The organism is Citrobacter telavivensis (assembly GCA_009363175.1).
GTDB classification, from domain to species: Bacteria; Pseudomonadota; Gammaproteobacteria; order Enterobacterales; family Enterobacteriaceae; genus Citrobacter_A; species Citrobacter_A telavivensis.
On the sequence record CP045205.1, the window covers coordinates 1,321,738 to 1,437,080 of the forward strand.

The 115,343-nt window shown below is 54.3% G+C and carries 107 protein-coding genes, 4 tRNA genes, 1 other RNA gene and 1 pseudogene (2 of these 113 only partly in view); 63 read left to right on the forward strand and 50 right to left on the reverse strand.

Going from position 1 to position 115,343, the window contains the following annotated elements; all coding sequences use genetic code 11:
• Positions 1-212 carry the 3' portion of a methyl-accepting chemotaxis protein gene (locus tag GBC03_08455; protein QFS70236.1) on the forward strand. It extends 1,453 nt beyond the left edge of the window, so the window shows 212 of its 1,665 coding nt (coding positions 1,454-1,665); its start codon lies off the left edge, out of view; it ends in the stop codon at positions 210-212.
• Here the strand turns inward: GBC03_08455 and GBC03_08460 are convergent.
• From GBC03_08460 to GBC03_08480, 5 genes are all read right to left on the reverse strand, one after another.
• A complete protein-coding gene (locus GBC03_08460; GenBank protein ID QFS70237.1) occupies positions 209-724 on the reverse strand; it encodes a GNAT family N-acetyltransferase in 516 nt (171 codons plus the stop codon). The genes GBC03_08455 and GBC03_08460 overlap by 4 nt on opposite strands.
• Positions 725-822: 98 nt before the next feature.
• Positions 823-2,094 (reverse strand): TRAP transporter large permease subunit, encoded by a 1,272-nt coding sequence (locus tag GBC03_08465; protein ID QFS70238.1) that lies wholly within the window; start codon positions 2,092-2,094, stop codon positions 823-825.
• A complete protein-coding gene (locus GBC03_08470; GenBank protein QFS70239.1) occupies positions 2,091-2,564 on the reverse strand; it encodes a TRAP transporter small permease subunit in 474 nt (157 codons plus the stop codon). The genes GBC03_08465 and GBC03_08470 overlap by 4 nt, the downstream gene beginning before the upstream one ends.
• Before the next feature lie 66 nt (positions 2,565-2,630).
• A complete protein-coding gene (locus GBC03_08475) occupies positions 2,631-3,602 on the reverse strand; it encodes a C4-dicarboxylate ABC transporter (protein QFS70240.1) in 972 nt (323 codons plus the stop codon).
• A 171-nt stretch (positions 3,603-3,773) separates the two neighbouring features.
• Positions 3,774-4,679 carry a GntR family transcriptional regulator gene (locus tag GBC03_08480; GenBank protein ID QFS70241.1) on the reverse strand — a complete coding sequence of 302 codons (906 nt, stop codon included), beginning with the start codon at positions 4,677-4,679 and terminating at the stop codon, positions 3,774-3,776.
• A gap of 139 nt (positions 4,680-4,818) precedes the next feature.
• Between GBC03_08480 and GBC03_08485 the strand changes: the two genes are divergently transcribed.
• A complete protein-coding gene (locus tag GBC03_08485) occupies positions 4,819-5,841 on the forward strand; it encodes an alcohol dehydrogenase catalytic domain-containing protein (protein QFS70242.1) in 1,023 nt (340 codons plus the stop codon).
• 57 nt (positions 5,842-5,898) lie between these two features.
• Here GBC03_08485 and opgB read toward each other — a convergent pair whose 3' ends face one another.
• The 6 genes from opgB to GBC03_08515 all read right to left on the reverse strand — a co-directional run bounded on the left by opgB (position 5,899) and on the right by GBC03_08515 (position 11,631).
• Positions 5,899-8,190: a phosphatidylglycerol--membrane-oligosaccharide glycerophosphotransferase gene (gene opgB / locus GBC03_08490; protein ID QFS70243.1), complete on the reverse strand. Its 2,292-nt coding sequence runs from the start codon at positions 8,188-8,190 to the stop codon at positions 5,899-5,901.
• A 272-nt stretch (positions 8,191-8,462) separates the two neighbouring features.
• Positions 8,463-8,957 carry a DUF2501 domain-containing protein gene (locus GBC03_08495; protein ID QFS70244.1) on the reverse strand — a complete coding sequence of 165 codons (495 nt, stop codon included), beginning with the start codon at positions 8,955-8,957 and terminating at the stop codon, positions 8,463-8,465.
• Positions 8,958-9,014: 57 nt separating this feature from the next.
• Complete coding sequence (gene dnaC / locus GBC03_08500) at positions 9,015-9,752, reverse strand: DNA replication protein DnaC (GenBank protein ID QFS70245.1); 738 nt, start codon at positions 9,750-9,752, stop codon at positions 9,015-9,017.
• Between the two features lie 2 nt (positions 9,753-9,754).
• Positions 9,755-10,294 (reverse strand): primosomal protein DnaT, encoded by a 540-nt coding sequence (gene dnaT / locus GBC03_08505; GenBank protein QFS70246.1) that lies wholly within the window; start codon positions 10,292-10,294, stop codon positions 9,755-9,757.
• A 96-nt stretch (positions 10,295-10,390) separates the two neighbouring features.
• Entirely contained in the window at positions 10,391-10,864 is a 474-nt protein-coding gene (locus GBC03_08510) for a threonine/serine exporter (GenBank protein QFS70247.1), read from the reverse strand.
• Positions 10,855-11,631, reverse strand: a complete 777-nt coding sequence (locus GBC03_08515) for a hypothetical protein (protein QFS70248.1) — start codon at positions 11,629-11,631, stop codon at positions 10,855-10,857. The genes GBC03_08510 and GBC03_08515 overlap by 10 nt, the downstream gene beginning before the upstream one ends.
• 295 nt (positions 11,632-11,926) lie before the next feature.
• Between GBC03_08515 and pobA the strand changes: the two genes are divergently transcribed.
• From pobA to bglJ, 4 genes are all read left to right on the forward strand, one after another.
• Positions 11,927-13,114, forward strand: a complete 1,188-nt coding sequence (gene pobA, locus GBC03_08520; protein ID QFS70249.1) for a 4-hydroxybenzoate 3-monooxygenase — start codon at positions 11,927-11,929, stop codon at positions 13,112-13,114.
• 12 nt (positions 13,115-13,126) lie between these two features.
• Positions 13,127-14,002: a helix-turn-helix domain-containing protein gene (locus GBC03_08525; GenBank protein ID QFS73952.1), complete on the forward strand. Its 876-nt coding sequence runs from the start codon at positions 13,127-13,129 to the stop codon at positions 14,000-14,002.
• A gap of 270 nt (positions 14,003-14,272) precedes the next feature.
• The gene (locus tag GBC03_08530) at positions 14,273-14,995 is read left to right on the forward strand and encodes a DNA-binding response regulator (protein QFS70250.1); all 723 of its coding nucleotides are present in this window, start codon (positions 14,273-14,275) and stop codon (positions 14,993-14,995) included.
• Complete coding sequence (gene bglJ / locus GBC03_08535; GenBank protein ID QFS70251.1) at positions 14,956-15,588, forward strand: DNA-binding transcriptional activator BglJ; 633 nt, start codon at positions 14,956-14,958, stop codon at positions 15,586-15,588. The genes GBC03_08530 and bglJ overlap by 40 nt, the downstream gene beginning before the upstream one ends.
• A 26-nt stretch (positions 15,589-15,614) precedes the next feature.
• On the opposite strand, the gene GBC03_08540 is transcribed toward bglJ, so the two are convergent.
• Positions 15,615-16,073 (reverse strand): YbaK/EbsC family protein, encoded by a 459-nt coding sequence (locus GBC03_08540; GenBank protein QFS70252.1) that lies wholly within the window; start codon positions 16,071-16,073, stop codon positions 15,615-15,617.
• Between the two features lie 235 nt (positions 16,074-16,308).
• Here GBC03_08540 and GBC03_08545 point away from each other — a divergent pair, with 235 nt between their 5' ends.
• On the forward strand, positions 16,309-17,658 hold the full coding sequence (locus GBC03_08545; GenBank protein ID QFS70253.1) for a PTS sugar transporter subunit IIC: 1,350 nt from the start codon (positions 16,309-16,311) through the stop codon (positions 17,656-17,658).
• Between the two features lie 25 nt (positions 17,659-17,683).
• Here GBC03_08545 and fhuF read toward each other — a convergent pair whose 3' ends face one another.
• The gene (gene fhuF / locus GBC03_08550; protein QFS70254.1) at positions 17,684-18,472 is read right to left on the reverse strand and encodes a siderophore-iron reductase FhuF; all 789 of its coding nucleotides are present in this window, start codon (positions 18,470-18,472) and stop codon (positions 17,684-17,686) included.
• 113 nt (positions 18,473-18,585) lie between these two features.
• Entirely contained in the window at positions 18,586-19,650 is a 1,065-nt protein-coding gene (locus GBC03_08555; protein ID QFS70255.1) for a diguanylate cyclase, read from the reverse strand.
• Between the two features lie 262 nt (positions 19,651-19,912).
• On the opposite strand from GBC03_08555, the gene GBC03_08560 reads away from it, so the two are divergent.
• Complete coding sequence (locus tag GBC03_08560) at positions 19,913-20,149, forward strand: DUF1435 family protein (protein QFS73953.1); 237 nt, start codon at positions 19,913-19,915, stop codon at positions 20,147-20,149.
• A gap of 36 nt (positions 20,150-20,185) precedes the next feature.
• Here GBC03_08560 and GBC03_08565 read toward each other — a convergent pair.
• From GBC03_08565 to rsmC, 4 genes are all read right to left on the reverse strand, one after another.
• Positions 20,186-20,272: transfer RNA gene (locus tag GBC03_08565), tRNA-Leu, on the reverse strand.
• Between the two features lie 31 nt (positions 20,273-20,303).
• A tRNA-Leu gene (locus GBC03_08570) sits at positions 20,304-20,390 on the reverse strand.
• Between the two features lie 28 nt (positions 20,391-20,418).
• Positions 20,419-20,505: transfer RNA gene (locus tag GBC03_08575), tRNA-Leu, on the reverse strand.
• Positions 20,506-20,641: 136 nt separating this feature from the next.
• Complete coding sequence (gene rsmC, locus GBC03_08580) at positions 20,642-21,673, reverse strand: 16S rRNA (guanine(1207)-N(2))-methyltransferase RsmC (protein QFS70256.1); 1,032 nt, start codon at positions 21,671-21,673, stop codon at positions 20,642-20,644.
• A 102-nt stretch (positions 21,674-21,775) separates the two neighbouring features.
• On the opposite strand from rsmC, the gene GBC03_08585 reads away from it, so the two are divergent.
• The 8 genes from GBC03_08585 (at position 21,776) to GBC03_08620 (ending at position 28,258) form a co-directional block, all read left to right on the forward strand.
• Entirely contained in the window at positions 21,776-22,189 is a 414-nt protein-coding gene (locus GBC03_08585; GenBank protein QFS70257.1) for a DNA polymerase III subunit psi, read from the forward strand.
• On the forward strand, positions 22,158-22,604 hold the full coding sequence (rimI, locus tag GBC03_08590; protein ID QFS70258.1) for a ribosomal-protein-alanine N-acetyltransferase: 447 nt from the start codon (positions 22,158-22,160) through the stop codon (positions 22,602-22,604). The genes GBC03_08585 and rimI overlap by 32 nt, the downstream gene beginning before the upstream one ends.
• Before the next feature lie 11 nt (positions 22,605-22,615).
• Entirely contained in the window at positions 22,616-23,296 is a 681-nt protein-coding gene (locus GBC03_08595; protein ID QFS70259.1) for a pyrimidine 5'-nucleotidase, read from the forward strand.
• Between the two features lie 92 nt (positions 23,297-23,388).
• Complete coding sequence (gene prfC, locus GBC03_08600) at positions 23,389-24,978, forward strand: peptide chain release factor 3 (GenBank protein ID QFS70260.1); 1,590 nt, start codon at positions 23,389-23,391, stop codon at positions 24,976-24,978.
• Positions 24,979-25,385: 407 nt separating this feature from the next.
• Positions 25,386-26,003, forward strand: a complete 618-nt coding sequence (osmY, locus tag GBC03_08605; protein ID QFS70261.1) for a molecular chaperone OsmY — start codon at positions 25,386-25,388, stop codon at positions 26,001-26,003.
• Positions 26,004-26,128: 125 nt separating this feature from the next.
• Positions 26,129-26,290 (forward strand): DUF1328 domain-containing protein, encoded by a 162-nt coding sequence (locus tag GBC03_08610; GenBank protein QFS70262.1) that lies wholly within the window; start codon positions 26,129-26,131, stop codon positions 26,288-26,290.
• Between the two features lie 121 nt (positions 26,291-26,411).
• Positions 26,412-27,485 (forward strand): patatin family protein, encoded by a 1,074-nt coding sequence (locus GBC03_08615; protein QFS70263.1) that lies wholly within the window; start codon positions 26,412-26,414, stop codon positions 27,483-27,485.
• Positions 27,482-28,258, forward strand: a complete 777-nt coding sequence (locus GBC03_08620; protein ID QFS70264.1) for a metal-dependent hydrolase — start codon at positions 27,482-27,484, stop codon at positions 28,256-28,258. Before GBC03_08615 ends, GBC03_08620 begins: the two co-directional genes overlap by 4 nt.
• Positions 28,259-28,385: 127 nt before the next feature.
• On the opposite strand, the gene yjjW is transcribed toward GBC03_08620, so the two are convergent.
• Positions 28,386-29,249 (reverse strand): YjjW family glycine radical enzyme activase, encoded by an 864-nt coding sequence (gene yjjW / locus GBC03_08625; GenBank protein ID QFS70265.1) that lies wholly within the window; start codon positions 29,247-29,249, stop codon positions 28,386-28,388.
• On the reverse strand, positions 29,224-30,771 hold the full coding sequence (locus GBC03_08630) for a YjjI family glycine radical enzyme (GenBank protein ID QFS70266.1): 1,548 nt from the start codon (positions 30,769-30,771) through the stop codon (positions 29,224-29,226). The genes yjjW and GBC03_08630 overlap by 26 nt, the downstream gene beginning before the upstream one ends.
• Positions 30,772-31,032: 261 nt before the next feature.
• Between GBC03_08630 and deoC the strand changes: the two genes are divergently transcribed.
• The 4 genes from deoC to deoD all read left to right on the forward strand — a co-directional run bounded on the left by deoC (position 31,033) and on the right by deoD (position 35,357).
• Entirely contained in the window at positions 31,033-31,812 is a 780-nt protein-coding gene (gene deoC, locus GBC03_08635; protein ID QFS70267.1) for a deoxyribose-phosphate aldolase, read from the forward strand.
• Between the two features lie 122 nt (positions 31,813-31,934).
• Entirely contained in the window at positions 31,935-33,257 is a 1,323-nt protein-coding gene (gene deoA, locus GBC03_08640; GenBank protein QFS70268.1) for a thymidine phosphorylase, read from the forward strand.
• A 51-nt stretch (positions 33,258-33,308) separates the two neighbouring features.
• Positions 33,309-34,532, forward strand: coding sequence for a phosphopentomutase (gene deoB / locus GBC03_08645; protein ID QFS70269.1), 1,224 nt, complete (start codon positions 33,309-33,311; stop codon positions 34,530-34,532).
• Positions 34,533-34,637: 105 nt separating this feature from the next.
• Positions 34,638-35,357 carry a purine-nucleoside phosphorylase gene (deoD, locus tag GBC03_08650; GenBank protein QFS70270.1) on the forward strand — a complete coding sequence of 240 codons (720 nt, stop codon included), beginning with the start codon at positions 34,638-34,640 and terminating at the stop codon, positions 35,355-35,357.
• A 96-nt stretch (positions 35,358-35,453) separates the two neighbouring features.
• On the opposite strand, the gene lplA is transcribed toward deoD, so the two are convergent.
• Complete coding sequence (gene lplA / locus GBC03_08655; protein QFS70271.1) at positions 35,454-36,470, reverse strand: lipoate--protein ligase LplA; 1,017 nt, start codon at positions 36,468-36,470, stop codon at positions 35,454-35,456.
• 25 nt (positions 36,471-36,495) lie between these two features.
• Positions 36,496-37,140, reverse strand: a complete 645-nt coding sequence (locus tag GBC03_08660) for a YtjB family periplasmic protein (protein QFS70272.1) — start codon at positions 37,138-37,140, stop codon at positions 36,496-36,498.
• Between the two features lie 116 nt (positions 37,141-37,256).
• On the opposite strand from GBC03_08660, the gene GBC03_08665 reads away from it, so the two are divergent.
• Genes GBC03_08665 through GBC03_08680 form a run of 4 tightly spaced genes read left to right on the forward strand, consistent with a single transcriptional unit; the run spans position 37,257 to position 41,795 of the window.
• Positions 37,257-38,225 carry a phosphoserine phosphatase gene (locus GBC03_08665; GenBank protein ID QFS70273.1) on the forward strand — a complete coding sequence of 323 codons (969 nt, stop codon included), beginning with the start codon at positions 37,257-37,259 and terminating at the stop codon, positions 38,223-38,225.
• Positions 38,226-38,236: 11 nt separating this feature from the next.
• The gene (gene radA / locus GBC03_08670) at positions 38,237-39,619 is read left to right on the forward strand and encodes a DNA repair protein RadA (GenBank protein ID QFS70274.1); all 1,383 of its coding nucleotides are present in this window, start codon (positions 38,237-38,239) and stop codon (positions 39,617-39,619) included.
• Positions 39,620-39,640: 21 nt separating this feature from the next.
• A complete protein-coding gene (gene nadR / locus GBC03_08675) occupies positions 39,641-40,873 on the forward strand; it encodes a multifunctional transcriptional regulator/nicotinamide-nucleotide adenylyltransferase/ribosylnicotinamide kinase NadR (GenBank protein ID QFS70275.1) in 1,233 nt (410 codons plus the stop codon).
• A gap of 22 nt (positions 40,874-40,895) precedes the next feature.
• The gene (locus tag GBC03_08680) at positions 40,896-41,795 is read left to right on the forward strand and encodes a LysR family transcriptional regulator (GenBank protein ID QFS70276.1); all 900 of its coding nucleotides are present in this window, start codon (positions 40,896-40,898) and stop codon (positions 41,793-41,795) included.
• A gap of 7 nt (positions 41,796-41,802) precedes the next feature.
• Here the strand turns inward: GBC03_08680 and GBC03_08685 are convergent, their stop codons facing one another.
• Positions 41,803-42,696 (reverse strand): ArgP/LysG family DNA-binding transcriptional regulator, encoded by an 894-nt coding sequence (locus GBC03_08685; GenBank protein QFS70277.1) that lies wholly within the window; start codon positions 42,694-42,696, stop codon positions 41,803-41,805.
• Positions 42,697-42,855: 159 nt separating this feature from the next.
• Here GBC03_08685 and rpiA point away from each other — a divergent pair, with 159 nt between their 5' ends.
• Both rpiA and serA read left to right on the forward strand, forming a co-directional pair.
• On the forward strand, positions 42,856-43,515 hold the full coding sequence (gene rpiA, locus GBC03_08690; GenBank protein QFS70278.1) for a ribose-5-phosphate isomerase RpiA: 660 nt from the start codon (positions 42,856-42,858) through the stop codon (positions 43,513-43,515).
• Positions 43,516-43,782: 267 nt separating this feature from the next.
• The gene (serA, locus tag GBC03_08695; protein ID QFS70279.1) at positions 43,783-45,015 is read left to right on the forward strand and encodes a phosphoglycerate dehydrogenase; all 1,233 of its coding nucleotides are present in this window, start codon (positions 43,783-43,785) and stop codon (positions 45,013-45,015) included.
• Between the two features lie 365 nt (positions 45,016-45,380).
• Here the strand turns inward: serA and GBC03_08700 are convergent, their stop codons facing one another.
• The 3 genes from GBC03_08700 to zapA all read right to left on the reverse strand — a co-directional run bounded on the left by GBC03_08700 (position 45,381) and on the right by zapA (position 46,567).
• Entirely contained in the window at positions 45,381-45,992 is a 612-nt protein-coding gene (locus GBC03_08700; protein ID QFS70280.1) for a 5-formyltetrahydrofolate cyclo-ligase, read from the reverse strand.
• Positions 45,993-46,012: 20 nt separating this feature from the next.
• Positions 46,013-46,196: non-coding RNA, 6S RNA (ssrS, locus tag GBC03_08705), on the reverse strand.
• Positions 46,197-46,237: 41 nt separating this feature from the next.
• Complete coding sequence (zapA, locus tag GBC03_08710) at positions 46,238-46,567, reverse strand: cell division protein ZapA (GenBank protein ID QFS70281.1); 330 nt, start codon at positions 46,565-46,567, stop codon at positions 46,238-46,240.
• Between the two features lie 166 nt (positions 46,568-46,733).
• On the opposite strand from zapA, the gene ygfB reads away from it, so the two are divergent.
• The 8 genes from ygfB (at position 46,734) to GBC03_08750 (ending at position 56,898) form a co-directional block, all read left to right on the forward strand.
• A complete protein-coding gene (gene ygfB, locus GBC03_08715; GenBank protein ID QFS70282.1) occupies positions 46,734-47,312 on the forward strand; it encodes a UPF0149 family protein YgfB in 579 nt (192 codons plus the stop codon).
• A gap of 28 nt (positions 47,313-47,340) precedes the next feature.
• Positions 47,341-48,654, forward strand: a complete 1,314-nt coding sequence (gene pepP / locus GBC03_08720; protein QFS70283.1) for a Xaa-Pro aminopeptidase — start codon at positions 47,341-47,343, stop codon at positions 48,652-48,654.
• A complete protein-coding gene (ubiH, locus tag GBC03_08725) occupies positions 48,654-49,832 on the forward strand; it encodes a 2-octaprenyl-6-methoxyphenyl hydroxylase (protein ID QFS70284.1) in 1,179 nt (392 codons plus the stop codon). The genes pepP and ubiH overlap by 1 nt, the downstream gene beginning before the upstream one ends.
• Positions 49,833-49,923: 91 nt before the next feature.
• On the forward strand, positions 49,924-51,126 hold the full coding sequence (ubiI, locus tag GBC03_08730; GenBank protein ID QFS70285.1) for an FAD-dependent 2-octaprenylphenol hydroxylase: 1,203 nt from the start codon (positions 49,924-49,926) through the stop codon (positions 51,124-51,126).
• A 449-nt stretch (positions 51,127-51,575) separates the two neighbouring features.
• A complete protein-coding gene (gene gcvT, locus GBC03_08735; GenBank protein QFS70286.1) occupies positions 51,576-52,670 on the forward strand; it encodes a glycine cleavage system aminomethyltransferase GcvT in 1,095 nt (364 codons plus the stop codon).
• Positions 52,671-52,695: 25 nt separating this feature from the next.
• Positions 52,696-53,085 (forward strand): glycine cleavage system protein GcvH, encoded by a 390-nt coding sequence (gene gcvH, locus GBC03_08740; GenBank protein ID QFS70287.1) that lies wholly within the window; start codon positions 52,696-52,698, stop codon positions 53,083-53,085.
• 131 nt (positions 53,086-53,216) lie between these two features.
• A complete protein-coding gene (gene gcvP / locus GBC03_08745) occupies positions 53,217-56,090 on the forward strand; it encodes an aminomethyl-transferring glycine dehydrogenase (protein QFS70288.1) in 2,874 nt (957 codons plus the stop codon).
• 64 nt (positions 56,091-56,154) lie between these two features.
• On the forward strand, positions 56,155-56,898 hold the full coding sequence (locus GBC03_08750) for an SDR family oxidoreductase (GenBank protein QFS70289.1): 744 nt from the start codon (positions 56,155-56,157) through the stop codon (positions 56,896-56,898).
• A gap of 94 nt (positions 56,899-56,992) precedes the next feature.
• On the opposite strand, the gene GBC03_08755 is transcribed toward GBC03_08750, so the two are convergent.
• The gene (locus tag GBC03_08755; protein ID QFS70290.1) at positions 56,993-58,426 is read right to left on the reverse strand and encodes a 6-phospho-beta-glucosidase; all 1,434 of its coding nucleotides are present in this window, start codon (positions 58,424-58,426) and stop codon (positions 56,993-56,995) included.
• A 119-nt stretch (positions 58,427-58,545) separates the two neighbouring features.
• Complete coding sequence (locus GBC03_08760; protein QFS73954.1) at positions 58,546-59,274, reverse strand: SIS domain-containing protein; 729 nt, start codon at positions 59,272-59,274, stop codon at positions 58,546-58,548.
• Between the two features lie 51 nt (positions 59,275-59,325).
• On the opposite strand from GBC03_08760, the gene GBC03_08765 reads away from it, so the two are divergent.
• Positions 59,326-59,637: an ASCH domain-containing protein gene (locus tag GBC03_08765; GenBank protein ID QFS70291.1), complete on the forward strand. Its 312-nt coding sequence runs from the start codon at positions 59,326-59,328 to the stop codon at positions 59,635-59,637.
• 162 nt (positions 59,638-59,799) lie between these two features.
• Positions 59,800-60,459, forward strand: coding sequence for a hemolysin III family protein (locus tag GBC03_08770; GenBank protein ID QFS70292.1), 660 nt, complete (start codon positions 59,800-59,802; stop codon positions 60,457-60,459).
• An 89-nt stretch (positions 60,460-60,548) separates the two neighbouring features.
• Here GBC03_08770 and ygfZ read toward each other — a convergent pair whose 3' ends face one another.
• Positions 60,549-61,529, reverse strand: a complete 981-nt coding sequence (ygfZ, locus tag GBC03_08775; protein QFS70293.1) for a tRNA-modifying protein YgfZ — start codon at positions 61,527-61,529, stop codon at positions 60,549-60,551.
• A 256-nt stretch (positions 61,530-61,785) separates the two neighbouring features.
• Here ygfZ and sdhE point away from each other — a divergent pair, with 256 nt between their 5' ends.
• Both sdhE and GBC03_08785 read left to right on the forward strand, forming a co-directional pair.
• Positions 61,786-62,052: an FAD assembly factor SdhE gene (sdhE, locus tag GBC03_08780; GenBank protein QFS70294.1), complete on the forward strand. Its 267-nt coding sequence runs from the start codon at positions 61,786-61,788 to the stop codon at positions 62,050-62,052.
• Entirely contained in the window at positions 62,033-62,440 is a 408-nt protein-coding gene (locus GBC03_08785) for a hypothetical protein (protein ID QFS70295.1), read from the forward strand. The genes sdhE and GBC03_08785 overlap by 20 nt, the downstream gene beginning before the upstream one ends.
• A gap of 99 nt (positions 62,441-62,539) precedes the next feature.
• Here GBC03_08785 and fldB read toward each other — a convergent pair whose 3' ends face one another.
• Positions 62,540-63,061 carry a flavodoxin FldB gene (gene fldB, locus GBC03_08790; protein ID QFS70296.1) on the reverse strand — a complete coding sequence of 174 codons (522 nt, stop codon included), beginning with the start codon at positions 63,059-63,061 and terminating at the stop codon, positions 62,540-62,542.
• A 100-nt stretch (positions 63,062-63,161) separates the two neighbouring features.
• On the opposite strand from fldB, the gene xerD reads away from it, so the two are divergent.
• The 5 genes from xerD to lysS all read left to right on the forward strand — a co-directional run bounded on the left by xerD (position 63,162) and on the right by lysS (position 69,265).
• Positions 63,162-64,058: a site-specific tyrosine recombinase XerD gene (gene xerD / locus GBC03_08795; protein ID QFS70297.1), complete on the forward strand. Its 897-nt coding sequence runs from the start codon at positions 63,162-63,164 to the stop codon at positions 64,056-64,058.
• A gap of 23 nt (positions 64,059-64,081) precedes the next feature.
• Positions 64,082-64,795 (forward strand): bifunctional protein-disulfide isomerase/oxidoreductase DsbC, encoded by a 714-nt coding sequence (gene dsbC / locus GBC03_08800; protein QFS70298.1) that lies wholly within the window; start codon positions 64,082-64,084, stop codon positions 64,793-64,795.
• Positions 64,796-64,800: 5 nt separating this feature from the next.
• Positions 64,801-66,534 carry a single-stranded-DNA-specific exonuclease RecJ gene (gene recJ / locus GBC03_08805; protein ID QFS70299.1) on the forward strand — a complete coding sequence of 578 codons (1,734 nt, stop codon included), beginning with the start codon at positions 64,801-64,803 and terminating at the stop codon, positions 66,532-66,534.
• Positions 66,535-66,639: 105 nt separating this feature from the next.
• A protein-coding gene (gene prfB, locus GBC03_08810) for a peptide chain release factor 2 (protein QFS70300.1) occupies positions 66,640-67,738 on the forward strand; the annotation gives its coding sequence in 2 pieces (ribosomal slippage) (positions 66,640-66,714 and positions 66,716-67,738; 1,098 coding nt in all).
• A 9-nt stretch (positions 67,739-67,747) separates the two neighbouring features.
• Entirely contained in the window at positions 67,748-69,265 is a 1,518-nt protein-coding gene (gene lysS, locus GBC03_08815; protein QFS70301.1) for a lysine--tRNA ligase, read from the forward strand.
• Positions 69,266-69,332: 67 nt separating this feature from the next.
• Here the strand turns inward: lysS and GBC03_08820 are convergent, their stop codons facing one another.
• The 10 genes from GBC03_08820 to mocA form a co-directional block, all read right to left on the reverse strand.
• Positions 69,333-69,878 carry an isopentenyl-diphosphate Delta-isomerase gene (locus GBC03_08820; GenBank protein QFS70302.1) on the reverse strand — a complete coding sequence of 182 codons (546 nt, stop codon included), beginning with the start codon at positions 69,876-69,878 and terminating at the stop codon, positions 69,333-69,335.
• Positions 69,879-70,138: 260 nt separating this feature from the next.
• Positions 70,139-71,587: a purine permease gene (locus tag GBC03_08825; protein ID QFS70303.1), complete on the reverse strand. Its 1,449-nt coding sequence runs from the start codon at positions 71,585-71,587 to the stop codon at positions 70,139-70,141.
• Between the two features lie 61 nt (positions 71,588-71,648).
• The gene (locus GBC03_08830; protein QFS70304.1) at positions 71,649-73,016 is read right to left on the reverse strand and encodes a permease; all 1,368 of its coding nucleotides are present in this window, start codon (positions 73,014-73,016) and stop codon (positions 71,649-71,651) included.
• A 32-nt stretch (positions 73,017-73,048) separates the two neighbouring features.
• Positions 73,049-74,365, reverse strand: a complete 1,317-nt coding sequence (gene guaD / locus GBC03_08835) for a guanine deaminase (protein ID QFS70305.1) — start codon at positions 74,363-74,365, stop codon at positions 73,049-73,051.
• A gap of 17 nt (positions 74,366-74,382) precedes the next feature.
• On the reverse strand, positions 74,383-75,783 hold the full coding sequence (locus tag GBC03_08840; protein QFS70306.1) for a xanthine permease XanP: 1,401 nt from the start codon (positions 75,781-75,783) through the stop codon (positions 74,383-74,385).
• A gap of 162 nt (positions 75,784-75,945) precedes the next feature.
• On the reverse strand, positions 75,946-78,816 hold the full coding sequence (locus GBC03_08845) for a molybdopterin-dependent oxidoreductase Mo/Fe-S-binding subunit (protein ID QFS70307.1): 2,871 nt from the start codon (positions 78,814-78,816) through the stop codon (positions 75,946-75,948).
• Complete coding sequence (locus tag GBC03_08850; protein ID QFS70308.1) at positions 78,813-79,592, reverse strand: molybdopterin-dependent oxidoreductase FAD-binding subunit; 780 nt, start codon at positions 79,590-79,592, stop codon at positions 78,813-78,815. The genes GBC03_08845 and GBC03_08850 overlap by 4 nt, the downstream gene beginning before the upstream one ends.
• 46 nt (positions 79,593-79,638) lie before the next feature.
• On the reverse strand, positions 79,639-80,967 hold the full coding sequence (gene ssnA, locus GBC03_08855) for a putative aminohydrolase SsnA (protein QFS70309.1): 1,329 nt from the start codon (positions 80,965-80,967) through the stop codon (positions 79,639-79,641).
• 2 nt (positions 80,968-80,969) lie between these two features.
• The gene (gene ygfK / locus GBC03_08860; protein ID QFS70310.1) at positions 80,970-84,068 is read right to left on the reverse strand and encodes a putative selenate reductase subunit YgfK; all 3,099 of its coding nucleotides are present in this window, start codon (positions 84,066-84,068) and stop codon (positions 80,970-80,972) included.
• A 378-nt stretch (positions 84,069-84,446) separates the two neighbouring features.
• Positions 84,447-85,019 (reverse strand): molybdenum cofactor cytidylyltransferase, encoded by a 573-nt coding sequence (mocA, locus tag GBC03_08865; protein ID QFS70311.1) that lies wholly within the window; start codon positions 85,017-85,019, stop codon positions 84,447-84,449.
• 48 nt (positions 85,020-85,067) lie between these two features.
• Here mocA and yqeC point away from each other — a divergent pair, with 48 nt between their 5' ends.
• Entirely contained in the window at positions 85,068-85,835 is a 768-nt protein-coding gene (gene yqeC / locus GBC03_08870; GenBank protein QFS70312.1) for a putative selenium-dependent hydroxylase accessory protein YqeC, read from the forward strand.
• On the opposite strand, the gene GBC03_08875 is transcribed toward yqeC, so the two are convergent.
• Positions 85,758-85,979, reverse strand: a complete 222-nt coding sequence (locus tag GBC03_08875; protein QFS70313.1) for a hypothetical protein — start codon at positions 85,977-85,979, stop codon at positions 85,758-85,760. The two genes, yqeC and GBC03_08875, sit on opposite strands and share 78 nt — an antisense overlap.
• Between GBC03_08875 and GBC03_08880 the strand changes: the two genes are divergently transcribed.
• Positions 85,884-87,509 carry an EF2563 family selenium-dependent molybdenum hydroxylase system protein gene (locus tag GBC03_08880; protein ID QFS70314.1) on the forward strand — a complete coding sequence of 542 codons (1,626 nt, stop codon included), beginning with the start codon at positions 85,884-85,886 and terminating at the stop codon, positions 87,507-87,509. The genes GBC03_08875 and GBC03_08880 overlap by 96 nt on opposite strands.
• A 103-nt stretch (positions 87,510-87,612) precedes the next feature.
• Here the strand turns inward: GBC03_08880 and arcC are convergent, their stop codons facing one another.
• From arcC to ygeW, 5 genes are read right to left on the reverse strand one after another with little or no spacing between them, the layout of a single operon-like run.
• The gene (arcC, locus tag GBC03_08885) at positions 87,613-88,545 is read right to left on the reverse strand and encodes a carbamate kinase (protein QFS70315.1); all 933 of its coding nucleotides are present in this window, start codon (positions 88,543-88,545) and stop codon (positions 87,613-87,615) included.
• A 13-nt stretch (positions 88,546-88,558) separates the two neighbouring features.
• The gene (gene hydA, locus GBC03_08890) at positions 88,559-89,965 is read right to left on the reverse strand and encodes a dihydropyrimidinase (protein QFS70316.1); all 1,407 of its coding nucleotides are present in this window, start codon (positions 89,963-89,965) and stop codon (positions 88,559-88,561) included.
• A gap of 48 nt (positions 89,966-90,013) precedes the next feature.
• Positions 90,014-91,225 carry a YgeY family selenium metabolism-linked hydrolase gene (locus GBC03_08895; protein ID QFS70317.1) on the reverse strand — a complete coding sequence of 404 codons (1,212 nt, stop codon included), beginning with the start codon at positions 91,223-91,225 and terminating at the stop codon, positions 90,014-90,016.
• 58 nt (positions 91,226-91,283) lie between these two features.
• Positions 91,284-92,480, reverse strand: a complete 1,197-nt coding sequence (gene dpaL / locus GBC03_08900) for a diaminopropionate ammonia-lyase (GenBank protein ID QFS70318.1) — start codon at positions 92,478-92,480, stop codon at positions 91,284-91,286.
• Between the two features lie 56 nt (positions 92,481-92,536).
• Positions 92,537-93,724, reverse strand: a complete 1,188-nt coding sequence (gene ygeW / locus GBC03_08905) for a knotted carbamoyltransferase YgeW (protein QFS70319.1) — start codon at positions 93,722-93,724, stop codon at positions 92,537-92,539.
• A 467-nt stretch (positions 93,725-94,191) separates the two neighbouring features.
• On the opposite strand from ygeW, the gene GBC03_08910 reads away from it, so the two are divergent.
• Complete coding sequence (locus tag GBC03_08910) at positions 94,192-95,970, forward strand: PAS domain-containing protein (GenBank protein QFS70320.1); 1,779 nt, start codon at positions 94,192-94,194, stop codon at positions 95,968-95,970.
• A 65-nt stretch (positions 95,971-96,035) separates the two neighbouring features.
• On the opposite strand, the gene xdhC is transcribed toward GBC03_08910, so the two are convergent.
• Genes xdhC through xdhA form a run of 3 tightly spaced genes read right to left on the reverse strand, consistent with a single transcriptional unit; the run spans position 96,036 to position 99,698 of the window.
• Positions 96,036-96,515, reverse strand: coding sequence for a xanthine dehydrogenase iron sulfur-binding subunit XdhC (xdhC, locus tag GBC03_08915; protein QFS70321.1), 480 nt, complete (start codon positions 96,513-96,515; stop codon positions 96,036-96,038).
• Positions 96,515-97,390 (reverse strand): xanthine dehydrogenase FAD-binding subunit XdhB, encoded by an 876-nt coding sequence (gene xdhB / locus GBC03_08920; GenBank protein ID QFS70322.1) that lies wholly within the window; start codon positions 97,388-97,390, stop codon positions 96,515-96,517. Before xdhB ends, xdhC begins: the two co-directional genes overlap by 1 nt.
• Positions 97,391-97,400: 10 nt before the next feature.
• A complete protein-coding gene (gene xdhA, locus GBC03_08925; protein QFS70323.1) occupies positions 97,401-99,698 on the reverse strand; it encodes a xanthine dehydrogenase molybdenum-binding subunit XdhA in 2,298 nt (765 codons plus the stop codon).
• Positions 99,699-100,019: 321 nt separating this feature from the next.
• On the opposite strand from xdhA, the gene GBC03_08930 reads away from it, so the two are divergent.
• Entirely contained in the window at positions 100,020-100,769 is a 750-nt protein-coding gene (locus GBC03_08930; GenBank protein QFS70324.1) for a peptidoglycan DD-metalloendopeptidase family protein, read from the forward strand.
• Positions 100,770-100,848: 79 nt separating this feature from the next.
• Positions 100,849-100,922: transfer RNA gene (locus tag GBC03_08935), tRNA-Gly, on the forward strand.
• Between the two features lie 396 nt (positions 100,923-101,318).
• On the opposite strand, the gene GBC03_08940 is transcribed toward GBC03_08935, so the two are convergent.
• The gene (locus GBC03_08940; GenBank protein QFS70325.1) at positions 101,319-102,071 is read right to left on the reverse strand and encodes a hypothetical protein; all 753 of its coding nucleotides are present in this window, start codon (positions 102,069-102,071) and stop codon (positions 101,319-101,321) included.
• A gap of 116 nt (positions 102,072-102,187) precedes the next feature.
• Here GBC03_08940 and GBC03_08945 point away from each other — a divergent pair.
• From GBC03_08945 to GBC03_09015, 15 genes and pseudogenes are all read left to right on the forward strand, one after another.
• Positions 102,188-102,271 (forward strand): annotated as a pseudogene (locus GBC03_08945) (XRE family transcriptional regulator).
• Between the two features lie 215 nt (positions 102,272-102,486).
• Positions 102,487-102,840: an As(III)-sensing metalloregulatory transcriptional repressor ArsR gene (arsR, locus tag GBC03_08950; GenBank protein ID QFS70326.1), complete on the forward strand. Its 354-nt coding sequence runs from the start codon at positions 102,487-102,489 to the stop codon at positions 102,838-102,840.
• Between the two features lie 47 nt (positions 102,841-102,887).
• Positions 102,888-103,571: an arsenite efflux transporter metallochaperone ArsD gene (arsD, locus tag GBC03_08955; GenBank protein QFS70327.1), complete on the forward strand. Its 684-nt coding sequence runs from the start codon at positions 102,888-102,890 to the stop codon at positions 103,569-103,571.
• A 45-nt stretch (positions 103,572-103,616) separates the two neighbouring features.
• Positions 103,617-104,906 carry an arsenite efflux transporter membrane subunit ArsB gene (arsB, locus tag GBC03_08960; GenBank protein QFS70328.1) on the forward strand — a complete coding sequence of 430 codons (1,290 nt, stop codon included), beginning with the start codon at positions 103,617-103,619 and terminating at the stop codon, positions 104,904-104,906.
• A 12-nt stretch (positions 104,907-104,918) separates the two neighbouring features.
• A complete protein-coding gene (gene arsC / locus GBC03_08965; protein QFS70329.1) occupies positions 104,919-105,344 on the forward strand; it encodes an arsenate reductase (glutaredoxin) in 426 nt (141 codons plus the stop codon).
• A 297-nt stretch (positions 105,345-105,641) separates the two neighbouring features.
• Positions 105,642-106,646: a D-cysteine desulfhydrase gene (locus GBC03_08970; protein QFS70330.1), complete on the forward strand. Its 1,005-nt coding sequence runs from the start codon at positions 105,642-105,644 to the stop codon at positions 106,644-106,646.
• Positions 106,639-107,358, forward strand: a complete 720-nt coding sequence (locus GBC03_08975) for an amino acid racemase (protein ID QFS70331.1) — start codon at positions 106,639-106,641, stop codon at positions 107,356-107,358. The genes GBC03_08970 and GBC03_08975 overlap by 8 nt, the downstream gene beginning before the upstream one ends.
• 56 nt (positions 107,359-107,414) lie before the next feature.
• On the forward strand, positions 107,415-108,422 hold the full coding sequence (locus GBC03_08980) for a taurine ABC transporter substrate-binding protein (protein ID QFS70332.1): 1,008 nt from the start codon (positions 107,415-107,417) through the stop codon (positions 108,420-108,422).
• Positions 108,419-109,189, forward strand: a complete 771-nt coding sequence (locus GBC03_08985) for an ABC transporter permease subunit (GenBank protein QFS70333.1) — start codon at positions 108,419-108,421, stop codon at positions 109,187-109,189. Before GBC03_08980 ends, GBC03_08985 begins: the two co-directional genes overlap by 4 nt.
• A complete protein-coding gene (locus GBC03_08990; protein ID QFS70334.1) occupies positions 109,189-109,965 on the forward strand; it encodes an ATP-binding cassette domain-containing protein in 777 nt (258 codons plus the stop codon). Before GBC03_08985 ends, GBC03_08990 begins: the two co-directional genes overlap by 1 nt.
• A 53-nt stretch (positions 109,966-110,018) precedes the next feature.
• Complete coding sequence (locus GBC03_08995) at positions 110,019-111,236, forward strand: amidohydrolase (protein QFS70335.1); 1,218 nt, start codon at positions 110,019-110,021, stop codon at positions 111,234-111,236.
• Between the two features lie 22 nt (positions 111,237-111,258).
• Entirely contained in the window at positions 111,259-112,821 is a 1,563-nt protein-coding gene (locus GBC03_09000; protein ID QFS70336.1) for an ABC transporter substrate-binding protein, read from the forward strand.
• A gap of 12 nt (positions 112,822-112,833) precedes the next feature.
• A complete protein-coding gene (locus GBC03_09005; GenBank protein QFS70337.1) occupies positions 112,834-113,790 on the forward strand; it encodes an ABC transporter permease subunit in 957 nt (318 codons plus the stop codon).
• Positions 113,787-114,647 (forward strand): ABC transporter permease subunit, encoded by an 861-nt coding sequence (locus tag GBC03_09010; GenBank protein QFS70338.1) that lies wholly within the window; start codon positions 113,787-113,789, stop codon positions 114,645-114,647. Before GBC03_09005 ends, GBC03_09010 begins: the two co-directional genes overlap by 4 nt.
• On the forward strand, positions 114,640-115,343 hold the 5' portion of the coding sequence (locus GBC03_09015; GenBank protein QFS70339.1) for an ATP-binding cassette domain-containing protein. 286 nt of this gene lie beyond the right edge of the window; the window shows 704 of its 990 coding nt (coding positions 1-704); it begins with the start codon at positions 114,640-114,642; its stop codon lies off the right edge, out of view. The genes GBC03_09010 and GBC03_09015 overlap by 8 nt, the downstream gene beginning before the upstream one ends.

A 115,343-nucleotide genomic window follows, 5' to 3' on the forward strand; every position in this document is an offset into this window, starting at 1 on the left:
AGCAGAACGCCTCGCTGGTGGAAGAGTCCGCCGCCGCTGCCGCCGCGCTGGAAGAGCAGGCCAGTCGTCTGACTCAGGCCGTTGCTGTGTTCCACATCCAGCAGGAACAGCGGCGTGCGCGTGACGTTGCCAGCGTTAAGCCCGCTTCCACGACGGTTCAACCGCGTAAAGCCGCTGTGGCGGAGACCGGGGATAACTGGGAAACGTTTTAATTAAGCATCAGGCGCATGGCACAACGTGATTCAAACGCGATACCATGCGCCGTCTCTTCCTCTCGCTTCTGGCGCAATGCTGTCGGCAACGCGTCATCTTCCAGTATTTCAAATCCCAGATGTTGATACAGCGGCGCGTTCCAGTCGACATGGCGAAAAGTGGTGAGCGTCAGAGAGGTAAAGCCCTGCTCGCGCGCCCACTGCGCGACTGTGTCTACTAACTGACGGCCAATGCCTTTACCCTGCCACGCCAGATGCATCGAAAATTCGGCAATATACAGGGACGATTCCATTGCTTCACCCAGCAGAAATCCAACGGGTTTGTCGTCAACCTGTGCCAGCCAACTCATCCCCTTACCGGCATATTCCCGATGCTGTTCCACGCTGACAATGCGATCGTCCGCGATCCATGCCAGTTCCGGCACGTCTAAAAAGCGCTGTCCTGCTGAGCGTTCAATGGCGGGCAGGGCGGCAGCATCTGCCAGTGTGGTTGGGCGAAAGGTAATGTGCATAACGATACCGGGATTAAGGTGACAGTGTGGGCAGTATAACGCTGTGCCCCGCCACAGGGAAAAGTCCCCGGCAGCGGGGACTTTACGGTGTTAACGGGTTAAACGAGTAATAACGAAATGGCCGGTATGTAGGTCACCAGCAACAGCATGAACAATAAAGTCCCCAGCAACGGCAGAGATTGACGGAAAAACTGTCCGACTGAAACCTGAGTAATATTGCAGACCAGCAACATGACGGTGCCAACCGGCGGCGTGAAGGCGCCGATAGAAAGGTTGAAGATCATGATGATACCGAAGTGTACCGGGTCGATACCAAAATGCGCCACGACAGGTTTAAGCAATGGAACCAGAATCAGCAGAATGGCATTCCCTTCAAGAAACATCCCCAGTGTCAGCAAAAGAATATTGATAATTAACAGGAACATGTATTTGTTTTCTGTCAGCGTCGTGACAAAGTTCGCCACCGCGACGCCGGCATGTTCCATTGAGAAGATCCAACCGAGTGCGGCACTTGCCATGATGACTAACATGACCGATGCCGTTGCCCGTGCCGTTTCTCCCAGCGCTTTTACGACATGGCCAAGGGTCATTTGACGATAAATGAAGAAACCGATGATCAACACAATGAGTACCGCAGCCGCGCCGGCTTCTGTTGGAGTGAAGATGTTGGCGCGAATCCCTCCTACGACGGCAAAAATCAAAAACAGCGCGGGCCAGGCCTGTCCAATAGAAAAGAGCGCTTCCTTACCGGTAGGCCAGGTGTCGCGTGAGGGCTTAGCGTTCGTTTTACGGGCAACCAGATAAACCGTAATCATTAACAGCACCGCACAGAGCAGACCCGGAATCAGACCGGCCATGAACATCTTTCCGATGGAGACGTCTGCCACCAGGCCATAAATAATCAGGGCAATCCCCGGCGGGATGATTGGGGTGACGAGAGACCCTCCGGCGGTGATTGCAGCAGCGAAGGCACGGTTGTAGCCTTTACGCTCCATCTCAGGAACCATCATGCGCGACAGCATCGCCGCGTCGGCCAGGTTTGAGGCGCTGACCCCTCCCATCATTGTACTGACCAGAATATTGGCGACACCGAGTCCGCCCCGCATTTTACCCACCAGAATATTCGCCACTTGCAGAATACGTTCTGCAATACCGGTATAACTCATCAGCGTACCCAACAGAATAAAGAAAGGTATCGCCAGCAATGATGGGCTCTGGGTTGGCGCAATTAACCGCTGAACAGCAATTTCAATCGGAACCGTGGAAAAAAAGAGGAAATAGGCAATAATGCCGATAAACATTGCCAGATACACACGAATATTCAGAAATAAGCACACGATCATTAGTGGAATAATCAATAACCAGCTCATTGTTTTTCCTCGCCGACATCTACCTGTTTAACGTCGTTAATTAACCAGTAGAGCGTATAAATTGCCGTTGCCAGAGTACCGACGGGAACAGCGATATCAATCCAGAACCAGGAAACTTTCAATATTTGCGTGACCTTATACTGCGCCATTTCCGCCAGTCGGTAACCCAGCCAGGCCATATAAACCAGCAACCCAATGGAAAGCAGGGCAACCAGCGTGGCAATAATGCGTTTGACTTTATGTGGAAACATATCGACGACAAAAGGAATAGTCAGATGCGCCCGATCGCGTTCAGCCACCACTCCGCCCAACATCACAACCCAAATCATCAGCAGTCCGGACATTTCCTCAGTCCATTGAATGGGCTGTCCTACAAAATAGCGCATGAATACAGCTGCAATGGTCATTATCACCAGGATAAACAGTGCCAGTGCTGCGCTCAGTTCTACAAGCTTGCCAAAGAAACGCATTAATCCTCCTTCAGAGAGTCGCCCTGGCCTTGAGAGGAAAAGGCGTTGGGCGCTCTGTGCCTGTATTTATTGCAGTTGCTGTTGAATGGTTTCATACAAGCCCGGTGTCCACTCCGGGAATTGCGAGTAAACTTCGCGTGCTTTCTGGCGGAATGCTTCGGTATCCGGATAAATAACTTCAACGCCTTCCGCTTCCATGCTCTTCAGCATTTCGGCGTCGCGTTCAATCGTTAATTTCTGGCTGTAAAGGCCTGCTTCATAACCCGTTGAATGAATCAATTCCAGTTGCTCAGGAGAGAGCGTACTGAAAAAGGCTTCGCCGCCAATCCATACCGAGGTGTTGGTCAGGTAATTTACCATCGACAGATATTTCGCCTGCTCAAACAGTTTTTGCCCTTGCAGAACCGAAATTGGGTTTTCGACGCCATCAATAACGCCCTGAGTCAGCGCAGGGTAAACCTCACCCAGCGGCATTGGGGTTGGTGTGGCACCCATTGCCTGAATGGCTTTAATTTGCATCACGTTATTCGGTACGCGGATCTTCATTCCCGCAAGATCTTCCACTTTGCGAATCGGTTTTTTAGAAATAATCTGACGGGTGCCATACAGATAATTGTTCATCACCACATGAATTCCTTTTTTCTTCAGGTCTTCATTTTTTTGACGAAACCAGTCGCTCTCATAAATTTTGAAGAGTTTCTGCGGGTCATCGGTCAGATAAGGTCCAAACAAAATACCTAAATCAGGTTCGTAATCGGCGAGGAAAGCCACATCGGTGAGCGTGATGACGTTCATTCCCATCATGGCTTGTTCAGTCACATCTTGTTTTGACCCTAGCTGTGAGCTGGGATAGAGAACCAGCGTTATTTCTCCATCACTCTTTTTATTCAGAATCTCAGCCCAGTAGCGCATCACCACATCTAATGGCTCGCCTGGATTATTCTCATATGCGACTTTAATAGAAAGCGGTTTAGCCTGAATGGTGAATGGCAGAAAAAAAGTACAAACAGTAATCAGCACGGCTATTATCTTGTTCATTTTCTACTTGCTCCCAGGGATCAACGAATAAAACCAACATTTGTACTGGCGGAAAAATTCATAGTGAATCCTGCCTAATCAGAAAGTAAGCAGAAAGTCATCATGGTGCTGTATGCGTTGTATGAAATCGTGCTCTTGCTAAAGGTTTGTTGTTTTTAATGTGTTTTTAATTCATTCATTTTCTTGTCGGATGGAGTGAATCATCGATTGTTTCGCCGTATTCAGGTGGTTTCGCAGCGCAAGAACCGCATCGAGATCGCTGCGGCAAATCAGCGCGCTGAGGATGGTCATGTGCTCATCAATGGCGATGATATTGCGTTGTTTAAGATCGCGTTCATCCCATTGGTAATGGAAATGGAAGATCACGGAGATGATTTCAAGCGACTGATTAAAAAATATATTGTCGGCGGCAGAGAGCAGCAGCGCGTGAAAATCACGGTCTAACAGGGAGAACATGCGGAAGTTGCTACCGACGCTGTCGCGCAGCAGACGGTGGCGTTCAAGCAACATTTTTGCCTGCAGCCAGCGCGGATCGTCATCCGGCAAATTGAGAAAGTGTTGTAGCGCATGGGTTTCCAGCATCTCGCGCAGCTCAAAAAGCTGTTCGGCATAGGATTGATCGAACTTTTTCATGCTCCACTGGCCGCGCTTTTCACTCTGGATGAGATTGTAACGCCCAAATTTTAAAAGGTATTCTCGCACCACTACCGGGCTGACGCCCGCCATCCGGGCCAGTTGAAGTTCAGAAAATGTCTCGCCAGCACGAAGCTGGCGCTGGTTAATCATCGTATAAAACGCCTGCTCAAAAATACGATTTTGCTCCGCCATGGAGGCAGTAGTACAGGCAAAACCATCATCATGTTCAGGGCTACGGGTAATGACATGGTCGTTGCCGACCAGGGTCAATACGCCGCACTCGCTGAGGTGATTGAGCATGTGCCGCACCGTGGTGCGACTGATGTTGTACATCTCGGCTAATGCGCTTTGCGACGGCAGCGGGGAAGGAAGATGACCGCGCGCCATATCATCGATCACCTGGTTAATGACATTGTGACGTAAATTTTGCGAACGGCTCATCGGGATCTCCTTTTGCCTGCATTAAAACCCGATTTAAAACATTTTAATGCGCAGGGTTTCACAAATTAGCTTTCTCGTTACGCGGCTATTTCTATTTTCATCAATATCTGAAGCAACAAAGAAACAGGAGCGCATAACGATGTCCACAATGAATATGTTGATTTGCCAGGAACCCAGGAAATTAATTCATGAGAAACGCGACATTCCGATTCCGGATAAACATGAAGCATTAATTAAAATTAAGTCTGTCGGTATATGTGGAACCGATATTCATGCCTGGGGAGGCAATCAACCTTTTTTCAGTTATCCACGCGTATTAGGCCATGAAATATGTGGGGATATTGTGACGCTCGGCAAGAAGGTAACGCAATTTAAGGTGGGTCAGCAGGTGGCGGTAATTCCCTACGTTGCGTGCCAGCAGTGTCCGGCGTGTCTGGGGGGACGGACGAACTGCTGTGAGAAGATCTCCGTGATCGGCGTGCATCAGGATGGGGGTTTTAGCGAGTATCTCAGCGTTCCGGTGACCAATCTGTTGCAGGCGGAGGGGATTGATCCTCACGCGGCAGCCTTGATCGAGCCTTACGCGATCAGCGCGCATGCGGTGCGTCGGGCAGCGATCGCACCGGGTGATCAGGTGCTGGTCGTTGGGGCCGGGCCGATTGGGATCGGGGCGGCAGCGATTGCGAGGGCTGATGGGGCACAGGTGGTGGTGGCCGATACCAGTATCGCTCGTCGCGAACACGTGACTTCCCGCCTCGGCCTGCCGGTGGTGGATCCCTCTGCGGACGATTTTGAGGCTCAGCTACGTTCGCAATTTGGCGGTTCGCTGGCGCAGAAGGTGCTCGATGCGACGGGTAACCAGCATGCCATGAACAATACCGTTAACCTGATCCGCCACGGCGGCACCATTGTTTTTGTCGGGCTGTTCAAAGGCGACTTGCAGTTCTCTGACCCGGAATTTCACAAGAAAGAGACCACTATGATGGGCAGTCGTAACGCCACGCCGGAGGATTTTGCGAAGGTGGGACGGCTGATGGCGGAAGGCAAACTGAACGCTGAAATGATGCTTACGCATCGCTATCCGTTTAGCCAACTAGCGGAGGTCTTCGAACGCGATGTGATTAATAACCGGACGCTAATCAAAGGGGTGATTACGTTCTGACGATTGCCATGCAGCGCCCGGGGTTGTGTTGGGCGCTGTTTTTTTTATCACCGGTGGTCAGCCCTGGGCGCTGACCACTTTGATTTCAACCATCCCGATCCCCAGCTTACGCGGCGAGTGGCCGAGGATGTTGCCTTCGTTGGTCGGGACCGGATCGGGCGGGACAATCACCAGCGTATCCGCATCCGTCGGGTTGTCGAAATGCAGCGTGGTGGTGGTGACATCGTGACTTAACACCAGCGTCTGCTCTTCCTGGCCTACACGCACCGGAATCGGGCGATTGGCATTGTCGCCAAAGGCTTTCGCAGTGATCACCATGTCGAATTTTTTCGGCAGCGGCTGTTTGTACTCGATCTTCACTTCTTCCGCCAGCTGCGCGTTGGACCAGCGTCCCCAGGATTCCGGACGAGAAATCCCGCTGAACTGCTTCACCTCTTCCGGCGCGCCCGCCACGTTGAAGACAAAACTGTCGGCTTTATAGCGGATGTCGTTGTCGACGATTTTCAGGGTATCGACGTTGCCTTTATAACGCTCCATGTCGATCACCGTGTCTTTAAAGGCCGTTTTACCTTTCCACTGCGCTTTATCAACATGCTGAACGATTTGTTCTCCGCCAAGCTGGCCCTGCGAGACGCACCAGTCGGTTGAGAGCGCCAGCGCCGGTGACCATAACTGGCCCATTTTGTAGCAGCGATCGACCCAGACGAAGTTATCGCGAGGGGCAAAATCGGCAAGCTGGAAGCGCAGCGGGGCGGAGTATTCGCTTTCCGGGAGGGGTTCGACGCGCTTATCCGATATCCTCAACAGCAGCGGCAGACGGAAATGGCTGCCGGAGAAGGCGATCATATTTTTATCCCGGTCGACGGTGAAGTCTTTCATCTCTTTCGGGAAGTTCCACAGGCGAATAATGTCCGGCTTCATAGCGAGGACCTTTTCTTTACTGTTGAGGAACACTTCCGACATCGACTGACCCGACAGGCTGCTGCGTCCCAGGCCGATATAGTTATCGCCGCCGAGAATATCCAGTACCGTCGCGCCGTTATCCATGGTGTTACGTTTGACCGCCAGCGTCTCCTGCTGAGGCTTGTCGCCACGGATCACGAAGAACAGGTTGTTACGATCCTGTTTGTTCAGGTATTTCCATGCGCTGTTGTTCATCGCCAGATGGTCTGAAGAGACCACAATGACGGTATCTTTAAACCACGGTGAGGCTTTGATTTTATTGATAAACGCCGCGATGTTTTCCTGGCTACAGCTGACGGCGCTAAAAGACTGATTGGGTTTACCGTCGAAATCATAGCGTTTGCGCTGACAGGCGCGCGAGATAAAACCATCCGGATGATGGGTATCGACCGTCAGGGTAAACAACGAAAAACGCTGGCCGGAGCGAGAGAGTGCTTCGAACTTCTTCCACGCTTCATCCAGTACCGTATCGTCATAGAAACCCCAATCGTTACGGTAAGTTGGATCGGCGACGACGCTTTTTAGCTCTTCGGCGCCATACAGATAATCGAAGCCGTGGGACTTCAGGAACACGTCTTTCCCGGCAAAACGCAGGTTTGCGCCCTGCACAAAGTGGTTCTGGTAGCCGGAGTTTTTCAGGATATCCCCAAGACAGAGATTCTGCGGGAAGAAGCTGGAGACCGATGCTGACGCATTGCCTTCAAACGGTGCGAACAGGGGGATGCCACACTGGGAGGCGACCATCCCGGCGATGGTGTAGTCTGTTCCCGGTAACTGCTGGGTATGGCTAAAATCCATACCTTCGTTTTTCAACGCGCCGAGTTCCGGAGTGAGTTCCGGGAAGGCCTCATTGTCGAAATAGGTTCGCTCCAGGCTTTCACCGTAGATGTACACCAGATTCAGCTTCGGGTTGGGTATGCTTTTCGCCGGTTCTTTATAGTAGGCCGCGAAATCGGGATCGCCGTCGCGGGTCTGAGATTTGACCAGCTCGCTGATCTGACGAAATGCCGGGCTGGCATCGACGGAACCCAGCGCCAACAGTAGTGCCAGCAGGCTGTAACCAAAATGGTGAGGATGATGACGGCGACGACGCAGCACCCAGCCCAGCGTGCCAAACACAGCCACGAGCGCCAGCGCAATGCCAATGCCCGGCAAAATGTATTTGCCGACACCGGCCCCCGTCAGACTGTTCGTCAACGTGTAGAGTACTGCATCGTTAATGCCATCACCTGTGAAATAGTCGCTGGCAAATAGCGTGATATTCAGAACCACAAAAAGTCCCAGCACCGTCAGGGTGGCGATAAACCACCAGGTGTTGCGACCCGCTTTCCAGGCATAAATCAGTACAGAGGCAAGAAACAGCGCGATGGAGAGTAACTCAGACAACGGACGATCCTCACAAATAGCCTTGCGATAAGGCTCTAAACCAGGTGTTCGACTGGCAGTTCAGCGTTTACAGAAAGTACAATGTAATGGGGTTGTCACTTAGCTGCAATTCTAGTGACATTTAATTACGTTGTTATTCAGAATTGGTTTAGATCGGGACTTTTTTGATCGCCGTCACCTCCCGTTGTTCCTGAGGTGGGCAAAAGAGAAGGGCGAAAAGGGACGAGAAGCGCCGCGTCTGGCGAAAAACGGCCAAAACGCGGCGTCGGGAATCAGGAAATAAAGCTCATACCCTGTTTGAGCACCAGGTCGCAGGCTTTGGTTTTCACTTTTTCTGCGAGCGGCGTGCTGCCGATGTTGTTCAGGTTAAGCTGCTGACCATCTTTGGTATTGAGCAGACCCTGAATACCGTCCAGATAGTTGGTGTCCTGTTTTTGCTCGGTTGCGCCGAGACCCAGTTTATCCAGTACCTGATTTTTCACATTTTCCGCATCGGTAACGGAAGCCAGCTTCTGCTTCGCGCAGTACTGTAAAATCCCGGCTGCGTTATTCATATTGTTTGCACTCAGTGCCTGGTTGCCGCCATTCAGCAGGCTGGTCAGGGAAGAGAGCGACGTGCCGCTTTGCGATGAGGTGGTACTCTGCTTGCTCAGTTCGCTGGCGGCGCTGGAGAGCGAGTCTTGCCAGGAGGCGGCGAAAGTATTGGCTGCGAAGCAGGCGCTGGCCGCTATCGCGCAGCACAGCAAACGTTTTGTCGTTTTCATTATGATTACTCGTGTATAGACCTTCGTCGAAGTATAGCGCCGCTCAGTCTAAGAATGGTCTTAATACTCTTTGCCGGTTACCCGACTGCGGAAACTGTCCCAGTTGAAGATCACCCACAGGCTGTTGCCCAGTCGCATGCGATCCATCACGCGTTCACCCAGCAGCTTGGTCATTTCTTCCATATTACTGTTGGTGAGCATGCCGGTTGGGCGCTTTGAAGAGGAACGACGATCGACGATCTGGTTGATGATCACTTTTTCATAGCGTGATTCGGTTTGTACGCCGATCTCATCAATGACCAGTAGATCAACATTGCTGAGATCGTTCAGCAACTGTTCTTCGCTGGTCTGGCGATTGCTGAACGTCTCTTTCATCGCCGACATGATGTCTGCCACGGTGATAATCAGCACCGACTTTCCGCGCAGCAGCAGTTCGTTACAGATTGCCGCAGCGAGATGGTTTTTCCCCGTCCCCGGTTTGCCGGAGAAGATAAAACTGGCGATGTTGCCATCAAACTCTTCCACATACTGGCGCGCTTTGCTCAGCGCATTCATCTGACCTTCGCATTCAACATGATAGTTATCGAACGAGCAGTTCTGGTGCAACGGACGAATGCCGGAACGGTTAAAGGTGCGCTGCATTTTCATCGCCCGATTTTCGCGAGCCAGCGCGGCGGCGCGAATTTCACCTTGCTCCTTCTGCCATGCCAGTAGCTCTTCACCCGTTTTGAACGCGGGTTCGATATGGGCTGGCATCATTTTTTGCAGACGTTTCATCAGATCGCCAACGTTTTTCATGGTTAACCTCTAAAACCCGGTGGAATTTGATTATCTGGTTCGCTGACCGTGTTCACATCGCGCTTTGGCAGGCCACCATTGCTCGCGCGACCGATCTGGACGCTGCGTGCCAGTTTTTGCTGCCATTGCACGTGATGAAAAACTTTGCCTTCCGCTTGCCAGTAAGCCACGAATGAGGCCAGTTCTTCGGCGGTGACCGGTTCTCTTAACGCCACGCCCCACAGCGCGGCCTGACGCTGAAAGTCGTCATCCGGCTGCCAGTCGGGGTACATGGCGAATTTCCCCAGCGGTACGGCGACCGGTACAGGCTGCGGTTCTTCATAAAACTGTGCATCCAGCGTCACATCGCTCCCCGGTCGGGCGAGCTTTTCTTCGAGCGCCAGCAGTTGTGCCAGACGAGCGGGGGTCAGCGCGTAAAAGGCCGGGGCGTTATTGGCAAACACCGCCACCGCGCCGCCTTCTGACTTCGCCAGCACCGTCTGATGATCGTGTAATAAGGCGTCAATACCAATGACGTCTGGGGTCAAAATTCTGGATGACATAACGTTTCTCAAGACTGACTGCAACCGAGAAGGGACACTGCTTCTATAGTAACACATCGATGAGGAGCAGCGGCAGGGATGCGCCTGCCGCGGCGATTAAACGCGTGGGCGTTTCCGGTAGAGCCACAGGCCGGGCACGGAGAGTCCGATCGAAAGCGCGCCCACAATCGACGAGGCTTTCAGGAAATTGGTCAACAGCGTAATCATCAACGGTTCGCTGTAGCCGAAGTGGCTGATTTTCACCGCCGAGATCATCGCCGTATAGGCTGAGATTCCAGGGAACATCGGGATCACCGCCGCAACGGTAAACACTTTGGGATGCGCCAGATACCAGCGCGACCATTGAATGCCAATGCTACCGACGAGCAGCGAGGCGACAAACGTGGACCATTCAATATTAAATCCGGCGGTCATCATCACCATCCGCGAACCGTGACCGAGCGCGCCAAGCAGCGCACACCAGGGCAGCGCGCGGTGCGGGACGTTAAAGACCATCGCGAACCCCACGGCGGGGATCGCGGAAAGCAACATGTCCTGCATTAGCGCAAGAATGAAATCGATTATACCCATCCGCGAAGCCCCCAAAGTGTCAGCGCCATGACCACGCCCACGCAGGTCGCGAGCGTCAGCAGGCTGGCGATAGCCCAGCGCGCCAGACCGGTATTAATGTGTCCTTTAAACATATCCGCCACCGCATTGATCAGCGGAAAGCCGGGAACCAGCAGCAAGACGCTGGCGGCCATTGCCACCGAGGGCGTCTGGCTAAAGGTAGGAAGATGCAGCATCAGACCGGAAATGGTGGTCGCGACAAATGCGGTAACGCAAAAGTTGATCTGCGGATGTAAATGGCGATGTGCCAGGATCTGACGAATATACATCGCCACCATACTGGCAAAAAAGGTAATCACCGCGCCGTCCCAACCACCATCATTCAGCTTACAGAAGCAGGCACAGGAGAGGCCGACCATTAGCGCGACCAGCCAGCGCGGATAGCGCAAGGGTCTGACCTGACTGAAGCGCTTCTCTACGCCTTTGTAATCCAGCAGCTTGTGTTCGGCGAGAATGACGATGTGCTGAACCTCCGTGACCACATGCATATTAATGCCGCGATCCTGGTTTTTTCGCGTGGAGGTCAGGCATTGCCCGTCTTTAATGGTGGTCAGAACGATAGCATTGGAGGAGATAGCGCTTTCGACGCTGTCCATCCCCAATGCCAGCCCAAGTCGGGTAGAAAGTTCATCAACCAACGCGCTCTCCGCGCCGTGTTGCAGTAAAAAAAGCCCACACTGAATGCATAACCGTGTAACCGTTCGCTGTAATGACTGCTCTTCTTGCATGACTCGCCCTGGCTGAAAAGACGTGTTGCGTACTGTCGAATGACGAAAGACTCCTTTGTATCACGAAGCGCGCATTTTTTGGCTCCGGCTGAGATCAATCTTTTTGTTGAAAAAAGAACCTGCCATGCGGTGGCCAGAATTTGAACTGCTCCACAGTTTTGCTAAATCGGTGAAAAGTGCAATTTTTGCCCGCATTTGGACCTTCTTTTTCTGTGCCTGCTTATCAAAAATGCAATTTGAAACTTTTATTCAACATTGATTAAACAAATAATCAACCAAGCAGGTGGGGAATGTAATGAAAACTCAGGTCGCAATTATTGGGGCAGGACCTTCTGGGCTGCTGTTAGGTCAGTTGCTGCATAAGGCGGGGATCCGCACACTCATCATTGAACGTCAGACGCCAGAGTATGTGTTGGGGCGCATCCGGGCAGGGATCCTCGAGAGTGGAACCGTCTCGCTCTTGCGGGAGGCCGGCGTGGCGCAGCGTATGGACAGCGAAGGTCTGGTGCATCACGGCGTTGAGTTTATTTTTGACGGTAAACGCATTCCCGTCGCGCTGAGCGAATTAACCGGCGGCAAAAGCGTAATGGTCTACGGGCAGACGGAAGTCACACGGGACCTGATGCAGGCGCGTAGCGATTGTGGCGCGCCTACGATTTATGGCGTCCAGCAGGTTGAGATTCACGATGCCAAAAGTGACCGCCCCTCAGTCACGTTTGAGAAAGAGGGGGAGAAGTGCCGCATTGAGTGTGATTTCATTGCCGGGTGTGATGGATTCCACGGCATTTCGCGACAAAGTATTCCGCGAGATGTCATCCGCGAGTACGAAAGTATCTGGCCGTTTGGCTGGCTGGGGTTACTTGCCGATACGCCGCCGGTCAATCCGGAGTTGATTTATGCGCATCATGAGCGCGGATTTGTACTTTGTAGTCAGCGCTCACTAACCAGAAGTCGCTACTATTTGCAGGTCCCGCTCAGCGAGCAGGTGGAATCCTGGAGCGATGAGCGCTTCTGGGGCGAGCTGAAACGGCGTTTGCCTGAGGAACTGGCCACGAAGTTAGTGACTGGTCACTCACTTGAAAAGAGTATCGCGCCATTACGCAGCTACGTGGTGGAACCGATGCAGTACGGCAAGCTCTTTCTGGTCGGTGATGCGGCACATATCGTTCCGCCGACCGGTGCAAAGGGGCTGAATCTGGCCGCGTCTGACGTGAATTATTTATGGCGTATTTTGACGCAGTACTATCAGCACGGGCGTAGCGATCTGCTGGCGACCTATTCCCGGTTGGCCCTTAACCGGGTGTGGAAAGGAGAGCGATTCAGCTGGTTTATGACCCACCTGCTGCATGATTTTCAGGAAAAGAGCGATTTTGATCGCAAGATGCAGGAGGCGGATCGTCAGTACTATCTGGGTTCGAGGGCTGGGCTGACGACGATTGCGGAGAACTACGTCGGACTGCCTTATGAAACGGTGGGTAAATGATGAGGAAAAATGATGCAACTGGCTGACGTTATTCCTGTTTTTAAACTGTATGGTGAACAACAGGGATGGCCAACCCCCGATCTGCTGCACTGCGAGTCGATTCATCAGCGTAGCAGTTTGTATGAATGGCATATTCGGGTGCATCAGCATGCGGAGATCGTCCAGTTACTCTACTTGCATCGGGGTGAAGCAACGATTGAAATTGAGGGGCAGACGACGGTGAGGCGCGATGCCTGTATTCAGGTCGTTCCTGCGCTTTGTGTCCACGGTTTTCGCTTTTCCCCCGGAACCCAGGGCTATGTTCTCTCTCTGGCGTTGCCGCTGATTGGCCGCCTGGAATCCCAGTTTCCACAGCTGCTGCCTTTGCTGAATAGTCCGCAGTGCATATCGGTGGCTCAGTCCCGCAGTCACATCCGCACGTTTTTTTCCGCCTTGCAGAAGGAGTATCAGACGGATAACGAGGCGCGGGAAATGATGTTGTTTTCGTTGCTGAGTGCGTTGCTGGTCTGGCTTCGTCGGCAGAGTCGGCCCATTGCGCAATCGAATGACACTCTGGCGCGTCGGCGTAGCACACTCCGTCTTTTTGCCCGTCAGATTGAGAGCCACTATCGTGAGCATCTTCCCCTTACAGAATATGCGCATCGAATCGGCCTCTCTGCCAATTATCTGAATCAGTTATGTCGTGAATTTCATCATTGCAGTGCATTAAACGTTTTGCATCAGCGGTTGATGCTCGAAGCCAAGCGCAGCCTGCAATATACCAGCATGACCATAAGTCAGATCTCCGACTATCTGGGATTCAGTGATGTAACCTATTTTTCCCGTTTTTTTAAAAAACATTCAACGTTGTCTCCGAAGTCATATCGGGAATTAATTAAAAACAAATAGTTTGTCCAAATTTGGATAAATAAAAAAATCGTATATAAAATAGGAATGTTTAATGTCCCATTCAGGAATATAGTGTACATATTGACAATATCGACTTGTATTATACCCCGTGATAGTTGTATAACCACATCTTGCGAAATTAAAGAAAAACACCAAGGATAAACAATTCATATTGGCTATTATTCTGTTCTTTGTATTGTATCGTTGTATGTATTAATACTCATGCGATCCAGTTAATAGCAGATAAATTCATATGAATGTGGAGGATATATGTTGCCAGGATGCTGCAAAAACGGAATTGTCATCAGTAAAGTCCCTGTTATACAAGCGGGATTCCACGGCGTTATGCAACGGCATTTCCCGGAGTATGAGCTTACCGTTTGTGGTGTGGTAGAAGAACTCACGCCACTACAACTCCGGCGGGCGGAGTTGGCGATCGTGGATTTAACCGGTGAATGCCAACACCCGCGCACGGTCTGCGAACGATTCTACACACTCCTTTCTCAATATCGTGATATCCATTGGGTTTTCCTGGTGTCACGTGCGTATTACGCGCAGGCGGTTGAATTGCTGATACGCCCCTTCAGTACGCTGCTGTCTGACGTCGAACCAATTGAGAGTCTGGTAAGCACCATCCGTTCCGGGCATAACAGTCCTGACCGAATCAGCAAAATGTTGTTGTCGCCCCCTCCGTTAGAACATCTGGAATTCAGTTCCCACGCTATCCTCTTGACGCTTTCAGAGCGAAAAGTACTGCGCCTGTTGGGGAAGGGGTGGGGGATCAATCAAATTGCGGCGTTACTTAAGAAAAGCAATAAAACTATCAGCGCCCAGAAAAACAGCGCCATGCGCCGCTTATCAATACACAGTAATGCGGAAATGTATGCATGGATTAACAGTTCTCAGGGAGCCAGAGAGCTGAATTTACCTTCGGTATATGGAGAGTCAGCGGAATGGAAAATAGAAACCGTACGCGAAATGTCGCACTCATAGAAAAATGTGTTATGAGCGGAATTGGTATTCAGAATCTATTTAACGCAATCTCAGATAACCAATATAAACTGCATCTCTATTTGACGCTGGATGATTTTCAACAGGCGATGAGTACGACAGTTTTTTCTGCCGTTATTTTCTCTCTCTCCTCGGTCCGAAAAGCCAGGCGGGTAGAACTAATGAGCCTTACCGAACTGTCTGAAAACTATCCTGCTATGCGTCGTCTGGTTATTGCGGATGATGATGCTGAAGCGCGTTTAATCAGCGCACTGTCGCCCTCCCCGTTAGATGGTGTGCTGAGTAAAGCAAACTCGCTCCCTGCGCTGCAGGAGGCGTTATTTACCGCATTAAGCGGCACGCGGCGGATCAGTGAAAGTAATAACAATCTCTGGTATCTCAATCAGAGCCGCATGCTGAGTCCAACCGAGCGTGAGATTTTGCGCTTTATGTCTAACGGCTACTCAATGCCGCAAATTGCGATTGAACTGGCGCGGAATATTAAGACCATCCGGGCGCACAAGTTTAACGTGATGTCGAAACTGGGCGTCAATTCTGACGCCGGTTTACTGCATGCGGCAGATATTTTGCTTTAACCGCCGCGAAAGCTAAAAACGGATGATTACTGGCACACATCAACCCAGGTGGCTGAAGTCAGTTCAGCCATACGCTCTGGTGCAATACGCACTGCGCTATATGTGGCTCCTGCTGCCGGAAGGACTTCGGTGAACGATCGTAAAGAGACGTCACAATAAACGGGCAACGGAGTTTCCAGCCCGAAAGGGCAAACCCCGCCAACGGGATGCCCCGTCGCGTTGACGACTTCATCACTGTTCAGCATGCGCGCTTTGGCACCGAAGGTGCTTTTGAGCTTTTTATTGTCCAGTCTTGCGTCGCCTTTGGCGACAACCAGGATGATGGTGTCTTTCACCTTCAGCGAAAGGGTTTTTGCTATTTGTCCGGGCTGTACGTTATGTGCTTTGGCCGCCAGTTCAACCGTCGCGGTACTTTGTTTTAATTCAATGATTTCAATATCCGGGGCATGTTCGGCCAGAAATTGCCGTACCGATTGCAGACTCATTCGATTCTCCTGACACCATTTCTGCAGTCCCCGACGCTTCAGAAAACTGCGAGTGTAATTTGGCATAAGTCGTCCTGTACTGTAAATATTTTAATATAACAAACCAGCAACATGGGTGATTTTTCGATCCTCTTCACAATCACGGAAACCGGTTACCGTAACCGGTTGCAGTCTGTGAAAGAGCGATTAATACTGGAGTTGTCACTTCCTCTGTATCACATAAAAAGAGCCACTTATGAAATCTACCAACCATGCAGTCTTTAATGTGATTTTTCGGTTTGTTGAAAACTATGTCAGCCCGATTGCCGGGCGCATTTCTTCACAGCGTCATGTTATGTCTATCCGTGACGGCTTTATTTCCGCGATGCCATTTATGATTGTCGGATCGTTTCTGTTGGTATTTGCCTATCCTCCGTTTTCGCCGGATACCACCTGGGGATTTGCCCGGGCCTGGCTGGATATGGCGAAACAGTTTGAAGGGCAGATCCTGACCCCTTTTGATATGACCATGGGGATCATGTCGATCTATATTTGTGCCGCTATTGCCTATAACCTGGGCAAACATTACGCGAAGTCACATCAGTTGGATCCGTTCATGTGCGCCATGCTCTCCACCATGGCGTTCTTACTGGTCGCTGCGCCTAAAACAAAAGGCACTCTGCCTGTGGACAGCCTCGGCGGAACGGGGATTTTTACGGCGATTCTGGTGGCAATTTATTGCGTAGAAATGATGCGTTTTCTGAAGGCACATAACATTGGCATTCGTTTACCCGATCAGGTTCCGCCGATGATCAAAAACTCATTCGATCTCCTGATTCCGGTGCTGGTGGTGGTGCTCACATTGTACCCGCTCAGCCTGCTGATTCAGGCACAGTTCGACATGCTCATCCCGCAGGCCATTATGTCTATTTTTAAACCGCTGGTATCGGCTGCCGATTCTCTGCCAGCGATTTTACTGGCGGTGCTGATTGGCCATTTGTTGTGGTTTGCCGGTATTCACGGCGCGGCGATCGTCTCCGGGATGCTGCAAATGTTTTGGCTGACCAACCTCGGTATGAACCAGACTGCGCTGGCGCAGGGCGCACCGTTACCGCATATTTTCATGGAGGCATTCTGGACATTCTTCATCGTGATCGGTGGGTCGGGTGCAACAATGGGGCTGGTGATTTGCTATTTGCGCAGTCGTTCCGTACATCTGCGTTCGATAGGCCGACTGAGTGTGGTTCCCAGTATCTTCAACATTAACGAGCCGGTGATTTTTGGTACGCCTATCGTCATGAATCCCGTGTTCTTTATTCCTTTCCTGCTGGCACCGATGGTGAATGCCGTGCTGGCCTGGGCGGCGATGAAACTGGATCTGATTGGTCGCGTGATTTCGGTGGTGCCATGGACCGCGCCGGCACCTGTCGGTGCGGCGTGGGCGCTAGGTTGGGATTATCGCGCAGCGATTCTGGTGGTTCTTCTGGCTATCGTTTCTGCCGTCATCTATTTCCCGTTCTTTAAAGTGTACGAGAAGCAGCTGCTGGAACAAGAGGCGGAAGAGGCACAGCGTTCAGACGCGGAAAACGAGCAGATTGCGTTGTAATCCTCAGGGGGCGAACGCTCCCTGATTACTTCAGCGTACAGTCACCGCACTGCTGAACGTCCGGCAGACGATAACGCTGACAGCATGTTCTGCGTACCAGAATCCCCTCGCGAGGGACGACCGTGCGCCAGAGTGGGTTGTCAGCACCACAGGACAACTGCTTTTCAAAGAAGCAGCCCTGGCGCAGCGTGTTCAACAACTCTTCACCCAGCAGCGGTTTCATCTCCGTGAGATACCAGTTAATCAGATAGCCGGTATTGCTCCAGATAAGTTTACCGTTGATTTCTCCGGTTGCCTCAAGCGCCTGGATGACCGGAGTCAACGCCTGCTTAACCAATGTTTCCATGCGCGCCTGCGGTGATTGCGTCGTCGCCAGACGATCCTGATGCACGTCAATCCAGAAGCACGCTGCACGCCCCGTCTCGTGAAACTCCACGTGGACGTGTTCGGGAGAGACATCAATTGCCGTCTCCTGCGTCAGCAGGGCAAGCATCAGTGGGGGCACCATCAGACCGATGTACCACTGTGCCCACAGCGAGATTAATGGTTTGTTTTCGCGCGGCTGCGCGGGGTGGTTGCGATAAATATGATTGGAGTAAATTGCCAGCAGAGACTGGAGTTCGCTTGGGCGACGCCATTGTGCCAGTGTCATCGCGCTCGGAGGGGCGGGTTCATCCAGACGGATGAAATCCAGCAGATGCTCACGCGTCTGGGCTATGGTTGCACGCACGGCCTCAGCCAGCGAGGGCATCTGCGGTTGGAGATGCCCTCGCCAGATGACATCGTCAATAATCGGTGCGGAACGATAGGCCATGAGTTAGATAGTAATATAAATGATAATGATTGCTAATCCTAGCGACAGGCATAACCGATAGCAAGATCTTTGTCAGTCTGACGTTCAACGGCGCATTAATTGGCTACGGCGTGTCAGGCGATACCCGGATCGTCACTGACTAAAATATGGTTACGCCCCAGATCTTTCGCTTTATAGAGCGCCTTATCAGCATGACGAATCGCCTCTTCGACATCTCCCCCTACCAGAGGCGCAATACCAATACTGATTGTTACCTGCGTTGCGACGTTCTCATTGAACATATGGGGAATTTTAAGATCGTAAACATTCTGCCGGATACGTTCAGCCGCCTCGCGGGCTGTCAGTGGATCGCTCGCCGTCAGGAGCACCATAAACTCTTCACCGCCAAAACGGGCGACAATATCGCGTGAACGCACGGCATTGCGGATCGCGGCGGAAACGCGGATCAGGGCCTGATCGCCCATCATATGCCCATAGTGATCGTTGTAGGCTTTGAAATGGTCGATGTCGATCAGCAAAACGTAATGCTCATGCGTATCCAGTTCCAGCACAGCTTTCAGCTTATGCTGGAGTCCTCGCCGATTATACAATCCCGTTAAGGGGTCGAGCATACTCAGGTCGGTCAGCGTCTCTCTTTCGGCGAGCAGTTTGAACATAAGTTGCTGGGCGAAATCGTCGTAGCGCTTTTGAATCACATGCTGAATGGCAATACCAGCCATGGGCAGGGCCATAAAATAGAGCAGTCGTAGAGCGTGCTCGCTACCGTTCAGACATAAACAGGCCAACAAGGACGGCAGTGAATGGAGGGTAAATGCGACGATGTTATTGGCAAACGCAATTGATCCAATAAACAACACGCTCAGCAGTGCGATCAGCAAAAAGGAATAGTCAGGATTCTGCAACGTCTGGTATTTCAGCGTAATGTGCGCTGCCCATAAACCGCCAAAGAGTATTGAGATGACATGGAGATTAATCCGCTTCTTCGCATACCTTACATGCCATGTCAGCAACGCAGTGCTCAGCACAAGGATGAGAGACACCGGTGTGGAGACGGTTTTACTGGGATAGATAGGAAAAGCAATGGCAAACAACGCAGAAATAGCGTTGAGAAACAAAAAGAGTCGCAGAGAGAGTTGGTACTTTTTAGTGCGCAGCGTTTGCCAGGATTGTGCAGTCATATCTTAACGTCATTATTTATCTAACAATTACACTGTTCACGTCGCATACACTGTTCACGACACATAAATAATGGGTGAGAAGATGCTTGCCTGGAATCAGATTATTGTATCTGTACGTTTACCGTTGTGCAATTTATCACCTTAAATAATTCATGTCATCATTGCTTGAGTAAAGCTCATATAAGTGACGTATGGATTGCTGACAAATGAGAAAAATTGTCATATGATATTGGTTATCATTATCGATGTGAGAGGTGAAACCATGTTGCAACGGGCGCTGGGGAGTGGCTGGGGAGTATTGCTGCCTGGAATCGTCATTACCGGGCTGGCATTTGCCGATCTTTCTCTCGGGGCATGGAAGGCCATCATTGTATTAGGGTTATTGCTGACCCCGGTGATGCTCTATCACAAACAATTGCGGCACTTTGTGTTGCTGCCATCGTGTGTCGTGCTGATCGGTGGAATGATGCTGGTAATGATGAACTGGAATCAGGGATGAAAACCGGGAATGCTACAGAGAGGGATGTAAGATAATTGGTGCGAGGGGGGGGACTTGAACCCCCACGTCCGTAAGGACACTAACACCTGAAGCTAGCGCGTCTACCAATTCCGCCACCTTCGCACAGTCATCTTACTTTTTGATATCGCCTCGTTGGTGCGAGGGGGGGGACTTGAACCCCCACGTCCGTAAGAACACTAACACCTGAAGCTAGCGCGTCTACCAATTCCGCCACCTTCGCCCAGTGCGAGCAATATCAACGTGGTTTATGGTGCGAGGGGGGGGACTTGAACCCCCACGTCCGTAAGGACACTAACACCTGAAGCTAGCGCGTCTACCAATTCCGCCACCTTCGCATACCATCGATTCTTAAAAAGAATCACTACCACGGAGGCGCATTCTAGTGGTTTTCAGCTATTCGTCAATAGTTAATTACGTGGGGCAGCGGTGATTGCTGCAAAAACGGCCATTCGCATGGCCGTCATTGTGATATCACGCTTTTTTCGCCTGGCGGGTCATGACCGTGCGATACACTTTGAAGCGTCCGGTCTGGGCGATGACGTCGTGGAAGCCAAAGGTCTCATCCAGTATCTGCGGATACGGCAGGAAAGCGTTAGCGACAATGCGCAGTTCGCCGCCGCTGTTCAGGTGACGTACGGCACCGCGAATCAGGGTTTGCGCGGCATCCAGGCTGGTTTGCATACCGTCATGGAACGGCGGGTTGGAGATTATCATATCAAACCGGCCCGTCACTTCGGAGAAGACGTTACTGGCGAAGACCTCGCCCTCAATGCCGTTTGCAGCCAGCGTGGCGCGACTGGCTTCAACCGCCGGCGCCGCAACGTCGCAGAGGGTTAAACGTACTTTCGGCGAATGGCTGGCAAGCGCTACGGAAAGTACGCCTGCGCCGCAGCCGACGTCCAGCACTTTCCCTTTGGTATGCGGCGTCAGGGTGGACAGCAGCAACTGACTGCCAACATCCAGACCATCGCGACTGAATACGCCCGGCAGGGTTTTTATCGTCAACCCCTCAGCGTTGTATTCGCCCCAGAATTTTTCTGCGTCAAACGTTGGCTGTTTGTCCAGACGACCATGATACAGCCCGCAGCGGCGCGCGCTGTCGATTTTGTTCAGCGAGGCATATTCGGCCAGCATTTGCTCAGCGCTGCGCACGCCGCTGCGGTTTTCGCCGACCACAAAAATGTCAGTGCCAACGGGAAGTAGTGACAGAATATTCATCAACTGGAACTGGGCTTCCGGTTTGTTTTTCGGCCAGTAGTAGATAAAAGTGTCGCAATCGGCAACGTCTTGCGCTTGTGCAACAAGGCTAAAGCGCGCGTTGTCGCCCATCTGGCGGCTCAGCACCTGCCAGTGGTGGAACTGCTGCGTATGTACGCGGCTGGCAGCGCATTCAAAACGTGCGGGCAGGTCATCCTGCAAATCTCCGGCAAACAGAATACGGCTTTGTTCGAAATCATCACTGTGGCGCAGCAAGACTTCACTTGCCGGGGTTAAAGCAGACATGGAAAACTCCTTAATTCATACAGCGGGCGATTATAGACGTTTGATGGCGTCTATTCGACTAATTTGCTATATTTGCGCCCCTGAATACAGGAGCGATTCGCTATGACAACCCGACGAGACTGGCAGTTACAGCAACTGGGCATTACCCAGTGGTCGCTGCGTCGCCCCGGCGCGTTGCAGGGAGAGATCGCGATTTCCATTCCTGCGCACGTCCGTCTGGTGATGGTAGGTGAAATACTGCCGCCGCTGACTGAACCTCTGGTAAGCGATATTCTGCGCGCGTTAACCCTGAGCCCCGATCAGGTTTTGCAGGTGACGCCGGAACGCGTTGCGATGCTGCCGCAGGGCAGCCGCTGCAACAGCTGGCGGCTGGGCACAGAAGCGCCGCTGTCACTGGAAGGTGCGCAGGTTGCAACGCCGGCTTTTGATGAATTGCGGGCAAACCCAGCGGCACGCGCCGCGCTATGGCAACAAATCTGCACACATGAACACGATTTCTTCCCTCAGTCAGAGTGATTTACCCGCCGCGTTTCAGATTGAAAAACGCGCCCATGCGTTTCCCTGGAGCGAACACACTTTTGCCAGTAATCAGGGGGAGCGCTATCTCAACTATCAATTGACGGTAGAAGGGAGAATGGCGGCGTTTGCGATTACGCAGGTCGTGCTGGATGAAGCTACGCTGTTCAACATTGCCGTTGATCCCGATTTTCAGCGCCGGGGATTCGGGAAAGCGCTGCTGGAACATCTCATTGATGAGTTAGAAAAACGCGGCGTCCTGACGCTGTGGCTGGAGGTTCGCGCCTCCAACGTTGCCGCCATCGCATTGTATGAAAGCCTGGGCTTTAACGAGGCAACGATTCGCCGCAATTATTATCCGACCGCTGACGGTCGTGAGGACGCCATCATAATGGCACTGCCAATCAGTATGTAAAAGAAGGTGTAATGATGAAGTGGGACTGGATTTTCTTTGATGCCGACGAAACGCTGTTCACATTTGACTCGTTTACTGGCTTACAGCGGATGTTTCTCGATTACAGCATCACCTTTACCGCTGAAGATTTTCAGGACTACCAGGCCGTGAATAAACCGCTGTGGGTGGATTATCAGAACGGCGCGATCACGTCATTACAGCTTCAGCATGCCCGCTTCCAGAGCTGGGCTGAACGGTTAAAGGTCGAGCCCGGCTCGCTGAATGATGCCTTTATGAATGCGATGGCTGAAATTTGCGCGCCGCTGCCGGGAGCCGTTTCGCTGCTCAATGCGATTCGCGGCAAAGCCAAAATAGGCATTATTACCAATGGGTTCACCTCTTTACAGCAGATCCGCCTGGAACGTACAGGACTTCGCGACTACTTTGATTTGCTGGTCATTTCCGAAGAAGTTGGCGTGGCAAAGCCGGATCCGAAGATTTTTGATTACGCCCTGGCGCAGGCGGGCAATCCCGATCGCGCTCGGGTGCTGATGGTGGGGGATACCGCTGCGTCCGATATTCTCGGCGGCATCAACGCCGGGCTTTCTACCTGCTGGCTGAATGCGCATCATCGTGAGCAGCCGGAAGGCATCAAGCCGACGTGGACCGTATCGTCATTACACGAACTGGAGCAACTCCTGTGTAAACACTGATTGCCTCCCCCCCGCTGATGGGTAAAATAGCCGCAATTTTTCGTATTCAACATGCGCGGTGCGACACCGCGTTTACTCAAGAAGAATGAACTATGACGTTGTCTCCTTATTTGCAGGAGGTGGCCAAGCGCCGCACTTTTGCCATTATTTCTCACCCGGATGCCGGTAAAACGACCATCACAGAGAAGGTGTTGCTGTTCGGACAGGCGATCCAGACTGCCGGTACGGTAAAAGGCCGTGGTTCCAGTCAGCATGCGAAATCGGACTGGATGGAAATGGAAAAGCAGCGTGGGATCTCCATTACCACCTCCGTCATGCAGTTTCCGTATCATAACTGTCTGGTCAACCTGCTGGACACCCCGGGGCACGAAGACTTCTCCGAAGATACCTATCGTACTTTGACGGCGGTGGACTGCTGCCTGATGGTGATCGACGCTGCAAAAGGCGTCGAGGATCGTACCCGTAAACTGATGGAAGTCACCCGTCTGCGCGATACGCCGATCCTGACCTTTATGAACAAACTCGACCGCGATATCCGTGACCCGATGGAGTTGCTGGACGAAGTAGAGAACGAACTGAAAATCGGCTGTGCGCCGATCACCTGGCCGATTGGCTGCGGTAAGTTGTTCAAAGGGGTTTATCACCTTTATAAAGATGAAACCTATCTGTATCAGACGGGTAAAGGTCATACCATCCAGGAAGTACGCATTGTTAAAGGTTTGGATAACCCGGCTCTCGACGCGGCCGTTGGGGAAGACTTAGCGCAGCAACTGCGCGACGAACTGGAACTGGTGAAGGGCGCCTCTAACGAGTTTGATAAAGAACTGTTCCTGGCGGGCGAAATTACCCCGGTCTTCTTTGGTACCGCGCTGGGTAACTTCGGCGTTGATCACATGCTGGACGGTTTGGTGGAGTGGGCGCCAGCGCCAATGCCGCGCAAGACTGATACTCGCGTGGTGGAAGCGGAAGAAGAGAAGTTCACCGGCTTCGTCTTTAAAATTCAGGCCAACATGGATCCGAAACACCGTGACCGCGTGGCATTTATGCGCGTCGTTTCCGGTAAGTACGAAAAAGGCATGAAGCTGCGTCAGGTCCGTATTGGCAAAGACGTGGTGATCTCTGATGCGCTGACCTTTATGGCTGGTGACCGTTCGCATGTGGAAGAGGCTTATCCGGGTGATATTCTCGGTCTGCACAACCACGGTACTATCCAGATTGGCGATACGTTCACTCAGGGTGAAATGATGAAGTTCACCGGTATTCCGAACTTCGCGCCGGAACTGTTCCGTCGTATTCGCCTGAAAGATCCGCTGAAGCAGAAACAGTTGCTGAAAGGTCTGGTCCAGCTCTCCGAAGAGGGCGCGGTGCAGGTCTTCCGCCCAATCGCCAACAACGATCTGATCGTGGGCGCGGTCGGTGTACTGCAGTTCGACGTGGTGGTTGCCCGTCTGAAGAGCGAATACAACGTTGAGGCCATTTATGAGTCCGTCAACGTGGCGACCGCTCGCTGGGTGGAATGTGCTGACGCGAAGAAATTCGAAGAGTTTAAACGTAAGAACGAAGTTCAACTGGCGCTCGATGGCGGCGATAACCTGACCTACATCGCACCAACGATGGTGAACCTTAATCTGACGCAAGAGCGTTATCCTGACGTTCAGTTCCGCAAGACGCGCGAACACTAATCCCCCCTTCAGGGCGTGGCAGCCGCTGCGCCCTGCGACTTTTCCTGCCTTATTAGCCCGTTGCGGAATGTTCTTAAATCCCTCTGTTTTGCTTATGACTGCCTGTTTTTTGCGCAGTTCGCCGCGCTTTTTCAAAATTGTGATCTATATTTAACAAAGTGATGACATAAATATTGGCTTTAAATACCGTTCAATGCGTGAATCTAAGTGCTTAAAGCTAATGTCTATTGTAGTCACGATATTAATAACTGACTCAGAGAGCCACCTGTCAGCGCATCATCATCACCTTTTGTGATTGTGACCGCTGCCATTGACTTCTGAGCTGGGTGAATTTTTCACCACATTCAGCAATGCAACCTTATGTTGCCTGAGCTCAAATTATGAGCAAACCATACAGGAATTAATCGATGATTATGACAAGACTGAAGATTTCTAAAACTCTGCTGGCCGTGATGTTGACCTCCGCTGTGGCAACGGGTTCTGCGTATGCAGAAAACACCACAATGGATAAAGCGCAATCCGGTGTAGAAAGCGCAGGGCAGAAAGTCGATAGCTCTATGAATAAAGTCGGTAATTTCATGGATGACAGCGCCATTACCGCGAAAGTGAAAGCGGCACTGGTGGATCATGAAAGCATTAAGAGCACCGATATTTCCGTCAAAACCGATCAGAAAGTGGTGACGCTGAGCGGCTTCGTTGAAAGCCAGGCGCAGGCGGAAGAGGCCGTGAATGTAGCGAAAGGCGTTGAAGGCGTCACTTCCGTCAGCGACAAACTCCACGTTCGCGACAGCAAATCAGACTCCGTGAAAGGCTATGCCGGCGATACGGCAACGACCAGCGAGATTAAAGCGAAACTGCTGGCGGATGACATCGTTCCTTCCCGCAAAGTGAAAGTTGAAACGACCGATGGCGTGGTCCAACTTTCCGGCACCGTTGATTCTCAGGCGCAAATTGAGCGTGCTGAGAGCATTGCAAAAGCCGTTGATGGCGTAAAAAGCGTCAAAAACGATCTGAAAGCGCAGTAAGTCTTCGTTTTCTCCTCCGACCTGGGTCGGAGGACGTCATGGGCACGACACAAACAATAGCGTGAATGAGTGGCCTGAGCGCTCATATCAAGCGGTCGATATTAACTATGGTAAAGGAGAAGCGTATGTTTCGTTGGGGCATTATATTTCTGGTTATCGCGTTAATTGCCGCCGCTTTGGGATTTGGTGGACTGGCCGGCACCGCAGCGGGTGCGGCGAAAATTGTCTTCGTTGTCGGGATTATTCTCTTCCTGGTCAGCCTGTTTACAGGGCGTAAGCGGCCCTAGCGCCTAAACCACACCATGATTCTGTTGTTAAGCCAGTCCGGTGGACTGGCTTTTTCGGTTTTAGCCGCCGCCTATTTGCGTTACTTTGGCACTTTACACAATAAAAAACAGGAAGGCAGAGGTGGGGCAGCGTATACCCGTCACGCTCGGCAATATTGCGCCGTTGTCATTAAGAACGTTTAAACCGGGTCGCCTGGCGTTGGTCTGCGAGGGGGGCGGGCAGCGTGGCATCTTTACCGCAGGTGTACTGGATGAGTTCATGCGCGCGCAGTTTAATCCGTTCGATCTCTATTACGGCACTTCAGCGGGGGCGCAAAATTTGTCGGCCTATCTGTGCAACCAGCCCGGCTATGGGCGCAAAGTCATCATGCGCTATACCACCAAACGTGAATTCTTTGACCCGGTACGCTTTGTGCGTGGCGGGAATCTGATCGATCTCGACTGGCTGGTGGAGTCCACGGCGACTCAGATGCCATTGCAGATGGATACCGCCTCGCGCCTGTTCGAAACGGGGAAATCGTTCTACATGTGCGCCTGTCGGGGTGATGACTACACGCCGAACTATTTCTCTCCCAACAATCAAAACTGGCTCGATCTGATCCGGGCGTCCAGTGCGATCCCGGGGTTCTATCGTAGCGGCGTGTCGCTGGAGGGGATCAATTATCTCGATGGCGGGATCAGCGATGCAATTCCGGTTCGCGAGGCCGTGAAGCAGGGGGCGAAAACGCTGGTGGTGATCCGCACGGTGCCTTCGCAAATGTATTACACCCCGCAGTGGTTCAAGCGGATGGAGCGCTGGTTGGGCGAAAGCAGCCTGCAGCCGCTGGTCAATCTGGTCCAGCACCACGAAGCCAGTTATACGGAAATTCAGCGATTCATTGAAAAACCACCGGGCAAGCTGAAGATCTTTGAAATTTACCCGCCGAAACCGCTGAAAAGTATGGCGCTGGGAAGTCGTATTCCGGCGCTGCGGGAAGACTATAAAATTGGACGACTGTGCGGGCGCTACTTCCTGGCGACCGTGGGAAAACTGCTGGCAGCTGAGCCGCCGTTATCGCGCCACCTGCTGCCGACCGTCACGCCGACGCCGGTGGTGGTTCCGCCGGCACCGGTCGCCAACGATGCCCATGTGGCGGCGCTGAGCGATGCGCCGCAGGCTAACGATACGACATTCAGTAATGAGGATCTGGCGTGAGTTTTCGCTTTATCGACACCCACTGTCACTTTGACTTCCCTCCTTTCACGGGGGATGAAGCCCACAGCCTGCAACTCGCCGGCGAAGCGGGCGTTGAGAAGATCATTATTCCGGCCACCGCAGCGGAAAACTTTGCCCGCGTGCGGGCGCTGGCGGAACGTTTTTCCCCGCTGTATGCCGCACTGGGACTGCATCCCATTGTGATTGAGCAACATACTGATGAGGATCTTGCGCGTCTGCAACATGCGCTGGAGACGCGTCCGGCAAAGGTGATTGCTATTGGTGAGATCGGTCTGGATCTGTATCGCGACGATCCGCAGTTCGCGAAGCAGGAACGGTTTCTGGAAGCACAGCTGCAACTGGCCAGACGCTACGATTTACCCGTAATCCTGCATTCCCGGCGCACGCATGACAGGCTGGCTATGCATCTTAAGCGTCAGGATCTGCCGCGAACCGGCGTAGTGCACGGTTTCGCTGGTAGCCTGCAGCAGGCGGAGCGTTTTGTGCAACTGGGCTATAAGATTGGGGTGGGTGGAACGATCACCTATCCGCGCGCCAGTAAAACCCGCGATGTGATGGCGCGACTGCCGCTGGAGGCGCTACTGCTGGAGACCGACGCGCCGGATATGCCGCTGAATGGTTTTCAGGGGCAGCCTAATCGTCCGGAGCAGGTGGCGAGAGTGTTCGGGGTGTTGTGCGAATTACGTCCGGAACCCGCAGAGCTGATTGCTGACGCGCTGTATCGCAATACGACCACATTGTTTGATGTATAAGCGATCATACGATTGATTGGCCCACCATCCAGTAGTTGCATGCCTGATGGCGCTTCGCTTATCAGGCCTACGGTCGGCATATGTAGCTTTTGTAGGCCGGATAAGGCGTCAGCCGCCATCCGGCAGGTCATAAATACAACGCCGGAAAGATCAGATTATCCACGCCGCGTTGCTGTAATGCCGTTGCCAGTTGCTGCACGTCGTTTGGTGTAGCGCTCGCCCATTCACTCGCTTCTCCAAAGACCCCATGCGCATGAAACGCATTTAACCGCACTGGCACATTGCCCAATTGCGAAATAAAGACCGCAAGCGAATCAATGTGCTGTAAATAATCCACCTGTCCAGGAATCACCAGCAGACGCAGTTCCGCCAGTTTTCCCCGCTGTGTCAGCAGCGTAATGCTGCGCTTGATCTGCGCGTTATTCCGACCGGTGAGGGCAATGTGGCGTGCGCTATCCCAGGCTTTGAGATCGAGCATCGCGCCATCGCAAACCGGCAGCAATTTCTCCCAGCCGGTTTCGCTCAACAATCCATTGCTGTCGACCAGACAGGTAAGTGACTGTAGCTGCGGATCGGCCTTAATCGCCGTAAATAAATCCACAACGAAAGGCAGTTGCGTCGTGGCTTCGCCGCCGCTGACGGTGATCCCCTCAATGAACAGTGAAGCTTTGCGGATCTGGCGCAGCACGTCGTCAATGCTCATCGTCTGTGCCATCGGCGTCGCCTGTTGCGGGCACATTTGCAAACAGGTGTCACACTGTTCGCAAACCTCTGCCTGCCAGACAACGTTACCGGCATTGAAGCTCAGCGCCTGATGCGGACACTGCGGGACGCACTCACCGCAGTCATTGCAGCGTCCCATCGTCCACGGGTTGTGGCAATTCTTACAGCGCAGATTACACCCTTGCAGAAACAGGGCCAGACGACTACCCGGCCCGTCCACGCAGGAGAAAGGAATAACCTTACTAACGAAAGCGCATCTGCTGTTCATGACTCACGACACGAGGTTGGCGTTCCAGAATATGCGTATTACGCGCGGCCTCTTCACCCAGCCAGGTGGTATTGGTCCGCGAGCCTTCGGCGCGGTATTTTTCCAGATCGGACAGGCGCACCATATACCCCGTGACGCGGACCAGATCGTTGCCGCTAACATTGGCGGTAAACTCTCGCATTCCCGCTTTGAACGCGCCCAGACAGAGTTGTACCAGCGCCTGTGGGTTGCGCTTGATGGTTTCATCGAGCGTCAGAATGTCGCTGATACCGGACTGATAATAGGCATGATGTGGCGCGACGGTCTGTAGGTGGGTGATTGGATCCGGTTCATCACCATAGGGTAAACGCGCGCCTGGGGTGGTACCGATATCCGAACTGATCCCCGACTGAGCATGCAGCATGGCGCGCTGCTGCCAGCCGTATTTCACCGGCGTGTTTTCAACAAAATCAGCAAGCTGGGCGCTGATGCGATAGCCCAGATCGTTCGCCGTCTCATCTTTGCCGTAGCGCGCGTTCATGCCCGCTTTTTCGCACAGCAGATTAACCGCCTCCGCCAGACCATACATACCGAACATCGGTACAAAACGTTGTGGATCGATCAGTCCTTCCTGCACCAGGAAGCTATTCTCAAAGAAATGTGATTTTTCATAAAGGAACTCACATCGCGCATCGATGATGGCGACTTGCTGCTGGCAATAGTACGGCAGCGTGCGGTTAAAGAAGTCATAGACAGAGGTACTGCGCTCGGCAATGGCTTTCAGATTGAGACGAACCAGCGTGCTGCCGCCGCCGGCAAGGGGCAGAGAGTTGTAACAGCTGACGATGCCATAGTGGCCTTTTGTGAAAATTTTATCATTTATCGGCCCGTTGGAAATATGTGGCTTGCTGCATTCACAAATGTTTTTCGCCACTTCCAGCAGGAGATCATCGGGTGTTATCTCCGGGTCGTAGATGAACGTCAGGTTAGGCGCAACCTGCTTTAACTCTGCATCGGCGCGTAAAATGGCTCGAGTGATGGGGGTATCGGCGGGGCCAATATTCGCATGCATGAATGCGTCAGGCAGCGTTCTGTCGAGATAACGCCAGAAACGTTTTATTCGAATATCGATCGCTTCTTGTGTTAGAATTCTAACATACGGTTGCAGCAGCGTATCCAGTTGCCCCAGGTAAACCGGCATCGATGTAACGGAAGGCACGTGGTGATACAGAATGGTCAGCAGGGACAGCGCATCGTCCAGATCTTTCGCCCCTTCCAGTTCCAGCCAGGCTGAACCGTTGGCCAGAAAACGGGCGTAATCGGGAAGTACATAGCGCGGTTTATACGGCGCGTGACCTTCGAACATATCGCAGATAACCCCGTCGTCCAGTGCCTGACGGGCCCCGGCGGGCAGTGCGGGATAAGGCAGATTGTTCTCTGCTTCCAGCGCGAGAAAATGGCGTTTCTGTTCTGGGCTGAAGAGTGAACTGGTGACGATTTGCTGACAACGTTGTTGCAGCGCGGTTTCATGGGGCGTGGGCATCGTGATTCCTTTATCGGCCGAAGATCATCATGTCATTGTAGAAAGATGTGCTGTTAGCACTTTGATCCTGATGCGCCTGAGTGGAGAAGAAAGCGACAGAAAAGGGAGATTATTTGAAGTTGATCTCATTACAGTAATGCAAATTTGTACGTAGTTTTCATTAACTGTGATGTATATCGAAGTGTAATAGCGAGTGGATGTTAGAATACTAACAGACCCGCAAGGTGAAAATTTTATACGGCGACGCCGTTGGAGAATGTTATGAGCGATTTAACTGCAAGCAGCCTGCGCGCACTGAAACTGATGGACCTGACCACCCTGAATGACGACGACACCAATGAAAAAGTGATCGCGCTGTGTCATCAGGCGAAAACCCCGGTCGGCAACACAGCAGCAGTCTGCATCTATCCGCGTTTTATCCCGATTGCACGTAAAACGCTGAAAGAGCAGGGCACCCCGGATATCCGTATTGCAACCGTTACCAACTTCCCGCATGGCAACGACGACATTGAGATCGCGCTGGCGGAAACCCGTGCGGCGATTGCCTACGGGGCGGACGAAGTGGACGTGGTATTCCCGTACCGCGCGCTGATCGCCGGTAACGAACAGGTCGGTTTCGATCTGGTTAAAGCCTGTAAAGACGCCTGTGCGGCGGCAAACGTACTGCTTAAAGTGATCATCGAAACCGGTGAGCTGAAAGAAGAGCAACTTATTCGTAAAGCATCAGAAATTGCGATTAAAGCCGGTGCGGATTTCATCAAAACCTCTACCGGTAAAGTGCCAGTGAACGCCACGCCGGAAAGTGCACGCATCATGATGGAAGTGATCCGCGATATGGGCGTATCCAAAACCGTGGGTTTCAAACCGGCAGGCGGCGTGCGTAGTGCAGAAGACGCTCAGCAGTTCCTCGCTATTGCTGACGAACTGTTTGGCGCTGACTGGGCGGATTCCCGTCACTACCGTTTTGGCGCATCCAGTCTGCTGGCAAGCCTGTTGAAAGCGCTCGGCCACGGCGACGGTAAAAGCGCAAGCAGCTACTAAGGTGCTAAGTGCCTGATGGTGCTTCGCTTATCAGGCCTACGACATATCACCGTAGGCCGTATAAGGCGTTAGCCGCCATCCGGCAAAACCGCCTGCAAACTCTTTTCCCCATGGAGGTTCCCTTGTTTCTCGCACAAGAAATTATTCGTAAAAAACGTGATGGTCATGCGCTGAGTGATGAAGAAATTCGTTTCTTTATCAACGGTATTCGTGACAACACAGTCTCTGAGGGGCAGATTGCTGCCCTGGCGATGACCATTTTCTTCCACGATATGACTATGCCAGAACGCGTTTCGCTGACCATGGCAATGCGGGATTCAGGAACTGTCCTGGACTGGAAGAGCCTGAATCTGAACGGACCGATCGTGGATAAACACTCCACCGGCGGCGTGGGCGATGTGACGTCGCTGATGCTTGGCCCAATGGTAGCGGCCTGCGGCGGTTACATTCCGATGATCTCGGGCCGCGGGCTGGGTCATACCGGCGGTACGCTCGATAAACTGGAAGCGATCCCGGGCTTTGATATCTTCCCGGACGACAACCGTTTCCGCGAAATCATTAAGGACGTGGGTGTGGCGATCATCGGGCAAACCAGCTCGCTCGCACCGGCGGACAAACGTTTTTATGCCACCCGCGATATCACCGCGACGGTGGATTCTATTCCGCTTATCACCGGCTCCATTCTGGCGAAAAAACTGGCGGAAGGGCTGGACGCGCTGGTCATGGACGTGAAAGTCGGCAGCGGCGCGTTTATGCCGACCTATGAACTCTCTGAAGCGCTGGCGGAAGCGATCGTTGGTGTTGCCAACGGCGCGGGCGTGCGCACAACCGCACTGCTAACTGACATGAACCAGGTACTGGCATCCAGTGCGGGTAACGCGGTGGAAGTGCGCGAAGCGGTGCAGTTCCTGACCGGCGAATACCGCAATCCACGCCTGTTCGATGTGACGATGGCGCTGTGTGTTGAAATGCTGATTTCCGGCAACCTGGCGAAAGACGACGCCGACGCGCGGGCGAAACTGCAGGCGGTGCTGGATAACGGTAAAGCGGCTGATGTCTTTGGACGTATGGTTGCCGCCCAGAAAGGCCCGACCGACTTCGTTGAGAACTACGCGAAATACCTGCCGACGGCAATGCTCAGTAAAGCGGTTTATGCTGATAGTGAAGGGTTCGTCAGTGCGATGGATACCCGTGCACTGGGCATGGCGGTAGTGTCGATGGGCGGCGGTCGTCGCCAGGCTTCGGATACCATTGATTACAGCGTCGGCTTTACCGATATGGCCCGTCTGGGCGACAGCGTTGACGGACAGCGTCCGCTGGCGGTGATCCACGCGAAAGATGAAGCCAGCTGGCAGGAGGCGGCGAAAGCCGTCAAAGCGGCAATAATCCTTGACGATAAAGCGCCGGAAAGCACACCAACGGTCTATCGTCGCATTACCGAATAGCGATATACTGATCTGATCGCTTTTTTGCAGCGCAGATGAATGGAGAACAAGATGAAACGTGCATTTATTATGGTGCTGGACTCCTTTGGTATTGGTGCGACGGAAGACGCGGATCGCTTTGGCGACGTCGGTTCCGACACCATGGGGCACATCGCTGAAGCCTGTGCCAAAGGCGAGGCTGACAAAGGTCGTAAAGGCCCACTGAATCTGCCAAACCTTACCCGCCTGGGTCTGGTGAAAGCGCATGAAGGGTCTACCGGCAAAATCGCAGCCGGTATGGATGCTAACGCGGAAGTGATTGGCGCATACGCCTGGGCGCATGAGCTCTCTTCCGGTAAAGATACGCCGTCTGGCCACTGGGAAATTGCCGGTGTGCCGGTGCTGTTCGACTGGGGTTATTTCAGCGATCACGAAAACAGCTTCCCGCAGGAACTGCTGGATAAGCTGGTCAAACGTGCGAACCTGCCGGGCTATCTCGGTAACTGCCACTCTTCCGGTACGGTGATTCTGGACCAGTTGGGTGAAGAGCACATGAAAACCGGCAAACCGATTTTCTATACCTCCGCTGACTCCGTGTTCCAGATTGCCTGTCACGAAGAGACCTTTGGCCTGGATAAACTTTACGAGCTGTGCGAAATCGCCCGTGAAGAGCTGACTGAAGGCGGCTATAACATCGGTCGCGTTATCGCGCGTCCGTTTGTCGGCGACAAAGCGGGTAACTTCCAGCGTACCGGTAACCGTCACGATCTGGCCGTTGAACCGCCTGCGCCGACCGTGTTGCAGAAACTGGTCGAAGAGAAAGACGGCCACGTGGTTTCCGTCGGTAAAATCGCGGACATCTACGCCAACTGCGGCATCACTAAAAAAGTGAAAGCCACGGGGCTGGACGCGCTGTTTGACGCCACCGTCAAAGAGATGAAAGAAGCCGGTGACAAGACGATTGTCTTCACCAACTTCGTGGACTTCGACTCCTCCTGGGGCCACCGCCGCGATATCGCCGGTTATGCCGCCGGTCTGGAGTTGTTCGACCGCCGTCTGCCGGAACTGATGGAGCTGGTGGGTGAAGATGACATTCTGATCCTGACCGCCGATCACGGCTGCGACCCGAGCTGGACCGGTACTGATCATACCCGTGAACACATTCCGGTGCTGGTGTACGGCCCGAAAGTGAAACCGGGCTCGTTAGGTCACCGTGAAACCTTTGCGGATATCGGTCAGACGCTGGCGAAATACTTTGGTACGTCCGACATGGAATATGGCAAAGCCATGTTCTAAGGTCATTGCCGGGTGGCGGCTGCGCCTGACCCGACCTACAAAACCGTAGGCCCGGTAAGCGAAGTGCCACCGGGTAAAGAAACTCAAATTAAAAGGGAACTGAAGATGGCTACCCCACATATTAATGCAGAAATGGGCGATTTCGCTGATGTTGTTTTGATGCCGGGCGACCCGCTGCGCGCAAAGCACATTGCGGAAACTTTCCTTGAAGATGTGCGCGAAGTAAACAACGTTCGCGGCATGTTAGGTTTCACCGGGACGTACAAAGGTCGTAAGATTTCCGTGATGGGTCACGGTATGGGTATCCCGTCCTGCTCCATCTACACCAAAGAACTGATCACCGATTTCGGCGTGAAGAAAATCATTCGCGTAGGATCCTGTGGTGCCGTGCGTGCCGATGTGAAACTGCGTGACGTGGTGATTGGTATGGGTGCCTGCACCGATTCCAAAGTGAACCGTATTCGTTTCAAAGACCATGATTTTGCCGCGATTGCTGATTTCGGCATGGTGCGTGACGCGGTTGAAGCGGCGAAAGCACTGGGTGTGGACGCGCGCGTCGGCAACCTGTTCTCTGCGGATCTGTTCTACTCTCCAGACGGCGAAATGTTCGACGTCATGGAAAAGTACGGCATCCTGGGCGTGGAAATGGAAGCGGCGGGTATCTACGGCGTGGCGGCAGAATTCGGTGCGAAAGCGCTGACTATCTGCACCGTGTCTGACCACATCCGTACTCACGAGCAGACCACGGCGGCTGAACGTCAAACCACGTTCAACGACATGATCAAAATCGCGCTGGAATCCGTTCTGCTGGGCGATAAAGCGTAATTTTGTTTTGTGCCCGGTGGCGCTCACGCTTACCGGGCCTACAAGCGTTGTAGGCCGGATAAGGCGCAGCCGCCATCCGGCAATTCTTGCAGTAGATTATCGAACCGCTTTCGTCATCCACGCCGACAATTCCCGCAGCTCTTTTTCCTGTTCCGGGAAATCGGCCAGCAGCGCCTCGCACTCCTGTTGCAACCTATCCGCACGATACAAACAGCCCTGCAAACGTCCCGCCAGCGCCTCTAACGGTGCAGGATTGAGACTGTCGGTAAAGACCTGGGCTCGGGTGATGTGTCCTTTCTCAACGTCAAAGTGCAGTTCAACGCCTCCCCAGGCAAAACGCTCATCCAGCAGATGTGAAAAGGCCGGTGCCTGACCGAAATTCCATTCCCAACTGCTCTGGCGGGCAAAGGTTTCTGCGAAGTTCGGCAGATCTGGCGTGTTGTCCGGAGAAATAATCTCAGGCGTAACGCGCTCACCGTAATGCGTGAAAAAGGCCTCGATCACCGCTGCGCAAACCTGTTCATGCGTGATCCCCGGCAGCAGTTCGGTGAGATTCGCGACTCGCGAACGAACGGAGGTAATCCCTTTGGCAGCCAGTTTCTTTTTATCCGGATTCAGGTAATTTGCCAGACGGCTGAGATCCGCATTCAGTAACAGCGTACCGTGATGAAAACCACGATCTTTGGTTTCGCGATAGGCAGAGCCGGAAACCTTACGGTCGCCATCCGCCGTTTTCACCACCAGATCGTTACGCCCGGAGGTTTCTGCCGCAACGCCCAGCGCGTTAAGCGCGTTCAGGACAATTGCCGTTGAAATGGTCTTGTCGTATTCCGGCTTCCCGGCCATAAAGGTGAAACAGGTATTGCCGAGATCGTGGAACACCGCGCCACCGCCGCTGCTGCGACGCGCCAGGCGCACGTTGTCCTCTTCCATCCGCCGGGTATTACACTCTTTCCACGGGTTTTGCGCCCGACCAATGACGACCGTATCGGCATTGCGCCACAAAAACAGCACGCGCTGCGTGGCGGGCATTTGACGGAAAATACACTCTTCGACCGCCAGGTTAAACCAGGGGTCATAAGAGTCAGAAATAAGCAGGCGAAGTGTCGACATGTCAGTTTTCCTTTCCTGTAATGAGTTACTCTTTTCTCTCGCTCTCTTCCTCTTCCGGCACCGACTTGTTGGCGGTTAGCAGGAAAGGCGATTGCTGCCAGCGGGTACGTTTACCTTGCAGCAGGGTGCGGGTTAGCACTACGCCGATGGCCAGTGAAAGCAGCAGCATCAGGCGTAGGATGTTGGTGGTGTTATCGACCTGTTTTGCTTCGGTGGCTAAGGTATGGGTATCCAGCGTCAGGCGCAGATAGCCCAGCGGACCATTTTTTCCCTGAATGGGTTCGACAATCTGCTGGTTGAAGTAGCCGCCTGCTTTTTTACCGTCCAGCGCCAGACGGTCGCGCACATTTACGCTTTCGCCTGCCCGGGCGATCATATCGCCTTGATTATCATAAACCCCGGCATCGAGAATACGGCTTTCCTTCGTCAACTGCTGCAAAAGGGTCTTGATGCGTTTTTCGTCGGGCGTTTCGGTTCGCATCAGCGGCGCGATGTTCAGGGTCACCTGATGTGCCAGCGTGCGGGCCAGCTCTTCAAGCTGCGGATTTCGCTGTCGCTGGTGATTTTGGCTGAACCAGGACGCGCCCTGCATGAGCGCAACAAGCAGTGCGAGACAGAACAATACAATCACTGCACGATGAAGTCGGAATTTTAGTTTTGCGCGAGCCATATTCCACCTGTTGAAAATTTGAGGCTTAATGTTGCCAGAAGCGATGGTTACAAGGTAGCCTCATGCGTTATTTTCCCCAGAACCTTTCCGGCCCGAATGATTTTACAGGAGCTTTAATGCCTAACATTACCTGGTGCGATTTGCCTGAAGATGTCTCTTTATGGCCAGGTTTGCCCCTTTCTTTGAGTGGTGACGAGGTGATGCCACTGGATTACCACGCTGGACGTAGCGGCTGGCTGCTGTACGGACGCGGGCTGGATAAACAACGTCTGACCCAGTACCAGAGTAAACTGGGGGCGGCGATGGTGATTGTCGCGGCGTGGTGCGTCGAGGACTATCAGGTCATTCGCCTGGCCGGGTCGCTCACGCCTCGCGCCACGAAACTGGCGCATGATGCGCAACTGGACGTTGCGCCGCTGGGGAAAATCCCGCATTTGCGCACCCCAGGCCTGCTGGTGATGGACATGGATTCGACCGCGATTCAGATTGAGTGTATTGATGAGATAGCCAAACTGGCCGGTACCGGCGAAAGGGTAGCGGAAGTGACCGAACGCGCGATGCGCGGCGAACTCGACTTCACCGCCAGCCTGCGTAGCCGCGTGGCGACGCTTAAAGGCGCGGATGCCAACATTCTGCATCAGGTGCGTGAAAATCTGCCGCTGATGCCGGGGCTGACACAGCTGGTGCTGAAGCTGGAAACGCTGGGCTGGAAGGTGGCGATCGCCTCCGGCGGCTTTACCTTCTTTGCCGAGTATCTGCGTGAGAAACTGCGTCTGACGGCGGCGGTGGCGAACGAACTGGAGATCATGGACGGTAAATTCACCGGCAACGTGACTGGCGACATCGTCGACGCGCAGTATAAGGCCAAAACGCTGACCCGACTGGCGCAGGAGTATGAAATCCCGATCGCGCAGACGGTGGCGATTGGCGATGGCGCTAACGATCTGCCAATGATCAAAACGGCGGGGCTGGGGATCGCGTACCATGCCAAGCCGAAAGTGAATGAAAAGACGGAGATTACTATCCGTCACGCCGATCTGATGGGGGTGTTCTGCATTCTCTCCGGCAGCATGAACCAGAAATAACGAGGTAAAACGTGGCAAAAGCTCCAAAACGTGCCTTTGTGTGTAATGAATGCGGGGCGGATTATCCGCGCTGGCAGGGGCAATGTAGCGCTTGCCATGCCTGGAACACCATCACAGAGGTGCGCCTGGCCGCGTCGCCGACGGTGGCGCGTAATGAGCGACTCAGTGGTTATGCCGGGAGCGCGGGCGTCGCAAAAGTCCAGAAGCTTTCCGACATCAGCCTGGAAGAGCTGCCGCGTTTTTCCACCGGCTTTAAAGAATTCGACCGTGTGCTGGGCGGCGGCGTCGTCCCTGGCAGCGCGATTCTGATCGGCGGTAACCCCGGTGCGGGTAAATCCACGCTGTTATTGCAGACGCTGTGTAAGCTCGCGGAGCAGATGAAAACCCTGTACGTCACCGGGGAAGAGTCGCTACAGCAGGTGGCGATGCGTGCGCACCGTCTTGGTCTGCCGACCAGCAATCTCAACATGCTTTCGGAAACCAGCATTGAGCAGATTTGCCTGATTGCGGAAGAAGAGCAGCCAAAGCTGATGGTGATCGACTCCATTCAGGTGATGCACATGGCGGATATCCAGTCATCGCCCGGCAGCGTGGCGCAGGTGCGTGAAACGGCAGCCTACCTGACACGCTTTGCCAAAACGCGCGGCGTGGCGATTGTCATGGTGGGCCACGTCACTAAAGACGGCTCGCTGGCTGGGCCAAAAGTGCTTGAGCACTGCATCGACTGCTCGGTATTGCTGGATGGCGATGCCGACTCTCGTTTTCGCACTCTGCGCAGCCACAAAAACCGTTTTGGCGCGGTGAATGAGTTAGGTGTCTTCGCGATGACCGAGCAGGGTCTGCGCGAAGTGAGTAACCCTTCGGCGATCTTCCTGAGCCGTGGCGATGAGGTCACCTCCGGCAGTTCGGTGATGGTGGTCTGGGAAGGGACGCGGCCATTGCTGGTGGAGATTCAGGCGCTGGTCGATCATTCCATGATGGCGAACCCGCGGCGGGTAGCAGTGGGTCTGGAGCAGAACCGTCTGGCGATTCTGCTGGCGGTGCTACACCGTCATGGCGGTCTGCAAATGGCGGATCAGGATGTGTTCGTTAACGTGGTCGGCGGCGTCAAAGTCACAGAAACCAGTGCGGATCTGGCGCTGCTGCTGGCGATGGTCTCCAGTCTGCGCGACAGACCGTTACCCCAGGATCTGGTGGTGTTTGGCGAAGTGGGGCTGGCAGGAGAGATTCGCCCGGTGCCCAGCGGTCAGGAGCGTATTTCGGAAGCGGCAAAACACGGTTTCCGTCGCGCGATTGTGCCGGCGGCCAACGTGCCGAAAAAGCCGCCAGAAGGGATGCAGGTTTTCGGCGTCAAGAAGCTGACGGATGCGTTAAACGTATTTGACGACTTATAATGAGTGAAACGGAGGTTACCCATGTCGTCATTTGAATATCTGAAAACCGCGATTAAGCAAAAGGGCTGTACCCTGCAACAAGTGGCGGATGCCAGTGGAATGACCAAGGGCTATCTCAGCCAGCTCCTCAATGCCAAGATCAAAAGTCCCAGCGCGCAAAAGCTGGAGGCGCTACATCGTTTCCTTGGGCTGGAATTTCCCCGCCAGCAGAAAAATATCGGCGTGGTGTTTGGCAAATTTTATCCGCTGCACACCGGTCATATTTATTTGATTCAGCGCGCCTGTAGCCAGGTGGACGAACTGCATATCATCATGGGCTATGACGATACCCGTGACCGCGCGCTGTTTGAAGACAGCGCCATGTCTCAACAGCCGACCGTTTCGGATCGCCTGCGCTGGTTGTTACAAACGTTCAAGTATCAGAAAAATATCCGCATTCATGCCTTCAATGAAGAGGGAATGGAGCCGTATCCGCACGGTTGGGATGTCTGGAGTAAGGGCACTAAGGCGTTCATGGCAGAGAAGGGGATTGCGCCAAACTGGATCTATACCTCAGAGGAAGCCGATGCGCCACAGTACCTGGAACATCTGGGCATCGAAACGGTGCTCATCGATCCCAAACGTACCTTTATGAGCATCAGCGGCGCGCAAATCCGTGAAAACCCGTTCCGCTACTGGGAGTACATTCCTACCGAAGTGAAGCCGTTCTTCGTGCGAACCGTGGCGGTGCTGGGCGGAGAGTCGAGCGGGAAGTCGACGCTGGTCAACAAGCTTGCGAATATCTTCAATACCACCAGTGCGTGGGAATATGGCCGCGACTATGTCTTCTCGCACCTCGGTGGTGATGAGATGGCGCTGCAATATTCTGACTACGATAAAATCGCGCTGGGTCACGCACAATATATTGATTTTGCAGTGAAGTATGCCAATAAAGTGGCGTTTATCGACACCGACTTCGTGACCACGCAGGCTTTCTGCAAAAAGTACGAAGGGCGGGAGCATCCATTTGTACAGGCATTGATCGATGAATATCGCTTTGACCTGGTGATCCTGCTGGAAAATAACACGCCATGGGTGGCGGACGGTTTACGCAGCCTCGGCAGTTCCGTGGATCGCAAAGAATTTCAGACGCTGCTGGTGGAGATGTTGCTCGAAAATAATATCGACTTCGTGCATGTTGAAGAGGCGGATTACGATGGCCGTTTCCTGCGCTGCGTTGAACTGGTCAAAGAGATGATGGGCGAGCAGGGGTGACCCACGCCGCAGGGTGAACGCGATGTTTAAGCACTTGCAGGATATGGCGCTGTTTGCCCTGGTCGCCGAACACGGCAGCTTTACCGTTGCCGCGAAGAAGGCAGGGCTGCCGAAGTCGAGCGTCAGCCAGCGCATCAGTCAGCTTGAGCAGCACGTCGGCATTCGGCTGATCAACCGCACCACTCGCAAACTGAACCTGACCTACGCTGGTGAACACTATCTGGTGCACTGCCGGGAAATTCTCGCTGCCAGCGAACGCGCAGAATATGCGGTTCAGCGACTGCGCGACAACCCCAGCGGACGATTGCGCATCACCTCGCCAGCAGGCATTGGCGCGACGCTGTTAGCGCGCCTGAACACGCAGTTCCAGCAGCGCTACCCCGATGTTTATCTGGATGTCAGTATTTCCGATGCGATGCTGGATTTGGTGGACAGCGGTTTTGACGTCGCGTTGCGCACCGGTAAGCCGCAGGATTCCTCGCTGATTGGACGTATGATTGGCCATTGTCCGCGCTATCTGCTGGCCTCGCCCGATTACCTGTCACGTTTTGCGCCGCTGAGCCACCCCCGTCAACTGGTTGAACACCATTGCATTGCACACAAGGCCTGGTCTGAATGGTTATTCCATCGGGACGATGAAGATTACCAGCACCTGCCTGACCGTGTGCATCTGACGGATAATCTGGTGTATGCCCGCGAAAGCGCCATCGCAGGGGCTGGGATCACGCTGTTGCCGGCATTCATGCTGGAAGATAAAATCGAAAAGGGCGACCTGATACCGGTGTTGCCGGAATGGACGGTCGCGGGAAACGATCTGTGGCTGGTTTATCCCAGCCGTAAGCTGAACTCTCCTGCGCTCATGAGCTACATCGAATTTGCCATGCAGTTCGATGAGCTCAGACACTTCTACAGCGCAGAGTAAGAGCGGCTCAGTCCTGGCGTAGCACCTTGTGACCGTAGGCCAGTAGCGCGTCGGTGACGTTGCGCATCATACGGCTTTCTGGCGCAAACCGATGCCAGTAGAGCATCCGGCGCTGGAACAGGCCCGGCGTGAGATCGATAAGCTCACCGCTTTGCAGTTCTTTTTCAATCTGCAGGTGCGGGATCATACAGCAGGTGGTGCCCTGACGCGCCAGTTGCACAAAGGCTTCAGAAGAGTTAACGATGTGACACGGGACGCTGCCCGGCGGCAGATCGAAGTTCTGCTGCAGGAAGGCCTGGTGCATGTCGTCCAGATGGTCAAACGCCACCGCAGGCGCTTTCAGCAGCGCGGAACGGGTGACGCCGTTCGGGAAGTAGCGTTCCGCGAACGCTTTGGAGCCAACAAACAGATAGTCGAGCGCGCCGAGTTTATCCACCAGACAGCTGGGCAGCGCCTGATGCTGAATACTCACCGCCCCAACCACTTCACCGCGACGCAGGCGTTCCTGGGTGCGGGTTTCATCTTCCACCTGCAAGTTGAGGCGAATAGGGGAGTCGGCCAGTACCGGCGCCAGGGCTGGCAGCAGCCAGGTTGCCAGACTGTCGGCGTTGACCGCCAGCGACAGCAGCAGCGGCGTAGAGCCGGTTTGCTCATCGCCCAGCCATTCATCTTCCAACAACTCCACCTGACGAAGCAGCGCCAGCAGCTTTTGTCCTTGCTCCGTCGGACGCGGCGGAACGGTACGGACCAGCAGCGGTTGTCCGAACATATTCTCAAGCTGCTTGATGCGTTGCGAAACGGCAGATTGGGTGATGCACAGCTTCTGCGCCGCGCGTTCAAACCCGCGTTCTCGTATGACGGCATCCAGTGCTTGTAGTGTTCTGTAGTCCGGACGTTTCATTGCTCTGACACACTCCTGAAATTTTTGTTTGTCCTGCACTATGACATAAATTTGCATTGGGTAAAGACGAAATCCGTAGCCTGGGAGCGGGTCGGGAAGATTTTTCCGCGCAATGGTCTATAATGCGCGTGAATTTTTCTCCACAAAGGCGAGACGATCATGACGCAGGATGAACTGAAAAAAGCAGTTGGATGGGCGGCACTTCAGTATGTACAGCCCGGCACCATTGTAGGGGTAGGTACCGGTTCAACAGCCGCGCACTTTATTGACGCGCTGGGCACCATGAAAGGCCAGATTGAAGGTGCCGTTTCCAGTTCGGATGCTTCAACCGAAAAACTCAAAAGCCTCGGCATCCCTGTGTTTGATCTCAACGAAGTGGACAGCCTTGGCGTCTACGTTGACGGTGCGGACGAGATTAACGGTCACATGCAGATGATTAAAGGCGGCGGCGCGGCACTGACCCGTGAAAAGATCATTGCCTCCGTTGCGAAGAAATTTATCTGTATCGCTGATGCTTCCAAAGAAGTCGATATCCTGGGTAACTTCCCGCTGCCGGTTGAGGTGATCCCAATGGCGCGTAGCGCAGTGGCTCGCCAGTTGGTTAAGCTGGGGGGGCGTCCGGAATATCGTCAGGGCGTGGTCACTGACAACGGCAACGTGATCCTCGATGTGCACGGAATGGAGATCCTCGATCCGGTGGCGATGGAAAATGCCATTAACGCCATTCCTGGCGTGGTTACCGTCGGTCTGTTTGCCAACCGTGGCGCGGATGTGGCGTTAATCGGGACCGCTGACGGCGTCAAAACCATCGTGAAATGATCTTACCGGGGGAGCGCTTCCCCGGTTAAAATTTTTTTGTGGGGCAAATTTGGTGACATGTATCACGTTTTGAATCTTGCCCTGCTGATTTCTCCAAAGAAAAACTTATCCCCAGCATTTTCCTCTACCATTTGCCCCTGAATGAACGCTCCTCAACAGGGCGACGCAAACGTTCATATTGCCGCAATCATTATTTTTGATATGTTGAAAGGCGGATGCAAATCCACACACACAACATCAGATTGCATAAAAAGACAGGGTCGGGAAATGGCAAAGGTATCGCTGGAGAAAGACAAGATTAAGTTTCTGCTGGTTGAAGGCGTGCATCAAAAGGCGCTGGATAGCCTTCGGGCGGCAGGTTATACCAACATCGAATTTCACAAAGGGGCGCTGGATGCTGAACAGCTGAAAGAGTCCATCCGTGATGCCCACTTCATTGGCCTGCGATCCCGTACCCATCTGACAGAAGAGGTGATCAGCGCGGCGGAAAAACTGGTCGCCGTCGGCTGTTTCTGCATCGGCACCAACCAGGTTGATCTGGCGGCGGCGGCAAAACGCGGTATTCCGGTGTTTAACGCGCCGTTTTCCAACACCCGTTCCGTGGCGGAACTGGTGATTGGCGAACTGCTGCTGCTGCTGCGCGGCGTACCGGAAGCAAACGCCAAAGCACACCGTGGCGTGTGGAATAAACTGGCAGCCGGTTCGTTTGAAGCGCGCGGTAAAAGACTGGGCATTATTGGCTACGGCCACATCGGGACTCAGTTAGGTATTCTGGCGGAATCGCTGGGGATGCACGTTTACTTCTACGATATTGAGAACAAACTGCCGCTGGGTAATGCTACCCAGGTTCAGCATCTTTCCGAACTGCTTAACATGAGCGACGTGGTCAGTCTGCACGTGCCGGAAAATGCCTCAACGAAGAACATGATGGGCGCGAAAGAGATTGCCCTGATGAAGCCAGGCTCGCTGTTGATCAACGCCGCACGTGGCACGGTGGTGGATATTCCCGCACTGTGTGATGCTCTGGCAACCAAACATCTGGCTGGGGCAGCAATCGACGTATTCCCGACCGAACCAGCGACGAACAGCGATCCGTTTACCTCACCGCTGTGCGACTTTGATAACGTGATTCTGACGCCGCATATTGGGGGATCCACCCAGGAAGCACAGGAGAACATCGGTCTGGAAGTCGCGGGTAAGCTGGCGAAGTATTCCGATAACGGCTCTACGCTTTCTGCGGTTAACTTCCCGGAAGTGTCGCTGCCGCTGCACGGCGGGCGTCGTCTGATGCACATCCACGAAAACCGTCCCGGCGTGCTGACGTCTCTGAACCAGATTTTTGCTGAGCAGGGCGTCAATATCGCCGCGCAGTATCTGCAAACGTCGGCACAAATGGGCTATGTCGTTATTGATATTGAAGCGGATGAAGATGTCGCCGAGAAAGCGCTGTTGGCGATGAAGGCTATTCCGGGCACCATTCGCGCGCGTCTGTTGTACTAATTCTCACCTGTGCGGGCAGGCGTGGAGTCTGCCCGTCATTTCTTCCTTCGTTTTCCCTTCATCCCCTTCGGTAACGCATACATCCTGTTTTCGAGCCTTGCCGCAATTGATGATTAAAGGCTTCACTGCGTGTTGTACATCAACAAAAGGAAATTACGATAGAGGCGCAGCACAACGCTGAAACGGGAAAGCCCCTACCGAAGCAGGGGCTCTTAGAAGGAAAGGGACGATGATGAGTCATGTCATCATGCTGCTTATCCTGTTAATCATCGCCTGGCCAGCATATTAACAGCGAAAACGCAGGAAGGAGGTTCGCCTCCCTCACCCTTACCGAGGAATCTAGGTCAAAAAAACGGCGGTGTCAATCAACAAAGAAGCGCCTGGCACTCCCATACTTTTGATGGTGTCACAACGGCCGGTAAGGGAACATCCCACTCTTCTACCGGCAGTTTCTCCACGCGCTGACAGTCGTGGGCGTACCCTACGGGTATCAACCCATACTGTTGCCAGTTTTGTAAGGTGCGATCGTAGAATCCGCCGCCCATCCCCAAACGCTGGCCCTGTTCATCAAACGCGACTAAAGGCGTGACCAGCACGTCCAGTTGCGAAAGTGGCAGGACATCACGAACGTCCAGTTTAGGCTCCTGAATCTTCAGCCGATTGGTAACCAGTTCACTGTGTGGGTGGTAGTGCAGAAATAGCAAATTACCGGGGCTGAACGGGTGTAGAACCGGAAGATAGACTCGCTTTCCCGCCCGCCAGAGTTGTTCAATCAGCGGCTGGGTATCAAGTTCGCCATCAAATGACAAAAACACAGCGACCGTCTGTGCCATCACGACGGGCGGATACGCAAGCATGCGTGTCGCGGCCTGTTGACCGAAGGCGATTTGTTGCGAAAGTGTGAGTGCACGACGACGTTGCCTGATCATCTGGCGAAGGGCTTGTCGTGATAAAGGGAGTTCAGAGAGTAATGTCATGGCTGTCGCCAGGTAGAAGGAGAATCTCCGAGATGCCGCCGCAGGCTGTAACCCTTGAACCCTTGGTTCAAGGTGAATGCGTCGTCACAGTCTTAAGGCTTCTCGGGCGGACCGAGCATGCTCACCAACCATGGATCGCCACATTCTTGTGGTATGAAATATCGGCTCAGGGGACTGGCCCGCTTGCAAACATCTCAGAGAAATTTTGTCTTCACGGTCACTCTACCATAGTAAACCGAAAAGTGTTATTCAAAGTTTTTGCTCGTTTTTTCGGTTATGCGACCCTGATCAAGCAGTGCCTCTTCAATGGTCTGTTGTAGCATCCGAATACGTTGTTCCATGCTCGCCGCGTAGTCGCGGGTCTTCGCTTTTTCCTGAGTCAGTTCGTAGCTAATATTCAGTGCAGCAATGAATACCAGTTGCTCAGTATTTGTGACTCTAGTGCGAACTTTCAGATCTTGCAACCGCTGATTCAGATCGTCCGCTGCCTGATTCAACGCATCCCTTTGTTCAGGCGGGCAATTCACTCGCAGTGAACGGCCAAAAATTTGGATATCGACGGGTTGTGCAGACATGCCACCTTCCTGCTGATTGACTGCGCTGCCTTCGTCTCCAGACCCTGGGTCCGCGAAGGGGCGACACTATAGCTACCCTGATGTGAAGATACAAGCCCTATTCTGGTTCACCAGGGTCCAAAGTGGTAGCATACCATGAATATCCTCCCTTTGATGACGAATGCTTATGTCTATACAGAACGAAATGCCTGGTTACAGTGAAATGAACCAGTATTTGAACCAACAAGGGGCCGGACTGACCCCGGCGGAAATGCATGGTTTGATCAGCGGGATGATTTGCGGTGGCAATAACGACAGCTCCTGGCAGCCGCTGCTTCACGACCTGACGAATGAAGGACTGGCCTTCGGTCATGAACTGGCTCAGGCGCTGCGTAAAATGCACTCCGCGACCAGCGACGCGCTGGAAGATGACGGTTTCCTTTTTCAGCTTTATCTGCCTGAAGGCGATGACGTGAGCGTCTTCGATCGCGCCGATGCACTGGCGGGATGGGTTAATCACTTCCTGCTTGGTCTTGGCGTCACGCAGCCGAAGCTCGATAAAGTGACCGGCGAGACGGGTGAAGCCATCGACGATTTGCGCAACATCGCGCAGCTCGGCTATGACGAAGATGAAGATCAGGAAGAGCTGGAGATGTCTCTCGAAGAGATCATCGAGTATGTGCGTGTCGCCGCGCTGCTGTGCCACGACACCTTTACCCGTCAATCGCCGACCGCACCGGAAGTGCGTAAACCGACCCTACACTAAAAAGTAAAACGATAATGGAGGCCACGTCATGACACCGCAGGAATACCAACGTCGTCGCCAGGCACTGCTTGCGCAAATGCAGCCAGGCAGCGCCGCGCTGATTTTTGCCGCGCCGGAAGTTACGCGCAGCGCGGACAGTGAATACCCGTATCGCCAGAGCAGCGATTTCTGGTATTTCACCGGTTTTAACGAACCGGAAGCCGTTCTGGTACTGATTAAAAGCGACGATACCCATAACCACAGCGTGTTGTTCAATCGCGTTCGCGATCTGACTGCGGAAATCTGGTTTGGTCGTCGTCTGGGACAAGATGCCGCGCCGGAAAAACTGGCTGTGGATCGTGCGCTGGCCTTTAGCGAAATCAATCAACAGCTTTTTCAGTTGCTTAACGGTCTGGACGTGGTCTACCACGCGCAGGGCGAATATGCGTATGCGGATGAGGTCGTCTTCACCGCGCTGGAAAAACTGCGCAAAGGTTCGCGCCAGAACCTGAAATCGCCGTCAACCCTGATCGACTGGCGGCCGATAGTGCATGAAATGCGCCTGTTTAAGTCGCCTGAAGAGATTGCGGTGATGCGTCGCGCAGGAGAAATTACGGCACTGGCGCATACCCGGGCGATGGAAAAATGCCGTCCGGGGATGTTTGAGTATCAACTGGAAGGCGAAATTCATCACGAGTTTACTCGCCACGGTGCGCGCTATCCGTCCTACAACACCATTGTGGGCAGCGGTGAAAACGGCTGCATTCTGCATTACACCGAAAACGAAAGTGAACTGCGCGACGGCGCCCTGGTGCTGATTGATGCTGGCTGTGAATACAAAGGGTATGCGGGCGATATCACGCGAACCTTCCCGGTGAATGGCAAATTTACCCCGGCGCAGCGTGAGATCTACGACATCGTGCTGGAATCGCTGGAGACCAGCCTGCGTCTGTACCGTCCTGGTACTTCGATTCAGGAGGTCACCGGTGAAGTCGTGCGCATTATGATTACCGGGCTGGTGAAGCTGGGTATTTTGAAAGGCGAAGTGGATCAACTGATCGCCGATAACGCGCATCGACCGTTTTTCATGCACGGTCTGAGCCATTGGCTCGGGCTGGATGTTCACGATGTCGGTGAATATGAGCAGGATCGTTCCCGTATTCTGAAACCGGGAATGGTGATCACCGTTGAGCCGGGACTGTACATCGCCCCCGATGCTGATGTACCAGAAGCTTATCGTGGGATCGGGATCCGCATTGAGGATGACATCCTGATTACGGAAAACGGTAACGAAAATCTGACCGCCGGCGTCGTCAAAAAGGCGGATGAGATTGAAGCGTTAATGGCGGCGGCGAGAGCGTAATGAGCGTGATCATTGTTGGCGGTGGCATGGTGGGCGCGACGCTGGCGCTGGCCATTTCCCGGTTAAGTCAGGGAACACTGCCGGTTCATCTGATTGAAGCGACCGCCCCTGAAGCAGACAGTCATCCTGGGTTTGATGCCCGGGCGATTGCGCTTGCGGCGGGAACCTGCCAACAACTGGCGCGAATCGGTGTCTGGCAGGCGATTGCCGATTGTGCCACCGCGATCCATACGGTTCACGTCAGCGATCGAGGCCATGCCGGATTTGTGACGCTCAACGCTGATGATTATCGCATTCCGGCGCTGGGGCAGGTGGTTGAACTGCACGACGTGGGGCTGCGCTTGTTTTCCCTGCTGCGAAAAGCGCCAGGCGTCACGTTGCACTGCCCGGACCGGGTTGCCAGCGTGTCGCGCACCCAGGAACAGGTGAATGTCACGCTGGAAACGGGCGAAACGATCGTCGGACGCGTTCTGGTGGCGGCAGATGGGACGCGTTCTGCGTTGGCAACCGCCTGCGGCGTTGACTGGCAGCAGGAACCTTATGAGCAGTTGGCGGTGATCGCTAACGTCTCAACTGCGGTTGCCCATAACGGCCGCGCGTTTGAACGGTTTACGGCGCATGGCCCCCTGGCGATGCTGCCGATGTCTGAAGGGCGCTGTTCGCTGGTGTGGTGTCATCCGCTGGAACAACGTGAGGAAATTCTGAGCTGGTCAGATGAACGCTTCTGCCGTGAACTTCAGACGGCTTTCGGCTGGCGGTTGGGGAAAATCACCCACGCGGGCAAACGCAGCGCGTATCCGCTTTCTCTCACTACGGCGGCGAAGGCGTTTACGCACCGCACCGTGCTGGTGGGCAACGCCGCGCAGACGCTGCACCCGATTGCGGGGCAGGGGTTTAACCTTGGACTGCGTGATGTTATGAGCCTCGCCGAAACGCTCACAACAGCTCAGGCGATAGGCAGGGACGTCGGCGACTACGCCGTGCTCGCGCACTATCAACATCGTCGTCAGGGGGATCGCCAGGCCACGGTCGGCGTGACGGACAGTCTGGTTCATCTGTTTGCCAACCGCTGGGCGCCGCTGGTTGTCGGGCGCAACGTGGGTCTGATGACCATGGAATTATGCCCTCCCGCCCGCGATGCGTTTGCACAGCGGACGTTAGGTTGGGTGGCGCGGTAAACATCACCTCCAGACCGGACAGGCGAAGCGCGATCCGGTATTTTTACGAATATGACGCCCGATGGCGGTTTCCGATTTTCAGGAGTAAACAGTGCAAAGTGTTGATGTAGCAATCGTGGGCGGAGGCATGGTTGGCCTGGCTGTCGCGTGTGGACTGCAGGGCAGCGGTTTACGTGTCGCTGTGCTTGAACAGCGCGAACCGCAACCGCTGGCGGCAGATGCCGATCCCGCGCTTCGCGTGTCGGCGATCAATGCCGCCAGTGAAAAACTGCTTACCCGACTGGGCGTCTGGTCAGACATTGTGGCTCGTCGCGCCAGTTGCTATCACGGGATGGAAGTGTGGGACAAAGACAGCTTTGGTCGTATCAAATTTGATGACCAAAGCATGGGCTACAGCCATCTGGGCCATATCGTGGAGAACGCGGTTATCCATTACGCGCTGTGGCAAAAAGCGCGTCAATCCTCCGATATCACGCTGATGGCGCCTGCCGAATTACAGCAGGTGGCGTGGGGCGAAAACGACGCCTTCCTGACGCTGAAAGATGGCGCCATGCTCACGGCGCGTCTGGTGATTGGCGCCGATGGGGCAAACTCGTGGCTACGCAATAAAGCGGACATTCCATTGACCTTCTGGGATTATCGCCATCATGCGCTGGTCGCGACCATTCGTACCGAAGAAGCCCATGGTGCCGTTGCCCGTCAGGCGTTTCATGGCGAAGGCATTCTGGCGTTCCTGCCGCTTCGCGATCCGCATTTGTGCTCCATCGTCTGGTCGCTTGCGCCGCAAGAGGCTGAACGGATGCAGCAGGCAAGCGATGAGCAGTTTAATCAGGCGCTGAATATCGCGTTTGATAATCGTCTGGGGCTGTGCAGCGTGGAGAGCGAACGCCAGGTGTTTCCGCTGACGGGACGCTATGCGCGTCAGTTCGCCGCGCATCGTCTGGCGCTGGTCGGCGACGCCGCGCATACCATCCATCCACTGGCCGGGCAGGGCGTGAACCTTGGGTTTATGGATGCAGCAGAACTGGTGGATGAACTCAAACGTCTGCATCGTCAGGGTAAAGACATTGGGCAGTACCTCTATTTGCGTCGTTATGAGCGCAGCCGTAAGCACAGCGCGGCGATGATGCTGGCGGGCATGCAGGGGTTCCGCGAGCTGTTTGCGGGGACGCATCCGGCAAAAAAACTGCTGCGTGATATGGGGCTGAAACTGGCTGATACCCTTCCGGGTGTTAAACCGCAACTTCTCCGTCAGGCAATGGGACTCAACGATCTGCCTGAGTGGCTTCGCTAAGCATTCACCTCTTTTAAAGAATTTGAAACCCGTCACATTTCCTCCTCCCGGCGACTTCGCCGGGGGGCATCTCTCATTTGAAATAAACTAATTTCACTGTTCTTTTCGCATTATATTTTCTAATGTCGCGATTTTTTCATAACGCCAGTTTTGACATTTTTTTAGCGTTTAATGTGGTTATGTTCGCCTTTTAAGCGCGAATTGTAGTTATTTATCTGCGTAGCTTGCTTTTGTTGTGGTTTTTTATACTGGCGGAGTTTCGGTGAGTTTTGGCCATAAGCTAATGTGATGGTTAATTTTGTTTTATGGTTTAGCGTGGGTTTCGGTGGTAAGTTCAGGGGCAAAGAGAACGTTTGCGTCGGGGCCCTGCAGTGGCGTCGATGCCGGGTTTCGTGGCGATAATTTCGCCGCGAAAGGGTGGTCAGCCCCGCTTATTCAATGAGGACAAGATGGCTCAACAGACTCCTTTGTACGAACAACACACGCTATGCGGTGCTCGCATGGTCGATTTTCACGGCTGGATGATGCCACTGCATTATGGTTCTCAGCTTGATGAGCACCATGCGGTCCGCACTCATGCCGGGATGTTTGATGTGTCGCACATGACCATCGTCGATCTGCGCGGCAGTCGCACCCGGGAGTTTTTGCGTTATCTGCTGGCGAACGACGTGGCAAAGCTAACGAAAACCGGCAAAGCCCTTTATTCCGGTATGCTCAACGCCTCGGGCGGCGTGATAGATGACCTGATTGTCTATTACTTTACCGAAGACTTCTTCCGCCTCGTTGTAAACTCCGCCACCCGCGAAAAAGACCTTTCCTGGATTACCCAACACGCTGAACCTTATGCCATCGACATTACCGTGCGTGATGACCTGTCGCTGATTGCCGTGCAGGGACCAAACGCGCAGGCGAAGGCGGCATCCCTGTTTACTGACGAGCAGCGCAAAGCCGTCGAAGGCATGAAACCGTTCTTCGGCGTGCAAACGGGTGACCTGTTTATCGCCACGACCGGTTACACCGGTGAGGCGGGCTATGAAATTGCAATGCCGAATGAAAAGGCAGCGGATTTCTGGCGTGCGCTGGTGGAAGCGGGCGTGAAGCCATGTGGCCTGGGCGCGCGCGATACGCTGCGCCTGGAAGCGGGTATGAACCTGTATGGTCAGGAGATGGACGAGGGGATCACGCCGCTGGCGGCCAATATGGGCTGGACCATCGCCTGGGAACCGACTGACCGCGACTTTATCGGTCGTGAAGCGCTGGAAGTTCAGCGTGAAAAAGGCCACGAACAACTGGTTGGTCTGGTGATGACCGAGAAAGGCGTTCTGCGTAACGAACTGCCGGTACGCTTCACTGATGCCCAGGGCAATCAACTGGAAGGCGTTATCACCAGTGGTACCTTCTCACCGACGCTGGGCTACAGTATTGCGCTGGCGCGGGTGCCGGCGGGCATTGGCGAAACGGCAATTGTGCAGATTCGCAACCGCGAAATGCCGGTAAAAGTGACTAAACCTGTTTTTGTGCGTAACGGCAAAGCCGTCGCGTGATTCATCCTTTTCTGGAGATTGATTGATGAGCAACGTACCAGCAGAACTGAAATACAGCAAAGAACACGAATGGCTGCGCAAAGAAGCTGACGGCTCTTACACCGTTGGTATCACCGAACACGCTCAGGAACTGTTGGGCGACATGGTTTTTGTTGACCTGCCGGACGTTGGCGCGACCGTTAGCGCGGGCGACGACTGCGCGGTGGCTGAGTCGGTCAAAGCCGCTTCTGACATCTATGCGCCGATCAGCGGTGAGATCGTGGCCGTCAACGACGCGCTGAGCGACTCCCCGGAACTGGTGAACAGCGAGCCGTATGCCGGTGGCTGGATCTTCAAAATCAAAGCCAGCGATGAGAGCGAACTGGACTCGCTGCTGGATGCGACAGCGTACGAAGCTCTGCTCGAAGACGAATAAATACGCTTATGCCGGATGGCGCTCACGCTTATCCGGCCTACCGATCGCGCGTAGGCCCGGTAAGCGTGAGCGCCACCGGGCAAACCAGTCAGACAATCACGATTCACTGCACGTTTCAGGAACCATCGCCCATGACACAGACGTTAAGCCAGCTTGAAAACAGCGGCGCTTTCATTGAACGCCACATCGGACCGGACGCCGCGCAGCAGCAAGAGATGCTGAATGCGGTTGGCGCCGAGTCGTTAAATGCGTTGATCGGCCAGATTGTGCCGAAAGACATTCAGCTCGCGACCCCGCCGCAGGTCGGCGAGGCGGCGACCGAATACGCTGCGCTGGCAGAATTAAAGGCCATCGCCGGGCGTAACAAGCGCTTCACGTCGTACATTGGCATGGGTTACACCGCCGTGCAGCTGCCACCGGTTATCCTGCGCAACATGCTGGAAAACCCAGGCTGGTACACCGCCTATACGCCTTATCAGCCGGAAGTGTCTCAGGGGCGCCTGGAAGCGCTGTTGAACTTCCAGCAGGTGACGCTGGATCTGACCGGTCTGGATATGGCTTCCGCTTCGCTGCTCGATGAAGCCACTGCGGCTGCAGAAGCGATGGCGATGGCGAAGCGCATCAGCAAACTGAAAAACGCGAACCGTTTCTTCGTAGCCGCGGATGTGCATCCGCAAACGCTGGATGTTGTGCGTACGCGTGCAGAAACCTTTGGTTTTGAAGTGATTGTGGATGATGCGGCGAAAGTGCTGGATCACCAGGATGTGTTCGGCGTGCTGTTACAGCAGGTGGGAACTACCGGTGAAGTCCACGACTACCGCGCGCTGATTAGTGAACTGAAGTCGCGCAAAGCGATCGTCAGCGTTGCTGCCGACTTTATGGCTCTGGTTCTGCTGACCGCGCCGGGCAAACAGGGCGCGGACATTGTTTTCGGCTCTGCGCAACGCTTTGGCGTACCGATGGGCTATGGCGGTCCACACGCGGCATTCTTCGCTGCGAAAGATGAATTCAAACGCTCCATGCCGGGCCGTATTATCGGTGTATCGAAAGATGCGGCGGGCAATACCGCACTGCGCATGGCGATGCAGACTCGTGAGCAGCATATTCGCCGCGAGAAAGCGAACTCCAACATTTGTACCTCTCAGGTGCTGCTGGCAAATATTGCCAGTCTGTATGCCGTTTATCATGGCCCGGTTGGCCTGAAACGCATTGCGAATCGTATTCACCGTCTGGCCGACATTCTGGCGGCAGGCCTGCAACAGAAAGGGCTGAAACTGCGTCACGCCCACTATTTCGACACGTTGTGCGTGGAAGTGGCGGACAAAGCGGCGGTGCTGGCGCGTGCGCAAGCGGCAGAAATCAACCTGCGCAGTGATATCCATAACGCCGTAGGTATAACGCTCGACGAAACCACCACCCGTGAAAATATCGTGCAGTTGTTCAGCGTTCTGCTGGGCGACAGCCATGGTCTGAATATCGACACGCTGGATAAAGAGGTGGCGCACGACAGTCGTTCCATTCAGGAAAGTATGCTGCGTGATGACGCTATCCTGAGTCACCCGGTATTTAATCGCTATCACAGCGAAACCGAAATGATGCGCTACATGCACTCGCTGGAGCGTAAAGATCTGGCGCTGAATCAGGCGATGATCCCGCTGGGCTCTTGCACTATGAAGCTGAACGCGGCAGCGGAGATGATCCCGATTACCTGGCCAGAGTTTGCTGAACTGCATCCGTTCTGCCCACCAGAACAGGCGGAAGGCTACCATCAGATGATCGGTCAGCTTTCTGACTGGCTGGTTAAACTGACCGGTTACGACGCGGTTTGCATGCAGCCGAACTCCGGCGCGCAGGGTGAATACGCCGGGCTGCTGGCCATTCGTCATTACCACGAAAGCCGTAATGAAGGGCATCGTGATATCTGTCTGATCCCGGCCTCTGCACACGGGACTAACCCGGCTTCAGCACAGATGGCGGGTATGCAGGTGGTGGTCGTGGCCTGTGATAAGAACGGTAACATCGATCTTGGCGATCTGCGTGACAAGGCGGGTCAGGCGGGCGAGAACCTTTCCTGCATCATGGTGACCTATCCGTCCACCCACGGTGTTTACGAAGAGACGATCCGCGAAGTGTGCGAGATAGTGCATCAGTTCGGTGGTCAGGTTTATCTCGACGGCGCAAATATGAACGCTCAGGTGGGCATCACTTCTCCGGGCTTTATCGGCGCGGACGTTTCACATCTTAACCTGCATAAAACCTTCTGCATTCCGCACGGCGGCGGCGGTCCGGGTATGGGACCCATTGGTGTGAAATCGCACCTGGCACCGTTTGTGCCGGGACACAGCGTGGTGCAGATTGAAGGGATGCTGACCCGCCAGGGCGCGGTCTCTGCCGCACCGTTCGGCAGCGCATCAATTCTGCCGATCAGTTGGATGTACATCCGCATGATGGGCGCAGAAGGGCTGAAGCAGGCAAGCCAGGTAGCGATTCTGAATGCCAACTACATCGCCAGCCGACTGAAAGACGCGTTCCCGGTTCTGTATACCGGTCGCGATGGTCGCGTGGCGCACGAGTGTATTCTCGATATTCGTCCACTGAAAGAAGAGACTGGCATCAGTGAACTGGATATTGCCAAGCGCTTGATCGACTACGGTTTCCACGCGCCAACCATGTCGTTCCCGGTCGCGGGTACGCTGATGGTTGAACCAACGGAATCTGAAAGCAAAGTGGAACTGGATCGCTTTATCAACGCCATGCTGGCGATTCGCGCAGAAATTGACAGCGTGAAAGCGGGTGTCTGGTCGCTGGAAGATAACCCACTGGTTAACGCGCCGCACACCCAGAATGAACTGGTGGCGGAGTGGAATCACGGTTACAGCCGTGAAATCGCCGTCTTCCCGGCGGGCGTGGCGAACAAATACTGGCCAACCGTGAAGCGTCTTGATGACGTTTACGGTGACCGTAATCTGTTCTGCTCCTGCGTGCCGATGAGCGAATACCAGTAATCTGCTGATTCGACTATCTTTTAAAGGCGCTTCGGCGCCTTTATTCTTTTTGGGGGAAAATGGCATGGCAATAGCATTAGTTACCGGCGGTAGTCGCGGTATCGGGCGCGCGACGGCCTTGCTGCTGGCACAGGAAGGTTATACGGTTGCCGTCAACTTTCATCACAATATCCGGGCCGCCACCGAGGTGGTGAACAACATTGTCGCCGCCGGGGGAAACGCGTTTACCCTGCGTGCAGATATCAGTGACGAAGCGCAGGTCGTGGCGATGTTTGAATCTATCGATCGTGAAAATGAGCCCCTTGCGGCGCTGGTCAATAATGCCGGAATTTTATTTGAACAAAGTACCATCGAGAATCTTTCTGCCGAGCGGATTAACCGCGTGCTGGCGACCAACGTGACGGGGTACTTCCTCTGCTGTCGCGAAGCGGTAAAGCGCATGTCGCACAAACACGGCGGTCACGGCGGGGCAATTGTGAACGTGTCATCAGCGGCGTCGCGTCTGGGAGCGCCGGGAGAGTATGTTGACTACGCGGCGTCGAAAGGGGCCGTAGATTCACTGACCACCGGCTTAGCACTGGAAGTCGCGGCGCAGGGGATCCGGGTTAACGGCGTGCGTCCGGGGCTTATCTACACCGAAATCCACGCCTCCGGCGGCGAGCCTGGGCGGGTGGATCGCGTGAAGTCAATGTTGCCCATGCAGCGCGGTGGTCAACCGGAAGAGGTGGCGCAAGCCATTGCCTGGCTGCTGAGTGAGAAAGCGTCGTATGTCACGGGCAGTTTTCTGGAACTGGCGGGCGGGAAGTAGGATAAGGAATGCCGGATGGCGGCGTAAACGCTTTATCCGGCCTGTGGCAACAGAACCTGTCGGCCGGATAAGCGCAGCGCCATCCGGCAACCCCTTAGAGATCCTCGCCGTTGCTGGCGATCACCGCTTTGTACCAGTCGAAGCTCTTCTTGCGGGAACGCGACATGTCACCCGTGCCATCATCGTGCTTGTTCACATAGATAAAGCCGTAGCGTTTGCTGTACTGGCCGGTGGTGAAAGAGACACAGTCGATGCAGCCCCACGGCGTGTAGCCCATCAGATCCACGCCGTCATACGTCACCGCCTTCATCATCTCTTCGATGTGGGCGCGCAGATAGTCAATGCGGTAGTCGTCGTTAATGCTGCCGTCTTCTTCCACTTTATCTAAGGCACCAAAGCCGTTTTCAACGATGAACAACGGTTTCTGGTAGCGCTCATACAGTTCGCACAGTGAATAGCGCAGGCCCACCGGGTCAATCTGCCAGCCCCAGTCGGAGGCCTTGACGTGCGGGTTCGGTACGCTGCCTTCGAAACCCGAAATAGCATCACCGCTGCCGCCTTCGGCCTTCACCGCGTTGGTCATGTAGTAGCTGAAACCAAGGTAATCGCAGGTGCCTTCACGCAGAATCGCGGTATCGCCATCTTCCATTTTGATGTTAAAGCCGCGACGCTCCCACTCGTTGAGGACATAGGAAGGGTAGTAACCGCGCAGTTGAACGTCGGTGAATACATAGCGCTCGCGCATGGATTCCTGGGCGAACATGACGTCCTCTGGCTTACAGGAGAACGGATACAGCGCGACCATCGCCAGCATGCAGCCCACTTTCATCTCCGGGTTGATGCGACGCGCCGCCTTCACCGCTAACGCGCTGGCGACAAACTGATGGTGCAGCACCTGATACATGGTCTCTTCCGGGTTTTCGTGCTCGGTATAGACCACGCCGGAACAGCAATAGCCAAACAGCGGCGCGCGCCAGTTGCGCTGGTTGTTGATTTCGTTGAAGGTCATCCAGTATTTGACCTTATGCTTGTAGCGTTCAAACACCACTTCGGCAAAACGAACAAAGAAATCAACGACCTTGCGGTTAGTCCAGCCGCCATACTGCTGCACCAGATGCAGCGGCATTTCAAAGTGAGAAAGGGTAATAACCGGCTCGATGTTGTACTTGAGCAACTCGTCAAACATGTCGTCGTAGAATTTCAGCCCTTCTTCATTTGGCTGCGTTTCGTCACCTTGCGGGAAGATGCGGGTCCAGGCGATGGATGTGCGGAAGCATTTAAAGCCCATTTCGGCAAACAGTTGGATGTCTTCTTTGTAGTGACCATAAAAATCGACCGCGTCGTGGTTCGGGTAGTATTTACCAGGCTCCACTTCCTGGGTGATTTCACGGGGTACGCCATGCGCGCCGCCGGTCAGAACATCACAAATGCTGGGACCTTTGCCGCCTTTGTTCCAGCCGCCTTCAACCTGATGTGCAGCAACCGCGCCGCCCCAGAGAAAATCTTTCGGTAAGGTGAGTTTTTTCATCGTTGCGTCATCTCAAATTAATACAAACTGATTTGAGTCTAACAAAGGGAAGATAAATGTCACGATATAACAAAATAGCGAAACGGTAATTTGTTACCGCCAAAAAACAGTCTGTTTTTTTACGCTAATTTTTTCGCCAGCTTTCGCCCGAGGGATTCGAGAATATAAATAACGGGAATTTGCGTGGTGATATCGTACACACCGGCAATACGGGTTTGCGGCACATGCCAGGAAAGATTAAAGTCCGCCAGTTTAGCGAGACGCGAGTGTTCATGGCTGGTAATCGAGAGCACTTTGCAGTTATGCAGGCTGAACTGGCTGGCAAAGCGCAGGATCTCTTCGGTTTCACCAGAGACAGATAACACAATCGCCAGCGCATTACGTGCCATGTCGTTAGTGACCGGGAAATAAGGATCGTCAATATGGTTACTGAATTTTCCGACGTTTGAGAAAAAACGCGCGCCATATTTCGCTAAGGCTCCTGAGGTACCGGCACCGACAAATATAATACGCTCGGACGATAAAATAATGTCTACCGCCTTTTCGAGTAATTGATCAAATTCATCGTTATTGACCCCTTTAAAGAAACTGATAATCTCGCTGGCACCAAAATTAGCCTGTTGCGGTTCATTCTGCTCTAAATATAATTTAAAGCGTACGCGAAATTCGGAGTAGCCTTCACAGTTAAGCTTGCGACAGAAACGCAGCACGGTGGTCGTCGATACACCCGCCGCTTCAGCCAGTTCCCGAATGGTCATATACATGACTTTGTCACGGTTTCTGATGACATAGTTGTAGACCAACATCTCAATGTTGTTGAGACTGGCGATGGCAGCGTGGGAGAACATACTCACAATGGCAATACTCACTCATCAGATATATCTACAGGGAATAATAACATGCAGCCAAATGACATCACTTTTTTTCAGCGTTTCCAGGACGACATTCTGGCAGGGCGTAAAACGATCACCATTCGCGATGAGTCTGAATCTCACTTCAAGGCCGGTGACATTCTGCGGGTAGGGCGTTTCGAGGACGACGGCTATTTTTGCACGATCGAGGTGCAGGGTACGTCAACCGTCACCCTCGACACACTGACGGAAAAACATGCCCAGCAGGAAAACATGACGCTGGAGGAACTCAGGCAGGTGATTGGCGAGATTTACCCGAATCAGTCACAGTTTTATGTGATTGATTTTAAATGCCTTTGAATTTAATGAACAACTGTTAGTTGAAAAATACATTTCAATATTATGATTTATAACGATTATTTTAAATTCGATATTTATTTTGGCTAACAGGTGTTCACTGGAACCATTCTCAGTTACGCTAGAAGCGCAATCACGAACGTGTTCGTTTCACCGGAGTAAGTTATGGTCCAGAAGCCATTAATCGCGCAGGGATATTCACTGGCAGAGGAAATCGCCAACAGCATCAGCCACGGAATTGGGCTGGTGTTTGGTATCGTCGGTCTGGTGCTGTTGCTGGTGCAGGCGGTGGATATGAACGCCAGCGCGACGGCGATTACCAGCTACAGCCTGTACGGCGGCAGTATGATTCTGTTGTTTCTGGCGTCGACCTTGTATCACGCTATCCCACATCAGCGGGCGAAGATCTGGCTGAAAAAATTCGACCACTGTGCTATCTACCTGCTCATTGCCGGGACCTATACGCCGTTTCTGCTGGTGGGTCTGGATTCAACACTGGCACGTGGGCTGATGATTGTTATCTGGAGCCTGGCGCTGCTCGGTATTTTATTCAAACTGACGATAGCCCACCGGTTTAAGGTGCTGTCGCTGGTGACCTATCTGACGATGGGCTGGCTGTCGCTGATTGTGGTGTATCAACTGGCAATCAAACTGGCGGCGGGAGGCGTAACGCTACTGGCCGTCGGCGGCGTGGTCTATTCACTGGGAGTGATTTTCTACGTCAGTAAACGCATTCCCTACAACCATGCCATCTGGCACGGGTTCGTGCTGGGTGGCAGCGTGTGCCACTTTCTGGCGATCTACTTGTACGTAGGACAGGCGTGATGTGATGGTTTGACGTTTTATCAGGCCTACAGGGCGAGAGGTATATCTTCGTAGGCCTGATAAGCGACGCGCCATCAGGCGTTATTTTGTTACTCTTCCAGCGAATAGGGCAGCGGTTTGATGTGCAACGTGTTGGCATCGTCGCGTACACGAAATACGCTGTCGGTTTCCATATCGTTGTTCATCACCACCTGTACCAGTAGCTGACCGTCATCCAACTGCACTGCCGCGAGGACGGTGCCAGTACGACGCCAGTTCTCACCCATTTGCATCTCAAGATCGTCACCCGCTTCTGGTACCCGGCTGGCCTTACCCGCCAGAGACCACAATGCACGTTTGTTCGCCCCGCGGAATTTCGCTCGCGCCACCATCTCTTGCCCGGTATAGCAGCCTTTCTTAAAGCTGATCCCCCCCAGCGCCTGAAGATTGGTCGCCTGCGGAATGAACTGCGCACTGTTGGCAGAATCGATCACCGGAAGTCCAGCCTCAATATCCAGAGCCAGCCACTGCTGGCTGTTATTCAGTTCGGCTTCGCCACGCAGCTTTTCCGTCACGGCTTCCGCTGTTGTCACATCAGTAACCAACAGGAAGCGTTCCACCGGATGTTCAAACCACAGCAGGGTGGTTGCTCCTTCACGCGTGACGGGCTTTTCGCTGTCAGGCAGTTCGCTAAACAGATTTGCCAGTGCGGCACGCGCCTGGAAACCCGCTACGCCCAGCAGCACGCGCTCATCGTTCGGGGCAATCGCCACTTTCGAAAACACGGCGTATTTTTTCAGTTCGGTCACCTGCGCGTCACGCAGGCTACGACGCTCAATCCAGGCAAAGCCATCGCCGTCGCGGAACAGTCGCAGGTTGCTCCACATTTTTCCTTTAGCGTCGCAATGGGCGGCCAGTACGTGTTGGTGTTCAGTCAGTAGACTCACGTCAGCAGTCACCTGACCCTGGATATACTTCTCGCTGTCAGCCCCGGTAATCGTGGCCAGCGCCCAGTCATCTAACGTCATTAACGTCACGGGCAAACGTGCTGAAGCTGACGGCTGACGAGGTGGAAATGGAGTAAATGCCATAAAAATGTCCTGATTTGCTTAACGCAGTGATAATGACTAATGGTAAAAGAGCTATTGCCCAATGCAAGCGCTTTGATAGTCCCATTTGTGCCTTATCGTATAGATTGCGAGACGGCATCCAGAAAACATGAACCCATTGAGTTATTGGGGATTTAATTAGCGATCGCGCTTGTGATTACGGATATTCCCGCAAAACAGGATGAAAAACACGTTACAATAGTCGGGTAGTTCATTTGAGTGAGACAGGAAGAAAAAAATGGATATTAACAATAAAGCACGTATTCACTGGGCATGCCGACGCGGTATGCGTGAACTCGATATTTCCATCATGCCGTTTTTCGAACATGAATACGACACGTTGAGCGACGATGAAAAACGTATTTTTATTCGTCTGCTGGAGTGTGATGACCCGGATTTATTCAACTGGTTGATGAATCACGGTAAACCGGCAGATGCTGAACTGGCGCAGATGGTACGACTCATTCAGACACGGAATCGGGATCGTGGTCCTGTGGCAATCTGATCTCCGCGTCTCATGGCGCGCACAGTGGTTATCGCTACTTCTGCATGGGCTGGTCGCTGCGGCTATTCTATTAATGCCATGGCCGCTGAGCTACACGCCGTTGTGGTTGATACTGCTTTCGCTGGTTGTGTTTGACTGCGTCCGTAGCCAGCGTCGAATTAACGCCCGTCAGGGGGAGGTCAAACTTCTGATGGATGGACGGCTCCGCTGGCAGGGGCAGGACTGGCTTATCGTCAGTGCGCCGTGGATGATTAAAACCGGCATGATGTTGCGCTTGCGGTCAGAAACCGGTAAACGCCAGCATTTGTGGCTCGCGGCAGACAGTATGGATAAAGCTGAATGGCGAGATTTACGCCGCCTGATGATGCAAAATTCGACGCTGGGATAGGCGTAATGGGTGGAATGCGCTGGCAGGGCTGACGGTTTTTACTGCCAGCCCTACGGGTCAGGGGTTTTGTCTCAGATAATCGGTATCAGGAAATCGGTATCAGGAATAGTGCTCGGCCATTTCACCAAGAATTTGCTCGCACCATGCCTGAATACGCTCATCGCTGAGATCGTATTGATTGGTTTCATCCAGGGCGAGACCGACGAACAGCTGACCCTCGGCAATGACCGGTTTAGGGCTGGTGAACTCGTAGCCTTCGGTAGGCCAGTAACCGACGAATTTGACCCCTTTGGTCGACAGTTTGTCATGCAGCATGCCCAGCGCGTCAAGGAACCACTCGCCGTAGCCTAACTGGTCGCCCATACCGTAAAGTGCGACAATTTTGCCTTCGAGGTTGAGCTCGTCCAGTTGATCCCAGACGGCCTCCCAGTCTTCCTGAATTTCACCGAAATCCCAGGTGGGAATGCCTAAGATCAGCACATCGTACTGCTCCATCAGGGCCGGGGCATCATCTTTCAGATTATGCAGTGTTACCAGTTCCGGGCCGATGATGTCGCGAATTTTCTCTGCCGCCATCTCGGTGTAGCAGGTGCTGGAACCGTAAAAAAGACCAATATTCATCGCGTAAACGTCTCAATACTTGCTATGACTTTGCGCGTAGTGTACCAGAAACCCGTATCATTGAGTCATAATGGCGGGTTGCAGAATCAAAGAGGCTGATGTGGAACAGGATCTTGCGCGCATCGAACAATTCCTTGATGCGCTCTGGCTGGAGAAAAATCTGGCGGAAAATACGCTGAGCGCCTATCGCCGCGATTTGACCATGTTGGTGGAGTGGCTCGCACACCGTCAGGTGTCGCTGGATACCGCGCAAAGCGACGATCTGCAGGCATTACTGGCCGAGCGGATGGACGGCGGGTATAAAGCGACCAGTACCGCACGACTGCTGAGCGCGGTGCGGCGGCTTTTCCAGCATCTTTATCGCGAGAAGATCCGTTCAGACGATCCAACAGCGACGCTGGCGTCGCCTAAATTGCCACAGCGCTTACCGAAAGATCTCAGTGAAGCGCAAGTTGAGCGATTATTACAGGCGCCAGTGGTTGACCAACCGCTGGAGTTACGCGATAAAGCCATGCTTGAGATCCTGTATGCCACGGGACTGCGTGTGTCTGAACTCGTCGGGCTGACGATGAGTGACATCAGTCTGCGCCAGGGTGTGGTTCGGGTGATCGGTAAAGGCAATAAAGAGCGACTCGTTCCATTGGGCGAAGAGGCGGTGTACTGGGTGGAGACGTACCTGGAGCATGGGCGTCCGTGGCTGCTGAACGGCGTGTCGATTGACGTGCTGTTTCCCAGTCAACGCGCCCAGCAGATGACGCGCCAGACCTTCTGGCACCGCATTAAGCACTATGCCGTATTAGCGGGAATCGACAGTGAAAAGCTGTCACCGCACGTTTTACGCCACGCATTTGCCACGCATTTGCTCAATCATGGCGCCGATTTACGCGTGGTGCAGATGTTGCTGGGTCACAGCGATCTCTCCACCACGCAGATTTATACTCATGTTGCGACAGCGCGCTTGCGTCAACTTCATCAACAGCATCACCCAAGAGCGTGAATGCTGAGCGAACAGGAAAGGTTATGAAAAAAGGTTTAATGCTGTTTACCCTGCTGGCCACCGCGTTTTCCGGCCTGGCACACGCCGACGACGCCGCGATCCGCCAGTCTCTGACGAAACTGGGCGTGCAGAGCACGGATATTCAACCCGCCCCAATTGCCGGGATGAAAACGGTGCTGACCAACAGCGGCGTGCTGTACGTGACGGAAGACGGTAAACATATCATTCAGGGGCCAATGTACGACGTCAGCGGTGCGACGCCGGTCAACGTGACCAATCAGCTGCTGATGAAGCACCTGAACGCGCTGGAAAATGAAATGATCGTCTATAAAGCGCCACAGGAAAAACACGTTATCACCGTCTTTACCGATATCACCTGTGGCTACTGCCACAAGCTGCATGAAGAGATGAAGGACTACAATGCGCTGGGCATTACCGTCCGCTACCTCGCCTTCCCGCGCCAGGGACTGGAAAGCCAGGCCGAACAGGATATGAAGTCCATCTGGTGTGCAAAAGACAAAGCCAAAGCGTTTGATGACGCGATGGCTGGCAAAGGTGTGAAAGCGGCAACCTGTGATGTGAACATCGCGGATCACTACGCGCTGGGCGTGCAGTTTGGCGTAAGTGGCACGCCAGCCATTGTGCTGAGCAACGGCTATGTCGTACCAGGTTATCAGGGGCCGAAAGAGATGAAAGCGTTTCTTGACGAGCACCAAAAACAGACCAGTGGTAAGTAATTCGCGTGAAACAACAGATACAACTTCGTCGGCGGGAAGTCGATGAATCGGCAGAACTGCCTGCCGATCTCTCGCCGCTGTTACGCCGCTTGTACGCCAGTCGTGGTGTACGCAGTGCCCGGGATCTCGAGCGCAGCGTAAAAGGCATGCTGCCCTGGCAGCAACTGAGCGGCGTCGAAAAAGCGGTCGAAATCCTCTATAACGCCTTTCGCGAGGGGACGCGCATCATCGTGGTCGGCGACTTCGATGCGGACGGCGCAACCAGTACCGCCCTGAGCGTGCTGGGGATGCGCTCGCTGGGCTGCGATAACATCAGCTACCTGGTGCCAAACCGTTTTGAGGATGGTTACGGTTTAAGTCCGGAAGTGGTCGATCAGGCCCATGCGCGCGGCGCGCAGCTGATTGTCACCGTCGATAACGGTATCTCTTCCCATGCCGGTGTGGATCACGCCAGGGCGCTGGGGATCCCGGTGGTGGTTACCGATCACCACCTGCCGGGCGAGACGTTGCCAGCAGCCGAAGCCATCATCAACCCAAATCTGACTGACTGTGATTTCCCGTCGAAATCGCTGGCCGGCGTGGGCGTGGCGTTTTATCTGATGCTTGCCCTGCGCACTTTCCTGCGCGATAAGGGCTGGTTTGACGAACGTGGCATTGCGCCGCCTAACCTGGCGGATCTGCTCGATCTGGTCGCGCTGGGCACCGTGGCGGACGTGGTGCCGCTGGATGCCAACAACCGGATCCTCACCTGGCAGGGCTTAAGCCGCATTCGCGCCGGAAAATGCCGTCCGGGGATCAAAGCGCTGCTGGAAGTGTCCAACCGCGATGCGCAAAAGCTTGCCGCCAGTGATTTAGGTTTCGCCCTCGGTCCGCGTCTGAACGCCGCGGGTCGGCTGGATGATATGTCCGTCGGTGTGGCGCTATTGCTGTGCGATAACATCGGCGAAGCGCGAGTACTGGCCAATGAGCTGGATGCGCTGAACCAGACGCGTAAAGAGATTGAGCAGGGGATGCAGGCGGAAGCGCTGACCCTGTGCGAGAAGCTGGAGCGCAGCCGCGAGACGCTGCCTGGCGGTCTGGCGATGTATCATCCTGAGTGGCATCAGGGAGTGGTTGGGATCCTCGCCTCGCGCATTAAAGAGCGTTTTCATCGCCCGGTGATCGCTTTTGCACCGGCAGGTGACGGCACGCTGAAAGGCTCCGGGCGATCCATTCAGGGTCTGCACATGCGTGATGCGCTGGAGCGGCTGGATTCGCTGCATCCGGGGTTGATGATTAAATTCGGCGGCCATGCGATGGCGGCGGGACTGTCGCTGGAAGAGGCGAAATTCGATCTGTTCCAGCAGCGTTTTGGCGAGCTGGTCACCGAATGGCTGGATCCGTCGCTGTTACAGGGGGAAGTGGTCTCTGATGGCCCGCTGAGCGCGGCGGAGATGACGATGGAGGTCGCGCAGTTGCTACGCGACGCCGGTCCGTGGGGGCAGATGTTTCCGGAACCGCTGTTTGACGGGCGTTTCCGCCTGCTTCAGCAGCGTCTGGTTGGCGAGCGGCATTTGAAAGTGATGGTCGAACCCGTTGGCGGAGGACCGCTGCTGGACGGCATCGCCTTTAACGTCGATACCGCCTGCTGGCCGGATAACGGCGTGCGCGAAGTTGAACTGGCCTACAAACTGGATATTAACGAATTTCGCGGCAACCGTAGTTTGCAGTTAATCATCGATAATATCTGGCCCGTGTAATCTGACCACTTTACCGTCACTATTCTCTATAAAAAAGAGCGTGGATTGGTTACAATCCCGCTCTTATCACCGCATTTTGACAAGTCCAATAAAAGAAATCAGACCATGTTTGAAATTAATCCGGTAAAAAACCGCATTCAGGACCTCACGGAGCGCTCTGACGTTCTTAGGGGGTATCTTTGACTATGATGCCAAGAAAGAGCGTCTGGAAGAAGTAAACGCCGAGCTGGAACAGCCGGACGTCTGGAACGAACCCGAACGCGCGCAGGCGCTGGGCAAAGAACGTTCCTCGCTTGAAGCGATTGTCGACACCCTCGACCAAATGTCTCAGGGGCTGGAAGATGTTTCCGGCCTGCTGGATCTGGCTGTAGAAGCCGACGACGAAGAAACCTTTAACGAAGCCGTTGCGGAACTTGAAACGCTTGACGAAAAACTGGCGCAGCTGGAGTTTCGTCGTATGTTCTCCGGTGAATATGACAGCGCCGATTGCTACCTCGACATCCAGGCCGGTTCCGGTGGGACTGAAGCGCAGGACTGGGCAAGTATGCTGGAGCGTATGTATCTGCGCTGGGCAGAAGCGCGCGGCTTCAAGACCGAAATTATTGAAGAGTCAGAAGGGGAAGTGGCCGGGATCAAATCCGTGACCATTAAGATTTCTGGCGAATATGCCTACGGCTGGCTGCGTACGGAAACTGGCGTTCACCGTCTGGTACGTAAGAGCCCGTTTGACTCCGGCGGTCGTCGTCATACCTCGTTTAGCTCCGCGTTCGTTTACCCGGAAGTGGATGACGATATTGATATCGAAATCAACCCGGCAGACCTGCGTATCGACGTGTATCGCGCATCCGGCGCGGGCGGTCAGCACGTTAACCGTACCGAATCTGCGGTGCGTATTACTCACATCCCGACCGGGATTGTGACGCAGTGCCAGAACGACCGTTCCCAGCACAAGAACAAAGACCAGGCCATGAAGCAGATGAAAGCAAAGCTTTATGAACTGGAAATGCAGAAGAAGAACGCCGAGAAGCAGGCGATGGAAGATACTAAATCCGACATCGGCTGGGGAAGCCAGATTCGTTCTTACGTCCTTGATGACTCCCGCATTAAAGACTTGCGTACCGGGGTTGAAACCCGTAACACGCAAGCCGTGCTGGACGGCAGCCTGGATCAATTTATCGAAGCAAGTTTGAAAGCAGGGTTATGAGGAACCAACATGTCTGAACAACACGCACAGGGCGCTGACGCGGTAGCCGATCTTAACAACGAACTGAAAACGCGCCGTGAGAAGCTGGCAGGACTGCGCGAGCAGGGTATCGCCTTCCCGAACGATTTCCGTCGCGATCACACCTCAGACCAACTGCACGCTGACTTCGATGCGAAAGAGAACGAAGAGCTGGAAGCGCTGAACATCGAGGTGTCCGTTGCAGGCCGCATGATGACCCGTCGTATCATGGGTAAAGCGTCCTTTGTTACGTTGCAGGACGTGGGGGGGCGTATTCAACTGTACGTTGCCCGTGACGATCTGCCGGAAGGCACTTACAACGAGCAGTTTAAGAAATGGGACCTCGGCGACATCCTTGGTGCGAAGGGGAAACTGTTCAAGACCAAAACGGGCGAACTGTCTATCCACTGCACCGAATTGCGTCTGCTGACTAAAGCGCTGCGTCCGCTGCCGGATAAATTCCACGGTTTGCAGGATCAGGAAGCCCGTTATCGTCAGCGCTATCTGGATCTCATCTCTAACGATGAATCCCGTAACACCTTTAAGGTGCGTTCCCAGATCCTGGCGGGCATCCGTCAGTTCATGGTCGGTCGCGGCTTTATGGAAGTTGAGACCCCGATGATGCAGGTGATCCCAGGCGGCGCCTCTGCGCGTCCGTTTATCACCCATCACAATGCGCTGGATCTGGATATGTACCTGCGTATTGCACCGGAACTGTACCTGAAGCGTCTGGTGGTGGGTGGTTTCGAGCGCGTGTTCGAAATCAACCGTAACTTCCGTAACGAAGGGATCTCCGTACGTCATAACCCAGAGTTCACCATGATGGAACTCTACATGGCGTATGCGGACTACAAAGATCTGATCGAACTGACCGAGTCTCTGTTCCGTACCCTGGCGCAGGATGTGTTAGGTAAAACGGAAGTCCCTTACGGTGATGAAGTGTTCGACTTCGGCAAGCCGTTCGAAAAACTGACCATGCGCGAAGCTATCAAGAAATACCGTCCGGAAACGGAAATGGCTGAACTGGATAACTTCGACTCCGCCAAAGCGATCGCCGAATCTCTCGGTATCAAGGTAGAGAAGAGCTGGGGTCTGGGCCGTATCGTGACTGAAATCTTCGAAGAAGTGGCCGAAGCGCATCTGATTCAGCCGACCTTCATTACCGAATACCCGGCAGAAGTGTCTCCGCTGGCGCGTCGTAATGACGAGAATCCGGAGATCACCGATCGCTTTGAGTTCTTCATCGGCGGCCGTGAGATCGGTAACGGCTTTAGCGAGCTGAACGATGCGGAAGATCAGGCGCAGCGCTTCCAGGATCAGGTTGACGCGAAAGCGGCGGGCGACGACGAAGCGATGTTCTACGACGAAGACTATGTGACTGCGCTGGAGCATGGTCTGCCGCCGACGGCGGGTCTGGGTATTGGGATTGACCGTATGGTGATGCTGTTCACCAACAGCCACACTATTCGTGACGTGATCCTGTTCCCGGCGATGCGTCCGGTAAAATAAGCGGTGAAATGTTGGATAGCGTTACGCTTGCCGTAGGCCGGATAAGCGTAGCGCCATCCGGCGTCAATTAACGTCGGCAATATTCTCGCAGTCGCTCGCGCGCATTATCATCAGCAGCCTGCATCACCATCCACGGACTGAAGGCCCACGGCGTCGCGTCAGTTCCGCGTAAAACATCCTCCAGACTGCTCCATTGATAATCCATCACTTCGTCGTGATTGACCTGCAGTTCACTGGTTACCCGTGCCGCATAGACCGGACAAACCTCATTTTCTACGATCCCACTGGGATCGGTCGCCCGATAGCGGAATGCAGGGTAGACGGGGGTCAGGCTGGCAATCTCTACGCCAAGCTCATGACGGCAGCGGCGGATAACGGCCTCTTCGTGGCTTTCACCCCGTTGAGGGTGGCCGCAAACCGAGTTCGTCCAAACTCCCGGCCACGCTTTTTTCGCAAGCGATCGGCGAGTCACCAAAAGTTGCCCCTCTGCATTGAACAGCCAGGAAGAGAAGGCGAGATGCAATGGTGTGTTGGCGGTGTGGGCGCTGTATTTTTCCAGCGTGCCGGAAGGGGTGTCCTGTGCATCCAGCAAAATGACGTGTTCCTGTCGCATAATGTCTCACTGTAATTCTTAAGCACGTACCAGTATATGAGATCTCACGACGTATTGATTAACTCTGGGAGCGTTTAACGGCGGAATTTGACATCCGTATCTTGCGGTACGGATGTCGGGCGCAGGCGCGATTTTAGAAAAACAGCAGCATAAACTGGAAGCGACTTTCGATACCCAGCGCAATGCCGTCTGAAACGGCGGGGATCGACATCAGCATAAGCAACAGCAGGGTTATCAGGCAGCGCAAAAAGAGACTCATGCTACTCATCCTGCTGATTTTTTTTCAGCTTGCGCATCAGCAGCCACATTCGCACCGTTCTGACCTTCAGGTTTTTATCCGAGATGGATTCCTGTACCAGTCCGGTATGGTGGTGATAACCATTGAAAAACAGATTCAATACCACCGCGCTGAAGGTGGCTAGCATAATGCCGCTGTGCAGCAGCGGCTGGAGTACAGCAGGCAGGCGAGAAAAAAAGTCATGTGATAACGTCGGCGTCATGCCAACGCCCAGGCTGATGGCCACAATGTAGAGGTTGTAACGGTTCGCGGTGTAATTGCAGCGTGAGAGAATGCGGATCCCGGTCGCCAGTACCATGCCAAACATCACCAGCCCTGCGCCGCCGAGGACGAACTGCGGAATGGAGGCGACCAGAACCGCCATTTTCGGCACCATGCCAAACAAAATTAAGATGACGCCAGAGGCGATGCAGACCCATCGACTGTGCACGCGCGTGACGCTGACCAGACCAACGTTTTGGGAAAACGAGGTATGCGGAAAGCTGTTAAACAGTCCGCCAATCATCGTCCCGACGCCATCCACGCGCAGGCCGCGAATGATATCCTGCGAAGAGAGTTTGCGACCGACGATTTCACCGAGCGCCAGGAACATCCCCATCGATTCAATAAACACAATAATCAGCACGGCCGTCATGGTCAGAATCGACACTGGATCAAAGACGGGCGTACCGAAGGCCATCGGTGTGACAATCGCGAACCACGAAGCATCGTGCAGGCCTGACAAGTTCACTTCATTCATCATCCATGAGAGCGCAAAGCCAAAGATGATCCCCAGCAGGACTGCGACGTTGGACATAAAACCTTTGGCATATCGGGTGATTAATAAAATAAAAATTAAGACCGCAAACGAAATGCCCAAATAGACCGGATTCCCATATTCAGGATTGCCTTTCCCGCCTGCTGCCCAGTCAACGCCCACCTGAATAATGCTCAGGCCAATTGAGGTGATCACCACACCCGTCACCAGCGGCGGAAATAACGGCATCAGGCGACCGACAAGCGGCGCTAAGAGTGTGGTTATCACCCCAGCGGCGATAGTTGAGCCAAAAATGCCCAACAGACCGATATCCGGATTGATGCCAATCGCAATCATCGGCGTCACGGCGGCAAACGTCACCGACATAATCACGGGCAGGCGAATCCCCATAAAGCGGCCGATGCCAATACATTGCAGTAGGGTAACGATCCCGCAGCAAAAGAGATCAGAACTGATTAACAGCGTGATGGCTTCTTTACTGAGGCCGAGCCTGTCGCCAATCATCAACGGGACAGCGACCGCGCCTGCGTACATGACCAACACATGCTGTAAACCGAGTACGACCAGTTTGCCTGGCGATAACAGGCGGTCTACCTCATCGGTGGCGCGGTCTTGCCCCGAAGGTGAGGGATGTTGGGAATCTATGGCGCTCATGCGTTTTCTCCTGAAGGGCGAGGCCGATAGAACAGCTCCGCGCGCGTGCGCGGAGCATCGCTTAAATTGCCCATCCGCCGGCGTAGAACGCGACCAGCGCGACGGTAATGATGACGGTACCGATATTCAGCTTCTGCCATTCCCGGGCAAAAACACGACCAACAACCAGCGTCACGAAACCGAGCATAATGCCGGTAACGATGTTACAGGTCAGGACGATAAAGACCGCGCAGACCAGACCGGCCATCGCATCGATAAAATCATCGAAATCCAGTTTTGAGACGTTGCTGAGCATCAGTAAGCCTACGTACATCAGCGCAGGGGCAGTCGCATAGCCTGGAATCAGGTAAGAGAGAGGAGATAAAAACAGGATAAGCAGGAATAAACAGCCGACGATGGTGGCGGTCAGCCCTGTTTTCCCTCCGGCGGCGGTTCCTGCAGCGGATTCAATATAGACGGCAGCCGGTGCTGCGCCTACCAGCCCGGAAAACACGGAGCTGATGGAGTCGCTGGTCAGCGCTTTACCGCCGTTGATTATCTGGTTGTCCTTATCCAGCAGATTCGCCTGTCCGGCGACGGCGCGGATGGTGCCGGTGGCATCGAATACCGCCGTCATCACCAGCGCCAGTACGCTTGGCAGCACCGCAGGTTGTAAGGCCCCCATAATATCAAGGCTAAAAATCAGAGACTTACCATCTTCGCCGCTCAGACTGGGCATGGCGACCAGACCGTGATATTTGACGGCAGGGTCAAATATCAAACCGATAATGGAGATGGCGATAATCACCAGCAGGATCCCGCCGGGGACGCGGCATTTCTCCAGCCCGAAGATGACCGCCAGCCCCAGCAGACTCATCAGCACCGGGAAAGAGGTAAATGCGCCGAGTGCCACCGGAAGTCCTTCCAGCGGATTTTTAATCACCATGCCGACACCGTTTGCCGCGATCAGCAACAGGAACAGCCCAATACCGATCCCTGTGCCGTGTGCAATACCCATGGGTAAGTTTCGCAGGATCCAGGTCCGGACCCCGGTTACCGAAATGGCGGTAAAAATCACCCCCATCAGGAAAACCGCGCCGAGGGCGACAGGAATCGAGATCTGCTGGCCCAGCACCAGGCTGAATGCGGTAAAAGCAGTTAGAGAAATTGCGCAGCCGATAGCCATCGGCAGGTTGGCCCAGAGTCCCATCAACAGCGAACCGAAGCCTGCGACGAGACAGGTGGCGACAAAGACGGCGGCGGGTGGGAATCCCGCTTTCCCCAGCATTCCGGGCACGACAATGACTGAATAGACCATCGCCAGAAAGGTGGTCAACCCGGCCAGTATCTCCTGGCGCACGGTACTGCCACGCTCAGTAATCTTGAAGTAATTATCCAGCGCGCCGCGAGGTTTCGACGCGCCGGGGGTTTGCAGTATATCTCCAGACATAATAATGTCCTCAGCAGGATGTTAGCGTTCTGTCAGGTCCGTTCGTACACCAGACGCCCATCGACGTAGGTGCGGTAAATAGAGCGATCGTCGCCCAGCGTCATCATCACGAACAATTTGTCGACCAGGGATTTAGAGTTGTCATAGCGCAGTTGCTGTAGCGGCGTCGCCGTCGGTTCCAGTACCACGAAGTCCGCCTCTTTGCCGGGCATAAAGTTGCCAATAAGATGGTCGAGGCCCAGCGCTTTTGCGCCGCCGAGGGTCGCCAGGTAAAATGCTTCGTATGCCGAAAGGCGGTAACCCTGCAATTGCACCACTTTGTAGGCTTCGTTCAGCGTTTGCAGCATATTGAAAGTGGTGCCCGCACCGATATCGGTTCCCATGCCGACGCTGATCTTCTTACGCCAGGCTTTCTGCAGATTGAACAAACCGCTGCCGAGGTAGAGGTTAGAGGTTGGACAAAAGGCGATGCTGGAGCGGGTTTCACTCAGGCGATCCCACTCTTTCTCTTCGAGATGTACGCAGTGGGCGAAGACGCAGTTTTTGCCGGTCAGCCCGTACTGGTGGTACACATCCAGGTAGCCGTCATGTTCAGGATAGAGTTCCTTAACCCAGGCAATTTCGTCTTTGTTTTCACAGAGATGGGTATGCACCCAGGTATCGGGATATTCCTCACGCAGACGCTGTGCCATCGCCATCTGCTGTGGAGAAGAGGTCGGCGCAAAGCGCGGCGTGATGGCGTACAGCAGGCGGCCATTTTTATGCCAGCGCTCAATCAACGCCTTACTTTGCAGGTAGCTGCTTTCGGCGTCGTCCAGCAGGTAATCCGGTGCGTTACGATCCATCATCACTTTGCCGGCGATCATACGCATATTGATGTGGCTTGCGGCTTCGAACAACGCGTCAACGGACTGTGGATGGACCGTACCAAAAACCAGTGCGCTGGTGGTGCCGTTACGCAACAGCTGCTTGATGAAAAAAGCCGACATCTCGCGTGCGTATTCCAGATCCTCGTAGCGTTTTTCGGTCGGGAAAGTGTGTTTATTCAGCCATTCCAGTAACTGCTCGCCATAGGCGCCGACCATTTCGCTCTGGGGGTAGTGGATATGCGTATCAACGAATCCCGGCACGACCAGTTTCCCGCGATAGTCGCGGATACGGATGGCGTCAGGGATCCGTTTTTTCCCTTCTTCCCACTCGCCAAACCATTCGACTTTCCCCTGGCGAATCAGCAGTAATCCGTCTTCCACAAATCGCAGCGCTGAGGCAATTTCTTCCGGGTCTTCGGCGGTGCGGGTGACATCAATAAAGCTGCCGCGCACCGCTTTCAACGTGTGTTCTCCAGACATCGTAAACTCCTTTACCGTTAATCCGTTTCCTCCGCAGAGGCGATGCCAGGCAGCACTTCTTCAGGCCGGTAGCCTCCAGGGAGAATGATATTCAGTAGAATGGCGGTCAGACCGCCTGCGCAGATGGGGTTTTCCACCAACACATAAATTGAGGCAGGCAGGATTTTGAAAATTTCCGGGTCATAGGAGACGCCCAGACCCAGCCCCAACGAGGTGGCGACAATCAGCGTTTCACGGCGCTTAAGCCCGTTGGTGATGATGATGCGGATCCCGGCGATCGCGATCATCGAGAACATCAGCGTCATCGCGCCCCCCAGCACCGCCGAGGGAATGGTAGTGAAGAAGCCGCCAATCATCGGAAACAGCCCAAGCAACACCAGCATGATGGCGATGGTGCGTCCGATATAGCGTGAGGCGACGCCGGTCATCTGGATAACGCCGTTGTTTTGCGCAAAGGTCGTCAAGGGGAGTGAACCCACCGCAGAGGCAATGACCGAGACCAGTCCATCGGCCAGCACGCCACCCTTCAGGCGCGACTGATATTCATCTCCCTGAATCGGACGCCGGGAAACCATCGCTGTCGCGGTAATGTCGCCTACAGCTTCCAGCACGCTGAGCAGATAAATGGTCCCGACAACCAGGAAGTGATGAAAATTGAACTGGAAACCGTACTTAAACGGGGTCGGGATGGTGACCCACGGCAGATTGCGTATACCACTGAAGTCCACCATGCCAAGGCACAGAGAGACGATATAGCCCACGCAAAGGCCGATCGCGATACCCCCCATTCTCAATAACGGACTGCGACAGCAGTTAAAACCGATCACCACGACCAGTACCAGCAACCCGACGCCGATGTTCTCGTAATTCCCGTAGGTGCCGCTGCTTTTCGCCGCAAAGCCGCCGCCAAAATCGATGATCCCGACTTTAATCAGGCTCAGGCCAATCATCAGCACCACAATGCCGCTGACGGTTGGGGTGATGACTCTGCGCAAGTAAGGCAGAATGAAAGACGACCCCACCACCAGAAATGCCCCGACAAAGGAAACGCCGAGCAGCGATGACATGATCAACTCTTCATGGAAGCCGTCGTTTTTCATCCCGCTGCCCAGCGCAATCATCACCGTGACAAATGAGAAGTTCACCGACTGAATCGAGAGTAAACCGGAGCCGACCATGCCATAGCGATTGACCTGCAGCCAGGTGCCGATGCCGGAGGCAATCATCGCCATTGAGACCAGATAGGCGGTGGTTTCCGCCGAGAGCTGTAGCGCGGTGCCGACAATTAATGCTGGCGTAACCATGGGAACAAAAATGGCCAGCAGGTGGGTGATCGCGCCAATAATCGACTGATGAAAGGGAGGGCGATCCTCCAGTTCGTAAATCAGATCTGAGCCTGCACGTGATATATCAGACATCCCTTCACTCCTTAATAAGTAAATTTGATCATCTGAATCAGCAGAATTAAATTCTGCGAATTTGAGGCGCAGGTTGCCCTGAGAACGGCTTATCTCATTTCCGCAGACGGCATTTAATCATTATTGAGTCATGAACACGGGCCGCCTGAGCGGCCCGCGTCGCTACAGTTTTTCCAGCGCGGTCAGTATTTTCTCCGGTGTGAAATGCCATTCGCGCAACCACACGCCGCAGGCATCATGAATCGCGGTAGCAATGGCAGGCGCCGCGCCATTTACGCCAATTTCAGAGATCGATTTAGCGCCGAACGGGCCGACCTTATCGTCGCTTGGCACCAGCACGGCACGAAAATCCCGGGGGATATCGCCAATTTTGGGCGCGCCATAGCTGCGCAGGTCGCGGGTCAGAGGATGGCCTTCGGCATCATAGAGGATCGCTTCGCTCAGGCTATGACCGATGGCCCGCATTGATGCCCCGTAGATTTGCCCCAGCGCGAGTTCCGGGTTAACCGGCGTGCCGCAGTCCAGCAGCGCGTAGAACTTGTCGAGACGGATTTCGCCGGTTCGGGTATTCACCGCGACTTCGGCGAAGTTCGCCCCATAGGGGAATGCGAAGTCTGCGGTGATGTAACTGGCCGTGGCGACCAGTGTGCCAAAACCGGTCCCCGTCTCCGCTTTATGCGCGATGTCACCGTAACTCACTTCTCCCTGCTTGCCGCGCACGACGCCAGGGGCCGCCAGTTGAACGTCAGAAACGGGTTCGCCCAGCATTTGCGCACCGTGAAAGAGGATTTTCTCGCGCAGGTTTTCCGCCGCCTTACGCGCCGCGTTCCCCGAGAAGCAGGTGCCGGATGAGGCATAAGCGCCTTTGTCGAAGAGCGCATGGTCAGTATCGCCGGAGATGACATGCACTTCCTCTGGCGCGCAGTGCAGCACTTCCGCCGCCAGCTTGGTGACCACGGTATCCAGTCCGGTGCCGATGTCCGCCCCGCCGGAATGGACGATGAAGGTGCCATCGGACTCCAGTTTGATCATGCAGTTGGCCTGATCGATATCCGGGATCCCTGATTTCTGCATGATAATGGCGACCCCGCGACCGGTATGCCAGTCACCGTCCTGCGGTTTGGGGGAAGACCAGTCGATCATCTTCCGCCCCTGGCGCAGGATCTCTTCCAGCGCACAGCTGGCGGCGGAAGGGACAGAGGTCGGCGCTTTCCCTTCACCGATTGCGCCGAGGATTTTCAGTTCCTGTCCTTCGTGAACCCGGTTGCGCTCGATGATCTCCAGTTGGTCAATTTGTAACTGTTCGGCAAGCTCGGCTAACGCCATCGTCATTGCAAAGGTGCCTTTCGGCGCGCCATAGCCCTGATACGCCCCGGTTGGACAGATATTGCTGTAGTAGGTGGTGACCTGGAAATCGACGTTGTCGCAAGGATACAGCGGTAGCGAGAGCGCCGGACCGTTGCTCGGCACGGTCAGCGAATGGTTGCCGTAAGGGCCGGTATTGGCGCGGAAGTCCATTTTTACCGCCGTCAGGCGACCATCGTTCTTCGCGCCCAGTTTAACCGTGACTTTCGCAACGTGGCGGGAGGTATTGGCAATAAACTCCTCTTCACGGGTATAGCGAAAATAGACCGGGCGTCCGGTCACGCAGGTCGCCCAGGCACAGACTTCTTCCAGCAGGATATCCTGTTTGGAACCAAAGCCGCCGCCGACGCGCTCCTTGATGACGTGGACCTTGTGCTGCTTCATGCCGACGAGACGGGCGACCTGGCGACGAAGGTGCCACGGCACCTGCGTTGAGGCGTGAATGATCAGGCGATCGCCGTCCATGCGGGTAAAACAGATGTGAGGCTCAGCCGGGCACTGCTGCGCCTGTGTGGAATGGTAGGTACGCTCAATAATCACATCCGCTTCGGCGAAACCTTTCTCCATGTCGCCGATATGACCATGAATACTGGCGGCGATATTCTTGCGCGGACGAGAACCAATCGGAAAGTTGATGATCATGTGCTCGCCACGCTGGGCGGCATGGCGGTTGTCTTCTTCCAGCGTCTCCGGCGCGCCAGCAACATATACCACCGGTTCATCGTGTACGACTGGCGCATCGTCCGCCATCGCTTCGTCAATCGACAATACCGGTTTAAGCACGTCATATTTCACGTCGATAAGCGCCAGCGCTGCCAGTGCAATCTCTTCGCTTTCTGCAACCACGGCGGCAACACGATCGCCGACGTGGCGCAGTTTCTTACCGAACATGCGACGGTCAAGCGGGGAGGGTTCCGGCGCGCTTTGCCCGCCTGGCGTATAGTAGATATCGGGACAGTTACGGTGGGTGATAACGTGAACCACGCCGGGTAACGCTTCGGCTTTGCTGACGTCGAGATGAGTAATCAACGCATGGGCATGCGGACTGCGCAGCATTTTAATCACGCAGGCGTCAGGGGTGATGCGATCTTCCACATAGCAGGGCTTGGCCTGGACCATTTTTGCGGCATCGGTTTTTGGCCAGGGCTTGCCAATGACCGCGAGATCGTCGCGGAACGTGGGGGCGACATTGATATGGGCTTGCGGATCGCTTTTACGCGCTACCGCCAGTTCGATCACCTGATAATATTGCTGCCAGCCCGCGTCGCGACTGAACAGACCGGACAGCGCATCGTCAATCTCTTCCCGCGTGGGGAGTGCGATACGCTCCAGCAGATCGCTGATGATAAGCGCAGCGGCAGGATCGTTGTAACCGGACTGTACAACGCCGACATCCACCATCGCCTGTTGTACCAGGCTCAGCGCATTCCATTTACCGAGTGATTCGCTGGTGCGGATCTCCGCGTGATCCAACTGCGCGGCAATCAGTAATGAGGCATTGACGATGCGACCGTTGTAGAGAATCGCATCCGAACCGGCGAAGCCGAATCCGTCGTCGCTGTTGCGCACCGAGTGCATACCGAGGTTGAACAGCAGTTTCTGTACGTTTTCGCCCGGGTTAATCTTCATTTCACGGACCATGCCGTTCAATGTGAAGTGAATCATCATACAACGTCCTCCCCGGCCATCAGGCAGTCGGCATACAGATCGGCCACCACCACGCCGGTGATATAGCGCTTATAGGCGGCGCTGCCCCGTATATCTTCCTGCGGGAATATCGCGTTAGCGACCGCCTGTTCCAGTTCCGTACCTTCACGCGTTTGTGTTTCCACATCACGCAGGCGTTGTGCTTTGTCCGCCACGCCGTCCAGCGCGATGCAAATCCCTCCGTGTTCGGTTAACGCGACCGCCGCCGTCACGACGGTGAGTCCGGCCTGTGAACGGCTCACTTTGCGAGTGGCGCAAGGGCGGAAGGGATCTTTAATGATAACTTCGGTGATCAGGCGATCGTGCGGGGAGGCGAGATAGCTTTCCAGCGACAGGGTTTCGCCATCACCAAAAACCAACTGAGCGTCCAGCGCCAGCAGGACGGGGAGTAACACGGACTCTTTCTGGTGCGCGGCAATCTCTCCGCCGAGGGTTGCCTGGTTGCGTAAATGACGCGAGTAGATAAAGCCGATTGCCTCCCGCAGTGCCGCCGGGAGATAGCGGGCGTCGCGTAACGGTTGCAGGCGAGTCATTGCCCCAATACGCAATGCGCCATTGTCCCAGTCGATCCACTCCAGCTCCAGCTCCTGCAGTGAAATGGCAATCCGCTTATCGGTACGCGTTGGCGTGGCGTTGAGTTTGCTGCCCCCGGCAAACCAGACGGCGTCCTCCTGATAGCGGCGCTTGAGTTCCAGCGCCTGGTCAACGGAGTCGGGCCTGAAAAATTGTTCAATCATCAATCATTCCTCATCACTCCCTCTCCCGTTCAGGAGAGGGTATGGGCTATGCCAGCGCATCCATTCGCCGCCACATGCTGGCGGCGGCTTTTCGGGCCTGCGCATAAATGGAATCGGTATCGAAAGTGAACTGACGGTCTTCATACACCATCACACCATTCACCATCACGCTGTGCACGCTGCCTGAACCGAGGCCGAAAGCGATATGCCCGGCAACGTTTTCAGCGATCAGCGGCGTCGGCGACGAATAGTCGAGGAAGGTTAAATCGGCTTTATAACCGGCTTGCAGTTGACCAAAGTTTTCCCCGAAGTTGCGGTGCAACAGTTCGTTGCCGTTCGCCAGCGCTTTCGCAAAGCTGTCAGGCCACAGAGGACCGCCCGCGTCACGATGTTTGAAGAAGGCAAATTTCATCTCTTCAAGCATGTCGGAGCCGATGCCGTCCGTCCCCAGCGCCAGATTGCGAATGTGGGTAAGGTGGGGGTTGTAACCCACATGGTTATTCATGTTGGAGCGGGCATTGTGTACCAGGAAGGCATCCTGCTGATTCAGCAACGCGATATCTTCCGCAGACAGGTACAGTCCGTGTGCCACCAACGTTTTACTGTCGATAAGTCCGTATTCCGCGAGCCTTACCAGCAGGTCTTTACCGTACAGGTGATGACTGTGGGAGACATCGTAGCTGTCTTCCGCCGCATGAATGTGCAGGCCGCGCCCGGTGGCGTTGATGGCCTCGCGCAACATCTTCAGACCGGCGTCGGATACGGTAAACGGGGCGTGCGCGCCAATGTGCGCTTCCACCAGATACGGCTCGTTACCGGTCTCCCGCGCGTGGTCTATCTGACGGGCGAAGCGGATATTCTCTTCAACGCCGGCCTGCAACTCGTTGATTCCCTCGTTACGGTCGGTGGTTTCAAAGCAGGTCATTGCCCGCAGGCCCACCTTTATAAATGCTGAACGCAGCGTAGAGAGCGACCCCTGTATGTAGCCCGGCGAAGCGTGGTGATCGATAACTGCAGAGCATCCGCTCTTAATCGCTTCCATCGAGCAAATCAGCCCGCTGTAGTAGAGCGACTCTTCGTCCAGAGCCCGGTCCAGACGCCACCACAGGTTCTTCAACGTTGAGATAAAGTCCGGGCTGGGGGCAATATTGGCCTGGATCCCACGCGATAAACCGGAGTAAAAGTGGTTATGCGCGCAGACCAGACCCGGCATCACGATTCGCCCGTGCATCTCTTTCCATTGCGCCTGCGGGTAGCGCTGCGTCAGCGCATTGCCCACTTCGACGATGGCGTCTTTATCTATTGCAATATCCACGCCTTCGCGCACGCTGGCCGGATGAAGTTGTACGGCGGTGACATTTTTTAGAATCAACATGATTACACCTCCACGCGGCCTAACAGGTAATGGTGATGCTGGTGGACATAGCTGATGATGCGGCACATGTCATCCAGCTCCGGCGGGATGCTGGCGAACTGCCCATCACTGCGGATGTTCAATGTCCAGCGTTGGTCATTCAACCGGACCCTGACCCGACCGTCTTCCACCAGGAAACCGGGGTTGCTGCTGTTGTCGAAATCCTCGGCCAGGCTAAAGAGCGTGACTTTGTCTTTATACGGTTTGCCCTGCCATGGGCAGAATTGGGCGCAGTTACCGCATTCGTTGCAGTAAGCGTCCAGGTGCAGCGTCTGGAAGCGGTTCTGGAAGCCAGGAACGGGAATCGACACATTGGCGCGGTTCGGACAGACGTCCACGCATTTGCTGCAGATATAGTTACATTCAAGGCAACGGGCCGCTTCCTGGGCGACAAAGGCGTCACGGTCGTCTTTATCGACCTTCGCGACCGCTATCTCACCTTTACGCTGATAGATTTCAGCGGGACTGACGTTACCCCAGCGCTTATCGCCGTGGTGGGAGCGGATATTTTCCCGCCAGAGAATTGTATCTGTGGCCCGTCGCGCAGAGCCGATGGCGGCAACAATGGATAACGGGCCGCGCTGGACATCGCCAATCATGAACACGTTGGAGAGACGGGTTTCGCCATTGTTGTTCACCGCAGGCCAACCTTTGCTATCCAGCGGTACGCCCATTGCGCTCAGCGCGTCGCTATCCTGCTGTTCACCGATGGCGGTAATCAGGCTATCGATGTGCAGGGTCAGCGTTTCGTCGGTTTCCACCGGACGGCGACGCCCTTTCTCATCCGGTTCCCCGAGCGTCATGACGCGCAGGGTGAGCGTACCATCCGCATCAAAGCGTTCCGGATTGTTGAGGAAACGGAATTCAACTCCGTCGTGCAGGGCTTCTTCATACTCTTCACGCCAGGCGGGCATCTCCTGTAGCGAACGACGGTAGACCACCGTGACGTTTTCCACGCCCGGCACGCGCAGTGCCGCACGGGCGCAGTCCATCGCCGTGTTGCCCGCGCCGACGATCGCCACATGTTTACCGAGCGTCAACGCCGTTCCCTGGTTGTATTCACGCAGGAAAGGAAGTGATTTCCAGATGTTGGGGTTGTCGCCGTTGAGCTTCACGCCGCTGTTTTTATCCGTACCGGTTGCGATCAGGACATAGTGGAAACCCCGATCTTTCAAGCCCTGAACGGTCAGATCCGGTGTACAGCCATATTCGAACTTCACGCCGTGTTCGGCGACAAAATCGATATCGTGCTGAATGAGCTCTGCCGGAATACGGAACTGGGGAATAATATTTTTCACCACGCCACCCGCATTGGCTTCGCGCTCGAATAGCGTCACCGGATGTCCTGCCCGGGCAAGGAAATAACCGGCCGCAAGCCCGGCCGGACCCGCGCCGATGACCGCAACAGGATGACGTGAACCCGAGCCTGCAGGTTTATGCCAGCGCCGTTTGTACTCTTCCCAGCCTTTTTCCAGCGCCACTTTTTTCAGTTCACGAATGTTAAGCGCACTGTCGTAGTCCAGACGGGTACAGTTGTACTGGCATTGATGATCGCAGATATGGCCGGTGATCGCGGGGAGGGCGTTTCGCTGATAAATCAGCTCCAGCGCGTCGGCATAACGCTGCTCGCCAAGCAGGCGAATATACTCCGGAATATCCTGTTTGATGGCGCAGGCTGTAATACAGGGGGCCACGTAGCAGTCGGTCAACGGTAAGCCGTCGGCCACGTCAATGCGCTCTTCAGGCTTCCAGTGTTTCTGGGTGTAGGCCATCGTAACGGCCTCTTCCGCCAGCCGATTCAGGCGATCGACATCGACATGTTCCATTCCCCACGTATCCGAGGATTCCAGCTCACGCATACAGGCGCTAAGACGCAGATAACCGCCTGGTTTTAACAGGTCGGTCGCCATCGTGATCGGGCGGATTCCGGTGTCGAAGATATCGCGGATGGTCAACTGGCTGGCGCCGCCGGAATAGGAGATGGGTAATTTGCCGTCAAAGGCCCGGGAAAGCACGGCTGCTACGTTGATCGAGAGGGGAAACAGCGCCCGGCCGGACATATACATCTCTTCACCGGGAAGCGCGCCTTTGTTATTAATGGTGCCCAGCGTATTGGTGAGTTTGACGCCGAAACCCAGTGATTTTTCTTTTGCCAGCGTCATCAACCGTTGCAACATTTCCAGCGCCTGGGTGAGTTTGAGATCGTGCTCGAACGACTCCTCTTTTAAGCCGATATAACCAAAGCCGCAGCGGTCCAGAATTTCATGTGCGCGTGGGTAACCCAGCAGCGTCGGATTCAGCTTCACAAAGGTATTCAGGCCTTTCTCTTCCAGCATGTAGCGGCAGATGGCTTCTATTTCGTGCGGTGGACAACCGTGCATCGTGGACAGCGTGACGCCCTGCACCAGTTTTGCGGGAATGCGTGCTGGCAGCGCCTGTAGACGCTGTCGATGTTCGTTCAGCCCGTGGCGAGCCAGGAACGTCTCATCGTGCAGCCAGTGCTGCAGCGTGTCGCGATACTGCGCGAACTTAGGATGCGCCGACGCGTCCATCATGTTGTCGATGAACTGCTGCATGGGCGGTTGCTTGATGCCGTCAAGGTTATAGCCGACACTCATATTAAAAATGAACGACTTACCAGCACCGGAAGGTTGCAGCAGTTGTTCCAGCAAATGCAGTGCGAACCAGGCTTTAAGATACTCATCCCACGCTTTCAGCAGGGTAAATTCAGTTGACCATTCGGTATTGAAGCACTCATCCTCCGCATCAATACAGGGTTTTTCCAGCTCCAGCCGATCGAGAATCTGGACGGTTTTGAGTTCGATGAACCGGCCGCCTGTCAGCCAGGCGGTGATGATATTTTGGGCGAGTTGAGTGTGCGGGCCGGCGGCGGGGCCGACGGGGGTGGCACAGGTTTCACCGAAGACGCTTACCGATTTGCTTTTTTCCGGTGAATAGAACTGCTGCTCAGGAATACCAAAGATCGAGCGCTGCTGCTGATATTCATCAAATAGGCGCGTCAAAAGTTCCTCAAATGGAATCGGACGCATTATATCCCCCATAACCCTCTCCTTAGCTTTACTCGACCTCCTTCAGGGAGTTGCAAGGCAACGGGAAGGAGCGCGTGTTCATAGATGTCATTGGTTGACCGGGACTAATAAGGCCAGCGGTTTGGAGAGATAGAGCAACATTCGCACCACTCTGACAAAACAGCGCTATAAAAATATAATTTTGTGAAGCGGTTCTAATCTTAAGTCCGCTTTGTGAAATATCTCACAAACGCTAAATGAGAATGAAAATCAGCCGGGGAGTTATTGCGATAAGGCAATTTCATTGCCGCATTCTATTTTCTCAAAAATGGTGGCCTCTTATCATTATGATAAGTGGGAAATGAGGCGGGAGAATATTTGAACGCAATCGTTTAACTACTGGCTCTCTATTTATTTGTGTCGGTTCTGCGCATTGATAAAATCCTCTGGAGTATCGATATCCAGAGTGATCCGGGGATCGTTCATTTCAGCGATATTATGTTTCCCGCGCAGCAATGCCTGACGCATGCTGTTGACATTCGGCTGTGATATGGCCTGCAACAGGCATTTTTTAGAGAGTAAAATAGGATGCCCTGGCTGGCCCTGATAGCAGGGGATAAGGGCGCTATCATTGCGTAATGCCCAGATTTTACGAAAGATATCGCGGTTCAGTTCTGGCATGTCACCGTGCGTAATGAAGCAATATTCACTGCGCACGGCGGCGGCGCCGACCTTAATTGATGTAAATAAGCCCTGAGCATAATCTGGATTGTACGTAATAATAATATTCGGCTGATTAGCATAGCGATTATGTATCTCAGTTGCGCGATGACCGGAAACTAATATCACCCTGTTGCAAAATTGCAGCGCGTTTTTGATACTTGCATCAAGAATTGTTCCCCCATGCCAGGGTAACATCATTTTCCATTTTCCCATTCTGGATGATAACCCAGCAGCAGTAATTATACAGTCGACCGCAGGCATAGCGACTCCATAATGTCTATTAGACGTTGCGTCACTTCAGAGAGGCTTATGAGTATATCGGGTCATGCTTCTTTATTCTTTGATTTGGGTGCACAGAAACGGCCTACGGTTATTTCGGTTGTCGGTGCCGGTGGGAAAACCAGTACCCTTTTCTGGCTCGCTCGCCTCTTTCAATTATCAGGTCGACGGGTATTTATCACCACCACGACGCATATGTTTCTGTCTGACCAACCCTGGCCGACCCTTTTCTGTCGGGAGCCCGCCGGGTTGCCATATCACACCTTAATGCAACCCATCATAACCTGCTTTCAGTCATGGAAAGCGGCATCAGGAAAAGCGTGTGGCTTCTCGCCAGACGCCATAGATGCGCTAGCCCGGCGGGCGGAATGTGACGTGGTTCTCGTCGAGGCAGACGGTGCCCGCGGAATGCCGCTCAAAGCGCCAGATGAGCACGAACCTTGCATACCTGAAAGCAGTTGCTGCGTGATTGCCGTTATGGGTGGACACCTTATGGGGAAAAGCGTGGGGGGAGAGCAGGTGCATCGCTGGCCGCAGTTCGCCGGGATTACTGGTCTGACGGAGGGATCCCCCTTACCGCTGAAGGCGCTTATCCGACTGGTTCAGCATCCACAGGGGGCATTCAAAAATGCACCGCCTGCCAGTCGACGAGTCTGGTTTCTCAATCGTTTTTCTCAATCTGAGAATGCTATTGATGAAAGTGAGCTCATCCAGCCGTTGTTAGACGGTGATGTGGAGGCTATCTGGCTGGGAAATGCACAGGAAACACCTGCAATCGCGCGCAGATTTGTGAGATAGCGACGCCGGGAACACCGGGTTACTGAAAGGATATCCATTGAGGTTCGTATGAATATTTTCACAGAGGCTGCAAAACTTGAAGAGCAAAACCGCCCCTTTGCGCTGGCGCAGATTGTCGACAGCCGGGGTTCCACCCCCCGCCATTCGGCACAGATGCTGGTGCATCAGGATGGATCTATCGTCGGGACTATTGGCGGGGGCATGGTGGAGCGCAAGGTTATCGAGGAGGCGCTGCTGGCGTTGCAGGAGAGAAAGCCGCGCATGTTCCATGGCCGGATGGCCCGCAACGGTGCCGATGCCGTTGGCTCGGACTGCGGCGGCGCGATGTCGGTCTTTATTAGCGTGCACGGCTTGCGTCCGCGACTGGTGCTAATTGGCGGTGGGCATGTGAACCGGGCGATTGCGCAGAGTGCGGCACTGCTAGGGTTTGATATTGCCGTGGCGGATGTTTATCGCGAGAGTGTCAATCCGGACGCTTTCCCCCCTTCGGTACAGTTGTTACATGCCGATTCTTTTTCCGCGGCGGTGGATGCGCTGGAGATTCGTCCAGACAACTTTGTGCTTATCGCGACGAATAATCAGGATCGGGAAGCGCTGGACAAATTGATCGAGCAGCCCGTCGCGTGGTTGGGTTTGCTGGCGAGTCGTCGAAAAGTGCAGTTGTTCCTGCGTCAGTTGCGGGAAAAGGGCGTCGGTGAAGAGCACATTGCGCGTCTGCATGCGCCTGTTGGTTACAACATTGGTGCGGAAACGCCGCAGGAAATTGCGGTTAGCGTGCTGGCGGAGATCCTACAGGTTAAAAACAATGCCCCAGGCGGACTGATGATGCGAGCCGCACATCCATCCGGTCATCAGCGCGTGGTGATTCGCGGCGCGGGCGATATTGCCAGCGGCGTGGCGCTGCGTCTGTTTCATGCCGGTTTCAAAGTGATCATGCTGGAAGTGGAGAAACCGACCGTCATTCGCCGCAGCGTCGCGTTTGCACAGGCGGTCTTTGATGGCGAAATGATTGTAGAGGGCGTGACGGCCCGGTTGGCCACCTCGTCAGCAGAGGCGGCGGCGTTAGCCGAACGCGGCTTCATTCCCATTCTGGTTGATCCCGCCGGTTCGCTGATTGACGCACTGAAACCCGTCTGCGTGGTCGATGCTATCCTGGCAAAACAGAATCTGGGCATGCGCAAAGAGATGGCGCCCGTCACCATTGCGTTGGGGCCAGGGTTTACTGCCGGTGAAGACTGCCATGCGGTGATTGAAACGAATCGCGGACACTGGCTGGGACAGGTGATTTACGCCGGTTGCGCGCAGGAAAATACCGGTATTCCTGGCAATATCATGGGGCATACCGCACGACGGGTGATCCGTGCGCCTGCCGCAGGCATCATGCGTGCCAGAGTGAAATTAGGCGATCTGGTGGAAGAAGGCGACGTGATTGCCTGGATTGGAGAAAACGAAATCAAAGCGCCACTGTCGGGTATGGTGCGCGGCCTGTTAAGCGACGGACTGGCGGTGGTGGGCGGCTTTAAGATCGGCGATATCGATCCACGCGGCGTGACGGCTGATTTTACCAGCGTCTCCGACAAGGCGAGAGCGATAGGCGGCGGTGTGCTGGAAGCGCTAATGATGCTGATGCATCAGGGCGTGAAGTCAACGAATGAGGTGCTTGAAGTGGCGTAAAACGCGTTGCCGGATGGCGCTGCGTTTATCCAGCCTACGGGGAGTAAACGGTAGGCCGGGCAAGCGAAGCCCCCCGGCAAACGCGCTGGATAAACGCATTAGATTACTGACAGATTACGGTTCCGGTTTTTCCTTCAATCCCTTCTTTCGCTTTACTCAGCACCGTAATCAGGGCTTCCCGGCCGGGACGGGAGCGGGCAAACGACGCCGCGGCCTCGACTTTCGGTAGCATAGAACCTTTGGCAAAATGCCCCTCGCGGATAAAACGCTCCGCGTCGCTCAACGACAGACGATCCAGCCATTGTTCATTTTCTTTGCCAAAGTTAATCGCGACTTTTTCGACAGCCGTCAGGATGATGAGCATATCCGCATCAATCATCTCTGCCAGGCGGGCACTGGCCCAGTCCTTATCGATCACCGCGCTGGCACCACGCAGATGATTACCCTCTCGAATCACCGGAATTCCGCCTCCGCCCACGGTAATAACCACCTGTCCGGCCTCAACCAGCGCGTTGACGGTCTCTTTCTCGATGATGTCCACCGGCTTAGGAGAAGCAACGACGCGACGATAACCGCGACCCGCATCTTCTTTGAGCGTATAGCCTTGTTTCTCCAGCTGTTCCGCTTCCTGCTGCGTGAAGAACGAACCGATGGGTTTGGTGGGATTCAGGAACGCCGGATCGTTGGCGTCGACCTCTACCTGCGTCACCAGCGTGGCGACAGGTTTGTGCATCCCACGTGAGAGTAATTCTTCACGCAGCGCGTTTTGCAGATCGTAGCCGATGTAGCCCTGGCTTAATGCCACGCAGACGGACATCGGCAGCATGGGAGAGTGCGCTTCTGTTTTTGCCGCCGCTTCAAATGCCTGGTTGATCATACCTACCTGCGGCCCATTACCGTGGGTCACGATAACTTCATGGCCCTGCGCAATCAGATCCACAATGGCCTGCGCCGTAATTTTGACGGCCTGCATCTGTCCGGCCAGATCCTCACCCAGCGCGTTACCACCCAGCGCGAGAACTATTTTCTTCCTCATTTTTCCTCACTTATCATACACAGTTGTCTGTTTCACAAACGCCGGGCGGGGTAAACGGTTTACGTCGTAAGAAGCGGCCCCGACCTGCTTTCCCTGTAAAGATGCCGTCGCCGAAGATCGTTTCGCCACGCGACAGCGTTCTGACAATCGTTCCCTGACAGCGGAAACCCTCCCAGGGCGAATAGTCAGCGTTATCGTGCAGGCGGGCATGATGGATTTCCTGACTCTGACGGGGATCGATAATCACCACATCGCCATCAGCGCCAGGTGCCAGCCGACCCTTTTGCGGCCACAGGCCGAACAGTCTGGCGGGCATCGCACTGGTCAGCGCGACAAAACGTTCAGGGGTAATTCGTCCGCTCATAACGCCTTCAGAAAAGAGCAGTTGCAGGCGGTTTTCCACGCCGGGCAAACCATTCGGACAGCGGCTAAAATCACCGCCTGAGATCTGCAGGCGTTGGGCCATTGAGAAGGTACAGTGATCGGTTGCCACCACGTCGATGGCTCCGTCACTGATGCCGCACCAGAGCTTGTCCTGCTCACGAACATTGCGTAACGGTGGGCTGAGAATGAAGTTCAGGCCATCTTCCGCGTCATAACGGCGTTCATCCAGCAGCAGATATTGTGGGCAGGTCTCTATCCACACGGACTGATGATTCGCTTTCGCCAGACGTAAATAGTCCAGTCCCAGACCGTTGGACAGGTGAACGATATACAACGGCGCGTTCCCTGCAAGCTGTGCAAGGTTGATCATCCGGGCGATGGCCTCGGCTTCACATTCCAGCGGTCTGCTCAGGGCGTGATAGCGCGGCGAGGTTAAGCCAGCGGCAATGAATTCGGCCCGTTTACTGGCGATAGCGGCATCGTTTTCCGGGTGGACGGTGGTCAGCGCGCCGGACTTGTGCAAATGGCGCAGCGCCTGCAAGGTTTCATCATCGTTGAGTTTGTACTGGTAGGTCAGATAGAGCTTGAAGCTGCTGATGCCGTCTTCCACCATCATCGGGATCTCATCGAGGATGGCGTGATTAACGTGCTGAATGACGCCGTGGAAACTGTAGTCGATCGCCGCTTTATGCGCGGCATATTCCTGGTAGACCTCCAGTTGATGGCGCAAGCGGCAGCCTCTCGGACCAAATCCCATATGATCGATAATGGTTGTTGTACCGCCACACGCCGCCGCGCGGGTGCCGGTAAAAAAATCATCACAGCTACGGGCGAGGCCTGTGTCGATATTGAAATGTGTATGCACATCCACGCCGCCGGGAAATACGTAACATCCCGCTGCGTCAATGACGTCACAAGAGGGAGGCGGCGCGATCTCCGCGTCCAGTTGGCGAACAATGCCGTTCTCAATCAGTAAGTCCTGTTTTGCCTGTCCGTCGGCGTTAACGACGATGCCATTTTTAATCAATACGCGCATAGCACACTCCAGAAATCCCCCGGTAAACCGGGGGAGGTAGATGGATTGTTATTTCGTTGCCAGCCAGGACAGTGGAATGGCTGCGTACATCGCGGCGCAGGTCACCAGATGTGATTTCCAGGTTTTTTCGTTTGGCGCGTGGGCTTCGGGTTCTTTACCCGGACCAAAGCCGATCACCGGAATACCGTGACGTCCCATAATCGATACGCCGTTGGTGGAGAAGGTCCACTTGTCGACCACCGGCGCTTTGCCGAACAGTCCTTCATAGGCACTGACCAGCGCTTTGACGGTGAAGTGATCTTCTTCCACCTTCCAGGTCGGGAAGTAGCATTCGGTGGGGTAAACCAGCCCGGTCCAGGAGGGGCGGTCATAGTTGTACATCGAGACCACTGCATTGGCCGCTTTCACTGCCGGCAGGGCGCGAATCTCTTCCAGCGCACCTTCCCAGGTTTCGCCCCAGGTCAGACGACGGTCGATGGAGACGGCGCAACTGTCCGCCACGGCGCAACGACTGGGTGACGTGAAGAAGATTTCGGAAACGGTTAAGGTTCCTTTACCGAGGAAGTCGTCCCAGGCCAGATTCTGTGACAATTCCTGTAGCTCGTTGAGGATGGGGCCCATTTTGAAAATGGCGTTATCGCCGCGCTCCGGGGCGGAACCGTGGCAACTGACTCCCTGTACATCAATGCGTATCTCCATGCGTCCGCGCTGCCCACGATAGACCTGGCAGTCGGTTGGTTCGGTGCTGACGACGAATTCCGGGCGGATACCGGATTGCTCGATGATGTACTGCCAGCACAGGCCGTCGCAGTCCTCTTCCTGTACCGTACCGGTGACCAGCAGCGTGTACTCATCTTCCAGACCGAGATCTTTAATGATCTTCCCGGCGTAAACCATTGACGCCATGCCGCCTTCCTGGTCAGACGTGCCGCGTCCGCCGATCAGTTCGTCGGTCTCCATCCCTTCGTAGGGATCGAAATTCCAGTTCTTGATGTTGCCAATACCGACCGTATCGATATGCGCGTCCATCGCAACCAGGCGCGGACCATGGCCGATGTACCCCAGAATGTTGCCCATCGGGTCGATCTCGACTTTATCAAAACCGACTTTCTCCATTTCCTGCTTGATACGATGGATGACACGTTTTTCATCGCAACTCTCGCTGGGAATGGCAACCATGTCGCGCAGGAAACGCGTCATGTCCTCTTTGTAGTCGTTTGCTTTTTCAAGAATCAGTTTAAAGGGAATGTGCTTCGCCATGACTTTTCTCCAGTGTTCGCTCCCGAATCTCCTGGGGAGCGTTGTCCAATAGGGGTGATTACAGTGCGACCGGATGTTTGCCTTCCCAGACCACTTCGCGGTAGTGCTTCACATCGGTATCGCCTTCGGTACTGATGACCAGCACAACGGCGTCTTTATCTAACGCCAGTTTGTCCATTAAGGCCTGACGCTGTGGGTGATGATGGACGGCTGCCAGAACGCCTAGCCCTACGGCTCCGGACTCTCCGGAGATCACGCGTGGGTCGTGGCCAAAGGGATTGCCCAGTACGCGCATGCCCAGCGCGGCAACGCTGTCCTGACAGGAGATAAACTGTGTGGCGCAGTTGCGCAGAATTTCCCAGCCAAGCGGGTTAGGTTCGCCACAGGCCAGACCGGCCATGATGGTTGCCATATCCCCACCGACGTTGACGATGTCGCCTTTCACGCCAGAACGATAAATGCAGTCCGCTTTGTCCGGTTCGACGATGATGCTGTGCAGATTTTGTGGGCCATAGACGTCCACCAGATAGCCCAATACGCCGCCCGCCATGGCGCCAACGCCGGCCTGTAACAGCACGTGGGTTGGCGTGACGCCCAGGGCGCGCATTTGCTCAACGGCTTCATCGGCCAGCGTGGCGTATCCCTGCATAATCCAGGTGGGAATTTTGGTGTAGCCTTCCCAGGCGGTATCCTGCACCACTTCCCAGCCGTTTTGTTGGGCATGCTGCATCGTCAGACGAACGGTATCGTCATAGTTCATGTCGGTGACGATGCACTCCGCGCCGAGGTTGAGAATGGCGTCCACGCGCTCTTGCGCAGAGCCTTTCGGCATGTAAATCACCGCATGTTGTCCAAGCTGTTGTGCCGCCCACGCGATACCGCGACCGTGGTTACCGTCGGTGGTGGTGGCAAACGTCATTTTTTCGCCGATGGCGTTTTTGAGCTGTTCGAAAGAGAGCGTCTCAATATCAAGATGATATTTCTCACACAGCAGGCAGGCGATGGCCCAGGCCCCGCCGAGCATCTTGAATGCGTTGAGTCCAAAGCGTTTTGATTCATCTTTGACGAGAATTTTCTTCACGCCGAACAGGCAGGCAAGGTCATCCAGCGCACAGAGCGGCGTTGGGTGGTAGCCGGCGATCTTTTGATGGAACTGGCGAGCGACTTTGGCCTGTTTTTGCGAAAAAAGGGGCGACGTTTCACCGTTATAAAAGCGGTTATCGGCAATATCGATCTTCAATGAGAAAACGGACATATCCTATCCTTTTGGCCTCCGGAAAGGAGAGCCGACCGGCAGGTCGGCTCAGGGGGTTATTTCACGCGCGGTTGCGCTTCTTTCAACAGTTGTTCCAGCAGTACGCCTGGCTTCGGATATTTGCGGGAGAGGATCATCGCGGCGATGATGTAGGGCTTCCAACTGGCTTCTTTGTAAGTCGCGATGCGGTATTTTTCGAATACGGCGTCGGTGACTTCGCCTTCTTTGCAAGAGACGCCGCTGATATCCGCTGGCAGGCAGTGCATATACAGCGCTTCGCCGTCGCGGGTGAGTTGCATCATTTCTTCAGTGCAGTGCCAGTTTTTATGCTTCGCGTTCTGTTCAAGGCACTGTCTTTCCAACGCTTTCAGGGCCGCATGATCGTTAGCCCGCAGAAGTTCAGTACGCTCTTCCATCACTTTGTAAGGTGCCCATGACTTCGGATAGACGATGTCGGCATCTTTGAAGGCTTCTTCCATGCTGGTGACCTGACGGAAACTGCCGCCGGACGCGTTCGCGTTGTTTTTCGCCACGTCAATCACGTCCGGAATCAGGTCATAACCTTCCGGATGCGCCAGGGTGACGTCCATACCAAAGCGGGTCATCAGACCGATAATGCCCTGCGGCACGGAGAGGGGTTTGCCGTAACTGGGTGAGTAGGCCCAGGTCATGGCGATTTTTTTGCCTTTGAGGTTTTCCAGAGAGCCGAAGTGCTCACGCAGCCAGGCCAGATCTGCCATCGCCTGTGTCGGATGGTCAATATCGCATTGCAGGTTAACTAACGCCGGACGCTGCGGGAGTACGCCCTGTTTATAGCCGTCATCAAGCGCGGCGCCGACTTCACGCATATAGGCGTTGCCCGCACCAAGATACATGTCGTCGCGAATACCAATGGCATCGGCGCAGAAGGAGATCATGTTGGCCGTTTCGCGGACGGTTTCGCCGTGCGCGATTTGTGATTTCCCTTCGTCCAGATCCTGCTGAGCCAGACCGAGCAGGTTAAGGGCGGAGGCATAGGAGAAGCGGGTACGGGTGGAGTTATCGCGGAAGACGGAAATTCCTAATCCACTATTGAAGACTTTGGTCGCGATATTTTCGGCACGCAGCATTTTCAGCGCGGCAGCGACGTCCAGGACTTGTTTCAGTTCATCCGGCGTCTGTTCCCACGTAAGCAAAAAATCCTTCTCGTGAAGGTGTGAGGTCAGCGAATTGATATCCTTTATCAGCTCATTAACAGTTTTCATTGTAAGATCCTGGTAGTGGAATGACGGCAAGGTGGCTTATTCGCGGTAATGACAAGCGGCATCACCGATATACCAGGGACTAACAATAAGCGTGCCAAAATGAATCCGGCGGCGGATAAACAGAAATTCATCCGGCAATATGTGGTTTCGATCACAGAATAAAGCTATCTGTAATTCGTCATGAATATACGAAAACGTTTGGCTTAATAAATATCGCAATCTGTCAATGAAATTACTGGCGGAATAATACCCGGAAGGGGTGTAAATACCGTCAGTTTGATAAACTCACTCCGCTGATTCTCATATTGATATGGAAATGTGATTTCTCTTGCATATTTTCATTATAAAATGATAAAGAGCCTGTGTTTTTATCAAAGCAAAATTTGTCTGAGTTAGTATCCTTATATTCTACGAACCATCAATGTCTTCAATGATCAATCATTTAAGTGATTCCGGAAGGTAAGACTATGGTGCTTGCAACAACGCAGTCCGTTTTGATGCAGATTCAACCGACCATTCAGCGTTTCGCCAGAATGCTTGCCAGCGTTTTGCAACTCGAAGTTGAGATCGTCGACGACAACCTCTGCCGCGTCGCAGGTACCGGCGCCTACGGTAAATACCTCGGACGCCCGTTGAGCGGTAACTCCAGACTGTTACGCTATGTACTGGAAAGTAAAAAAGAAAAGGTTGTGACGCATTCCCGCTTTGATCCGTTGTGCGAAGATTGCGATAGCAAGGAGAACTGTCGTGAGAAAGCTTTTCTGGGAACGCCGGTCATTCTACAGGACCGCTGTGTAGGCGTGATCAGTTTGATTGCCGTAACGCATGAACAGCAGGAACATATCAATGACAACCTGCGCGAGTTTTCAGATTATGTTCGCCATATATCCACCATTTTTGTTTCAAAACTTCTCGAAGACCAGAGTGGGAGTGACAACATCAGTAAAATATTTTCGACAATGATCGAGAATATGGATCAAGGTGTGTTAGTCATTGATGAAGATAACCGCGTACAGTTCGCGAATCAAACCGCGTTAAAAATTCTCGGTGCGGCGCAGAATAATATGATGGGAAAGTCGGTCAGGTTCCGGCCATTAACGTTTGAAAGTAATTTCACCCACGGGCATATGCAGCATATCGTCTCCTGGGATGATAAAAGTGAACTGATTATTGGTCAGTTGCATCATGTTCAGGGGCGGCAGTTATTCCTGATGGCCTTCCATCAGTCGCATACCAGTTCCTCTGTGTCGATTGCCACCGATGAGCCGCATATTGAGCAACTGGTTGGTGAATGTCGGGTCATGCGCCAGCTTAAGCGACTGATTAGTCGCATTGCACCCAGTCCGTCCAGCATCATGATTGTGGGGGAAAGCGGCACCGGGAAAGAGGTGGTCGCGCGCGCCATTCATAAACTGAGTGAACGACGCAATAAACCGTTTATCGCCATCAACTGCGCTGCGATACCGGAACCGTTGCTGGAAAGTGAACTGTTCGGCTATGTCAAAGGCGCATTCACCGGCGCTTCCGCCAATGGGAAAACCGGCCTGATTCAGGCGGCGAACAGTGGAACGCTGTTTCTCGATGAAATTGGCGATATGCCATTGATGCTACAGGCTAAACTGCTCAGGGCAATTGAAGCGAGAGAGGTGTTGCCGCTGGGGGCGAGCAGCCCGGTTCAGGTCGATATCCGCATTATTTCAGCCACCAATCAGAACCTCGGGCAGTTTATCGCTGAAGGTAAATTCCGCGAAGACCTGTTCTATCGACTGAACGTTATCCCACTGACCCTGCCGCCGCTACGTGAGCGACAGGACGATATTGAACTGCTGGTGCACTATTTTCTGCATCTGCATACTCGCCGCTTAGGGTTGGTCTACCCGGGTATTGCACCGGATGTGGTAACCCTGCTCAGGCACCATCAATGGCCGGGCAACCTGCGCGAGCTCAGCAACCTGATGGAGTATCTGGTCAACGTGGTTCCTTCGGGTGAGGTGATAGACAGTACGCTCTTACCGCCAAATCTCATCAACAACGGTAAAGCGCCGGAATCGGTTGGTGCGGTGGCTCACATGGCGCAGCTGCTGTCCGATGACACTGGTGGAACCGCGCTGGAAGAGATGGAAAAGCAGATGATCCGCGAAGCGCTGTCCCGCCACGCCAACAAAAAGCAGGTGGCGGATGAGTTAGGCATCGGGATTGCGACGCTCTATCGCAAGATTAAAAAGTACGAGCTGTTGAACGTTTAACTCGGCACGCAAACGTGTGAATGCCTCCATCCCGGAGGCAATCTGAAAGAGGCGGCGTCTATTATTTATTCTGGTCCGGTGCAGCGCTGTACGGTATCGACAATCATCTGATATCCGGTGCAGCGGCACAGATTTCCCGCCAGTCCGCGACGGATCTCCAGAATGGTCAACGGCTGTTCCCGCGGCTTTGCCAGCATTGCGGTGGTCGCCATAATCAAACCTGGCGTACAAAAGCCGCACTGTACGGCGCCGGATGTGGCATAAGCCATCTGGACACGTGAAAGTTGACCGCCAGCCGATTCGCCTTCCAGTGTGCGGATATCTTTTCCTGCTGCCCACGCGGCAAGATACAGGCAACTGTCAATGGCCGTACCGTCAACCAGAACCGTACAGGCACCGCATTCACCGACACAGCATCCCTGTTTGACGCTCAGCAACCCTTGTTCGCGCAGGAGTTCAGAGAGCGGCATTCCCGCCAGAATGCTGAGCTGAAAAGGGTGACCATTGATGACGCATTCCAGCGTGATTCGGTTAGTGTCATTCATTACAGCTTTCCTCCCGCCGCGACAACGGCTTCAGTTACAACTTTCCGGGTCATCGTCTGGATGAGATGCAGACGAAATTCCTTACTGGCCCGCCAGGAAGAGCGCGGGGCGACGTCTTGCAGAACGGATTCAGCGATCGCGTCCAGCGTTTGCAGGGTCAATGGCGCATTTTGCGCCGCGCTCTCCGCATGCTGACAGCGAACTGGCGTGGGAGCCGCAACGCCGAACGCCAGGCGAAGTTCTTTAATACCGCCGTTATCCAGTTGGCATCGTGCCGCGCAGCCAATGGTCGAAATGTCCATCGCATCACGCATGGCGTATTTAAAATGCGCGCTGCCGGTATCGGCCCTGGGCTGCGGGGGAAAATGAAAGGCGACAAGGATTTCATCTTGCTCAAGAGCGACTTTTCCGGGGCCGGTGTGAAAACCGTTGATGCTGGTAAAACGCACCCCTTTCGGCGAGGCTATCTCAAGCGTGGCGTCATAAATCAGCGTTGGCGTCGCCGAGTCTGCGCTGGTTGCGCCGTTGCAGATATTCCCGCCGTAGGTGGCGACATTACGGATTTGCGGTCCGGCGATAGAGGCGGCAGCAGCGCACAGGGCTGGCAGATATCGTTGCGTAATGGGGTGCTCGATAATCTCGCTAAAAGTGGTGGCGGAACCGACGCGCAACCCCTCCTCCTTCGTCAACGTCATTCCCTGGAGCTCGGGCAGATCATGGATGTCAACGATATGGCGGTAACGCGCATTATGATGATGAAGTTGGATCAGGACGTCGGTTCCACCGGCGAGCAGTTTCGCCTGTGGATAGCGCGCCAACAGGCTGATAGCCTCGGCAATGCCTGACGCGCGATGGTAAGAAGCAAAGTCAAACATGGTCTTATCCTCAAATCAAGCCAGCCTGGTGGAACTCCGCATACAACCGTTTTGGCGTCAGGGGCAGCGTATTAATCGCAACGCCGGTGGCCATTTTCACGGCGTTACGAATGGCTGCAGCCACCGGGATAATGGGCGGCTCGCCGAGGGATTTATGCCCATACGCCGATTGCGGCTCCTGGGTTTCAACGAATGCGCTTTCCAGTTGCGGCAGGTCGGGCATGGTTGGCATTTTGTAATCGAGGAGATTGGGGTTTCGCACCAGGCCACTTTCCGCATCGATGATCATCTCTTCAAACAGCGACCAGCCAATGCCCATCCCCATCCCGCCGTGCACCTGTCCTTCCGCCAGTTGTGGATTCAGAATATGGCCGGAATCGTGGACATTGAGGATGCGGTTGATAGTGACCTTGCACAGGGCGATATCGACGCTCAGATCGACAAACGTGCAGCCAAACGCCGGTGGGTTGGTGGTTGTTTTCACGGAACATTCCGCTGACAGTTGGCCACCGCGTTCCGGGTGATAAAACGCATCCATTGCCAGGTCTTTTAATGACAGCAACGGAGAGTCCGGGCGATCGATAAGGACGATGCTACCTGCCGTCAGCGTCAGGTTCATGACGGACTGATGCAGCATGTCGGCAGCGTGATGGAGGATTTTATCGCGCAGTTGCATTGCCGCTTTGCGCAGTGCCGGTGCGGCGACATAGCTTTGGCGAGAGGCAAATGCGCCGGGGTCGAACGGGGTAATATCGGTATCCTGGGTCGAAATGACGTGTACATCGCTGACCGGCACGCCGAGGGTTTCCGCTACCATCTGTGAGAAGACGGTATCCGCCCCCTGACCGATTTCTGTGGCACCGCTCTGAACGTTGATCGTGCCATCCTGATTCATAAGCAGACGGGCACCGGCGATTTCCACGCCGACCGGCCAGGTGTTGGAGGTGTAGCTAAAGCAGGCGACGCCGACACCCCGGCGGATATTGCCCTGCTGGTGCTGACATTCAGCACGACGGGCATCCCATTCAAACAGCGCGCGGCCTTTTTGCAGACACTCCGGGAGTCCCGCGCTGTAGATGCGTTTGCCGGTAATCGGGTTCTTGTCGCCTTCGCAGGCCGCATTACGCAACCGAACCTCGAGCGGGTCGAGACCCAGCGCCGTCGCGGCGTCATCCAGCATCGATTCCACGGCAAAGATCACCTGCGGCGCGCCGTAGCCGCGCATCGCGCCAGCGGAAGGGAGATTGGTATAGCAGGTGGTGGAACGGTAAGCATACGCGCTACGGGGATAGAGCCAGGCCACTTTGTTGCCGCCCGCCGAGGCGATTGAATGTCCGTGCGAGGCATAGGCGCCGGTATTTGACAGGACATCCAGACGATAGCCTTTCAACGTGCCGTCGCGATTGAGTCCCATCTGTCCATCAATCGTGAACGCATGGCGGGTCCGGGAAGCGAGAAAACACTCTTCGCGACTCAGCGAAACTTTCACCGGAATACCGCCCAGTTTACGGGTCAGGAACGCGGCCATTGGCTCTTCCAGCACATCCTGTTTGTTGCCAAATCCGCCGCCGACGTACGGTTTGATGACCCGCACGCATGACCAGGGAATATCCAGCGCCTGACCCACAACCCGCCGTACAATGTGAGGAATCTGCGTGCTGGAGACGATGGAAATACGCGAGTCATCTTCCATCCAGGCAAATGAGGTGACGCTTTCCATATGGCAGTGTTGAATGACTGGGGTCTGGTAATGTCCCTGGAGTTGATAATCTGCGGCATCAATGGCCTGCTGCACATTCCCCGTAGTCATTTCACTGCGATTGAGCAGATTACCGCCGGGGTGAATGGGGACTGCCTCCTGCGTCAGAGCGGCCTCTGGCGTAGTAATCACCGGGAGTTTTTCCCATTCCACCTTCACCCGCAGGGCGGCTTTCTCCGCGGTTAACTCGTCTCTTGCCACGACAATCGCGACCGCATCGCCATGATGGCGTACGTGACGGGTCAGCAGTAAACGGTCGGCGGTGTCGCGTTTGTTCTCATCCAACGTCCAGGCGTGTCCTGCCGTGGCGAATGGAATATCAGGTACATCTTCCCAGGTAAACACGGCCAACACCCCGGGCAGGGTTTTCGCCTCGTCACAGTCGATGCTGGTGGCGTAACCGTGGGCAATCGGGCTGCGAACGTATTTGGCATAACACATACCCGCCATCATGTAATCATCAGTATATCGAGCCCGCCCGGTCACTTTAGCAATGGCATCCACGCGCATACATGACTCACCGGTAGCGGTTGCTTCCCGCGCATCCATAAACGTCCCCTTGATTTGACTATTCGGTTCCTGAACAACCGTTAAATCAGGCAAGAATTACGCCAGAAGCGCAAAGTCGAACGGTGGGAGACGGGAAGTGTGACGGAGATAATAATATGACCTGATAAAGGGGATAACAGACCGGGAAAAACGGATGTCTTGCGTATCATTATGAGTTTAATCAACTCATTGTGATACACGGTAAGTGGCAGTGATAGCGTTTATCTGGCAGTCTGTGATGATACTTACCGACTCAATAAATTTGGCATCCGGATTATGACTGCTATCATATGGCGTCTGTGAATGTTGCGAGGAACGGTTTTGAGCGCAGGACGCCTGAAGAAAAATAGCCTGGGTATTGCCATGCTGCTTTGTGCAGGATTGCTGATCGCAGGCTGCTCGGGGAGCAAATCGTCTAATTCTGGATCCGGGGCTGGCGCCGTTTATACCGTTAAACGGGGGGATACGCTTTACCGTATTTCACGCACTACCGGCACCAGCGTCAAAGATCTTGCGCGTCTGAACGGCATTTCTCCGCCGTATACCATTGAGGTGGGGCAAAAGCTGAAGCTCGGTGGTTCGAAAACGGCCTCAGCGAAATCCACTAAAAAATCGTCCACCAAAACGGCAGCGGTCAGACCGTCCTCTTCTGTGCCGCAATCGTCCTGGCCTCCGGTGGGACAACGTTGCTGGCAATGGCCTGCCAGCGGTAAGGTGATCCTGCCTTACTCCACGGCGGAAGGTGGCAACAAGGGGATCGACATTTCCGCTGCCCGTGGTACGCCTGTTTACGCTGCCGGGGCAGGGAAGGTGGTCTACGTGGGCAACCAACTGCGCGGCTACGGTAATCTCATCATGATCAAACACAGTGAAGATTACATTACTGCCTACGCGCACAATGACACGATGCTGGTGAATAACGGGCAAAGCGTGAAGGCCGGACAGAAAATTGCCACGATGGGCAGTACTGATGCGGCCTCGGTGCGGTTGCATTTCCAGATTCGCTATCGTGCGACGGCCATCGATCCGCAGCGTTACCTGCCACCGCAGGGCAGCAAACCAAAATGCTGACGGCGAATTAATCGCCAGTCAGCAGGCCTGTCCCTTGCCAACAAGAGCGTAAGGTTTATAATGCCTTACGCACACCAAAGCGGGCGTAGTTCAATGGTAGAACGAGAGCTTCCCAAGCTCTATACGAGGGTTCGATTCCCTTCGCCCGCTCCAGACTCAAGTCTCCTGAAGTCTACCAAACTCAATTTTCCCTTGATAAATCAGCAGTTATTGCATTCTATTAGTCTATTGAACGCAATTGTACTCCCTCAGGGTCAAGCTCTATGTGGGGGTATGGATGGGGAATACTTTCAGTCAGCTACAGCCATTTTGCCTGCAGCATTTCTGGTGTGACAACTTTTGCCCCGATGCGCCGTTTCGGCCGAACAAATAATGAAGATCTATGGCACATGACAAGACGCAACAAAGCGGGTGCGCTGAACGACACCGGCGATCTGCCGGTGTACAAGCCCGTGGAACGATTATGGAGAAGAAGCGAGTGGCAGCTGTTACCGCGTGAATACGATATTTTCAGAGCAACTATCGTCACACTATTGTATCAACAAAGAATTAAAAGTTATTCATACAGTTAGTGTAAATGAATTTCGCTGAAACCTGAGCGTCCTGTTTCGGGTGTTCATATACGTAGTCAACGAAAGTCTTATAGAGCGTAATCATCTGGGGAGTGACTTCGGACTTGCCATTCATATTATCGAGACGCTGATAATATTCTCCTTTGGTCATTCCTCCGTTTCGGCCCTCGGTTACGTTTGCGGTAAATTGGGCCATACCCATGCACATTTGATCTTTGTCGCTACTCGCTTTATCCGGGTAGAGGGCACCTTCAAGCACTTTATCACCACTAATGGCATGTTGCGCCCACGCTGAATTGTTGGCGATAAACTTTTTGGAGCCAGTAGCAATACCGTATTCGATGCGAATGCCATTATCGTGATAACTGCCATCTGCGTCTTTGGTTGCGAGCTTTAATGAGATTCGGCAACCGGGCAACGTTTTGTTTTCCTGAACAGAAACTATCACCGTGTCCGTGTCGCAATCGGCAAAGCTGTATTCGGGATTAACGTAAGTATTCGTTTTAACCAATAATCCGGTTAAACCGTTTTTATAGCCTTTTGCCGGTAGGGTTTTGTAGGCGTTGCGGTCGCCCTTTTTTATTGCTTCACGGAAGTGATCCATTCCGATACGTGTAGCCAGTTGATCAATGCTTTCGGTTGCGTAGGATGATGTTGACGCTGTGATGAGTAAAGTGCCTAACGCTGCCTTGCACATAAAGCCTGTTTTTCTAATCTGCTCTTTAAACATGTTGTTCTTTCCTCGAAATCCACCCATGCGGTGTTTCTAACAACATAATAAACGTTTGATTCGTAATATCACGATAAGTGAGTGGCTCTTTAGTGGTCATCTGCGCAAATTCAGCGATGAAAAAGTCCCTTCGAACCCTGTTTGAACAACGAGTAAAAGCATTGTGCATTGCCACCGGAATGCGTCAGGAAGCTTTTGCTTATATCGGACCCGTCCCGTCAACAATATCAACCGACGGAGTTGTTTGCTGTTCTCTTAAAGACAGAAGCACGAGTGCAGCGGAAAAGATCCGTAAGGCCAGCCAACGGTGTGGCGGCGTATTCAATCATCTCTCATTTCATATATGAAAATTCAAATATAATTTTGACATTTTATGGTTGCAGAGAGAGACTGCCAGACAGAAGCAGGAGGGCTTATGCCGCAATTATCATCAATACAACTCTTCAAAAACCTCTCCGATGAAACTCGTCTGGGCATCGTGTTGCTGCTCAGGGAGATGGGGGAACTGTGCGTGTGCGATCTCTGCACGGCGCTGGAACAGTCCCAGCCCAAGATCTCCCGGCACCTGGCAATGCTTCGGGAAAGTGGATTATTGCTGGATCGCAAGCAGGGTAAATGGGTTCATTACCGCTTATCACCGCATATTCCTTCCTGGGCTGCGCAGGTGATTGAGCAGGGCTGGCTAAGCCAACAGGACGACGTGCAGGCCATCGCCCGTAAGCTGGCATCGGCTAACTGCTCTGGTAGCGGTAAAGCTGTTTGTATCTAAAAAATTTGCCTGTACATATATGCTTTATCGAATGTGAGGTGTTAAAGATGAAGGCGTTAACGGTGTTTGAACCGGCGATGTGCTGCAGTACCGGCGTTTGTGGTTCCGATGTCGATCAGGTTCTGGTCGATTTTTCTGCGGATGTGCAGTGGTTGAAAGGGCGTGGCGTGCAGGTTGAACGTTACAACCTGGCGCAGCAGCCCATGAGCTTTGTTCAGAACGAGAAGGCGAAAGCATTCCTCGACGCATCTGGAGCAGAAGGGCTTCCGCTGCTGTTGCTGGACGGTGAAACGGTGATGGCGGGGCGATACCCAAAACGCGCTGAGCTGGCTCGTTGGTTCGGTATTCCGCTGGATGCAACCGGGGCTTATCACCGTGAGATTGCTAAGAAAATGGGCGACAAGGGTCATTTTACCACCCCGATGATGCAGCTTCAGGATCCGGAACGTACCAACGTTCTGCTTGTCACTCTGCCTGAAACCACACCTGTGCTGGAAGCGGCAAATTTGCAGGCCGATCTGGAACGCGCGGGGATCCACCCCTGGGGCTGGATAATCAATAACAGCCTTGCTATTGCGCAGACGCGTTCACCGCTGCTTTGCCAGCGTGCCCGGCAAGAGTTGTCTCAGATTGATGCCGTGAAGAATCAGCATGCTAACCGCATCGCGTTAGTACCGGTACTGGCGACAGAACCTACTGGCATCGAAAAACTCAGAGCGCTGGCGGGTTAATTCTAGTGTATACAGGGCGGCAGAGTCGCCCTGTCAGGAGGATGTATGTTACTGGCAGGCGCTATTTTTGTCCTGACCCTCGTTTTGGTTATCTGGCAGCCGAAGGGAGTAGGGATCGGCTGGAGTGCGATGTTGGGCGCGGTGCTGGCGTTAATCTCGGGCGTTGTACACATGGGCGATATTCCGGTGGTATGGAATATCGTCTGGAACGCTACCGCAACGTTTATTGCCGTGATTATCATCAGTCTGCTTCTGGATGAATCCGGCTTTTTCGAATGGGCGGCACTGCACGTTTCACGCTGGGGTAACGGTCGTGGCCGTTTGCTCTTTACGTATATCGTTCTGCTTGGCGCAGCGGTCGCGGCGCTGTTTGCTAACGATGGCGCAGCGCTTATTCTGACGCCGATTGTTATCGCCATGCTGCTGGCATTAGGTTTCAGTAAAGGCACTACGCTGGCATTTGTCATGGCTGCCGGGTTTATTGCCGATACGGCCAGTCTGCCGCTTATCGTGTCAAACCTGGTGAATATCGTTTCTGCTGATTTCTTCGGACTGGGGTTTACTGAGTATGCGTCGGTGATGGTGCCGGTGGATATCGCCGCCATTATCGCCACACTGGTGATGCTGCATCTGTTCTTCCGCAAAGATATTCCGCCGACTTACGATTTAGCCCTTCTGAAAGCACCGGCGAATGCGATTAAAGATCTGGCAACGTTCAGAACCGGCTGGATAGTGTTGATTCTTCTGCTGGTTGGCTTTTTCGTCATTGAGCCGCTCGGTATTCCGGTCAGCGCCATTGCGGCTGTAGGGGCTGTCATCCTGTTTGCGGTGGCGAAACGAGGCCATGCCATTAATACCGGTAAAGTGCTGCGCGGTGCGCCCTGGCAAATCGTCATCTTCTCGCTGGGGATGTATCTGGTGGTCTACGGTCTGCGCAACGCCGGGCTAACGGAATATCTCTCCGCTGTGCTGAACGTGCTGGCAGATAAAGGACTTTGGGCCGCGACGTTGGGTACGGGCTTCCTGACGGCTTTCCTCTCTTCCATCATGAACAACATGCCTACCGTGCTGGTTGGCGCGCTCTCGATTGATGGCAGTACCGCAACCGGCGTAATCAAAGAGGCGATGATTTACGCCAACGTGATTGGCTGCGACCTGGGGCCGAAAATTACCCCTATTGGTAGTCTGGCAACGCTGCTCTGGCTGCATGTCCTTTCACAGAAGAACATGACCATCACCTGGGGGTATTATTTCCGCACCGGGATTATCATGACGCTGCCCGTGCTGTTTGTAACGCTGGCCGTGCTGGCGCTACGCCTCTCTTTCACTTTGTAATGAGATACTGATATGAGCAACATCACTATTTATCACAACCCAGCCTGCGGTACGTCGCGTAATACGCTGGAGATGATCCGCAACAGTGGTACTGAGCCGACGATTATTCATTACCTTGAGAATCCACCGTCACGCGATGAGCTGGTCAAACTCATTGCAGATATGGGCATTTCAGTCCGGGCCTTGCTGCGTAAAAACGTTGAGCCTTACGAAGAACTGGGGCTTGCGGAAGATAACTTTACTGACGAGCAGTTAATCGACTTTATGCTTCAGCATCCGATCCTGATTAACCGTCCGATTGTGGTGACGCCGCTGGGAACGCGTCTGTGCCGTCCTTCAGAGGTGGTGTTGGATATTCTCCCTGATGCGCAAAAAGGCGCGTTCGCGAAAGAAGATGGCGAGAAAGTGGTTAATGATGCAGGTCAAAGAGTGAAGTAAACATCAGGGGGGAGGAATGTCCCCCCTGTTTGTTGACCATTTAAATTATTGACCTTTTAAAACAACGCATGATTTCTATGAAGTAAGCCTTCCTGTAACGCTTTGCGGAAGGAAAGCGTTATTCTTTTTTGCCGCAAGCCATTCCAGAACAGAATATATCTTATCCCGTCAGCCACTCTTTTTCTGCTTATTCATTTTTCAGTAATCGTTATTTAGTATTCTTGATTGGCCCCATCATGCAGATGTGTATAGTGAATTTCACTTTTATAAAGCCCTTTTTATTAGCAAGGAGCATTTATGCATCTGGCCCGGTTTCCACGAATTTCACTTGGTCATTTTCCCACGCCGCTGGAGCCGCTGAATAATTTAAGCAAATTATTAGGCGGACCTAAAATATGGATTAAACGCGACGACGCAACCGGTCTGGCAACGGGCGGAAATAAAACCCGCAAGCTGGAATTCCTGCTGGCGGATGCGCTGGAGAAAAAAGCCGATGTGGTCATTACCCAGGGGGCGACGCAGTCAAACCACGTGCGCCAGACGATCGCGGGCGCCGCGCGTCTCGGGCTGAAAGCGAAGGCGCTGCTGGAAAAACGCGTTACCGATTTTGGTGAAGATTATCAGCGTTCAGGTAACGTATTGCTGGATACGCTGCTCGGCGGCGACATCGTCGCCCACCTGCCGGGCGGTACCGATATGCAACAGGCGATGGAGGAATACGCGGCGACGCTGCGTGAACAGGGGCACACGCCGTATATCATCCCCGGCGGTGGCTCGAACCCGATCGGCGCGCTGGGCTACGTGGCCTGCGCGGAAGAGCTGTTGTACCAGTCATCAGAGCGCCGTCTGCGCATCGATCATGTGGTTCACGCCACCGGCAGTACCGGCACGCAAGCTGGGTTAGTCGCCGGTTTTACCGCCACCAACAGCCATATTCCAGTGCTTGGCATTAGCGTGCGGGCGCCAAAAACAAAACAGGAAGAGAACGTCTGGAATCTGGCCTCGCGGACACTGGATCTGCTCGGTGTGCCGGGGGAACTGTCGCGTCATGCGGTGGTGGCGAACAGTGATTATGTCGGTGATGGGTACGGTTTGCCGACAGAAGGCACGCTGGAAGCGTTGGCGCTGCTCGCCCGCCATGAAGGCATTCTGCTCGATCCGGTCTATTCCGCCAAAGGCATGGCCGGGCTTATCGATCTCATCCGTAAAGGCCATTTCCGTCAGGATGAAAACGTCGTGTTTATCCATACCGGCGGCGCGGCGGGTCTGTTTGGTTATCGTCAGGTACTGGAGCATGTCTAAGCCTTTCCTGCTTGGCGTACTGGGTGGTATGGGGCCGCTGGCAACACTGGATTTTCAGCGCCGCCTGCTGGAGGCCACGCCCGCACAGAGCGATCAACAGCAGATCCCCACGGTCGTCTGGAATGTGCCGCAAATTGTCGATCGCCAGGACGCGCTGGCGGGCAAAGGACCATCGCCCCTGCCGCAGTTGCTTCACGCTGTTGAGAAGCTTAACCAGGCAGGGGCAAGCCATATCGCCATACCGTGCAACACGGCGCACCACTGGTACGACGCGCTGAGTGAAGCCAGTAATGCGCCCATTTTGCACATTGTTGATGCCACGCTGGATGCGCTGTCACAGGCTGAGGATAAGCCTCAGCGGGTGGGGGTGATCGCCACCAAAGGCACGCTGGAGGCGGGCTGGTATCAGGAGCGACTGGCAGCGCTGGGTATTGAGGCAATCGTGCCAGTCCCTGAGGAACTGGATCACTGGTTTGTACCGGGCTGCTACGCAGTAAAACGAGGTTCGCTAAATGAAGGTGGGGAATTACTGACGTTGCAGGCCAACGCACTGTTTGCCCGAGGTGCGCAAAAGTTAGTGCTGGCCTGTACCGAAGTGCCGGTTGCGCTGGAAGCGGCCAATGCGCCTTTCCTCCATCTCACCTGGGATCCGGCTCAGGCACTGGCAGAGCGATGTTCGCAATTATGGCAAACCTACGCACAGTTTAATTAGAACGCTGTCCGGTGCGATAACGGACGATAAATTCAGAACAATCACGGGAAAATAAAATGAAGAAAAGTCTCTGCTTATTAATTGCGGCGGGTGGGGTATGGGCAAATATAAGTTTTGCAGCAACGCCAACTGAAGTTCGTGTGGCCTATAGCGGTGGTTCCCAGGTATTAATGCTGGCAAAAGCCGACGGCTCTCTGGATACCGCGTTAAACAGCAAAGTGAAATGGGTGCAATTTGCCTCTGGTGCAGATGCTTTGAATTATTTCGCCAGTAACGCGATCGATATTGCCAATTTTGGTTCCAGCCCGGCGACAGCGGGTATTGTGCGTAAATTACCGGTCGAAATTATTGGCGTTTCGGGCGTGATTGCCAGCTACGAGCGACTGATCGGCAAAGACGGCGTTGTGAAAATCAATGATATCGAGGGCAAGCGTGTCGCCTATCCACCCAATTCAACGGCACAGTACGCTCTCGAAGCCGCGATCGATGTAAACAAACTGGATCGCAGCAAAATTACGCTGCTGCCGCTGCGTCCAGCAGAAATGGTGGCGGCCTGGAAACGTGGTGACATTGATGCTGGTTATGTCTGGGCGCCGTTTGCGCAGGAGCTGGAGGCTTCGGGTGGCCATCAGGTCTTTGCGACCAAAGATCTGCAGAAAGAGGGTTACCTGATTTACAACAACTATGTGGTGCGTAAAGCCTTTGCCGAACAGTATCCGGAAGCGGTGACCGCCTTCCTGCGCGTACACCAGCAGAAAGTGGATGAGTTCAGGAAAGATCCGGAACGCGCCGCAGCCATTGTCGCGAAAGAAGTGGGTGCTCCGGTCACCACCGCCGCCAATACGCTGGGCGGGCTGGAATATCCCACGTTGGCCCAGCAAGGGACGGCTGACTGGCTGGGAAATGGCACCCAAACCACAGACAGTGGTATTGGCAAAGCGTTGACCAAAACCTCCCGCTTCCTTGCCGACATCGGTGAGATTCGCAAGCGTGATATTCCCGCCAACTGGGATACCGCGATTGATTCCCGCTACATTCGTGATGCGGCGGTGGCGGCGCAATGAGATTGAGTCAGCATATCGCCATCAGCGTGGTGTCGGTGGCGATTTTCTTTATCGTCTGGCAAGTGGCGGCAACGCAGCAGTGGGTCGATCCGCTGCTGTTACCATCGCTGACGGACATCGGTTTGACAACTGAAGAGCTTTTGGCCGATGGCTATCGCCAGGTGCCGCTCTGGGAACACATTGCGGTGAGCCTCGCGCGTGCACTTGGCGCGTTTTCCGTGGCGATTATCATCGGTATTCCGCTGGGTTTACTGATGGGGCTGTCTGACGGCCTGGCGGCGGTGCTTAATCCCTTCGTGCAGTTCCTGCGTCCTTTGCCAAAAATTGCGCTGATCCCGCTGGCCGTCGTCTGGCTGGGGATTGGCGAGGCCTCCAAGTTTTTCCTGATTTTCATCGCCACATTTTTGAGCGTGGTGGTGGGTGCATCGGCGGCCGTTGAGCGTATTGGTCGTTCGCGCATCCGCGTGGCGCAGACGCTGGGCGCATCACGCAGGCAAATCTTCCTGCGCGTGGTGTTGCCGGATGCGCTGCCGGATCTCTTTACCACCGTCAGGCTCTCCATTGGCATCGGCTGGACGTCGCTGATTGCCGCAGAGATGGTCGCTGCCAGCTCTGGTCTGGGTTGGATGGTGATCAACGCCAGCGCTTACTTGCGCACCGATATTGTCATGCTTGGTATTTTGCTGTTGGGCGGTATTGGCTATCTCCTGGATTTATTGCTGCTGGGGTTACAGCGCCTGATGGTGCCCTGGGCGGGGAAAGAATAATGAGTGCTATTAACCTGGAAAATGTGTCGCTCTCTTTTGCGGCGAAACCGCAGCCGTTTACAGTGCTGGAAGATATCAACCTGAGCCTCAACAGCGGCGAGTTTGTGGTCCTGCTTGGGCCGTCTGGCTGTGGTAAATCCACCATCCTGAACCTGGTCGCCGGGTTTAGTAAACCGGATCGGGGGCGAGTGGTGGCTGGCGGCAAAACGGTACGACAGCCTGGTCCCGATCGCGGGATGATCTTCCAGCAACCCAACCTGTTCCCGTGGCTGTCGGTGCTGGAAAACGTCACCTTTGGCCCACGTCTGGGCAAACACCACAAGGATGAAACCAACGTGCAGGCGCAGGCATGGCTTGAGCGAGTGGGGCTGAAAGGCTTTGAACATCACGCCCCCTGGCAGCTTTCAGGCGGCATGAAGCAGCGCGTGGCGCTGGCACGAGCCTGGCTTCCCGGCCCGGAAGTGCTGCTGCTGGATGAGCCGTTCGGCGCACTGGATGCACAAACCCGGCTGATGATGCAGGAACTGCTGCGTGAGGCCTGGCTTTCCACCGGCACCACGTTGCTCTTCGTCACTCACGATGTCGAAGAGGCGCTGTTTCTCGCCGATCGCATTCTGATCATGTCAGCAAAACCCGGAAAAATCGTCGATGAGATCGTTCTGCCCTTTGGCCGCGATCGGGATATCGAAACGCTTGCCGAACACCCCGCCTACAGCGAGATCAAACATCACGTTCTGCATCGGGTGCGCCAGGAGGCGAAACGGCACTTATCTTAAACGTAGTTCCCGGTGTCGGGAATGAATCAACCGTCATGACTGAGGTGGAAGCAATGAGCAACAGCGAATTACGAGACCGTCTTGAAACCAGTATTCAACAGCACCGGGATGAATATGTGGCCATCGCCAAAGATATTCACGCCCACCCGGAAACGGGCAACAACGAGTATTACGCCAGCGGCCTGCTGACTCAACTGCTGGAGAGGCACGGCTTTGTTGTCACCCTCAATGTCGCCGGCCATGAAACGGCTTTTTATGCGGTAAAGGAGAGCGGCAAACCCGGTCCAACTATCGCGTACCTCGCGGAATACGATGCGCTTATTGATATTGGCCATGCCTGTGGCCACAACATCATTGGGGTCACCAGTATCGCCGCAGCGGTTGCCCTTAGCGAAACGCTGGACACGACAGGGGGTAAGGTAGTGGTACTCGGTACGCCTGCGGAAGAGGGCGGACTGCGGGGTAAAGGCGGCCCGAATGGTAATGTGAAGGCCCGGTTCGTGGAGCACGGTTTCCTGAAGGGCGTCGATGCGGCGCTGATGATCCACCCGGCGGGTAAAACGCGACTGTCTGGCCCGTCGCTGGCAAACAATCATCTGTACTTCCATTTTTATGGCAAACCGTCCCACGCGGGCAGCTCGCCGCATAAAGGCGTGAATGCTCTGGATGCGCTTGTGCTGCTCTACAACGGGATCAGCGTTCTGCGCCAGCAACTGCCGGACGGCATCCGCGTTCACGGCATTATTACCAACGGCGGTCAGGCGCCGAATGTGATCCCGGAGTATGCCTCGGCGCACTATTACATCCGCGCCCATACCCGTGAAGAGGTGGTAGCGCTGGAACCGCGCATCCGCGCGATTGCGGAAGGTGTTGCGCTGGCAACCGGCACCACGGTGAAAATTGAGCACCAGGTCGGGCCGCGAGATTTCAATATCAACCACACGCTGAACGGCGTGCTGCTGGACGAATTCACCGCCGCAGGAGAAAACGTCGAGCTGAAGGAAAAAGAGGGGCTGGGCTCCACCGACGCAGGCGATATCAGCCACGCGGTGCCGACCGCACATCCGTACATCAAGATTGGCCCCGATGAGTTGATTGGACACACCGTGGCGTTTCGCGAAGCCGCGAACTCAGTGCAGGGATATGACGCGCTGATCGCGGGGGCACAAGTGCTGGCGCGAACCGGGCTGCGTCTGTTAACCGATGCCGCACTGCTGCAGGAAGCGAAAGACGAATTTGCCGGGCAAACCGCCGCCACGCAAGCCGCATGACCTTAGCCGGAGTATCATAACAATGAAAATGCTGTTTTCTGCCGCCGCACTCCTGCTGGCGGCGGTTTTACCCCTGGGAAGCGCGCAGGCTGAGAACGTCGATCGTAACGCTTCGCTGAATATTGCCTACGGAAACCGGCCGGGCACGCTGGATCCTTATCTGACGACCAACAACGCCACCTCAGACGTGGACAGGCATATTTTCGAAACGCTGTTCACCATCAACGCTAAATTTGAGCCCGTACCGGAGCTGGTACAACGCTATACCCTGAGCGACGATCGCAAGACCTACACCTTTGTATTGCGCGATGGGATCCATTTTCATGACGGACAACCGCTGACTGCCGATGACGTGGTGGCTTCAATGAACCGCTGGCTGGCGGTGTCCACGCAGGGGAAAGCCAACCTCCCCGGCGTGCAGTTCAGTAAGGTGGATGATAAAACAGTCACCTTTACGCTGCCTGCTCCGTCGCTCATTACACTCAACGTGCTGGCGGACGTGAAGAACATTGCCGCAATTATGCCGAAACGCATTGTCGACGAGGCCAACAGCAGCAAAAAGCCGATCGCTGAACTGATAGGCACCGGCCCTTACAAGCTGGCGGAATTCAAGCCTGGTGATTATTTGCATCTGACCCGCTATGACCAGTACCAGTCACGCGCCGAACCGGCGAGCGGCCTGTCGGGCGAAAAGAAAGCGGACGTGAAGGACATCTGGTTCCGCTATATAACCGATGAATCCACGCGCCTGGCCGGGGCGATGACCGGTGAATACGATCTGGTATTCCAGTTGCCGAAGGACAATATCGACACGCTTAGCAGCGCGCCGGATCTGTCGCTGTTTCAGCCGCAAAGCGGCGGCTCGCTCATTACCTACCTGTTCAATAAAAACCAGGGGCCGTTCGCCAACGTGAAGCTGCGGCAGGCATTTAACCTGGCGCTCGACGTTCATCAGACGCTGCTGGCGGGTTACAGCGATCCGCGTTTCTTCAACGAAGATCCCTCACTGGGCTTCCCGGATCAGGTGGACTGGTACAGCGAAGCCGGCAAACCCTTCTGGAATCAACATAAGCTGGACGAGGCTCGTGCACTGGTGAAGGCCTCGGGCTACAAGGGTGAAGAGGTGGTGATCATTGCCACTAAAGAGTATGCCGAACTGTATAACCTGGCGATTGTGGCCCAACAGGTGCTGAAACAGATTGGCGTGAAATCGCGGCTGGACGTGTACGACTGGCCGACGGTGCTGCAACGCCGCCAGGATCCGAAAAACTTCGATCTCTGCGCGCTGGAATTCTCAATGCGTCAGGTGCTGCATCAGTATCCTTTCCTGGATTCCCGGGCGAAATTCCCCGGCCTGAGCAACAGCCCGGAAATTGACAACGTGCTGGATCAGATTAAACAAGCGTCGTCGCTGAAAGCGGCCAAACCGTTGGTGGATAAACTGAACACGCTGAGCTGGCAATATCTGCCGGTTATCGTGCTGGGCCGTACTACGCCGGATGCGGTGGCGATCAAAAGCAATGTGAAAGGCTACCAGGATCTGATAGGTCCCGTGCTGTGGAACGTTAGCGTGACGAAACCCTGATGGAGAAAGGCGATGAAAAGATACCTTTTTCACCGCCTGCTGGCACTGCTACCGGTGCTGCTGGTGGTGTCGGTGGTGGTGTTCTGTCTGATTCACCTGGCGCCGGGCGATCCGGCGCTGGTGATCCTGGGGAACGATGCCAGTCCTCAGGATATTGCCGCGCTGCGCCAGCAGATGGGGCTGGACAGGCCGTTGTTTGTGCAGTTCTTTAGCTGGTTTGGCGAGATACTGACTGGCGATCTGGGGCATTCACTGTTTTTGAATACCAGCGTCATGTCGCTGTTTTTACAGCATCTGACGCCGACGCTGGCGCTGGCGTTATACGCCCAGCTCATCGCGCTCATTCTTGGGCTAGCGGGCGGCGTGGTAAGCGCCTGGCAACATGGCGGCATCGCGGATCGCATCATTCGTATGTTGGCGACGTTTGGCATGTCGGTGCCGGGGTTTTTGCTTGGCCTGTTTCTGATCTTTTTCTTTGCCGTTCAGCTGCGCTGGTTTCCGGTGGTGGGCTATCGCTCCACCAACGATTCTTTCTGGCTAAACGTCTGGTATTTAACCTTGCCTGCATTCGCGTTGGGACTGCGCATTGCCGCGCTGATAGCCCGTATGACCCGGGCTGTGATGCTGGATGTCATGCAGGAGCCTTTTATCAACACCGCACGGGCAAAGGGGGTTCCGGAGCGGCTGGTGCTGCTGCGGCATACTTTGAAAAACAGCCTGATCCCGATTCTGACCATTTGCGGCGAATCGTTCGCCTCGCTGGTGACCGGCACTCTCGTTATCGAGAGTGTGTTCGGTATTCCGGGCGTGGGTTCGCTGATTGTGGATTCGATCGAACGGCGTGACGTGACGGTGATCCAGGGCGTGGTGCTACTGATCACGGTTTGTTACGTGTTGATCAACCTGGCGGTGGATCTGCTGAGCTATCTGGCCGATCCGCGACTGTCTATAGACGGAGGGGAAAAATGAACCTGTCGAGAAACCCGACGCTGTTGATCTGGCCCGCCGTACTGGTGTCGATCGTACTGTTGTCGTTTTTTGCCAGCCTGGTGAGTCCTTACGATCCCTACAGCATCGATCCGTTAAGCCGCCTGAAACCCCCTTCCGTTGAGCACTGGTTTGGTACCGATAACTTCGGGCGAGACCTTTTTGTTCGCGTGGCGCTTGCGGTGCGGGTGTCGTTCTCGGTTGGTGCTGCGGTGGCGCTGATTGTAGGCGTCACGGGGATCGTCATCGGTTTACTGTGTGCCTGGTATCGTCCGGTCGACAGAGTGTTAATGCGTGTCTGCGATGGTCTGTTCGCGTTTCCGTCTCTGTTGCTTGCCATCGCCATTGTGGGGGTATTGGGGCCGAATATCGCCAACGTGGTGCTGGCGTTGTCGCTGGTTTACGTACCGTCGATAGCCCGGGTGATCCGCGGTGCGGCCATGGTCATTAAAGAGAAGAATTTTATCGAAGCCCTGCGCGCGCAGGGGGCGAACGCTTCGCGCATTATCTGGCTGCACCTGCTGCCTAACGTCATCTCGCCGTTTATCGTGCAGGTGAGCTGGGTATTTTCGGTGGCCATTCTTACCGAAGCGGCGTTGAGTTTTCTCGGCTCCGGCGTGCCTGCGCCAATGCCCAGCCTGGGCAACCTGTTACTGGAAGGTAAGGCCGTTATCTTTAACGCGTGGTGGATGACCTTTTTTCCAGGGGTTGCCATTGTACTGCTGATCCTGGGGCTGAATATCATAGGCGACGACCTGAGAGATAATGCCGATCCCAGCCTGAAGCCTCTGCCGCGTCGCGTGTTACGGCGGCTAAAACAAGGAGGTCGCCATGGCTGATATCTTGCTTGACGTGAAGGAGCTTGAGGTTCATTTCGCTACCCGGCAGGGCGTTGTCTCTCCGGTGCGTGGCGTCTCCTTTCGGGTTAACACACATGAGACTCTCGGTATTATTGGTGAATCCGGCTGCGGTAAGAGCGTGACCGCGCAGGCACTGATGGGGCTACTGTCTCCCCGTACCTGTCGGGTTCACGGCGAGGTAACGCTGGCAGGAAAAGCATTGCATTCGCTGTCGGCGAAAGCGCGCCGTCAGCGAAACGGGCATGAAATGGCGATGATTTTTCAGGACCCGCTCGCCAGCCTGAACCCGGTGATGACCATTGGCTTGCAGATTGATGAGAACCTGCGGCTACATACCTCGTTGAATCGAGCGCAGCGTCAGCAGAAAATTATCAGCCTGTTGACGCAGGTTGGTATTGTCGATCCTGCCCGCAGCGCGGGTGCCTGGCCGCATGAACTCTCTGGCGGTATGCGTCAGCGCGTGATGATTGCAATGGCCATTGCGACGTCACCGTCGTTGCTGATTGCCGATGAGCCCACCACGGCGCTGGACGCCACCATTCAGGCACAAATCCTCGATTTGCTGGAGGAAATTAACCAGAAGTCGGGGATGGGCATTGTCATTATCACGCACGATCTGAGCGTGGTCGCACGGCTTTGTCAGCGGGTGGTGGTGCTCTATGCCGGACAGGTTGT

Coding starts and splice junctions, on each gene's coding strand:
- GBC03_08460 (QFS70237.1), bottom strand. CDS start 724: ATGCACATTACCTTTCGCCCAACCACACTGGCAGATGCTGCCGCCCTG.
- GBC03_08465 (QFS70238.1), bottom strand. CDS start 2,094: ATGAGCTGGTTATTGATTATTCCACTAATGATCGTGTGCTTATTTCTG.
- GBC03_08470 (QFS70239.1), bottom strand. CDS start 2,564: ATGCGTTTCTTTGGCAAGCTTGTAGAACTGAGCGCAGCACTGGCACTG.
- GBC03_08475 (QFS70240.1), bottom strand. CDS start 3,602: ATGAACAAGATAATAGCCGTGCTGATTACTGTTTGTACTTTTTTTCTG.
- GBC03_08480 (QFS70241.1), bottom strand. CDS start 4,679: ATGAGCCGTTCGCAAAATTTACGTCACAATGTCATTAACCAGGTGATC.
- GBC03_08485 (QFS70242.1), top strand. CDS start 4,819: ATGTCCACAATGAATATGTTGATTTGCCAGGAACCCAGGAAATTAATT.
- dnaC (QFS70245.1), bottom strand. CDS start 9,752: ATGAAAAACGTTGGCGATCTGATGAAACGTCTGCAAAAAATGATGCCA.
- dnaT (QFS70246.1), bottom strand. CDS start 10,294: ATGTCATCCAGAATTTTGACCCCAGACGTCATTGGTATTGACGCCTTA.
- GBC03_08510 (QFS70247.1), bottom strand. CDS start 10,864: ATGGGTATAATCGATTTCATTCTTGCGCTAATGCAGGACATGTTGCTT.
- GBC03_08515 (QFS70248.1), bottom strand. CDS start 11,631: ATGCAAGAAGAGCAGTCATTACAGCGAACGGTTACACGGTTATGCATT.
- pobA (QFS70249.1), top strand. CDS start 11,927: ATGAAAACTCAGGTCGCAATTATTGGGGCAGGACCTTCTGGGCTGCTG.
- GBC03_08525 (QFS73952.1), top strand. CDS start 13,127: ATGCAACTGGCTGACGTTATTCCTGTTTTTAAACTGTATGGTGAACAA.
- GBC03_08530 (QFS70250.1), top strand. CDS start 14,273: ATGTTGCCAGGATGCTGCAAAAACGGAATTGTCATCAGTAAAGTCCCT.
- bglJ (QFS70251.1), top strand. CDS start 14,956: ATGGAAAATAGAAACCGTACGCGAAATGTCGCACTCATAGAAAAATGT.
- GBC03_08540 (QFS70252.1), bottom strand. CDS start 16,073: ATGAGTCTGCAATCGGTACGGCAATTTCTGGCCGAACATGCCCCGGAT.
- GBC03_08545 (QFS70253.1), top strand. CDS start 16,309: ATGAAATCTACCAACCATGCAGTCTTTAATGTGATTTTTCGGTTTGTT.
- fhuF (QFS70254.1), bottom strand. CDS start 18,472: ATGGCCTATCGTTCCGCACCGATTATTGACGATGTCATCTGGCGAGGG.
- GBC03_08555 (QFS70255.1), bottom strand. CDS start 19,650: ATGACTGCACAATCCTGGCAAACGCTGCGCACTAAAAAGTACCAACTC.
- GBC03_08560 (QFS73953.1), top strand. CDS start 19,913: ATGTTGCAACGGGCGCTGGGGAGTGGCTGGGGAGTATTGCTGCCTGGA.
- rsmC (QFS70256.1), bottom strand. CDS start 21,673: ATGTCTGCTTTAACCCCGGCAAGTGAAGTCTTGCTGCGCCACAGTGAT.
- GBC03_08585 (QFS70257.1), top strand. CDS start 21,776: ATGACAACCCGACGAGACTGGCAGTTACAGCAACTGGGCATTACCCAG.
- rimI (QFS70258.1), top strand. CDS start 22,158: ATGAACACGATTTCTTCCCTCAGTCAGAGTGATTTACCCGCCGCGTTT.
- GBC03_08595 (QFS70259.1), top strand. CDS start 22,616: ATGATGAAGTGGGACTGGATTTTCTTTGATGCCGACGAAACGCTGTTC.
- prfC (QFS70260.1), top strand. CDS start 23,389: ATGACGTTGTCTCCTTATTTGCAGGAGGTGGCCAAGCGCCGCACTTTT.
- osmY (QFS70261.1), top strand. CDS start 25,386: ATGATTATGACAAGACTGAAGATTTCTAAAACTCTGCTGGCCGTGATG.
- GBC03_08610 (QFS70262.1), top strand. CDS start 26,129: ATGTTTCGTTGGGGCATTATATTTCTGGTTATCGCGTTAATTGCCGCC.
- yjjW (QFS70265.1), bottom strand. CDS start 29,249: ATGAACAGCAGATGCGCTTTCGTTAGTAAGGTTATTCCTTTCTCCTGC.
- GBC03_08630 (QFS70266.1), bottom strand. CDS start 30,771: ATGCCCACGCCCCATGAAACCGCGCTGCAACAACGTTGTCAGCAAATC.
- deoC (QFS70267.1), top strand. CDS start 31,033: ATGAGCGATTTAACTGCAAGCAGCCTGCGCGCACTGAAACTGATGGAC.
- deoB (QFS70269.1), top strand. CDS start 33,309: ATGAAACGTGCATTTATTATGGTGCTGGACTCCTTTGGTATTGGTGCG.
- deoD (QFS70270.1), top strand. CDS start 34,638: ATGGCTACCCCACATATTAATGCAGAAATGGGCGATTTCGCTGATGTT.
- lplA (QFS70271.1), bottom strand. CDS start 36,470: ATGTCGACACTTCGCCTGCTTATTTCTGACTCTTATGACCCCTGGTTT.
- GBC03_08660 (QFS70272.1), bottom strand. CDS start 37,140: ATGGCTCGCGCAAAACTAAAATTCCGACTTCATCGTGCAGTGATTGTA.
- GBC03_08665 (QFS70273.1), top strand. CDS start 37,257: ATGCCTAACATTACCTGGTGCGATTTGCCTGAAGATGTCTCTTTATGG.
- nadR (QFS70275.1), top strand. CDS start 39,641: ATGTCGTCATTTGAATATCTGAAAACCGCGATTAAGCAAAAGGGCTGT.
- GBC03_08680 (QFS70276.1), top strand. CDS start 40,896: ATGTTTAAGCACTTGCAGGATATGGCGCTGTTTGCCCTGGTCGCCGAA.
- GBC03_08685 (QFS70277.1), bottom strand. CDS start 42,696: ATGAAACGTCCGGACTACAGAACACTACAAGCACTGGATGCCGTCATA.
- rpiA (QFS70278.1), top strand. CDS start 42,856: ATGACGCAGGATGAACTGAAAAAAGCAGTTGGATGGGCGGCACTTCAG.
- serA (QFS70279.1), top strand. CDS start 43,783: ATGGCAAAGGTATCGCTGGAGAAAGACAAGATTAAGTTTCTGCTGGTT.
- GBC03_08700 (QFS70280.1), bottom strand. CDS start 45,992: ATGACATTACTCTCTGAACTCCCTTTATCACGACAAGCCCTTCGCCAG.
- zapA (QFS70281.1), bottom strand. CDS start 46,567: ATGTCTGCACAACCCGTCGATATCCAAATTTTTGGCCGTTCACTGCGA.
- ygfB (QFS70282.1), top strand. CDS start 46,734: ATGTCTATACAGAACGAAATGCCTGGTTACAGTGAAATGAACCAGTAT.
- pepP (QFS70283.1), top strand. CDS start 47,341: ATGACACCGCAGGAATACCAACGTCGTCGCCAGGCACTGCTTGCGCAA.
- ubiH (QFS70284.1), top strand. CDS start 48,654: ATGAGCGTGATCATTGTTGGCGGTGGCATGGTGGGCGCGACGCTGGCG.
- gcvT (QFS70286.1), top strand. CDS start 51,576: ATGGCTCAACAGACTCCTTTGTACGAACAACACACGCTATGCGGTGCT.
- gcvH (QFS70287.1), top strand. CDS start 52,696: ATGAGCAACGTACCAGCAGAACTGAAATACAGCAAAGAACACGAATGG.
- gcvP (QFS70288.1), top strand. CDS start 53,217: ATGACACAGACGTTAAGCCAGCTTGAAAACAGCGGCGCTTTCATTGAA.
- GBC03_08750 (QFS70289.1), top strand. CDS start 56,155: ATGGCAATAGCATTAGTTACCGGCGGTAGTCGCGGTATCGGGCGCGCG.
- GBC03_08755 (QFS70290.1), bottom strand. CDS start 58,426: ATGAAAAAACTCACCTTACCGAAAGATTTTCTCTGGGGCGGCGCGGTT.
- GBC03_08760 (QFS73954.1), bottom strand. CDS start 59,274: ATGTTCTCCCACGCTGCCATCGCCAGTCTCAACAACATTGAGATGTTG.
- GBC03_08765 (QFS70291.1), top strand. CDS start 59,326: ATGCAGCCAAATGACATCACTTTTTTTCAGCGTTTCCAGGACGACATT.
- GBC03_08770 (QFS70292.1), top strand. CDS start 59,800: ATGGTCCAGAAGCCATTAATCGCGCAGGGATATTCACTGGCAGAGGAA.
- ygfZ (QFS70293.1), bottom strand. CDS start 61,529: ATGGCATTTACTCCATTTCCACCTCGTCAGCCGTCAGCTTCAGCACGT.
- sdhE (QFS70294.1), top strand. CDS start 61,786: ATGGATATTAACAATAAAGCACGTATTCACTGGGCATGCCGACGCGGT.
- fldB (QFS70296.1), bottom strand. CDS start 63,061: ATGAATATTGGTCTTTTTTACGGTTCCAGCACCTGCTACACCGAGATG.
- dsbC (QFS70298.1), top strand. CDS start 64,082: ATGAAAAAAGGTTTAATGCTGTTTACCCTGCTGGCCACCGCGTTTTCC.
- lysS (QFS70301.1), top strand. CDS start 67,748: ATGTCTGAACAACACGCACAGGGCGCTGACGCGGTAGCCGATCTTAAC.
- GBC03_08820 (QFS70302.1), bottom strand. CDS start 69,878: ATGCGACAGGAACACGTCATTTTGCTGGATGCACAGGACACCCCTTCC.
- GBC03_08825 (QFS70303.1), bottom strand. CDS start 71,587: ATGAGCGCCATAGATTCCCAACATCCCTCACCTTCGGGGCAAGACCGC.
- GBC03_08830 (QFS70304.1), bottom strand. CDS start 73,016: ATGTCTGGAGATATACTGCAAACCCCCGGCGCGTCGAAACCTCGCGGC.
- guaD (QFS70305.1), bottom strand. CDS start 74,365: ATGTCTGGAGAACACACGTTGAAAGCGGTGCGCGGCAGCTTTATTGAT.
- GBC03_08840 (QFS70306.1), bottom strand. CDS start 75,783: ATGTCTGATATATCACGTGCAGGCTCAGATCTGATTTACGAACTGGAG.
- GBC03_08845 (QFS70307.1), bottom strand. CDS start 78,816: ATGATGATTCACTTCACATTGAACGGCATGGTCCGTGAAATGAAGATT.
- GBC03_08850 (QFS70308.1), bottom strand. CDS start 79,592: ATGATTGAACAATTTTTCAGGCCCGACTCCGTTGACCAGGCGCTGGAA.
- ssnA (QFS70309.1), bottom strand. CDS start 80,967: ATGTTGATTCTAAAAAATGTCACCGCCGTACAACTTCATCCGGCCAGC.
- ygfK (QFS70310.1), bottom strand. CDS start 84,068: ATGGGGGATATAATGCGTCCGATTCCATTTGAGGAACTTTTGACGCGC.
- mocA (QFS70311.1), bottom strand. CDS start 85,019: ATGCCTGCGGTCGACTGTATAATTACTGCTGCTGGGTTATCATCCAGA.
- yqeC (QFS70312.1), top strand. CDS start 85,068: ATGAGTATATCGGGTCATGCTTCTTTATTCTTTGATTTGGGTGCACAG.
- GBC03_08880 (QFS70314.1), top strand. CDS start 85,884: ATGAATATTTTCACAGAGGCTGCAAAACTTGAAGAGCAAAACCGCCCC.
- GBC03_08875 (QFS70313.1), bottom strand. CDS start 85,979: ATGGCGGGGGGTGGAACCCCGGCTGTCGACAATCTGCGCCAGCGCAAA.
- arcC (QFS70315.1), bottom strand. CDS start 88,545: ATGAGGAAGAAAATAGTTCTCGCGCTGGGTGGTAACGCGCTGGGTGAG.
- hydA (QFS70316.1), bottom strand. CDS start 89,965: ATGCGCGTATTGATTAAAAATGGCATCGTCGTTAACGCCGACGGACAG.
- GBC03_08895 (QFS70317.1), bottom strand. CDS start 91,225: ATGGCGAAGCACATTCCCTTTAAACTGATTCTTGAAAAAGCAAACGAC.
- dpaL (QFS70318.1), bottom strand. CDS start 92,480: ATGTCCGTTTTCTCATTGAAGATCGATATTGCCGATAACCGCTTTTAT.
- ygeW (QFS70319.1), bottom strand. CDS start 93,724: ATGAAAACTGTTAATGAGCTGATAAAGGATATCAATTCGCTGACCTCA.
- GBC03_08910 (QFS70320.1), top strand. CDS start 94,192: ATGGTGCTTGCAACAACGCAGTCCGTTTTGATGCAGATTCAACCGACC.
- xdhC (QFS70321.1), bottom strand. CDS start 96,515: ATGAATGACACTAACCGAATCACGCTGGAATGCGTCATCAATGGTCAC.
- xdhB (QFS70322.1), bottom strand. CDS start 97,390: ATGTTTGACTTTGCTTCTTACCATCGCGCGTCAGGCATTGCCGAGGCT.
- xdhA (QFS70323.1), bottom strand. CDS start 99,698: ATGGATGCGCGGGAAGCAACCGCTACCGGTGAGTCATGTATGCGCGTG.
- GBC03_08940 (QFS70325.1), bottom strand. CDS start 102,071: ATGTTTAAAGAGCAGATTAGAAAAACAGGCTTTATGTGCAAGGCAGCG.
- arsR (QFS70326.1), top strand. CDS start 102,487: ATGCCGCAATTATCATCAATACAACTCTTCAAAAACCTCTCCGATGAA.
- arsD (QFS70327.1), top strand. CDS start 102,888: ATGAAGGCGTTAACGGTGTTTGAACCGGCGATGTGCTGCAGTACCGGC.
- arsB (QFS70328.1), top strand. CDS start 103,617: ATGTTACTGGCAGGCGCTATTTTTGTCCTGACCCTCGTTTTGGTTATC.
- arsC (QFS70329.1), top strand. CDS start 104,919: ATGAGCAACATCACTATTTATCACAACCCAGCCTGCGGTACGTCGCGT.
- GBC03_08970 (QFS70330.1), top strand. CDS start 105,642: ATGCATCTGGCCCGGTTTCCACGAATTTCACTTGGTCATTTTCCCACG.
- GBC03_08975 (QFS70331.1), top strand. CDS start 106,639: ATGTCTAAGCCTTTCCTGCTTGGCGTACTGGGTGGTATGGGGCCGCTG.
- GBC03_08980 (QFS70332.1), top strand. CDS start 107,415: ATGAAGAAAAGTCTCTGCTTATTAATTGCGGCGGGTGGGGTATGGGCA.
- GBC03_08985 (QFS70333.1), top strand. CDS start 108,419: ATGAGATTGAGTCAGCATATCGCCATCAGCGTGGTGTCGGTGGCGATT.
- GBC03_08990 (QFS70334.1), top strand. CDS start 109,189: ATGAGTGCTATTAACCTGGAAAATGTGTCGCTCTCTTTTGCGGCGAAA.
- GBC03_08995 (QFS70335.1), top strand. CDS start 110,019: ATGAGCAACAGCGAATTACGAGACCGTCTTGAAACCAGTATTCAACAG.
- GBC03_09000 (QFS70336.1), top strand. CDS start 111,259: ATGAAAATGCTGTTTTCTGCCGCCGCACTCCTGCTGGCGGCGGTTTTA.
- GBC03_09005 (QFS70337.1), top strand. CDS start 112,834: ATGAAAAGATACCTTTTTCACCGCCTGCTGGCACTGCTACCGGTGCTG.
- GBC03_09010 (QFS70338.1), top strand. CDS start 113,787: ATGAACCTGTCGAGAAACCCGACGCTGTTGATCTGGCCCGCCGTACTG.